General features: G+C 39.8%; 109 protein-coding genes, 1 other RNA gene, 3 pseudogenes and 2 riboswitches (2 of these 115 running past the window's edge). Of the genes and pseudogenes, 84 read left to right on the top strand and 29 right to left on the bottom strand.

Translation table 11 applies throughout. The features are described 5' to 3' along the window. The 5 genes and pseudogenes from rnr to MHZ95_RS21000 all read left to right on the top strand — a co-directional run. Positions 1–542: the 3' end of a ribonuclease R gene (gene rnr, locus MHZ95_RS13100; protein WP_370643032.1), read on the top strand. It extends 1,801 nt beyond the left edge of the window; 542 of the gene's 2,343 nt are visible here — the last part of the coding sequence; its start codon lies off the left edge, out of view; the stop codon is at positions 540–542. 54 nt (positions 543–596) lie between these two features. Next, on the top strand, positions 597–1,064 hold the full coding sequence (gene smpB, locus MHZ95_RS13095; RefSeq protein WP_239391134.1) for an SsrA-binding protein SmpB: 468 nt from the start codon (positions 597–599) through the stop codon (positions 1,062–1,064). Positions 1,065–1,298: 234 nt separating this feature from the next. Then, positions 1,299–1,662: a transfer-messenger RNA gene (gene ssrA, locus MHZ95_RS13090) on the top strand. Positions 1,663–1,850: 188 nt separating this feature from the next. Next, positions 1,851–4,238, top strand: coding sequence for a P-loop NTPase fold protein (locus MHZ95_RS13085; RefSeq protein ID WP_239391133.1), 2,388 nt, complete (start codon positions 1,851–1,853; stop codon positions 4,236–4,238). A gap of 217 nt (positions 4,239–4,455) precedes the next feature. Then, positions 4,456–4,650: pseudogene (locus tag MHZ95_RS21000) on the top strand (hypothetical protein); the annotation flags it as partial. Here MHZ95_RS21000 and MHZ95_RS13080 read toward each other — a convergent pair. Further along, the gene (locus MHZ95_RS13080; protein WP_239391132.1) at positions 4,637–5,827 is read right to left on the bottom strand and encodes an AIPR family protein; all 1,191 of its coding nucleotides are present in this window, start codon (positions 5,825–5,827) and stop codon (positions 4,637–4,639) included. The pseudogene MHZ95_RS21000 and the gene MHZ95_RS13080 sit on opposite strands and share 14 nt — an antisense overlap. 86 nt (positions 5,828–5,913) lie before the next feature. Between MHZ95_RS13080 and MHZ95_RS13075 the strand changes: the two genes are divergently transcribed. The 3 genes from MHZ95_RS13075 (at position 5,914) to MHZ95_RS13065 (ending at position 8,437) form a co-directional block, all read left to right on the top strand. Continuing rightward, positions 5,914–6,177, top strand: coding sequence for a helix-turn-helix domain-containing protein (locus MHZ95_RS13075; RefSeq protein WP_239391130.1), 264 nt, complete (start codon positions 5,914–5,916; stop codon positions 6,175–6,177). Positions 6,178–6,695: 518 nt separating this feature from the next. Next, entirely contained in the window at positions 6,696–7,634 is a 939-nt protein-coding gene (locus tag MHZ95_RS13070) for a DUF2971 domain-containing protein (RefSeq protein WP_239391128.1), read from the top strand. Between the two features lie 497 nt (positions 7,635–8,131). Next, positions 8,132–8,437, top strand: coding sequence for a hypothetical protein (locus tag MHZ95_RS13065; RefSeq protein ID WP_239391126.1), 306 nt, complete (start codon positions 8,132–8,134; stop codon positions 8,435–8,437). A 709-nt stretch (positions 8,438–9,146) separates the two neighbouring features. Here MHZ95_RS13065 and MHZ95_RS13060 read toward each other — a convergent pair. Further along, positions 9,147–9,800 carry a GntR family transcriptional regulator gene (locus MHZ95_RS13060; protein WP_255726780.1) on the bottom strand — a complete coding sequence of 218 codons (654 nt, stop codon included), beginning with the start codon at positions 9,798–9,800 and terminating at the stop codon, positions 9,147–9,149. Between the two features lie 362 nt (positions 9,801–10,162). Between MHZ95_RS13060 and MHZ95_RS13055 the strand changes: the two genes are divergently transcribed. The 7 genes from MHZ95_RS13055 to MHZ95_RS13025 all read left to right on the top strand — a co-directional run bounded on the left by MHZ95_RS13055 (position 10,163) and on the right by MHZ95_RS13025 (position 18,040). Continuing rightward, positions 10,163–11,014: a cupin domain-containing protein gene (locus MHZ95_RS13055; RefSeq protein WP_239391122.1), complete on the top strand. Its 852-nt coding sequence runs from the start codon at positions 10,163–10,165 to the stop codon at positions 11,012–11,014. 197 nt (positions 11,015–11,211) lie between these two features. Further along, a complete protein-coding gene (gene fahA / locus MHZ95_RS13050) occupies positions 11,212–12,447 on the top strand; it encodes a fumarylacetoacetase (RefSeq protein ID WP_239391120.1) in 1,236 nt (411 codons plus the stop codon). A 227-nt stretch (positions 12,448–12,674) separates the two neighbouring features. Next, positions 12,675–13,427, top strand: a complete 753-nt coding sequence (locus MHZ95_RS13045) for an aspartate/glutamate racemase family protein (protein ID WP_239391119.1) — start codon at positions 12,675–12,677, stop codon at positions 13,425–13,427. Positions 13,428–13,763: 336 nt separating this feature from the next. Further along, positions 13,764–14,504 (top strand): SDR family NAD(P)-dependent oxidoreductase, encoded by a 741-nt coding sequence (locus MHZ95_RS13040; protein ID WP_239391117.1) that lies wholly within the window; start codon positions 13,764–13,766, stop codon positions 14,502–14,504. A gap of 78 nt (positions 14,505–14,582) precedes the next feature. Continuing rightward, positions 14,583–15,350: an SDR family NAD(P)-dependent oxidoreductase gene (locus MHZ95_RS13035; protein ID WP_239391115.1), complete on the top strand. Its 768-nt coding sequence runs from the start codon at positions 14,583–14,585 to the stop codon at positions 15,348–15,350. A 386-nt stretch (positions 15,351–15,736) separates the two neighbouring features. After that, a complete protein-coding gene (locus MHZ95_RS13030; RefSeq protein WP_239391113.1) occupies positions 15,737–17,218 on the top strand; it encodes a sodium:solute symporter family protein in 1,482 nt (493 codons plus the stop codon). A gap of 87 nt (positions 17,219–17,305) precedes the next feature. Then, complete coding sequence (locus tag MHZ95_RS13025) at positions 17,306–18,040, top strand: SDR family oxidoreductase (RefSeq protein WP_239391111.1); 735 nt, start codon at positions 17,306–17,308, stop codon at positions 18,038–18,040. A gap of 245 nt (positions 18,041–18,285) precedes the next feature. Here MHZ95_RS13025 and MHZ95_RS13020 read toward each other — a convergent pair. Next, positions 18,286–19,424 (bottom strand): annotated as a pseudogene (locus MHZ95_RS13020) (IS3 family transposase). A gap of 565 nt (positions 19,425–19,989) precedes the next feature. Between MHZ95_RS13020 and MHZ95_RS13015 the strand changes: the two are divergent. The 7 genes from MHZ95_RS13015 (at position 19,990) to MHZ95_RS12985 (ending at position 26,261) form a co-directional block, all read left to right on the top strand. Further along, positions 19,990–20,253, top strand: a complete 264-nt coding sequence (locus tag MHZ95_RS13015; protein ID WP_239391109.1) for a hypothetical protein — start codon at positions 19,990–19,992, stop codon at positions 20,251–20,253. Between the two features lie 588 nt (positions 20,254–20,841). After that, entirely contained in the window at positions 20,842–21,369 is a 528-nt protein-coding gene (locus MHZ95_RS13010) for a sigma-70 family RNA polymerase sigma factor (protein WP_239391107.1), read from the top strand. Next, positions 21,359–22,360 carry an LCP family protein gene (locus MHZ95_RS13005; RefSeq protein ID WP_239391105.1) on the top strand — a complete coding sequence of 334 codons (1,002 nt, stop codon included), beginning with the start codon at positions 21,359–21,361 and terminating at the stop codon, positions 22,358–22,360. The genes MHZ95_RS13010 and MHZ95_RS13005 overlap by 11 nt, the downstream gene beginning before the upstream one ends. 921 nt (positions 22,361–23,281) lie before the next feature. Then, on the top strand, positions 23,282–23,473 hold the full coding sequence (locus MHZ95_RS13000) for an antitoxin VbhA family protein (RefSeq protein WP_239391103.1): 192 nt from the start codon (positions 23,282–23,284) through the stop codon (positions 23,471–23,473). Between the two features lie 461 nt (positions 23,474–23,934). Further along, on the top strand, positions 23,935–24,555 hold the full coding sequence (locus MHZ95_RS12995; protein ID WP_239391101.1) for a hypothetical protein: 621 nt from the start codon (positions 23,935–23,937) through the stop codon (positions 24,553–24,555). Between the two features lie 406 nt (positions 24,556–24,961). After that, entirely contained in the window at positions 24,962–25,579 is a 618-nt protein-coding gene (locus MHZ95_RS12990) for a YczE/YyaS/YitT family protein (protein ID WP_239391100.1), read from the top strand. Positions 25,580–25,805: 226 nt separating this feature from the next. Beyond that, positions 25,806–26,261, top strand: coding sequence for a VOC family protein (locus tag MHZ95_RS12985; RefSeq protein ID WP_239391099.1), 456 nt, complete (start codon positions 25,806–25,808; stop codon positions 26,259–26,261). Positions 26,262–26,459: 198 nt separating this feature from the next. Here MHZ95_RS12985 and MHZ95_RS12980 read toward each other — a convergent pair whose 3' ends face one another. Together MHZ95_RS12980 and MHZ95_RS12975 are read right to left on the bottom strand one after the other, a co-directional pair. After that, positions 26,460–27,065, bottom strand: coding sequence for a hypothetical protein (locus MHZ95_RS12980; RefSeq protein ID WP_239391098.1), 606 nt, complete (start codon positions 27,063–27,065; stop codon positions 26,460–26,462). Between the two features lie 186 nt (positions 27,066–27,251). After that, entirely contained in the window at positions 27,252–27,620 is a 369-nt protein-coding gene (locus tag MHZ95_RS12975; RefSeq protein ID WP_239391096.1) for a DUF2500 domain-containing protein, read from the bottom strand. A 374-nt stretch (positions 27,621–27,994) separates the two neighbouring features. Here MHZ95_RS12975 and MHZ95_RS12970 point away from each other — a divergent pair, with 374 nt between their 5' ends. The 6 genes from MHZ95_RS12970 to MHZ95_RS12945 all read left to right on the top strand — a co-directional run bounded on the left by MHZ95_RS12970 (position 27,995) and on the right by MHZ95_RS12945 (position 33,445). Beyond that, complete coding sequence (locus tag MHZ95_RS12970) at positions 27,995–28,474, top strand: SRPBCC family protein (protein WP_239391094.1); 480 nt, start codon at positions 27,995–27,997, stop codon at positions 28,472–28,474. A 345-nt stretch (positions 28,475–28,819) separates the two neighbouring features. Further along, complete coding sequence (locus MHZ95_RS12965; RefSeq protein ID WP_239391092.1) at positions 28,820–30,181, top strand: sensor histidine kinase; 1,362 nt, start codon at positions 28,820–28,822, stop codon at positions 30,179–30,181. A gap of 19 nt (positions 30,182–30,200) precedes the next feature. Continuing rightward, positions 30,201–30,878 (top strand): response regulator transcription factor, encoded by a 678-nt coding sequence (locus MHZ95_RS12960; protein WP_239391090.1) that lies wholly within the window; start codon positions 30,201–30,203, stop codon positions 30,876–30,878. Positions 30,879–30,897: 19 nt separating this feature from the next. Beyond that, the gene (locus MHZ95_RS12955; RefSeq protein WP_239391088.1) at positions 30,898–32,388 is read left to right on the top strand and encodes a multicopper oxidase family protein; all 1,491 of its coding nucleotides are present in this window, start codon (positions 30,898–30,900) and stop codon (positions 32,386–32,388) included. 128 nt (positions 32,389–32,516) lie between these two features. Continuing rightward, positions 32,517–32,858: a stage II sporulation protein P gene (locus MHZ95_RS12950; RefSeq protein WP_239391202.1), complete on the top strand. Its 342-nt coding sequence runs from the start codon at positions 32,517–32,519 to the stop codon at positions 32,856–32,858. 146 nt (positions 32,859–33,004) lie between these two features. Beyond that, positions 33,005–33,445, top strand: coding sequence for a hypothetical protein (locus MHZ95_RS12945; RefSeq protein WP_239391086.1), 441 nt, complete (start codon positions 33,005–33,007; stop codon positions 33,443–33,445). Positions 33,446–33,537: 92 nt separating this feature from the next. On the opposite strand, the gene MHZ95_RS12940 is transcribed toward MHZ95_RS12945, so the two are convergent. Beyond that, positions 33,538–34,311 carry a DUF2935 domain-containing protein gene (locus MHZ95_RS12940; RefSeq protein WP_239391084.1) on the bottom strand — a complete coding sequence of 258 codons (774 nt, stop codon included), beginning with the start codon at positions 34,309–34,311 and terminating at the stop codon, positions 33,538–33,540. 1,216 nt (positions 34,312–35,527) lie between these two features. Further along, a riboswitch (purine riboswitch) is annotated at positions 35,528–35,629 on the top strand. A gap of 298 nt (positions 35,630–35,927) precedes the next feature. Here MHZ95_RS12940 and MHZ95_RS12935 point away from each other — a divergent pair. Both MHZ95_RS12935 and MHZ95_RS12930 read left to right on the top strand, forming a co-directional pair. Beyond that, positions 35,928–36,869: a nucleoside hydrolase gene (locus MHZ95_RS12935; protein WP_239391082.1), complete on the top strand. Its 942-nt coding sequence runs from the start codon at positions 35,928–35,930 to the stop codon at positions 36,867–36,869. 45 nt (positions 36,870–36,914) lie between these two features. Next, a complete protein-coding gene (locus MHZ95_RS12930) occupies positions 36,915–38,171 on the top strand; it encodes a nucleoside permease (RefSeq protein ID WP_239391080.1) in 1,257 nt (418 codons plus the stop codon). Positions 38,172–38,277: 106 nt separating this feature from the next. Here MHZ95_RS12930 and MHZ95_RS12925 read toward each other — a convergent pair whose 3' ends face one another. Beyond that, complete coding sequence (locus tag MHZ95_RS12925) at positions 38,278–38,658, bottom strand: winged helix-turn-helix transcriptional regulator (RefSeq protein WP_239391078.1); 381 nt, start codon at positions 38,656–38,658, stop codon at positions 38,278–38,280. A 436-nt stretch (positions 38,659–39,094) separates the two neighbouring features. Here MHZ95_RS12925 and MHZ95_RS12920 point away from each other — a divergent pair, with 436 nt between their 5' ends. The 7 genes from MHZ95_RS12920 to sstT all read left to right on the top strand — a co-directional run bounded on the left by MHZ95_RS12920 (position 39,095) and on the right by sstT (position 49,058). Beyond that, positions 39,095–39,811, top strand: a complete 717-nt coding sequence (locus MHZ95_RS12920; RefSeq protein ID WP_239391076.1) for a 3-ketoacyl-ACP reductase — start codon at positions 39,095–39,097, stop codon at positions 39,809–39,811. Between the two features lie 389 nt (positions 39,812–40,200). Continuing rightward, positions 40,201–40,300, top strand: a riboswitch (purine riboswitch). A 56-nt stretch (positions 40,301–40,356) separates the two neighbouring features. Beyond that, the gene (add, locus tag MHZ95_RS12915) at positions 40,357–41,349 is read left to right on the top strand and encodes an adenosine deaminase (protein ID WP_239391075.1); all 993 of its coding nucleotides are present in this window, start codon (positions 40,357–40,359) and stop codon (positions 41,347–41,349) included. A gap of 274 nt (positions 41,350–41,623) precedes the next feature. Beyond that, positions 41,624–41,896 carry a heterocycloanthracin/sonorensin family bacteriocin gene (locus MHZ95_RS12910; protein ID WP_370643030.1) on the top strand — a complete coding sequence of 91 codons (273 nt, stop codon included), beginning with the start codon at positions 41,624–41,626 and terminating at the stop codon, positions 41,894–41,896. 162 nt (positions 41,897–42,058) lie between these two features. Next, complete coding sequence (locus MHZ95_RS12905) at positions 42,059–44,008, top strand: putative thiazole-containing bacteriocin maturation protein (protein WP_239391073.1); 1,950 nt, start codon at positions 42,059–42,061, stop codon at positions 44,006–44,008. Continuing rightward, the gene (locus tag MHZ95_RS12900; RefSeq protein WP_239391072.1) at positions 44,005–45,948 is read left to right on the top strand and encodes a TOMM precursor leader peptide-binding protein; all 1,944 of its coding nucleotides are present in this window, start codon (positions 44,005–44,007) and stop codon (positions 45,946–45,948) included. Before MHZ95_RS12905 ends, MHZ95_RS12900 begins: the two co-directional genes overlap by 4 nt. A gap of 22 nt (positions 45,949–45,970) precedes the next feature. Then, complete coding sequence (locus MHZ95_RS12895) at positions 45,971–47,530, top strand: SagB family peptide dehydrogenase (RefSeq protein WP_239391071.1); 1,560 nt, start codon at positions 45,971–45,973, stop codon at positions 47,528–47,530. A 277-nt stretch (positions 47,531–47,807) separates the two neighbouring features. After that, complete coding sequence (sstT, locus tag MHZ95_RS12890) at positions 47,808–49,058, top strand: serine/threonine transporter SstT (RefSeq protein WP_239391069.1); 1,251 nt, start codon at positions 47,808–47,810, stop codon at positions 49,056–49,058. A gap of 256 nt (positions 49,059–49,314) precedes the next feature. On the opposite strand, the gene MHZ95_RS12885 is transcribed toward sstT, so the two are convergent. Next, complete coding sequence (locus MHZ95_RS12885) at positions 49,315–50,913, bottom strand: transposase (RefSeq protein ID WP_239391067.1); 1,599 nt, start codon at positions 50,911–50,913, stop codon at positions 49,315–49,317. A 717-nt stretch (positions 50,914–51,630) separates the two neighbouring features. Between MHZ95_RS12885 and MHZ95_RS12880 the strand changes: the two genes are divergently transcribed. Next, a complete protein-coding gene (locus MHZ95_RS12880) occupies positions 51,631–52,716 on the top strand; it encodes a tartrate dehydrogenase (protein ID WP_239391065.1) in 1,086 nt (361 codons plus the stop codon). Between the two features lie 310 nt (positions 52,717–53,026). Next, a complete protein-coding gene (locus tag MHZ95_RS12875) occupies positions 53,027–53,431 on the top strand; it encodes a hypothetical protein (protein ID WP_239391063.1) in 405 nt (134 codons plus the stop codon). A 256-nt stretch (positions 53,432–53,687) separates the two neighbouring features. On the opposite strand, the gene MHZ95_RS12870 is transcribed toward MHZ95_RS12875, so the two are convergent. Further along, positions 53,688–53,948: a hypothetical protein gene (locus MHZ95_RS12870; protein WP_239391061.1), complete on the bottom strand. Its 261-nt coding sequence runs from the start codon at positions 53,946–53,948 to the stop codon at positions 53,688–53,690. 294 nt (positions 53,949–54,242) lie between these two features. On the opposite strand from MHZ95_RS12870, the gene MHZ95_RS12865 reads away from it, so the two are divergent. Continuing rightward, positions 54,243–55,430, top strand: coding sequence for a GTP-binding protein (locus MHZ95_RS12865; protein ID WP_239391201.1), 1,188 nt, complete (start codon positions 54,243–54,245; stop codon positions 55,428–55,430). A 24-nt stretch (positions 55,431–55,454) separates the two neighbouring features. Continuing rightward, positions 55,455–55,604 carry a 50S ribosomal protein L33 gene (gene rpmG / locus MHZ95_RS12860; protein ID WP_239391059.1) on the top strand — a complete coding sequence of 50 codons (150 nt, stop codon included), beginning with the start codon at positions 55,455–55,457 and terminating at the stop codon, positions 55,602–55,604. A gap of 149 nt (positions 55,605–55,753) precedes the next feature. Here rpmG and MHZ95_RS12855 read toward each other — a convergent pair whose 3' ends face one another. Then, on the bottom strand, positions 55,754–56,731 hold the full coding sequence (locus tag MHZ95_RS12855) for a tRNA dihydrouridine synthase (protein WP_239391057.1): 978 nt from the start codon (positions 56,729–56,731) through the stop codon (positions 55,754–55,756). Between the two features lie 989 nt (positions 56,732–57,720). Between MHZ95_RS12855 and MHZ95_RS12850 the strand changes: the two genes are divergently transcribed. After that, positions 57,721–58,056: a hypothetical protein gene (locus MHZ95_RS12850; RefSeq protein ID WP_239391055.1), complete on the top strand. Its 336-nt coding sequence runs from the start codon at positions 57,721–57,723 to the stop codon at positions 58,054–58,056. Between the two features lie 118 nt (positions 58,057–58,174). Here the strand turns inward: MHZ95_RS12850 and MHZ95_RS12845 are convergent, their stop codons facing one another. After that, the gene (locus MHZ95_RS12845) at positions 58,175–59,140 is read right to left on the bottom strand and encodes an arsenic resistance protein (RefSeq protein WP_239391053.1); all 966 of its coding nucleotides are present in this window, start codon (positions 59,138–59,140) and stop codon (positions 58,175–58,177) included. 293 nt (positions 59,141–59,433) lie between these two features. Further along, positions 59,434–60,126 carry a YjjG family noncanonical pyrimidine nucleotidase gene (locus tag MHZ95_RS12840; RefSeq protein WP_239391051.1) on the bottom strand — a complete coding sequence of 231 codons (693 nt, stop codon included), beginning with the start codon at positions 60,124–60,126 and terminating at the stop codon, positions 59,434–59,436. 565 nt (positions 60,127–60,691) lie between these two features. Here MHZ95_RS12840 and MHZ95_RS12835 point away from each other — a divergent pair. Together MHZ95_RS12835 and MHZ95_RS12830 are read left to right on the top strand one after the other, a co-directional pair. Continuing rightward, on the top strand, positions 60,692–61,612 hold the full coding sequence (locus MHZ95_RS12835; protein WP_239391049.1) for a DMT family transporter: 921 nt from the start codon (positions 60,692–60,694) through the stop codon (positions 61,610–61,612). A gap of 156 nt (positions 61,613–61,768) precedes the next feature. Continuing rightward, complete coding sequence (locus MHZ95_RS12830) at positions 61,769–62,413, top strand: hypothetical protein (protein ID WP_239391048.1); 645 nt, start codon at positions 61,769–61,771, stop codon at positions 62,411–62,413. 81 nt (positions 62,414–62,494) lie between these two features. Here MHZ95_RS12830 and MHZ95_RS12825 read toward each other — a convergent pair whose 3' ends face one another. Both MHZ95_RS12825 and MHZ95_RS12820 read right to left on the bottom strand, forming a co-directional pair. Continuing rightward, positions 62,495–62,890 (bottom strand): VOC family protein, encoded by a 396-nt coding sequence (locus MHZ95_RS12825; RefSeq protein WP_239391046.1) that lies wholly within the window; start codon positions 62,888–62,890, stop codon positions 62,495–62,497. 122 nt (positions 62,891–63,012) lie between these two features. Then, on the bottom strand, positions 63,013–63,492 hold the full coding sequence (locus tag MHZ95_RS12820) for a GyrI-like domain-containing protein (protein WP_239391044.1): 480 nt from the start codon (positions 63,490–63,492) through the stop codon (positions 63,013–63,015). 109 nt (positions 63,493–63,601) lie between these two features. Here MHZ95_RS12820 and MHZ95_RS12815 point away from each other — a divergent pair, with 109 nt between their 5' ends. From MHZ95_RS12815 to MHZ95_RS12770, 9 genes and pseudogenes are all read left to right on the top strand, one after another. Then, positions 63,602–64,564, top strand: a complete 963-nt coding sequence (locus MHZ95_RS12815) for a helix-turn-helix transcriptional regulator (RefSeq protein WP_239391042.1) — start codon at positions 63,602–63,604, stop codon at positions 64,562–64,564. A gap of 108 nt (positions 64,565–64,672) precedes the next feature. Continuing rightward, positions 64,673–65,587: an HNH endonuclease gene (locus tag MHZ95_RS12810; protein WP_239391040.1), complete on the top strand. Its 915-nt coding sequence runs from the start codon at positions 64,673–64,675 to the stop codon at positions 65,585–65,587. Between the two features lie 13 nt (positions 65,588–65,600). Then, on the top strand, positions 65,601–66,200 hold the full coding sequence (locus tag MHZ95_RS12805) for a class I SAM-dependent DNA methyltransferase (RefSeq protein WP_370643036.1): 600 nt from the start codon (positions 65,601–65,603) through the stop codon (positions 66,198–66,200). Between the two features lie 298 nt (positions 66,201–66,498). Further along, a complete protein-coding gene (locus tag MHZ95_RS12800; RefSeq protein WP_239391036.1) occupies positions 66,499–67,443 on the top strand; it encodes a DMT family transporter in 945 nt (314 codons plus the stop codon). A 444-nt stretch (positions 67,444–67,887) separates the two neighbouring features. Continuing rightward, on the top strand, positions 67,888–68,202 hold the full coding sequence (locus MHZ95_RS12795) for a hypothetical protein (protein WP_239391034.1): 315 nt from the start codon (positions 67,888–67,890) through the stop codon (positions 68,200–68,202). Between the two features lie 62 nt (positions 68,203–68,264). Beyond that, positions 68,265–68,864, top strand: a complete 600-nt coding sequence (locus MHZ95_RS12790) for a hypothetical protein (protein WP_239391033.1) — start codon at positions 68,265–68,267, stop codon at positions 68,862–68,864. Positions 68,865–68,969: 105 nt separating this feature from the next. Further along, positions 68,970–69,449 (top strand): hypothetical protein, encoded by a 480-nt coding sequence (locus tag MHZ95_RS12785; RefSeq protein WP_239391032.1) that lies wholly within the window; start codon positions 68,970–68,972, stop codon positions 69,447–69,449. A 799-nt stretch (positions 69,450–70,248) separates the two neighbouring features. Further along, positions 70,249–70,421: pseudogene (locus MHZ95_RS12775) on the top strand (transposase); the annotation flags it as partial. A gap of 15 nt (positions 70,422–70,436) precedes the next feature. Continuing rightward, complete coding sequence (locus tag MHZ95_RS12770; protein ID WP_239391030.1) at positions 70,437–71,552, top strand: RNA-guided endonuclease InsQ/TnpB family protein; 1,116 nt, start codon at positions 70,437–70,439, stop codon at positions 71,550–71,552. Positions 71,553–71,707: 155 nt separating this feature from the next. Here MHZ95_RS12770 and MHZ95_RS12765 read toward each other — a convergent pair whose 3' ends face one another. Both MHZ95_RS12765 and MHZ95_RS12760 read right to left on the bottom strand, forming a co-directional pair. Beyond that, positions 71,708–72,454, bottom strand: a complete 747-nt coding sequence (locus MHZ95_RS12765) for a metal-binding protein ZinT (protein WP_239391028.1) — start codon at positions 72,452–72,454, stop codon at positions 71,708–71,710. A gap of 250 nt (positions 72,455–72,704) precedes the next feature. Then, complete coding sequence (locus MHZ95_RS12760; protein WP_239391027.1) at positions 72,705–73,628, bottom strand: DUF1259 domain-containing protein; 924 nt, start codon at positions 73,626–73,628, stop codon at positions 72,705–72,707. 327 nt (positions 73,629–73,955) lie between these two features. Here MHZ95_RS12760 and MHZ95_RS12755 point away from each other — a divergent pair, with 327 nt between their 5' ends. From MHZ95_RS12755 to arsC, 5 genes are all read left to right on the top strand, one after another. Next, positions 73,956–74,282, top strand: coding sequence for a four-helix bundle copper-binding protein (locus MHZ95_RS12755; RefSeq protein ID WP_239391026.1), 327 nt, complete (start codon positions 73,956–73,958; stop codon positions 74,280–74,282). 64 nt (positions 74,283–74,346) lie between these two features. Further along, positions 74,347–74,910 (top strand): YdhK family protein, encoded by a 564-nt coding sequence (locus MHZ95_RS12750; protein ID WP_239391025.1) that lies wholly within the window; start codon positions 74,347–74,349, stop codon positions 74,908–74,910. Positions 74,911–75,284: 374 nt separating this feature from the next. Continuing rightward, positions 75,285–75,632, top strand: a complete 348-nt coding sequence (locus MHZ95_RS12745) for an ArsR/SmtB family transcription factor (RefSeq protein ID WP_239391024.1) — start codon at positions 75,285–75,287, stop codon at positions 75,630–75,632. Positions 75,633–75,647: 15 nt separating this feature from the next. Next, positions 75,648–76,943 carry an arsenic transporter gene (locus MHZ95_RS12740; protein WP_239391022.1) on the top strand — a complete coding sequence of 432 codons (1,296 nt, stop codon included), beginning with the start codon at positions 75,648–75,650 and terminating at the stop codon, positions 76,941–76,943. 26 nt (positions 76,944–76,969) lie between these two features. Then, on the top strand, positions 76,970–77,389 hold the full coding sequence (arsC, locus tag MHZ95_RS12735; RefSeq protein ID WP_239391020.1) for an arsenate reductase (thioredoxin): 420 nt from the start codon (positions 76,970–76,972) through the stop codon (positions 77,387–77,389). 305 nt (positions 77,390–77,694) lie between these two features. On the opposite strand, the gene MHZ95_RS12730 is transcribed toward arsC, so the two are convergent. Beyond that, a complete protein-coding gene (locus MHZ95_RS12730; protein ID WP_239391018.1) occupies positions 77,695–77,835 on the bottom strand; it encodes a hypothetical protein in 141 nt (46 codons plus the stop codon). Positions 77,836–77,953: 118 nt separating this feature from the next. Next, on the bottom strand, positions 77,954–78,805 hold the full coding sequence (locus tag MHZ95_RS12725; protein WP_239391016.1) for a LysR family transcriptional regulator: 852 nt from the start codon (positions 78,803–78,805) through the stop codon (positions 77,954–77,956). A 114-nt stretch (positions 78,806–78,919) separates the two neighbouring features. On the opposite strand from MHZ95_RS12725, the gene MHZ95_RS12720 reads away from it, so the two are divergent. Beyond that, positions 78,920–80,014, top strand: a complete 1,095-nt coding sequence (locus MHZ95_RS12720) for an NADH:flavin oxidoreductase (RefSeq protein WP_239391014.1) — start codon at positions 78,920–78,922, stop codon at positions 80,012–80,014. An 83-nt stretch (positions 80,015–80,097) separates the two neighbouring features. Here the strand turns inward: MHZ95_RS12720 and MHZ95_RS12715 are convergent, their stop codons facing one another. From MHZ95_RS12715 to MHZ95_RS12695, 5 genes are all read right to left on the bottom strand, one after another. Next, positions 80,098–81,159 carry a tartrate dehydrogenase gene (locus tag MHZ95_RS12715; protein WP_239391012.1) on the bottom strand — a complete coding sequence of 354 codons (1,062 nt, stop codon included), beginning with the start codon at positions 81,157–81,159 and terminating at the stop codon, positions 80,098–80,100. A 46-nt stretch (positions 81,160–81,205) separates the two neighbouring features. Then, a complete protein-coding gene (locus MHZ95_RS12710; protein ID WP_239391010.1) occupies positions 81,206–82,180 on the bottom strand; it encodes an asparaginase in 975 nt (324 codons plus the stop codon). A 188-nt stretch (positions 82,181–82,368) separates the two neighbouring features. After that, on the bottom strand, positions 82,369–83,688 hold the full coding sequence (locus MHZ95_RS12705; RefSeq protein ID WP_239391009.1) for an MFS transporter: 1,320 nt from the start codon (positions 83,686–83,688) through the stop codon (positions 82,369–82,371). Positions 83,689–84,096: 408 nt separating this feature from the next. Further along, a complete protein-coding gene (locus MHZ95_RS12700) occupies positions 84,097–86,124 on the bottom strand; it encodes a sigma-54 interaction domain-containing protein (protein WP_239391007.1) in 2,028 nt (675 codons plus the stop codon). Positions 86,125–86,297: 173 nt separating this feature from the next. Beyond that, on the bottom strand, positions 86,298–87,200 hold the full coding sequence (locus MHZ95_RS12695; protein WP_239391005.1) for a DMT family transporter: 903 nt from the start codon (positions 87,198–87,200) through the stop codon (positions 86,298–86,300). A 317-nt stretch (positions 87,201–87,517) separates the two neighbouring features. Between MHZ95_RS12695 and MHZ95_RS20875 the strand changes: the two genes are divergently transcribed. Then, positions 87,518–87,652 (top strand): hypothetical protein, encoded by a 135-nt coding sequence (locus tag MHZ95_RS20875; RefSeq protein ID WP_255726769.1) that lies wholly within the window; start codon positions 87,518–87,520, stop codon positions 87,650–87,652. Positions 87,653–87,744: 92 nt separating this feature from the next. On the opposite strand, the gene MHZ95_RS12690 is transcribed toward MHZ95_RS20875, so the two are convergent. Continuing rightward, positions 87,745–89,025: a Na+/H+ antiporter NhaC family protein gene (locus MHZ95_RS12690; protein ID WP_239391003.1), complete on the bottom strand. Its 1,281-nt coding sequence runs from the start codon at positions 89,023–89,025 to the stop codon at positions 87,745–87,747. A 513-nt stretch (positions 89,026–89,538) separates the two neighbouring features. Here MHZ95_RS12690 and nadX point away from each other — a divergent pair. Both nadX and MHZ95_RS12680 read left to right on the top strand, forming a co-directional pair. Beyond that, on the top strand, positions 89,539–90,318 hold the full coding sequence (gene nadX / locus MHZ95_RS12685) for an aspartate dehydrogenase (protein ID WP_239391001.1): 780 nt from the start codon (positions 89,539–89,541) through the stop codon (positions 90,316–90,318). A 230-nt stretch (positions 90,319–90,548) separates the two neighbouring features. Continuing rightward, a complete protein-coding gene (locus tag MHZ95_RS12680) occupies positions 90,549–91,838 on the top strand; it encodes an aminotransferase class V-fold PLP-dependent enzyme (RefSeq protein ID WP_239391000.1) in 1,290 nt (429 codons plus the stop codon). An 89-nt stretch (positions 91,839–91,927) separates the two neighbouring features. Here MHZ95_RS12680 and MHZ95_RS12675 read toward each other — a convergent pair whose 3' ends face one another. Then, a complete protein-coding gene (locus MHZ95_RS12675) occupies positions 91,928–92,881 on the bottom strand; it encodes a LysR family transcriptional regulator (protein WP_239390998.1) in 954 nt (317 codons plus the stop codon). Between the two features lie 148 nt (positions 92,882–93,029). Between MHZ95_RS12675 and MHZ95_RS12670 the strand changes: the two genes are divergently transcribed. The 3 genes from MHZ95_RS12670 (at position 93,030) to MHZ95_RS12660 (ending at position 96,099) form a co-directional block, all read left to right on the top strand. Then, positions 93,030–94,256, top strand: a complete 1,227-nt coding sequence (locus MHZ95_RS12670) for a pyridoxal phosphate-dependent aminotransferase (RefSeq protein WP_239390996.1) — start codon at positions 93,030–93,032, stop codon at positions 94,254–94,256. Beyond that, entirely contained in the window at positions 94,240–94,677 is a 438-nt protein-coding gene (locus tag MHZ95_RS12665; protein ID WP_239390994.1) for a RidA family protein, read from the top strand. The genes MHZ95_RS12670 and MHZ95_RS12665 overlap by 17 nt, the downstream gene beginning before the upstream one ends. Before the next feature lie 168 nt (positions 94,678–94,845). Further along, a complete protein-coding gene (locus MHZ95_RS12660; protein WP_239390992.1) occupies positions 94,846–96,099 on the top strand; it encodes a dicarboxylate/amino acid:cation symporter in 1,254 nt (417 codons plus the stop codon). A gap of 105 nt (positions 96,100–96,204) precedes the next feature. Here the strand turns inward: MHZ95_RS12660 and MHZ95_RS12655 are convergent, their stop codons facing one another. Beyond that, positions 96,205–97,398: a chromate transporter gene (locus MHZ95_RS12655; RefSeq protein WP_370643027.1), complete on the bottom strand. Its 1,194-nt coding sequence runs from the start codon at positions 97,396–97,398 to the stop codon at positions 96,205–96,207. A 16-nt stretch (positions 97,399–97,414) separates the two neighbouring features. After that, positions 97,415–97,723: a PadR family transcriptional regulator gene (locus MHZ95_RS12650; RefSeq protein WP_239390988.1), complete on the bottom strand. Its 309-nt coding sequence runs from the start codon at positions 97,721–97,723 to the stop codon at positions 97,415–97,417. A gap of 511 nt (positions 97,724–98,234) precedes the next feature. Between MHZ95_RS12650 and MHZ95_RS12645 the strand changes: the two genes are divergently transcribed. The 4 genes from MHZ95_RS12645 to MHZ95_RS12630 all read left to right on the top strand — a co-directional run bounded on the left by MHZ95_RS12645 (position 98,235) and on the right by MHZ95_RS12630 (position 99,378). Further along, positions 98,235–98,363 carry an FbpB family small basic protein gene (locus tag MHZ95_RS12645; RefSeq protein ID WP_239390987.1) on the top strand — a complete coding sequence of 43 codons (129 nt, stop codon included), beginning with the start codon at positions 98,235–98,237 and terminating at the stop codon, positions 98,361–98,363. Positions 98,364–98,379: 16 nt separating this feature from the next. Continuing rightward, positions 98,380–98,769 (top strand): sporulation protein, encoded by a 390-nt coding sequence (locus tag MHZ95_RS12640; RefSeq protein WP_239390985.1) that lies wholly within the window; start codon positions 98,380–98,382, stop codon positions 98,767–98,769. Positions 98,770–98,809: 40 nt separating this feature from the next. Further along, positions 98,810–99,094: a YkvA family protein gene (locus tag MHZ95_RS12635; protein WP_370643026.1), complete on the top strand. Its 285-nt coding sequence runs from the start codon at positions 98,810–98,812 to the stop codon at positions 99,092–99,094. A 122-nt stretch (positions 99,095–99,216) separates the two neighbouring features. After that, the gene (locus MHZ95_RS12630) at positions 99,217–99,378 is read left to right on the top strand and encodes a hypothetical protein (protein ID WP_239390981.1); all 162 of its coding nucleotides are present in this window, start codon (positions 99,217–99,219) and stop codon (positions 99,376–99,378) included. Here the strand turns inward: MHZ95_RS12630 and MHZ95_RS12625 are convergent. Continuing rightward, positions 99,353–100,108 carry a protein kinase domain-containing protein gene (locus MHZ95_RS12625; protein ID WP_239390979.1) on the bottom strand — a complete coding sequence of 252 codons (756 nt, stop codon included), beginning with the start codon at positions 100,106–100,108 and terminating at the stop codon, positions 99,353–99,355. The two genes, MHZ95_RS12630 and MHZ95_RS12625, sit on opposite strands and share 26 nt — an antisense overlap. A 317-nt stretch (positions 100,109–100,425) precedes the next feature. On the opposite strand from MHZ95_RS12625, the gene MHZ95_RS12620 reads away from it, so the two are divergent. From MHZ95_RS12620 to MHZ95_RS12575, 10 genes are all read left to right on the top strand, one after another. Next, positions 100,426–101,085 carry a hypothetical protein gene (locus MHZ95_RS12620; RefSeq protein ID WP_239390977.1) on the top strand — a complete coding sequence of 220 codons (660 nt, stop codon included), beginning with the start codon at positions 100,426–100,428 and terminating at the stop codon, positions 101,083–101,085. 180 nt (positions 101,086–101,265) lie between these two features. Continuing rightward, complete coding sequence (locus tag MHZ95_RS12615; RefSeq protein ID WP_239390975.1) at positions 101,266–101,769, top strand: DUF4275 family protein; 504 nt, start codon at positions 101,266–101,268, stop codon at positions 101,767–101,769. Positions 101,770–101,803: 34 nt separating this feature from the next. Next, on the top strand, positions 101,804–102,412 hold the full coding sequence (locus MHZ95_RS12610; protein ID WP_239390974.1) for a hypothetical protein: 609 nt from the start codon (positions 101,804–101,806) through the stop codon (positions 102,410–102,412). A gap of 325 nt (positions 102,413–102,737) precedes the next feature. Next, positions 102,738–104,141: a YfcC family protein gene (locus MHZ95_RS12605; protein ID WP_239390973.1), complete on the top strand. Its 1,404-nt coding sequence runs from the start codon at positions 102,738–102,740 to the stop codon at positions 104,139–104,141. Positions 104,142–104,408: 267 nt separating this feature from the next. Then, a complete protein-coding gene (locus MHZ95_RS12600) occupies positions 104,409–104,795 on the top strand; it encodes a hypothetical protein (RefSeq protein WP_239390972.1) in 387 nt (128 codons plus the stop codon). Between the two features lie 50 nt (positions 104,796–104,845). Then, positions 104,846–105,217: an RpnC/YadD family protein gene (locus tag MHZ95_RS12595; protein WP_239390971.1), complete on the top strand. Its 372-nt coding sequence runs from the start codon at positions 104,846–104,848 to the stop codon at positions 105,215–105,217. A gap of 147 nt (positions 105,218–105,364) precedes the next feature. Then, positions 105,365–105,742: a GntR family transcriptional regulator gene (locus tag MHZ95_RS12590; RefSeq protein WP_239390970.1), complete on the top strand. Its 378-nt coding sequence runs from the start codon at positions 105,365–105,367 to the stop codon at positions 105,740–105,742. Then, the gene (locus MHZ95_RS12585) at positions 105,742–106,611 is read left to right on the top strand and encodes an ABC transporter ATP-binding protein (RefSeq protein ID WP_239390969.1); all 870 of its coding nucleotides are present in this window, start codon (positions 105,742–105,744) and stop codon (positions 106,609–106,611) included. Before MHZ95_RS12590 ends, MHZ95_RS12585 begins: the two co-directional genes overlap by 1 nt. Beyond that, a complete protein-coding gene (locus MHZ95_RS12580) occupies positions 106,604–107,212 on the top strand; it encodes an ABC-2 transporter permease (RefSeq protein ID WP_239390968.1) in 609 nt (202 codons plus the stop codon). Before MHZ95_RS12585 ends, MHZ95_RS12580 begins: the two co-directional genes overlap by 8 nt. A gap of 13 nt (positions 107,213–107,225) precedes the next feature. Then, positions 107,226–107,459 (top strand): hypothetical protein, encoded by a 234-nt coding sequence (locus tag MHZ95_RS12575; RefSeq protein WP_239390967.1) that lies wholly within the window; start codon positions 107,226–107,228, stop codon positions 107,457–107,459. 78 nt (positions 107,460–107,537) lie between these two features. Here MHZ95_RS12575 and MHZ95_RS12570 read toward each other — a convergent pair whose 3' ends face one another. After that, positions 107,538–108,713: a pyridoxal phosphate-dependent aminotransferase gene (locus MHZ95_RS12570; protein WP_239390966.1), complete on the bottom strand. Its 1,176-nt coding sequence runs from the start codon at positions 108,711–108,713 to the stop codon at positions 107,538–107,540. 309 nt (positions 108,714–109,022) lie between these two features. Between MHZ95_RS12570 and MHZ95_RS12565 the strand changes: the two genes are divergently transcribed. The 5 genes from MHZ95_RS12565 to MHZ95_RS12545 form a co-directional block, all read left to right on the top strand. Continuing rightward, positions 109,023–111,629 (top strand): cation-translocating P-type ATPase, encoded by a 2,607-nt coding sequence (locus tag MHZ95_RS12565; RefSeq protein ID WP_239390965.1) that lies wholly within the window; start codon positions 109,023–109,025, stop codon positions 111,627–111,629. 316 nt (positions 111,630–111,945) lie between these two features. Continuing rightward, entirely contained in the window at positions 111,946–113,244 is a 1,299-nt protein-coding gene (locus MHZ95_RS12560; protein WP_239390964.1) for an MFS transporter, read from the top strand. A gap of 255 nt (positions 113,245–113,499) precedes the next feature. Then, positions 113,500–114,231 (top strand): FadR/GntR family transcriptional regulator, encoded by a 732-nt coding sequence (locus MHZ95_RS12555; RefSeq protein WP_255726768.1) that lies wholly within the window; start codon positions 113,500–113,502, stop codon positions 114,229–114,231. 165 nt (positions 114,232–114,396) lie between these two features. Then, positions 114,397–115,113: a (Fe-S)-binding protein gene (locus MHZ95_RS12550; protein WP_239390963.1), complete on the top strand. Its 717-nt coding sequence runs from the start codon at positions 114,397–114,399 to the stop codon at positions 115,111–115,113. A 33-nt stretch (positions 115,114–115,146) separates the two neighbouring features. Continuing rightward, positions 115,147–115,343, top strand: partial view of a LutB/LldF family L-lactate oxidation iron-sulfur protein gene (locus MHZ95_RS12545; protein ID WP_239390962.1) — the 5' portion only. The gene runs 1,228 nt beyond the window's last position; the window shows 197 of its 1,425 coding nt (coding positions 1–197); the start codon lies at positions 115,147–115,149; its stop codon lies off the right edge, out of view.

Below are 115,343 nucleotides of genomic sequence, written 5' to 3'. Positions count from 1 at the left end.
CTCAGCATACATCCGAGCGGGAACGACGCGCAGTTGATGCGGAACGCGATACTGAGTCATTGAAAAAGGCTCAATTCATGCTCGATAAAATCGGGGAAGAATTCGAAGGGGTCATTTCATCCGTCACGAACTTCGGTATGTTCGTCGAATTGGAAAACACCATCGAAGGACTCGTACACGTCAGCTATATGACGGACGATTATTACCGCTTTGACGATAGACAAATGATGATGATCGGTGAACATACCGGCAAACAGTTCCGGATCGGTGACGAAGTAACCGTGAAAGTGGCTGCCGTCAAACCGGAAGAATCCATCATCGACTTTGAAATCGTCGGCATGAAACAATCGTTCCACCGTTCACGCAAAGAAAAGCCAAAAGTCATCCATGCCAAGAAAAAGCAGGACGACAACCAATCACGTGGTAAATCCAAAGACAAAAAGTCTGGAGACAAAAAGAAATCAGGCACGTACAATAAAAAGAAAAAATTCTACGAAGGCGTCGCCAAGAAATCGAAAGGCAAGCCGAAAAAGAAAAAATGACGCTGGGACGGCTGTTGCCGTCCCCGGGTTTCAATATAAAAGAGGGTGAATGAGATGGCAAAAGGCGCAGGAAAAGTGGTCGCAGTCAACAAAAAAGCGAACCACGATTTTGCAATTGAAGAAACAATCGAAGCAGGCATCGTCCTACAAGGAACGGAAATCAAATCCATCCGTAACGGCAAAGTGCAACTACGGGACTCGTTTGTCCGCATCCGAAACAACGAAGCGTGGATTTCTAATATGCACATCAGTCCATACGACCAAGGAAACCGTTTCAACCACGATCCGCTCCGATCCAGAAAACTATTGCTCCACAAAAAGCAGATCAGCTCACTAATCGGTCGCACGAAAGAGCAAGGCTTCGCAATCGTCCCACTCAAAATGTACTTGAAAGACGGCTTCGCCAAAGTACTGATCGGCATCGGAAAAGGGAAGAAAGACTACGACAAACGCGAAGACCTCAAGAAAAAAGAAGCCAAACGCGAAATGGCCCGCGCACTCAAAGACAAGCAACGCTATTGATTTTTACGTAAAAATGCGGTATACTAGCTATAGAAATTCAGTTCAGAAGCCTTTAAATGTAAGTTCAAAAAGGAGGACAAAAAGAGCCGAGGAGTACTAGGAAGCGTAGCTTTGAGGACCGGAGCGTATTTACATACGTGAGGACCGGAAAAGCAAGCTGACAACGTAATCCGACAGCTATTTTTCCCGGACTTTTTGAACATCCATATTCGGCTATCCTGACATCCTCATAACGGGGACGTTACGGATTCGACAGGGGTCGTCTGAGCTTGAGTTGCGCGTCGGAGGGCTCGGCTCCGTCAGAAACGGCAGTTTATAATAACTGGCAAAACAAACAACAACTTAGCATTCGCAGCTTAATAGCTGACTGAATCTGCCTTGCAGTTCCATCGCCCATGTGGCATTGTAAGGCTCACTTATTAGTGGGATACGACGGCTGTTGCCTCCTGAGGCAGACGGAAGAGATTCGCAGGATAGCGTACAAGACGCCCTGATTGTCGGCATAATGATACGCGAAACGCAAATAGACAATCTACACGCGTAGATGCTTGAGTGTTGGAGCCTCTGGACGCGGGTTCGACTCCCGCCGTCTCCATAGTTAAATATGGTGCAAATGCAGTTGTATCAACGTTTTATAAAGATAGAGATATTGAACGGGAGTTGTACTCTTGGGCAATATCTCTTTTTTTATACCTAATATATTTAGTGGAAAATATTGGATATTATTAAATGCCGAATTTTTTTGAGAACCAGTCATGGTATTAAATAGGGGGAATGAGGTGTCATATGAGGTCTACTTTAAATCAAATAGTCATATCTGCGATAGTAGCAGTAATAATATTTAATTCAATAGAAGTTAATTGGAAAATCTATTTATCTATATTTATTGCACAAGGTCTACTAGTACTAATTAACTTTGCTTTTTCTAAAAATCAAAGCTTTTTCAAGTCTCTAATAACAGTTAATATTGTATTTTTTACCACGTATAGTACTAAGCAAATTATAGAAAGTGGAGCCCCTGTGCAAACGGTATGGGGTGAATTGGCCTTTATTAGTATACTGGATATTCTCTTAGTGGCGGCTTTCTTTTTAGTATTAAATACTGTTTCTCAAGAAGACAGAGTGCCTTTAAAGCCTCTTTTAATTGAAAAACGAGAGCTAGATTTAAAACTATTAGAGCACTATGTTGAAACTTTTCAAATAATAGGCCTAAATGGTCGCTGGGGAACTGGGAAAACCTTTTTAGTTAATGAATTAAAGGAACGTTTGGGAAATCGATATGAGTACATTGAAATTGATTTATTAACATGCAATTTACAAGAAATGCAGTCTACTCTAATTAATAAATTTGAAGAATTATTGTACCACAATCGGATCATGCCGAAATACGCAAATAAAATGAAGAATAATATTACTACGACATCCTTTATTTCAAAAATACAAGACTTATTGAATTTAGTTTTAAATAGTAGTGATTCAAATGCTGAAATTTTAAAAGGCTTCCAACAAGAAATGGAAAAATTGAAGAAGAGAATCATCGTAGTATATGAGGATATCGATAGGATTAATAATCCCGATGTATTGAGAGAAATCTTTGCAATCTCAGAAAAAATTGCTAATGACCATATCAAGGTTATGTATCAATATGATGAACAAGAATTAAAGGCAATGGGTTTCACATCGAATTATTTGGAAAAATACATTCCATTTAGAATGAATATCACAGAGTTACATTTTACAGAGATTCTACAATTTGAGTTACAACATATAGATGAATCTGTTCTTTCAATTGATGATTTCAAATATTTAACTTTACAAAGTACTCGTTTTAATATACTTAGTGAATTTTTTAAAGTTGGCAATGAATACAATCTTTCGATTGAGTACATACCTATAAGAAAATTGCAGCATATGATTAATGAAATTGTATTGGTGTTACAACAGAAGAAGAAAATTTATAGTAAGAATAAAGATACCGTAATTAGCTTCTATGTGTTAAAGCATCTCTTTACAGATAAATATGAAGAAATAAATATAAAAGAAAGCCTGTTTGAGACCTTTAAATTTTCACACGAAGATAAACAATATACAATTATTGATTTAATTGCACTTGATTCAACAGATGAAACGACAGTACAGTTAGTTCGAAATATTTTTAAGGAAGAAGAAAATCGTATAAATTATAGTATCTTAAAGCTGTTTAATTACGATATAGTTAACCCCATGCAGTTTGAAGATACAATTCGATTTGAAGGGATAAAATTGAAAGCTAAACATGGCAATGAAAAGCTAGACCGTGTTGTTTGGAATTTATTATATGAAGGAAAGTCCGTATTTACAGACTATGAATTTGCAGTAGAAAAAATGTGTGAAGATGTATTAAGAGAGCCATTGGCAAATCAAAAACAAGCATTTGAAGAATTTTGGAGTTATTTCTATTATGGAGATCGGTATGTAATGGATCACACTACAATATTTAAATTTGGGAGAGATCCATACTTGCATTTATTTGAATGCTTTAAAGTAGTAGAGGTGACAGAAGAGAATCGATTAAGGTTAATCGATTTTTATTTTGAATGCACCAATGTAAAAACTTTTAACCCAGATGTACTGAAATGCATGAATTATAATCCGTTAAAAACAAAAAAAGAGTATTTGAAAGTAATTAGCTATTTAAATGAACTAGATATAGTAGGCAATTTTGAAAAGCACCCAGAGTTTTTAAGGTTCTTACAAACTTATATGCAGGCTTTGACTAGATTGAGTATCTGTCATGCATCAGAGTATTTCGATGACTATTCTAAATTTGATCAAGTAGATTCACAAATAGTTATATTAGAAAGGCTTAAAACCCAATTAGTAAATACAAAAAATCGACACCGAAGTATAGGAATAGTAGCAACACAAGAAGATTTGACTATTATTATTACCTTTTTGAATAAATTGATAAAAATTATCCAATGCGACCTTAGCATGGCTTTAAATAGTCGTGATACTTTGGAAGTAAATATAGAGGTTAATAGAAGTCATTTGGAAGTGTTTGATCAATTTAGAGATCGTTTGGATGAAGAAATAGATCTTACCACTGTAGTTAAAGATCTTAACGAGAGTTATCTGAAAGGTGAAATTTCTATATATCAATTAACTGAATTAGTGAAAAGAATAGAACTATAAATAAACCATAAAACCAAAGTGGCACAGCTTCTCTACCTTAGTTGTCGCTTTATCTATTTAGTTAGTTGCGATGAAAAAAAACGTAATAAATAGGGTTCTTAAATTTATTACGGATCAATGTTCCAGTCTACAGGGATACGTACTAGAATATACAGGTCATTCAGTTACATTCATACAACATGAAGCTTAAAATGGATCGAGGCGTTTAGTAGAAACTGCTCAACCTCATCAAAAAGCTACAGATGCACTATCTGTAATAATTAGAGAAAATTATGTGTCATTATTAATTGATTTTGAAATTTTAGAAGTGAAAGATTTAATGGCACGAAGGGACAAGCTACAAAATAGAAAAGCAGCTACTAATTTGTTTAGCAACTGTTTTTCTAAGTGTTTATTCTTTAGTTTCCTTTGAGTTTTTCTAATTGAATCTGCAATTTAGCTGTGTTTACAGCGTCATAATTTTGAGCCCAGAGAGTTGCACTTTTTCCAGCACTTTGAGGGTTATTACCAAGTTGTCTTGACATTTCAATTGTATTGTTAACTAATTTAGTTTTGATATTCTTCCAAACTTCAATAGGATCTACTTCCCATTCGAGTTTATTGTTAGATTCCTTAATTAAAGCACGGAATGATGCGATAATCGGGAAAATTAGACCTTGAGAAATTTGGTAAAGTGTTTCTTCTTCCAAAAATTTAGTTGTAGTACCATTTTCTTTTCTATCTACCCCTTTTAAACTTCCAAATCGTCCTGTAGTATTCATTTCAAGATAAGCTGCTGGCATATCTTTTTCAACCTTGTCGTGTATTTCTACGATTTTAGGTAGCAAAGGAGCTATTAACTTATAAGGATTATTGGCTTTTTCATATTCGTTTAAATAATCTTTTAAAACTTGAGCTTTACCACTGTATGCGGAAATAGGTTGTATATTTGAATTACTAGGGAATTTGTAAATATTAAAACAGAACATTAATCGAACAAAATCCTCTGAATCTAATCGCTTGTCTGTTTCATTTTCTCTGTAGGAAATCTCATTAGTATAAGGTTGACCTTTTAAAACTTCTTTAACAAAAGCAAATTTTTCGGCTAACTCAGCAATTGCTTTATCAGAAACTTGTGCACTTGTGTTTCTAGCACTTGCCAGCTCATCAATATTTCTGACTGATGTCATAACTTCTAGATGAACATATTGTTTAATATTTTCTTGAATTTTCCCACGGTGCTTTAGTATTGCATTATATGTGTGACCACCATCTAATACGCCGTATAAAGTTTTAGAAACTTCATCGTCTTCTCCAAGATTTAAAGTAACTTTTCTATTAAGGGTATCGACTTTAATATCTTTAGCTGCAATTAAAATGCCGCGATTGTTTACAAAGAATGATTCATCGCTAGAAGTGATAGCATTAGCAATTTTTTTGTAAACTTTTGTTTTATCGTTTACATCTCGTGGATTCACATCTGTTGGTAGTCCTTTGGGAATTTCATTAAGATCAACCCAAAAATGGTAAACCATCCGTTTATCATCTGGATAAGGACTTTCCATAGAAACATTTTTTTTGTACTTGAAAACTTTATTTACGTTGCTCATAACAGCACTTCCTTTTTTGTATTTTTGTAGCTAGCTATATCTTATTACATAAATTTGGTGGTAAACATGTACCGGGGGTTCCTATTTTGACAAAAAGAAAAAATATTTATGCAGACGACCGGATAATTAGAATGGGAGAACGTTTAAGAGAACTAAGAAAATCTCGGAAATTAACAATATCTCAACTAGCTGAACAAATAGGATTATCCGATAGAATGGTAAGTAACTATGAAAGAGGGGAGAATGCCATTTCTTTAGAATTTATAATCAAAATCTATGAATCAGGAGTATTTGAAGATCGAAGTTTGGAAGAACTACTTCGATTTTTCGTAGTAGAAATTTATACATAGGTGTAATAGTTGTCGAATCACTTTTATTTTTCAATAATTTTTATATTTTGCTGATAGTGACTCATAGCCCTTAAACAGAGTCATACGTTTAAAACAATTGTACGCCATGGAAAGTTTTTAAAAGTTTCATAGGGAGCTTATGACCATTAAAATCCAAACGAAATAAAGTGTATGAACGATTGGGTATATGACCACATACCTAAAAATTAATTTTTTCTTTTTGTCCCAGACAGGTTAGGGGGAGTTTTTTCTTTCGTTGGACAAGATTAGAAAAAACAAGAGGGGATGCAAAATGGTTGGAAGAAATAGCTGAGCACTCTCCTTGGTCAAACATTTTCTTTGGAGCGAGTATCCTGAAGAAAACTTACTAGCAAATAAATTTTGCTAGGGAAGATTCATTTAAATCTAAAGAAATTGGATATGGCTCTTTATATACCTACCCTCATAGCTATTCATGTATGAATACATGAGTGGTTTTTCTTTGGTATTATATTTGTAAAAGAAGGGAAGGAAGTACAATGTGGAAGGGAAGATATAAAGAGTTAATGTTTTCAGATGATCTAACAAAAATCGATACGGATGAAGGGTTAAAATTAAAACTTTTTAAAATCCCGTCGTTATATAAGTATCGTGCTATTAATTGTTGGTCACTGGAAAATTTAAAGCGTGACACAGCTTATTTCAGTAAAGCGACTGATTTTAATGATCCATATGACAGTGCATTGACTATTGATAAAAGCACTATTTTTGAAAAGAAAAATAAAGTTGCGTTATTAAAAGTGTTTTGCGAAAAGTTCAATGTTAATTTAAGTGAGGTAGAATTGGTTTTTGAGAGTTTGGATTATAAAGGAACTTTGCAATTCTTTTTATATCATTACAGTCCATATAAAGACAGTCCAGAACTTGTACCTGGAATTGTTGATGAATTTATGAAAGAAGATGGTGAGTTATACAATGATTATGTATCATCCATCTCAAAGCTTCATCAGGGAAAAGTATTCGCTTCATGTTTTAGTGAGAGCGAACTATCAATGTTGATGTGGAGCCACTATGCAAATAACCACTCTGGAATGTGTATTGAATATGATTTTAACGAAATGGACATGAGTGATGAGGCTATATGGGGCCTTCATCCAGTAGATTATATCGAAGAGTTGTTGGAGTTCAAAGATTACGCAGAAGAGGTCAGTGAAAATCCAATGCTCATTATTCAACCAGCAATATCAAAGTCAATCGAATGGTCATATGAAAAAGAATGGAGAATGATTTTTATTAGTGAACAAGGAGTAGAATCTTTTAACTATAAGATTAGTAAACCGAAAAGTGTTATTTTGGGTGCAAGAGTAAGCGAAGAAGATAAGAGTGAAGTTTTGGAAATTGCTAAACAAAAAAATATACCAGTGAAGCAAATCCAATTAGATAGAAGTAAATATGGATTGACAACAGTTGAACTTTAAATTGAACAGTCGTTGTGGCTACTCTTCAATGTGTTGGTAAATACCTGTGGTAAACATTTCCACTCACGCTGTGATTAGTGTAGAGGGAGGTGACATAACTATGAGTCAAGAAAAGTTGAATCAGGAAGATAAAGAAGCAATAGTGAGAGCAATCACATTTTAGTTGGAGAATTATGTTTGGAAAGACCTTGTTTCAAAAGATGAAGGTGCAGCCAATGACGAAGATTACAATTTAAGATATGTTACTAAGTAGCTTGATCTTAAATTACCAGTCAGAATTCTACAAAGACTTTAATAACAGGTTTGCAATAACCTTGAGACTCATATTATTTTTATGTTGTCGGGTTAAGTAACTAATACATAAAGGTCACGTCTATTAAAGGTGTGACTTTTTATTATACAAGTAGGTATTGATTTAGTTGCGGATTTCTTCTTTTCTGTCATTTACAGCCATTTGTTATTTGGTACAATTAGAATTAAATTGGAGTGTGATAATTATGGAACGTAAGAGTAAGCAGTCATATAACGTGAAGAAAGATGATTTGATACGATTAGGTGTAACTGTTGAGAAATTATGTAATGCTTTAATAAAAAACGAGTATGGCGAATACAGTATCGATAAAGATGATATGTTCATATTGCCAGCTCTCCTAATAATAGATGGTATGCAAGAATGGCAAGAATGGCATAATATAGGGTTAAGAATTAATGTTATCGGCGAAGGGTATGATAAATTCGAGATTTACAATTTAAAGGAACAGCAAGATAAAATTGATAAAGCAATTATGAATTTAAACTTTTAATAGTTAGGTAATTAAGTAGTCACATCATAAACCCTTGGAAACACCGGTATTAAAGCCTTTCATGAGACGGTTGGTTCGACTCCCGCCGTCTCCATAGTAAGATATGGTACAAATGCAGTCGTATCAATGGTTTATGGGGGTTATACGGGGGCTGTACCTTTGTTGAATCTCCCTGTTAAATTCCTTACATATTTACATTATTCACTTGACCTTCTAGTTAATGAAAACTAGGGGGTTTTTTGTGTCTGAAATAGGAACAGAGAACATGGCATATTTGCAGTGGATGAAGTTATGGCAGTAAAACCATTTGAAAATCACAAGTCAAGGCGAAGCATGTTAACAATTAGAAATTAGAAACGCATTAGTAACAGTATTTTGATCCGACAAGCATAAGACAAAGCAACGGAGTAGCACTTTTTGCTCCGCAGTTACTTTGACTTATTACTCGAGCATCTGTTTCTTGAAGTTAAATGAGCGTCCATCCAGAATGGAAAGTAATGGTTATTTAAAAAATCTCATAAAAAAAGAAGATCCTAGGTCAGTTTTTCTGACCTAGGATCTTCCCATAACTATTAAATTATAGTCAATAAAAATTCTTTACCAACTTTCATTTGACAAAGGACCGTAAAGTCCTGTTTAGAAATGAAAATAATGCCGGAAAATCCTATTAAATCTAGAATCAGAATTTTTATTATCCAACTTATTGAAATTATAATTCTTTTAACATATCTAATAATATTTTGTAAGCTTTATGTTTATGATTTTTTGTTCGTTCTGCAGCTAATTCCGCATCTCTTTCCTTTAATGCATTAAGAATTTCAGTATGTTCCTCGATTGATTTTTGCAACGTCTCTGTTGTATGGAAAATTTTAGGGTATCTATTTGAGTAATCCCAGAGTTCAAAGATGATTTTATAAAGTCGAGAGTTATTGCAATGCCTATAAATATATTCATGAAATTTACGGTTGTGTTTCGCATATTCTTCAAACTGACAATCTGTTGAAGTTAACATTTCTTTAGAGCTTTCAATCATTTTTTCCAAGTTTTCCAAGTGGAAATTTGTAAGATGATCAACAGCCAATTGAGTAGCGAGAGCCTCCATATATATACGTAATTCAAAAATTTCCCGTATTTCTTCTTCGGATAATATACTTACAATGGCACCAACATGAGGCACTAACTGCACGTATCCTTCTAGGGATAGCCTTTGTAGTGCCTCTCTCACTGGAATTTCACTGACACTAAATTGATCCGCCAAATGTGAAATAATCAATCTTTCCCCCGGGGCAAATGTTCCATTCATAATTTCATTTTGAATACTGCTGTATACCTTTTCTGTTTTAGTGCGATACCTAGTTTTCAGGATAAATCACCCTTTTAATTATTTTATAGCGAGATTTACAGAATATAAACTTTATAAAACAAATATTATCATAATATCTTGTTTCGATCAATAATATATTATTTGGAAGATAAATATACTATTGACAAATTAAATATATTGGATATAATCCAGATATATGATTATTAAATACAGAATAGGAGGATTAATAAATAAATTTGTTATTTAGTTATTGATGAAATGGAATTTACTATGTCTATGAAAAGTTGATCGATAACAAATAATGGATTCAAAGAACTATGATTAATAGTTGTCTCGTAGGAATTTAGATAATTAAAACTTTTGTATAGTAACTAATAAACTGAAGGGAAGTATTAATAATTATGACAAACGTAACTCCATGGATCACAGGTTGGGACCTTGAAAATCCTATTTCAATTAAGGTATCGAATAGTGCACCATTGTTAGAAGCTAAGTGGGAGGCTGGTCCTACACCATATTTTGAAAGAAGATCGTTGAGTCTTGATGAGGCTGCTGAAGGCAAATTAGGTGGTTCTCATGTTCGCGGTACTGCCGCTGAAGGGGAATGGCAAGCGGATGATGTCGATTTCAATATGTTCTATGTAATCAAAGGATCAGTACAGATCGAATTTGAAGATGGTTCATCGCATGAGCTTGTAGCTGATAGTTCCGCGGTATTACCTGCATTGTATAGATATCGTTTCACGAAAATCAGTGATGACTTTGAAGCACTGCACTTCTTTGCTCCAGATGCATATGACATTGTTTGGGGAAAGGATACGGCACTGCCAGAACGTGTGAAAACGTTGAATCCTAATCGAAGCCCCGGCATTTCGCACGAGGAGGAAGAGGCTTGGGAGGATGGACTCCGCGAGTTTTTCGAATATCGAGATCTCGGTACATTAGAGAAAACGGATGGCCGTTTGTATGTTCACGTTATCCGCACGACTGGTCAGCCATATGAAGAAGGTACAGGATGGCATTACCATTCTTGGGCACAGTGCTTCTTTGTGTTAGACGGTCACGCAGATTTACGTGTAGAGACGGGTGCACGTATCGCACTCAGTGCAGGGGACGCTTGCTGCATAGGATCGGGACCGACAAATCGACACTTTGTGGATCGTGCAACTGCTGACTACAAGCTTGTGGAGTTATGTGTTCCTGGTTGGAAAGATGCAACGCCTGTGGAGGCACCCGAAGGAGCATCACGATAAGCATTGACGATTCAGTTCATTTTTTCATTGCTTAGAATAGCGCTTGCTTGGTTGGTAATGTGAGACAACAGGGTTCTTTTACCTTTAGAGCTTGTCCTAAGGGTAGAAACCGGTAAGTAACTCCATTATTGACTGAGCATTGCTCTTTATGTGGTATTCGAGCTATTGGCACCAATTGTATAAGGAGGACTTATTAGATGACAAATAAATTTACCGCCGTTGATTTACTGGGCAAGCACGGCTTCGGAGTAGAAAATCTCCCCTACGGTTCAGTTTACATAGAAGAAAATACAGTTCCTAGGGTGGTTGTTCGGTTAGGGGATCATGCAATTGATCTTGGGTTCCTAGAATCGACAATTGGTGGGCTTAGTTCAAAAGCAAAAGATACTGTGACAGACCAACCCACTATAGATGCATTGTTGGCTGCTGGTCGCCCTATCTGGTCTGAGCTACGTAACTGGCTAACACATATATTCACCAATCCGAGCCATACGGCGGCAGTAAAAGCAGCGGCAACTAGTGTAAGTGATGTTAATATGGCTATGCCTTTTACGGTGGGCGATTATGTTGACTTTTATGCATCGGAGAATCATGCAACTAATATTGGTCGCATATTGCGTCCGAATGAGGAGCCGTTGAAACCTAACTGGAAGCACTTGCCGGTTAGTTATCATGGACGTGCCTCGACTGTGTTCATTTCAGGAACCCCTGTGCGCCGACCGAAAGGGATACGGCCAGAGAAGGATGCAAATCCAAGCTTTGGTCCTTCTAGGAAATTAGATATTGAAGCAGAAATTGGATTCATTGTTGGAGGTTCTGCACCCCAAGGTGAAGTTAGCCTAGCAGAAGCTGCTGAGAACCATTTATTTGGGGCTGTTTTGTTCAACGATTGGTCTGCCCGTGATATTCAAGCGTTTGAGTTTGTGCCTTTAGGTCCTAACTTAAGTAAATCGTTTGCTTCAACGATTTCAGCATGGGTCGTTCCATGGGAGGCATTAGATGCCGCCCGTGTGATGCCGCCGAGTCGTGATAAAGCACTTTTGCCGTATTTAGATGATTCCGATGCTGACCCATATGGACTGGATATTTCAGTAGAAATCCATATCGACGATCAACATGTTTCTACAGCACCGTACTCAACAATGTATTGGACGGCGCCTCAGATGTTGGCTCATATGACTGTTAATGGTGCTGCCATTCGTCCCGGGGATTTCTTTGGTTCTGGCACGATTTCTGGATCTGAACCGAATCAACGTGGCTCTTTGATGGAGATGACTTTGGGAGGGAAAGTACCGCTCATTGCTAGTACCGGAGAGAATTTTAGTTATCTCAGGGACGGTCAGCAAGTAACACTGCGCGGAAGTGCCCCTGGACCAGGAGAAAGCATCATTAGCTTCGGCGAATGTACCGCTACCGTACTTCCTGCCACATAAATCATCATCAGAAGTCATGCAAAAAATTGTTGGCGCATGCGGTATAGCCGAAAGAACCGCGCGCCTCTACCTAGCCGACTTTGATTGGGTAGAGTTGTACAAAGGTGTTTTGTATAATGGTATTTTTAAAGTTTTAAAGTATACGAAGGTGGTTAAAATTTGAATTCCTTGAGTTTTAATAAATCAAAGAGGCTAATTTTACTGCCAAAATGGTGAGGAGCTATAGTATGAAGAAAATTCTTGTTCAAAGTAGTACTAATGTTAAAAAAAATCCTGTCTATTTGGAAGGCATACAGAATCATGCGAAAAAAGTTCTGTCCCCTAACTTTACAACTGAAATAGATGGTGTAGAGACGCCATATAGTTCAGAGGTCCATTTTATGTCATATGAGTTTTTGAATAATCGAGATATTTTAAAGAATATCGTTGAGGCGGAAAAATCTGGGTATGATGCAGTCGCCTTTCATTGCTTTTTAGATCCGATTTTAGATGAAGCTAGAGAACTTGTGGATATTCCTGTAATTGGAATGGGTGAAACTTCAATGCTAACGTCTTTAATGTATGGAAAGAAATTTGCAATTGTAACTTACACACCGCAATTAGCAAAAAAATCTTATGGGAACTTGATTCAAAAATATGGGCTTTCTGATCAAGCTGTAGAAACTCAATTTTTCGAAGTAAGTATTGAAGATCTTGGAAATGCATTTCATGATCCAAAGCCTATTTTAGATAAATTTATAAGTGCGTGCGAAAAAGCAATTGCACAAGGAGCCGAGGTTATCTTGCCAGGATGTGGACTTTTAAATATCCTTTGTCTCCAAAATAACATTACCCAAGAAACATTAGGCGCCACAGTTATGGATGTAACTGGAATGACATTGAAGATGGCCGAAACCCAAGTAATTTTGAAAGAAGTTTCAGGGACATCATTGAGCAGAGCAGGATATTACGAAAGTCCAAAAAATTTACCTGAATTTTAATTTTGAAAACGCATACAAATTTATGGTTTTACATCTCCGATTTGGAAAATATGAAGACGCTCGTTACGACTGACAGTTACAGGTAGAAAGATAAAGAAGGCATAAGCGTATCAGATGTCTCAACATAACTAACGGGCCGGTGTATTTTTGAAAAACCTGTAAAAAGTTTTGATTCAAACCTCCTTGCGGTGAATTGTAAGATTACAAGAAATAGTAGAGTTTATCGTTTTCTTTTGCTTGGATGGATTAAATTACAGTGCAGGGTAGGAGCTTTGTTGAATGCAAAGTGGAAAATTATCGGTTGTGATGTGACTACTATTTGGAAGGTGACTACGTATGGGCAGATTAAAAAATAAAATAGCGTTAATTACTGGAGCTGCTACTGGGCAAGGAAAAGAAATCGCAAAATTATTTGCCGCAGAAGGTGCAACAGTTATTTTAACAGACATGAATATGGCAGGAAAAGAAACTGCGGCGGAAATTTCCAACGCGCGCGGAGATGTTAATTTTGTACAAATGGATGTTTCGAAGTTAGCGGATTGGAACAAGGTCGCCGATTATATAAAAGACGCTTATAACAATCTGGACATACTTGTCAATAATGCTGGTATTCCAGGTAGAGGATCGATAGAGGAAGTCACGGAAGATGAATGGCAGAAAGTGATGGATGTAGATGCAAAAGGTGTTTTATTTGGAATGAAATCAATGCTTCCTTTCTTGAAAAAAAGTAAGCAAGGATCGATTGTCAATAATTCATCCATCTGGGCATTAGTTGGAACCGGGTCAGCAGCATCTTATCACGCAGCAAAAGGAGCGGTTAGAATGTTGACCAAAACGGCTTCCATAGAATTTGCTCCATTTGGAATAAGGGTTAATTCCATCCATCCGGGACTTGTACGGACGCCTATGACAGAGCGTTTGTTAGAAGACCCAAAGGAATCATGGCGGATTGGACCAATTGGAAGAGCTGCTGAACCAATTGAAATCGCATATGCAGCCTTATTTCTTGCCTCTAATGAATCATCCTATATAACTGGGATAGATTTGCCAGTTGACGGGGGTTACACCGCCCGTTAAGTTAACGTCTGTCTAAAGAAACAGGAATAAACGATGATCAGTTAACTAAAGACATTTGACTAGAAGGGATTGGTTGGTTTGAAGTTTGATGGGAAAGTTGCCTTAATAACTGGCGCAGCTGGGGGAATTGGTAAGGAAGCAGCGCGGTTATTTAAGGAAAATGGTGCGCGATTGGTTTTGGTAGATTTGAATGAAGAAGCTTTAAAAAATATGGTAGATGAATTGGAACTAAAGGATTTTCTTTTAATTCCTGCTGATGTAACAAAAGAAGAAGATGTAAAGAATTACACAAAGCTGGCAGTTGAAAAGTATGGTAAAGTGGATGTCTTTTTCAATAATGCTGGTATCGTAGGAGACTTTGCTGAAATCACAGAGGTTACGTCCGAAGACTTCAATAAAATCATTGATATAAATTTAAAAGGTGTTTTTTACGGATTAAAACATGTTCTTCGCGTTATGAAAGAACAAAAGTCAGGGTGTATTGTGAATACTTCATCAGTTGCTGGACTTGGAGGATCACCTTCCCTTGGCCCATATGCAGCAACAAAACATGCTGTAAATGGATTAACTAAAACTGCAGCGGTAGAGGTTGCAGGCGAAGGGATTCGTGTGAATGCGATTTGCCCGTCTCCTGTAGATACAGCATTGATGAGAGATCTTGATGAAGTAAAATCTCCTGAAGATTCGTCAAAAGCACGCGGCGCATATGAACAAAAAATTCCTTTAAAGCGTTACGCTACGCCAACGGAAATTGCCGAATTAGTGCTCTTTTTATGTTCTGAACAGTCGTCATTTATGACAGGAGGAGCTTATCTGATTGATGGTGGATATACAGCTACTTATTGAATTAAGGAATGACTTTAATTGACCAAAGAAAATTGATTGTTTAATTCTCTAATCGTTTTTTGTATGCTTCTTCTCTTTCGTAGAGAAATATACGACTAATTTAATTTTGCTTGAACAAAAAAACTGTAGAGTTTAATGAAAGTAAAGATACTTTACAAAAGGAGATTTCGATGAAAAAGACAAAATGGGAATGGTTTGGAGTAATTTATACAACGATTTTATTATTATTTTCGGTCCCGCTACTATTCTTTGCTTTTCAATTATTTTTGAAAGTTCCTGAGATAAGATTGTATTACTATATGATTCTTTTAGTACCTATTATAGGTGTTTCGACTGGCATATATGGATTGAGAAAAACTAAGGGACAGAAATAGGAGGTAGGAATAGTGAGTCCAACAATATATATTGTTATATTTTTATATTTACTAGCCACCTTAATTATTGGTTATTTATCCTCTAGAGATAGTACAACAGTGGATTACGTAGCAGGAGGACAAAACAATCCCTATTGGGTAGTTGGTGCAGGTTATATCGCTGAATACCTGAGTGCATCTAGCTTTTTAGGTATTGTCGGAATTATCTATGTTCAAGGATTTATGCCTAACGGGGCATACGTTGGATCCGTCATCGGATATATGGGATGTTTAGCTTTATTTGGGCCGTTGCTCAGACGTTTCGGTCAGTTTACGATTCCAGACTTTTTGGGAGATAGATATGATAGTAACTTTGTTCGTGGACTATCAGCCGCTGTAATTTTTATTGGATACATTTTTTATGTAACAATTCAATTTATTGGTGTCGGCTTATTATTCCAATTAATTTTTGATATCCCATATTTTGTTGCAGTAATTATTGCCGCAGGTATTGTTGGGATTTATACCCTTCTCGGTGGTATGAAGGCTACGGCTTATGTTGATGTCTTTCAACTGTTATTTGCTTGGGTCTCGGCAGGGATAATTATTACTGTTACCGTCCTTAAAGGTGGAGGAATGTATAATATTATAGGTAATATTGAAAAACATTATCCACATTTCTTTACCAGTGATGCTGGTTTAGGGGATCCTTGGGTAGTATGGAGTTTAATCTTTATTTGGATTTTCGGTACGTTAGCAAGAGCTGACACAGTTAGCCGTGTATTTTTGGCGAAAAACGAAAGAGAAGTATATAAAGCCATTCTCTTTACGACGCCATTTATATGGGCATCTGGATTAATGTTTTTCATTCTAGGGATGGCGGGCAGATCTTTACTTCCGGGTTTAGAGGGAGTAGAAGCGGAAACAATTTATTTAATCGCTGCACAAGAGTGGGTTCCACCTGTTATTACGGGTATCGCTTTCGCAGGGCTACTTTCAGCGGCACAATCAACAGCGAGTGGACAACTAATGGTTTCTTCTTTAGCTGTAGGAAGAGATATTTATGGAAAGTTCTTAGGTGAAAAAATTAAAAAGAGAAAAATTACTGAAGAAGAAATGATCAAAATGACTAAGATAATATTAATCGTAATGGTTCTCTTAACAATGGGTGTTGCCTTAATGAGACTTTCATGGATCACTACTTTTGCTAATTTATCTGCAGCGACAACAGGACCAGCTTTCTTAGTTACATGGCTAGGAGGATTTTTCTGGAAAGGATCTACAAAACAAGGAGCTGCGAGTGCTTTAATCGTTGGTGCGTTGCTAGGTAGCTATACATTCCTGTTTGGGTTCTCTATTCCAGCTGCACCGTGGTTAGTAGGTCCGGTATTTACGCTGATTGTTACGGCAACTGTTTTCATCGTTGTATCTAAATTTACCAAGACGACAGAAAATTCATTAAAAGTTTATGATAGTATTGTCGAAAAAAGAAGACAAAAAGTAAAAGTGGGTTAACAACCTAAATTTTAATTTCAATAGAAAGATAAAAATTCGGAATAATCTAGATGATCTAAAATTAAACTGGAACAGGATGAGATTGTTATGAGATTAAAAAACAAAGTCGCGATTATAACAGGAGCCGCAGCTGGTATAGGAAAAAGTATTGCGGAAAAATTTGCTGGAGAAGGTGCTACAGTTGTTCTAGCTGACCTTCCCCACACGGCAGGGAATGAAGTCGCAAAGGGAATCGAGGACAAAGGTGGAAAGGCACTATTTATTCCTACAGATATTACCAAAAAGGATGAAGTAACAAATCTAGTTAAAAAAACAATAGATAACTTTAAAACAATAGATATTTTACACAATAACGCAGGTGTTGCTATGCCTATTACTTCCTTGGAAGAGGTAGATGACGACACTTATCAAAGGATTATGGATGTCAATGTAAAGGGAGTTTTTTGGGGAATACAGGCAGTTATACCTTATATGAAGGAAGCTGGTGAAGGGGTTATATTATGCACTGGCTCTACCTCTGCAATTCGCCCCCGTTCTGGGCTAAACATATATTGTGCATCAAAGGGTGCAGTAGTGACGTTAGCAAAATCTATGGCTCTTGAGCTTGCCTCCTTTGGAATTAGGGTAAATACAATTAATCCCGTAGCCACGGATACTGGAATGATTGATAGTGAGCAACGTGAAAAATTCATTAAAACAATACCCCTTGGACAATTAGCCCAACCGATCGATATGGCTAATGCAGCATTATTTTTAGCCTCAGATGATGCCAAAATGATTACTGGGATAGAGATAGAGGTGGATGGAGGAAGGTGTATCTGAAGGGATTGACGGTCTCAAAAGAAGAGTACTTTTTATTGATATGACAATGTTCATATCCTTATTTGTAAATAGATGTAGGCTACGTCTCTATAGCTGAAATATAAGGATTTCTGGTGCCTCATTAATCTGATACGATTCATTTCAGGTATTGTCAGCATTTCTTTCAATCTTCACTGCATTTGATTCGACACCAATACAGTAGAGAAGTAGACTGACATAGCGATTTGAGACACATATAAAACAGATTAGGCTGCTATTACACCATATTTCTTGGGTGTCAGGTAGCCTAATTTTTCTTGGATACGCTCTTCGTTATAGTAATTCAAATAGTTTATACCCGCTCACTAACCTTTTGATTTCCTAACGAATTGAATTTGACATATTGGAACTTCTCTGACTTCAAGTTTGAATGAAATGATTCAATCACCGCATTATCCCAACAGTTTCCTCTACGAGACATACTACTTATCAGATCATGCTCCTTGACGAAAGCTTGATAGGCATACGATGTGTAAACACTTCCTTGATCCGAATGTATAATGACCCCCTCGGGGTTATTTCGGAGTTCTAATGCTACCTTTAATGTATCGATAACAAGCGGCGTCTGTTGATAGTCGTATAATTTGTACGCAACGATTTCGTTATTAAACAAATCCATAATTGTAGAGAGATATTTTGTGGTACTGCCATATTGGATATAGGTAATGTCCGTAACCCACTTCTTGTTCGGGCGTTTGCAGTAAAGTTACGTTTAAGAAGATCAGGTGCTATTATTATACTTTCCCCCTGGGACTTCCATTTCCGTTTCGGCTTGATACGGCACTGTAAATTGTGCTTTTGCATGATTGCCTGGACTGTATTACGGTTTAATTCTATTTTATATTCCTGTTTTAGCAGAGCCTTTATATTCCCGTGACCATTACGATATTTCGTTCTTTTATACAATTCAATGAGATTGCTTCATCCTTCGCTAAAAGCTGTGCTACGACTCCTTCCATACACCATCTATAATAGTTTGCTCGTGGCACACCTAAAGCACTTAGAATGGCAGTTATCGTATATTTGCCCCTAAATATCTCCACAATTTACAAAACTATTCCTTTTTCAACTCCTTTTCGATCTCCATGTACTTTTTTAAGATTTCATTTTCCATCTTCAGATGAGACAATTGGCGCTCTCGATTATCGTCTTCACTTGCAAATTCAGGGCCATGACCGAAGGTATATTGTTTACCGATCGGCTGATCAAATCGATAGATTTCATTTGATCGATACCATCTCATCCAGGTTTCAACTTGAGATTTATTTTTGATTCCGTACTTTTCCATAATTTCTTTAGTCGTCAATTCACCACTTAATTTATCTTTCACAACTGCCCATTTCACTTAGCTTGAATATACGTTTTTACCCATGCAAAAACACCTCCGATGTAAGTACTTTTTACAAGTGTACCATTTCGAAGGTGTTTTATATTGTCTCAATAATTTAGGTTAGTCTAAGTTTGTGTATGGAAACCCTGATCTTTTTTGTTTTGTATAGTTTTATCCTCTTATGTCAGGTGAAAATGTTTTGTTATGTAACATATATTCGATAAATTTTTCGAGCGTGTCCAATTGAATCTTTTCATTAGAATGTATATTGTTAACTGTAATCACTCCATGCATTAGTTGCAGCATATTAAAGCCTAGCATTAAATAATCTTGCTTCTGAATTTTCTTCCACAAGTTTAAAGTAGCCATTCTTTAGTCGTCCCTTTCGATTGTGCGAACAATATTACAGATCTTCTTTAACTTGCGGCTCACTCATCTACATTTAACTTTTCAACTTTATAAGCAATCATCGCAGTGGATAGATGAAGTCATTGTGCGTGTAGACTTAAAACCTACAAATGGTGGAACACCGTACGTTATTAACTATATTAATGATTTCAATAAGTAGTTTTCCCCGAATATGGAAGGATATATCACGATTGAAGAGCTGGAGAAACGGTTGAAATGGTGCACTATTCCTCCTACCCGTGTCAATGCCGACGAACTATTGGCTAGTCTCGGTATGCAAGCGTATAATCGCTGGAGCATTGTTCGAAAAACACATGGCGTGATGGTGGATGATGAAATTTGGCTGCGGTTTGAGGGAGAAACACTGAAGCATAAGGATGTGTGTTTACGGAAGGACCTTTTTTATTATCCTGAAGAAAATTCTTTCGCTGAATGATCGTGACGGAAGAGAATATTGCTTCTTGATTTTTAAAGTAAAAATCGCTCCTTTAGACTTGGTACTCAGAGCATGATGCAGTTTAACATCATAAATTACGGAGACGACTTCATCTTTTAAATGGGGTCGTTTTTTTTGCGTTATACGCATCATGGATTGGTCGTTACTTAGTTTTATGAAAATATTGATGAGTATTTTACAGTCGTTATCTAGTTGATCGATAGCGTTGTTGAAAATGGTGCCTGTCACTCGTTTTGTACAAATTTCATACTCCCAAATAAGTAAGTGCGTTCCTGATTTTCGTAATGGCATAAAAGAGGAGTAGTAATTAGGCTGCGGCTGAGCGAGTGATATTATGGAGTTTGGTTTAATAACGATTTTGACTGGGGCAAGGTAGCATGTTCATGTAGAGTGGGCATAGGTTAGAGGCGGTGGTAATTTTCACATTTATTTGACACATAACCGCATCAATCTTGTCGATTTTGTATTCGCCCATTGCCGGTAAAATATTTTTTGAAGAATTGAACCTACTATGATTTGATAATCGTCTAATAGCAGAATTCGAAGTAGTTGAAGGGGAGGAGTAGGTTGGACAATGAAGAAAAAGATTTCCTATTAGAAAAAGTGATGATTGAATATGGTAATGAGTTGGTACGATTGGCATTTTCTTATGTGAAAGATACAGAGACTGCTAAGGATATGGTTCAAAATACGTTTATCAAATGTTATAAAAACCTTGATTCGTTCCGATTTGACGCACAAATAAAAACTTGGCTCTATCGTATAACAATTAACGAATGTAAAGATTATTTGAAAAGCTGGAATTACAAAATGGTACAGGTGAAAAGCTTTATAAATGAAACAGCAAAGTCAATATTACCATCAACAGAAAGAACCGTTATCGATAAATATGATAATGAAGAAATAAAAGACACGATCTTTTCTCTTCCAAAAGTGTATAGGGAAGTAGTTTATCTATACTACTATGAGTCATTAAATACAGGGGAAATTGCCCAAGTCTTGGATATTTCAGTTAATACAGTGAAAACTCGATTAAGAAGAGCAAAACAAAGATTAGAGCCAATGATAAAGGAGGCAGGACTTAATGAAAGATAAACGATTAAGAGACAAGTTATATAATGCAGCGGATCAAGATTTACGTTTTACGAAAGAAGACCGTCATGAAGTGTTTGAACAAATTCATAAGCTGGAGAAGAATAATACAAAAAAGAAAACGTTTGTTTCTTTTTCAAAAAAATTTGCTCCACTTACAGCTTCTTTATTAGTAGTAGGCTTGTGTATATTTTTGTTTATGCCATCGATTCTTCCCGGAAACTTTATTACTGAAAATAAGGAAGGTAATGCAAGTGAATCAGTATACAAAGAAGACGAGTTTTTAACCACTCTATTAACGGTGAAAGATGATAATAATAGAGTGCCTATTAATCTTTTACTTACTTATAGTAAAGATAAAAAGACGATGAAAGTTTTGTCTATCCCTCGTGATACTTATGCTCCAATTTTGGATAAGCATAATGGGATTACTTCATATGATAAATTGACATTTGCTTATGATTACGGTTCAGGAGGCGCTGAGAATGTAAGGACAACAGTTTCTACGCTGTTTGATTTACCGATTGATTATTATGCTTTAGTCGATTTAGAAACCCTGTCATCAATGATTGATTCAGTGAATGGGATAGATTACGACTTGCAAGAAGATATTCAAGTAAGAGCCATCTCTCAAGTGGCATTTGAATTCAAAAAAGGGATGAATCGTTTGAATGGCGAAGAGGTTGCGGCATTACTAATGGATGCTACAGTGGGAAGAAACTTGAATGAAGAAGACCAATTAAACCTCATTACCGCAGTTGTAAATGAAACAATAAACGTATTACCACAAACAGAATTAAAACAATTTATGACTAAAATAGAAGGCGATTTCCCAATTGAAAAATTATTAGAGACTAAAATGGAACTTCCCTCGATACAATCAGTATCATTACTCGATGGAATGATAGATACAAAGATAGATGATGCTTATTATATTAAATTTGAAAAAGATTTTTTACAGTCAGTTTCAGAAGAATTAACCACCTTTAACTAAATAGATATTAGGAAAATTCGGAGTGATCTTTAAAGGTTTATGGATTTATAAATGGGTATATCGGGGACTGGGACGTTTATTACAACAATTGTTTTATAGACAAGAGCTGGAAATGTTAACGCTCGTCTATTTTTTGCCTCTTAAATAACTTACGGTGAACCTTATCATAACAGGGGGAATTGATTAAGGTAATATTATTCCGGAGTCGGGTATTGAATGATTTATCTCATTCAATATCCGTTTTTTGATTCAACATATGGGAGTTCCTTGGAATGTTGATTGCCGAAATGAAAAAGACGGATCTGATTATTGTTGCAATTTAATTTAAATTACACCACAGTAAAAAGGTATCAGGAACTATATGTTGTGTTTTTTAAGTTTATTTAACTATATAAAGTGTTTTGTTATATAATTAAGAACGTATTTTCTCCTGGTAGGTTGGGTTGGAAAACAAAAATAGAAAGGAACAATTTTTGACCAATAATGGCGGGAAAAATGATTTACTAGTTAATTTCTTGATATACTTAGAAGAGATGAAATTTAAAAATGCCTTTTTTATTGTTCAGCGAACAGGTCAATTTAATCTATAGGGAGAATTTCTATGATAATCTATCTTCAGATTTTCTTGTTGTTTGTGTTTTCGGTGGTAATGAGTGCTGCTATTGGATTTTTAATTTACTTAGCAGGCGACAAAATTTCACCTTCCAACGTGATCAGACACACATTGGGAGTAGGGGCATCGGTACTCACCGGTTATTTCATTACAGAGCTGTTGATATTTTCTGGCATTTGGTATTATTATGTGGCCACTATTGTGTTGGGGGTACTGCTATATGTTTTATTCGTTAAATCACTTGGTAAACATTTCAGGTAGAGATACTTCTGCCATCGGGCGAAATTGTTGAATAAGGGGTGGGAAATATGGATAAATACAGCATTGCGAATACGACAAAAGAGCAGCGGGAAAAATTTGTTGCTGATGCTGTAGCCATTAATTTATTGGGAGCCGAACCTTTAACAAAAGAAAATCAGGATTTATTGCAGACGTACATTGATGGCGAAAATGAACTCGATGATCTAATAAAAATGATCATCGATAAATATAAGAAATGAGATATTTTTTCTAGACTGTCTTGGCTTTGTAACGTTTCTTCCTCCCTTTACCAACAGATAGGCTGAAGTTTTCAAAACGATCTCTATTAAATCTTGATGTAGATTCAGCAAGATTTAATTAAGATTTAATTGTTTTGCTCATGGGGATTGGAGGGTGCGGCAAGACCTTTATTATCTTGAAGAAACTTCTTTTGCTGAATAATCGTGATGGAGGAGAATATTGCTCCTATAGACTTGGCACTCAGAGCATAACATCATAAATTAAGAAAACGACTTCATTTTTGAATGACGTCGTTTTTGCGTTATACGCATTATGTATTGAGCGTTACCTAGCTGCTAAACGCTTCCAAGGAACTCTCATAAATCCTTCCTTTCTCCAAAACCTTTTTAAAACTCTTTGAAACTTTTTCTGGAAATCCCCGTCTGTACGTTGCTTGATGGACAGGTGGAGGTATCATATTATGAAATTTAAAGGATTAGCAATGGCGCTACTGGCAGGGATCATTTTTGCAGGATGCACCAATGGAGCCGAGGAGACGAAGGTTGAAAAGGAGATAGAAACTATCGAAGAGGGTCTGGGCGGAATTAAGGACTATGGGCAAGTCACAGTCATTAGCGAAGCTAAGCCGTTCGTACTCGAAGAAAATGAAAGTCTAAGCTATGAGTTATCTGGCGTGAAAATAATCAAACTTGAAAACTACACTGAGCAGGCTGAATTTCCCTTAACATTAAAGCATGGCGTTCTTGATATCAATGAGGTGCCAGAGTCGCTATATATGGTTATTGGGACAGAGAAGATGAAAAATAAAACCGACAGCCCTATTGTGTTTGGTGGTGCCTATAAGATGAAGGAAGGCAGTAATATGAACGTCAGCATCAACACAGAAGACATATTGTTTGGTGATGATTTTGGCGCAGTGATAGTTGGTGGTGCTGATCACAAATCGCAGTTTGCAGTGGTCATCGACAATCCCGAAGTGACGACGCTAAGCTTTACATTGCCAAGCGCTTGGGACGAAAAAAACAACGAAGATGATATACTGGAAGAGCAAGAATTCACAATGGAGTTCATCAAAAAATAAACCTTTGCTCATCTGATAATAAATGATTAAATCTAATGTCTGCCTCTACTGTGACACGTATTATACGAGCTTGGAACGTCTGAATGATTTGGGATACCGAGTTCTAAAACAAAGCTAAAACCTCTAGAAGATGGTACTTTTTTTGATGCTCAAATCAAATAAGATTAATTAAACGACCTTCTAAATCAAGCGATTGGGAGGTTTTTTCTATGGCCAGAAGTAAAAAGCATGGAGTATGAATAAACCTCTAATAGTACACTTCTTAACGCTCATTATCATCAGCGAACATTTCTTTCATCATTAACTCCTTAATCAAAAAATGTTGCAAATACAACAAATAGACTATATATTAAATTTAACTTATTTTTGTTGTGTTTACAACAAAACGATGAGAAGGGTGAGTAAAGTGAAATATGCTTTTTATGTAGTAGGAATTTTGATATTAACCCTTGGTATTTCTTTCACCATACAATCAGACCTGGGAACATCCCCTTTTGATGCACTTTTGGTAGGCTTATCCAAAAACGTGGGATTAACGGTAGGGAGTTGGGAAATCATTCTAGCTTTCATATTGATCGGTTGTAATGCATTATTAAAAAGACAAAGACCTGAAGTTTTGGGATTGGTAACAGCATTTATAACGGGTATAGGTATTGATATGTGGCTGTTTTTATTGAACAATTTGGTCTCACCTGAACTATGGTTCGGCAAAATGGTTTGTTTTGGAATCGGATTAGTTGTTATCGGATTGGGAACGGCAACTTATTTACATACAAATTTTGCGCCGATTCCTGTTGATCGCTTGACGTTAATCATACAAGAATTAACGAGAACCAATATATTTTTTTCAAGAACATTGATCTACCTTGTCTTCTTGATATTGGCATTAATTTTCAAAGGGCCCATCGGCATTGGAACTTTATTAACCGTTTGTTTAGGGGGGATCATATTGAATTACTTTATGCCAGTTACCGGAAAAGTAATAGACCATGTCTTAACACACTCAAATACATCACCACATTAAGAACGTTTAGTATTCGTTCTAGGAGGGAAAATCGAGTATGAAATATCAAAAAAATGAAGAGAATATTTAAGGGGCCAAACAAGTAATTTTTAAATTGTTACGCGAAAAATGTGTTCCGTGCATTCGATGAACCAATCGCATTTTGTTGTTTGATTTGGATGCGATTGATAAGTGGTTAACTGTAGAAAGCCCAGAGTAAAGAATAGAACAGTCAGGAGATAAGACTATGGCAAAAAACAAGTTGCTAAGAATGGACAATGTCGGCATCGTTGTAGAATCCCTGGATGACGCAATTCCTTTCTTCGAGGAGATTGGCTTGAACCTTGAAGGACGGGCCACTGTCGAAGGTGAATGGGCTGGTCGGGTAACCGGATTGGGTTCTCAGTGCGTAGAGATTGCTATGATGGTTACCCCGGATGGCCACAGCCGAATTGAACTTTCGCGATTTCTCACCCCACCTACAATATCAGATCACCGGACCGCTCCTGTCAATGCCCTCGGTTATTTACGCGTCATGTTCGCCGTTGAAGACATTGACGAAATGGTATCCAGACTCACTACTAAGTATGGTGCTCAGCTCGTTGGCGATGTGGTTCAGTATGAGGACTCGTATCGGCTCTGCTACATTCGTGGAATCGAAGGGCTTCTCATCGGTTTGGCGGAACAACTCGTTAACGAATAAGTAAGTGATGTTTTATAAAAGGGCGCGCTTGTGCCAGTAAATAATACTGACCAATAACTAAAAAAAGCCCAGAATGTAGGTGATTTCGGGCTTTTTGGTTTACTAATTATAGTGAATTTTGGTTTTCATACAACCTTCAGCAACAACAGTGGGATCTTCAATTGCTGTAAACCGCCAATTGAGAAACGGTTGAAATATTTACGTACCAAATTTGGTTTGTTGGGATTTTCCGAATAACTTTTGCCACAAACTTTTCTTCCGTTCAGCAACCAGTTCTTCTTTGATCACTTCCGCAGATGCAGCAGTTTCTTCCAAGCTTAATCGTAATTCTGAAACCCTATCCGATTCATGGCGATTAACCAGCTGTTTCAAATCCCCGATTTCTTGATGAAATACTTCCTTCAATTCTTTCTTTTCTTCTTCTATTTGATGAAATAACTTTTGATTGTACTGCATTTGCATTTGCATCATATTTTCGTGCTGAACACGGAACATATTCTTCAATTCCTGCAGTTCGTCATTTATTGAAGTCAAGTCCGTGCCTTCTTTATTCTCTAGAGTAATCGCAACAGGTACACCTGAACCCCTAAGATATTCATCCACGGCTTCCCGCTTGTAGCCTTCCCCGTATAATTTTCTAATGGTCTTCAAGGTTTCCACTGCGGATACGTGAATCCAGTACCGATTATGGACTTTATCGAATTTGAGAAATTCGGGGTGTCTATTCAGATATCCTTTAATAGTATTTCCGTGAATGTCCAGCAACTCAGTAAGTTGTTTCAATGATAAATACGATTTTGGCAATGATTCTCACACCTTTCAGTATTCTCAACAACCTAGCACACAACATCCCATATAGTACTATTCTGTTAGTAGTCTGAATAATCCTTCTAAAAAGTGGTTTTGAAAAGGGGTTGACTTTTTGGAGGGCATCTAATGCTAAAGATAGAACGCGGCCTTTGCTCGAGGAAAGTAGAGGCCGTTTACCTATTATTGTATACGTTCGAATCCAAGATAGCGCGTTCCCTGGAAAGTGAGCATTCCAGTATCACCTTCCGCCAACATGCCGTATTGCGAGCCATTTAAGGAAAACTCTGTGCGATCGCCGCTTTCAAATTGAAATGTTACGTAATAAGAAGTTGTTGACGTTGTGTGCATATGCTCGTTCGAATGGTGATGATTATTAGATATACGTGTTCTTTTCGAGATAACTGCGGCAGGCACAGTAAGCCTTGGAGAATTATTGTTTGCGCTCCATTCAGAAAGTCCTTTCACAACGATAAAAATAAAAACACCAATAATGAGTAGAGGGACGATGGTAAACATTGCACCTCCGAAAGGATCGGCATCAAAATACATATGTGTAACCTCCTGTTAGCTTCTTCATAAATAAGTTTACGTTTAGTTGGAGGAATAGTTTCAACTTTGATTATTTACTTCCGAATTATTCAGACAAATTGTGCGGTAAGAATCTTTATCATCCTAAAGAAACTTCTTTTGCGAAATGATCGTGATGCAGCATGAAAAACACGTTAACTAGGCGGATACAGATGTTTTTTGTACATTTTTAGTCAAGAACAGCTGTTGGCGTTGAGCCCGTTTTAAAGTTATATAGATGTTTGCTACAATAAAGGCATGAAAACAAATCTGAGTTTTTTTGATTTTTCCAAGACTATACAACTTTAATTTTTGAAGAAGTGGACTTCAAGGATTAAAAGAGGGAGGATGAAATGATGAATGAAAATGGTACACTACATGAGTCAAACGGTCGTTATGCTTTAAGATTTGAACGAACTTTTCTTCATAATCCAGAAGATGTTTTCGATGTCATTACTAATGCTAGTTACTTCTCTCAATGGTACCCCTTCGCAACAGGAGAGATGGATGTCAGACTGGGTGGCCATATTGCCTTTGATGACGGTGAAGGAACGACATATAAGGGTACCATTACAAAGCTAGAAAAGCCTTATTTATTTGGTTTCCGTGAAGTTGATGATCTGATAAACATTTCATTGCAGGAAGAGGATAAAGGGTGTCGAATGATCTTTACCCATACTTTTAACGATGATTCATGGGCGGTTAATACCGCGGCAGGATGGCATAGGTGTTTGGATGTATTGGTCCAAATCGTCAATGGTGAACCAATTAAGTGGTCCGATAACTCAGCTAAGCTGCGTGACATCTATAGTAAAGCATTCAATAGGGAACATTAAATTATCGGGTGAGTTTGTTGAATATCTAAAGCCTAATTTCTCGCTAAAAAGTGCGGAGGAATTAGGCTTTTTATTTTTCAAAGTCTTTAACCTTGTAAATTCGCACTTCCTTGCCATTATAACGATGGTAAATGCTCCTTTCGTGATTCTTTAGGACGCCAATCGTGCGACCGGGATGTCTTCGTTGTGATGACAACCGCTACTACATCGAAGATTTATGAAGAATGTATGCAGACACAAAGAAGTCATGAATTCGAAGGAATTCCTTGATTTGACTCTCATCTGCATAATTTATCCACAATTATTTTCTATACTAATTGCATGAGGAGAGGAGAACGTATTGGGATGAATAAGATTTCAACTAAACTGGCTGCTTACTTTATCGTTTCTTTCCTCGTACTGGAAACAGTACTGATGATGTATTTACACCAAAATATCATTCATACACGAGTCGATGAAGAATATTCCCGCCTGTTAGCGAGTGGGGCGAATCACCGAAATGTTCTAAAGGACCATTATTCGGATGAAACGATCACCCATATTATCTTAATGGAAGCAGAAGGGGACAGAGGAGTGATCATTACTGAGAAAAACGGTAAGGTCATCCGGAGTTCAGATGAAAAATTAGAAACCTTGTTGCCTTCCTTGTCCTTCCTACAAAGTCCACAGAATCAATATGACCAAATTGTCATGCCAAATTGGAAAGATTCACCTTATATCGTAAGTGCACATCCATACGAGGTTGATGAAAATAGATCTGGATATTTATTGATGTTCCAAAGCAGTGAACCAATTGAACAATTAGTAGGGAAATTGAACTTTCACTTCGGTTTGGCAGGGGGGGCCATTATCCTTGTCCTGTTTGTCATCTATTCAATCCTGTCCAAATTTCTTACCCGACCGTTAATTCGTATGAAAGAAGCGACGGAGAAATTAAGTGAAGGAAAATTCAATGTCAGCCTTCCGGCAGGAGGAAATGATGAGCTTGGCGAATTATCAGTCGCCATCCGGAAGTTGGCAACTGATCTAGAAAGGATGAAAAAAGAGCGAAATGAGTTTCTCGCATCCATCTCCCATGAACTTAGTACTCCACTAACTTATTTAATAGGTTATTTAAAAGTGGCGATGAGAAAAGAACTGACTAATGAGGAAAGGAACCGTTATCTATCGATTATCGCGGAAGAATCCAACCGCATGAAAGACCTCGTGAAAAACTTAATGGACTTAGCAAAAATGGATGAACTGACGTTCACTGTTTCAAAGATAAAATTCCCCGCCCAACATTTTTTTGAAGATGTTTATCGGCTTGTCGTCCCCTCTTTTGATTTGAAAAATGTAAAGCTTCACTTGATCTGTCAAGAGGACTTTCAAGTTGATGCAGATCCAGTACGACTGGAACAAATCGTACTGAATTTATTGGATAATGCTCTAAAGTATTCAGAGGAATATACAACGGTGACGTTAGCAATAGCTAAGGAAAAACAACGAACTGTTATATCTGTCAAGGATGAAGGAATAGGAATTCCAGTAGAGCAAATCGATCAGATTTTCGAAAAAATGTTTAGAGTTGAAAAATCTCGTTCTAGAACCTTCGGCGGATCTGGTCTTGGCCTTGCAATTGTAAAGGAATTGGTAGAAGCGCATGGAGGAACGATAGAAGTGAAGAGCGAGTTGGGAAAAGGGAGCCTATTCACGATAGCGATCTAATCGGTAAGGAGTTGAACAAATGCGAACGATTTTGCTTGTTGACGACGAGCGCAGGATGCTCGATTTGTTGGAGTTGTTTTTGGAGCCTCATGGATTCAAATGTATAAAAGCGGATAACGGGAAAAAGGGACTGGAAATAGCAGAGAAAGAAAAGGTCAGTCTTGTTTTATTGGATGTGATGATGCCCGATCTGGATGGCTGGGAAGTGTGTAAGAAAATACGTGAATTATCGACCATCCCGGTAATTATGTTAACCGCGAGGTCGGACAAGTCGGACCTTGTAAAAGGACTCGAATTTGGGGCGGATGATTATATCACGAAGCCTTTTGATGAGAGGGAGCTTGTGGCAAGGGTGAACGCATTGCTGCGCCGCACTGCAAATGATGAGGCAGATCATAGTAATGTCATATATGGAGAATTCCTATTGAATCGAGATTCTTATTCATTACATTACCAAAATGTTGAAGTGCAACTGACCTTGAAAGAATTTTATATTATGGAGGCGTTAATTTCGCATCCGAAAAGGACATTTACGCGGGAACAGCTTTTGGGTACAGCATGGGATTATAATACTTTCACAGATATCCGAACAGTGGACTCGCATATCCGTAATTTAAGAGAAAAATTGAAAACCGCGGGGTTCCCTATCCATGATTTCCTGTTAACGGTGTGGGGAATCGGATATAAGTGGAACTAAATGGAGGGGGAAATAGTTGATGGGAATGAAGATAAAGCTCGCTGCGGCGGCAATTAGTTTATTGATTATTGGTGGTTGTAGTACTAATAATTCGAAGCCTGCCGAGGAAATGAATCATGACATGGAAGAAATGGACCATTCCATGATGTCTGACATGATGGAAGGACATATGAGTCACGACGAAGTAGTGAGTTTAAACGACTCGACAGGGGAGAATGATTTGAAAATCCCTTCCATGCTTGAACGGGATGATGAGGAAGGTATCGTATACACCGTTCGGGCTCAAAAAGGAAAGACCGAAATATTCGATGGGACTGAAACTGAAACGTATGGATACAATGGGTCGTTTTTAGGACCGATGCTCCGTTTCGAGAAAGGTGACAGGGTTAAAATTAGAACGGTAAATGAGCTGGATGAAGTGACAACCTTTCACTGGCACGGGCTAGAAGTAGCTGCGGACATGGACGGCGGACCGCATGATCCATTAAAACCGGGAGAAGAGAAAGTGATTGAATTTGAAGTGACACAAGAAGCGTCAACATTATGGTTTCATCCCCACCCTGAAGGGGAAACTGCTGAACAGGTATACAATGGGCTTGCAGGTTTAATTTATATTGAGGATAAAAATTCGAAAAGCCTTGGATTGCCAACTGATTATGGGAAGAATGATATTCCTTTGATTTTTCAAGATAAACTATTTGATGATAAGAAACAATTGAATTTTAGCGCTGCCATGAATGAGGACGGAACAATTGGCGATACGTTACTGATTAATGGCACGCACAATCCTAAGTTAACTGTAAATAAAGAGAAAGTACGTCTCCGTTTACTAAATGGGTCTAATGCGCGGAACTTCACTTTTAAATTGAATACGGGAGATTCTTTTGTCCAAATCGCAACAGATGGCGGTTTCTTGAATGAACCTGTCACTTTAAAAGAAGTTACACTGACGCCTTCTGAGAGAGCAGAAATTATTGTTGATTTTTCACGGCTCGATACAGAAAATGATCTGGCGTTAATAAATGAAGATGGATCTGTCCTTTTACCCTTCGAGGTTTTGGATGAAAGCGGAGAGATGACCAAGATTCCAGCTGAGATGAATAATTTCTCAATTACAGAAGAAGAGATGAAATTGCCAGTCACAAAGAAAGTGGAACTCTTTGGGATGATGGACATGGTCACGATAAATGGAAAGAAGTTTGATCCTGAAAGAATTGATCTCACACAACAGCAAGGGGTCACTGAAGTATGGGAAATTTACAATAAACCGGATATGATGGGCGGAATGATCCATCCGTTCCACATTCACGGCACACAGTTTAAGATAATCTCTAGAGACGGAGAAGAGCCACCTGAAAATGAACGGGGCTGGAAGGACAGTATTTCCATCAAACCAGATGAGACAGTAAAAATAGCAATACAATTTAAGCATAAAGGCGTGTATATGTTCCATTGTCATATCCTAGAACATGAAGACAATGGCATGATGGGACAGGTAAAAGTGAAATAAACTCCAATTCAATTGCGTGTGAAAGTCTGTAACAGTTAGTGTGTATTCGTTCACACTAACTGTTTTAAGATTCATCATCTGAGAAAATATTTTCATTCTAATCTACCTTTGGCAGAGATGTTGTTTATATTTATCACACTCATAACAGAGAGTCGTTTTTACCGTTTTTAAAAGGCACCAATAGACCGGAAGATGCCTACCATTCAAAAGCCAATATTACGTTGGTCGGTGAAATGCTGGGTAGGGCGCTGGAAAGAAGGGGCGCAGGAACAAAAGTGGATTCAACCGATATCGTACAGGAATTAAGTTTAAGAAGGTTAGACTATAGCAGTTCTTATAAGTTATTGGGAGAAAATGTACAATCTGAACGGGTTGAAAATAAAGATTTAGAGATTTTTTGGACTTACATCGTGATTCGTTACGCAAGAATTCTACCACACTCGAATCAAGAAGAAATAGGGATTTTTTAAGGGGATAATCACTTTTAATTCACCTCGGCGTAACTTCATTACTGTTTGTTTTTATGAAAACCATATCCCATAATCGCCCAATATGTACCCAAATAATTGCTAGGTGAATAAAATGAGTAATGAATGTCTATGAGAGGAGAATGGATGTGGCTAATCATGACGGTAAATCGCCTAGCGAATATCACGGACGGGATGAGGAGGAATTCACATCTTCGTTTTATGATCAAATAGTAAATAGTGTTGGGCCAGACCTTACCATTCCAACCGGGTCAGGGCAACGTGGAAGTAGAGGAATTGGCCATGGACAGCAGCAAGGAAGTCAGGAACATCCGGCTTTGTTTGGTCAAAGTCAATTTAGAGACGGTTTCGGTCCGGTTTATGCTGTTCCATCCTTCCCAGGACCACATGGAGACGGTCAAAATCAACCAATAGGCAGTCGGGGTCCAATCTATGCCAATCCATTTTTTTCGGGGCAACATGGACATGGTCCAAGTATGGAAAGTGGACACTGGCACCAGTGTGGTATTCGCCTCCAAGCAATGATACCTTGTTGTATGTGTTACCCAGTTGGCTATCAACATTACTGATGATACCAATAAAAAATGACATTATGATAACTAATAAGAACCCATTTTGAAAAGCATTGATCAAAATGGGTTCCTAATCGAATTCGCCTGTATTATGTTATTCTCTCTTCCTCTAAGTTTCTCCATAAATGATGGGCTTCTCTAGCTATGTGTTCCAACAAATCGGGTGGCGATGTTGTAGCGACTGCACATGTCTTGATTAACTCATCTACCTCCAATTTAAATGCCTCTAAACTCTTGGCTTCTTTAATAATAATATTCTTAAATTGAGTTAGAATTGGTATCGTTTCTTTCCGTGGAGTGCGTATCATGGTTTGCAGTGCGGTTGCTTGCATATATAGACGCTCAAATTTTTGCATCATTTCCGTCACCCTAAAATTCAAGTCATAATTCGATACATCTGAATAATGGCGTATATAGCCAAGATGATCTGCCATTTGCCTTACCCAGAACACGCATTCATGTATGATTGCATCTGCCGGTGAAATTTTAGTACCACTTTCAATCAACTTATAGACCCTCTGGGACTCTTCTGATTCTCGTACCATATGATCTATAAGGGATACCGGTGTAGAGATAATAACATCACAGTGAAGGGATTTATCCATTGTGTAGGCGAGAAGACTATGAAATTCACTAGTGGCATGGTGGGCTTCGTGAAGTAATGTGCCAATATCGCCTTGTTTTTTCTCCGCCTTTTCCCATACCCTTCCCAAACGCTGAATGTTGTTGAGGTTTGCACGTGCCAATTCCGTTTCATAATGGCTTATTTCTCTGTCAAAAAAGCGGCCATGATCATAATCATTCCGTAACCAAAAAGCGATAATTCCGTAGGTATCCCTTTCGTAATTATCCGTATACGCCATCAATCCAACTCCTCTGTAATTAGTACCCTTCCAGACGAATCAATTACTTCACGCAACTCCATAATTACCGTAGGTCTCTGGGCTGGCCCTGTTATTAATGTTTCACCCAAATTATGATATTCACAGTGTATATCCTTTATGATGAACGAAAGATTACTGTTCTTGGTTATCTAGATCCGTTACTGTCAATCGTATGTAGTAAAAAAAGCTTCGTTGTTTGAGAGATAGGCATTTTTTGATTGAATCCGTACACAATTAGCGATGACTTGCCGATACGTTGTCCACTTTTGCGAATGAATTGTCTATATAAAGGGTGAAGGCATCGTTCGTCTAGGCGCAAGACGTTGTGCTTTCCCCGGGAAAACGCGTTTGACATGACTGATTGAATAGATGAAGGGAGCTACAGTGTATTTATTCATAAAAGAATCACCGCTTCCATTGCTTGTGATGCAAGTGGGTTTCAGCGAGCCCATTTTACCTTTGCAAATTTAGCTCATCTCGACGCATGTTCGGGATGGGCATAAGCGGGTTTACAAAACATATGACGAGTGGAGATACGAAGAATTTCCATTCATGAAATACAACAATTATCGACGGGGCAATTTGCACCATCGAAGAGTGCATCTTCAGCTGAAGGGGGCGTGCAGATTGCCCTTTTTACAGAGGGCAACTTGCCCCTAGCAATAACTTAAAAGGTTAAAAGAATTAAAAAAGAAACTGTCGAGAACAATCTCGACGTTGTGTTTGTTATTGATTACAGAATGACATGAAATGAATTAGCTAGTACAGCATAATCGGATGCAGACCGTTAGGATCGTTGATGTTGAAGAGTAGGCTAGAAGATTACAAGTGTTAGAAAAAGGGTATGGTAGAAGGAATAAGCCATTGTATCCGAATGGACTAGTACCTAAGAATTGTGATGGGAATATGAGTATTAGTGTCTAAAAAGTTGATAGATAAAACCAAATTCAAGCAATCTACGAAAAGGTTGTAAAAGTAAACGGGATGAAGGGTGTAGCTCAACCTAATAAAAGCGTTTTTGATTTGGAAATAATCGGTTATAAGGGTTGTGATCGGAATATTTCCTTGCCAATATTTACCGATAAGCTTGTCGAATGTTGTAATATCCGAACAATTAATTATCAAAAAATAAAAACTTTCGTGTTTTGCATTGACGAATTTAAGATTTTAATGCTATAAATGTTAAGTTCAAAAAAACAAATAGAAGCTTATTGAATGTATATGCTCAGGAATATGGCTTGAGCGTTTCTACCTGGTAACCGTAAACTACCGGACTACATGAAAGAATGACTGGAAATCTGTATTCACTACTTTCCACTCCTTCAACATGTAAATCCGTAACCTGGGTAGATAGCTATCCGGGTTTTTTGCATTTTACTTGAATTGAAATTAGGAAGGGGAAATTTCGGCACTTAGAAGAATGTCCAGAATCCTTTTAAATACCCTTGGAATCGGGGAGACTTTAGAGAACTGTTTTGATAAAAAATACTTAAAGACCACTGATTGCCTGACAACGAGTTCAGTCAAAAAATGGCAGTGAACCACACTTTTACTAACCAACTATTCAAATAAAACGAGAAGGATGCGAATTTGGAATGGCTAAAAAACCTATTTACTTTAATCATGATGGCGGCGTCGATGATCTTATTTCATTATTTTTATTACTTGAGATGGATAATGTCGAATTGACGGGTGTATCGGTTATTCCAGCTGATTGTTATTTGGAGCCAGCTGTATTTGCTAGCCGAAAAATTATCGATCGCTTTGGCAACGGTGGCCTCGATGTAGCTGAGTCAAATTCACGCGGAAAAAATCCTTTTCCAAAAGATTGGCGCATGCACGCTTTTTATGTAGATGCACTTCCGATTTTAAACGAATCTGGAGAAATTAATACACCAGTAGCAGAAAAGCCGGCACATCTTCATATGATCGATGCGATTCGAAATACCCCAGAAAAGACGACTTTATTATTCACAGGACCCCTTACGGATCTTGCCCGCGCCTTGGATGAAGCGCCAGAGATTGAAGAGAAAATCGAAAGGCTCGTTTGGATGGGCGGTACATTCCGGGAAGCTGGAAATGTTCACGAACCTGAACATGATGGAACGGCCGAATGGAATGTGTTTTGGGATCCGGAAGCCGCTGCTCGCGTATGGGAAACGAACATTGAAATTGATTTAGTCGCGCTTGAAAGTACCAATCAAGTACCGTTAACTCCAGATGTACGTGAACGGTGGGCAAAAGAGCGTAAGTATATCGGGGTTGATTTCCTCGGTCAGTGTTATGCGATGGTGCCACCGCTCGTTCATTTTTCAACAAATTCTACCTACTATCTATGGGACGTCTTAACGACGGCGTTTCTCGGCAACAGTGACCTTGTGAAAGTACAAACGGTTAATAGTATTGTCATCACAGATGGACCGAGTCAAGGACGTACAGTGGAAACACCTGATGGCCGACCGGTGAATGTGGTTTATGACGTGGATCGCGATGCATTCTTTGATTACATGACGGAATTAGCGAAAAAAGCCCTATAATTCGAAAAGGGAAGCTTTGGCACTTACGCCTAGCAGGAGGAAAAAATGACAATTAAATCACGACTTAAAATAATGACTTTTATCCAGTTTTTTGTTTGGGGAAGTTGGCTGATTACACTTGGCTCATATATGATCAATACCTTACATTTTTCCGGCGCGCAAGTTGGAGCAGTTTATGGCTCATCAGGGCTTGCTTCTCTTATTATGCCAAGTCTTATCGGGATTATTGCTGACAGATGGATAAAAGCAAATCGATTGTATGGCATTTGTCATTTTCTTGGAGCAATTGCCTTATTGATCGCGGCACAAACTACGAACCCAACCCTGATGTTTTGGGTGATGTTCTTTAACGCGATGGTTTATATACCGACGATTTCATTGTCTTATACCATTTCCTATTTCGGTTTAGAAAAAGAAGGACTCGATAGCACGAAAAACTTCCCATCTGTTCGGGTTTACGGAACCATTGGTTTTATTTTAGCGATGTGGACCATTAGTCTTGGTGGATTTGAGTTAAGTAATATCCAGTTATACATTGCAGCGGGGGCTGCCCTTTTACTTGCATTATTTTCATTGGTATTGCCTGATTGTACAATCGAAAACGTCAAGAAGGAAAAGTCGTTGGTCCATCTGTTAGGACTGGATGCGTTTGTCCTGTTTAAACAAAAGAAAATGGCCATCTTCTTCATCTTTGCCATGCTGATCGGTGCTGCACTGCAAATTAACTTGGCCTTTGCTGACCCGTTCTTGCATGATTTTGCATTAAATCCTGATTATAAAGAAAGCCTTGCGGTGAAATATCCGGCAATTTTATTATCGATTGGCCAGTTTGCAGAAGTGTTCTTTATTCTTGCCATACCGTTTTTCTTACGTAAATTCGGAATTAAAACGGTTATGCTGTTGAGTATGGCTGCTTGGACATTGCGGTTTGGTTTCTTGGCTTACGGAGATCCTTCCGGTGGAGGGTTCATCTTATTGCTATTATCCATGGTTGTCTATGGTGCAGCGTTTGACTTCTTTAATATTTCCGGATCAATTTTTGTGGAAAAAGAAGTGGATCGTCGAATCCGTGCGAGTGCACAAGGCTTATTCATGACAATGGTGAACGGGATCGGTGCCTATTTAGGTGCTGTGATTAGTGGGAAAATAGTGGATTATTTAACGGTTGACGGTGTTAAAGACTGGCAGCAGATCTGGTTGGTTTTTGCAGCCTATACCATTGTTCTCGGAATCATCTTTGCGATCAGTTTCAAATACAAACATGACGAAGATGCAATGAATCAAGTAAACAAAGTGGCTTGATCCGTATGATGTGGGGTTACGTTTGAATACAAACTATAAAAAGCAGACATTTTCTCATTTATGGAGGAAATGCTGCTTTTTATTTTGTAGCGCTTATCTGAAATAATCACTCCAAATATGCGTTTTCCTGTTTGATTTGTTCGATCCGTTTTTTGCCCCAATCATACATCATCTCAACGATGGGTAATAACGTCATCCCAAGTTCAGTCATGGAATACTCGACTTTCGGAGGAACTTCTGGAATCACTTCTCGATGTACAATTCCATCCTCTATGAGGTCACGTAATTGATTGGTTAATACTTTATGGGAGATCTTTGGGAAAAGACTTTGAAGTTCGCTGAATCGATGTGTCCCTTCTACACCTAAATGCCACAAGATTACAACTTTCCATTTCCCGCTGATAATCGATAAGGTAAGTTCTTTTTCACAATGATAATCATGATTTAATATACGTTCTTGGATCTCTTTTCTTAATGGATCTGACATGAGTAATAACTCCTTTTTTAACTTGATTCAGCAGAAGTCCCCCACTTCCATAAGTGGCGGGATGAATGCCAGAAGGCATTTCAATCAGAGGGAGCCCAAACTCCCTGCTGATTCAAGTTAAGCCTCCGGCGGATGTCACAGATTTTGAAAGGAGTTAATCGAGCTTGCTCGATTCAAAATCTGGACGCAATTACGCCGAGGCGTAATTGATTAGTGGTAACCGTTTGGTAACCTCCGCACAATAAAGTGCATTCTTCACAACGTAGAAAACCTTGGGTAGAATGAAGGTAGTCTTAAAGACGAATCATTTCCGAGTAACACAGTGTAATCCATTATAGCATCATAACGGTTCTATCCACTCGGGTATTCATTTTTTAAATTCATCATACATGATTTCGTCAATCATCAATCAATTTTAGCTAAAGGAGAGAAATACATGCAAACAATTGCAGGAAAAGTGGCGTTAATTACAGGGGCGGGACGTGGAATTGGACGTGCAACAGCAAAAGCTTTTGCACAGGAAGGTATTCACGTAGGGCTTGTTGGCCGTACGCTTGAAAATTTACAACAAGTTGCAGAGGAACTTAAACAGTACGATGTGAAGGTAGCAATTGCCGCAGCAAATGTAGCAGATTTAGACTCGATCACCGCAGCGGTTGAATCGATTCGTGGCGAGCTGGGTGCAATCGATATTTTAGTGAACAACGCAGGCATTTCAAAATTCGGTAACTTCATGGACTTAACGCCTGAAGAATGGACAAATATCATTGATGTCAACGTTAAAGGTGTGTACTACACAACGCGTGCAGTATTACCGGAAATGATGGAGCGCAACACAGGAGACATCATTAACATTTCCTCAACGGCTGGTCAAAAAGGTGCACCTATCACAAGCGCATACTCGGCTTCCAAAGCTGCCGTGATCGGGCTTAGTGAGTCATTAATGCTTGAAGTGCGTAAGAAAAATATTCGGGTTACAACGTTAACGCCAAGCACGGTAGCAACAGATATGGCTGTCGAATTAAACCTAACAGACGGCAATCCAGAAAAAGTGATGCAAGCGGAAGATTTAGCAGACTTAATGGTTGCCCAGTTGAAACTTCATCCACGTGTTGTCTTAAAACATGCAGGCCTTTGGTCGACGAACCCTTAATAGAATGAATCGAACTAGCAAGACGCCATCCGATGTATTGGGAATGGCGTCTTCTTTTTGGGGATATCATCACATACAACCGATTGATGATGCGCATATATTACTTATCTGTTCGCGGTCGTATTACCATAATGCGGAGAATGTTGAAGAAAACGCACGGGTGTATGATAAAAATAGGCAATTGATCCGGTTATTTTGTTTAGGCGACGGCATTGAGTATGTCTACGTGACAAGGAATCAGGAGATTTGGACAGGGATGAGCTGTATATGTATGAAGTGAAAGGGGGTGTGTGACGAAAAGCAGTCGTCATGTTCTTTAAATGATGCCAGTCACTGTTATGATGCACCAAGTTGACAATCTCCCCTTCTTTTGCTATTGTCTAAAAACATTCATACGTTCCAATCAATTTCGTATAACTCCAATAATATGGTTTGGAGGTCTCTACCAGGAACCTGAAATTCCTGATTACGAAGAAAGTGCAAAACTTGTATTTTCTTCGTAATCAGGAATTTTTTTATATTCAAATTTATCAGGAGGTCCAAAAATGAATTTTTTAGCAATGCCCAAAATCGAACTTCACTGCCATTTGGATGGCAGCCTGAGAGCTGAAACGATCATCGATATTGCTCAGAGGGAAGGTATTCAGTTGCCTTCTATTGATCAGGAGGAGCTGCAAAAAGAGCTGATTGCTCCGTTGGAATGTGAATCTCTTGATGAATATTTAAAAAGATTTTCGCTTCCTAATATGGTAATGCAGTCTAAGGATAGTTTAAGAAGAATCACTTTTGAGCTATTTGAGGATGCCGCAAAGGAAAATGTAAAATATTTAGAAGTCCGTTTTGCCCCATTGCTTCACATTTTAAAAGGTCTTAGTGTTGAAGAAATTATTCAATCTGTTATCGAGGGGATGAGGGAGGCTGAAAACCGTTATGAAATAAAGGGAAATATCATCCTGTCTTGCATGAGAACCATGTCTGTGGATAGCGCATATGAAGTGGTTGAAAAGGGAAGAAAGTTTCTTGGAAAAGGTGTAGTGGCAATTGACTTATGCGCGTCAGAAGAAGAAGGTTTTTGTGGTGAATTTGTAGAACCTATCGCATTAGCTAAGGAATACGGCTACAGAGTAACAATTCATGCCGGTGAGACGGGAATCGGTAAAAACGTTCTAGAAGCTGTTGAACTGTTGGGTGCTGAAAGAATAGGGCATGGCGTATTTATTAAAGGATGTGCTGAGGCTTATAAAATCGTGAAAGAAAGACAAATCGTGCTTGAAATGTGCCCAACAAGTAATGTCCAAACGAAGGCGGTTCAGCATTATTCCGAACATCCGATTTATCAGTTTCATAAAGATGGAATAAAAGTGACCATTAATACGGATAACAGAACGGTATCCGATACGACAATGGCCAAAGAAATCCATTTAGTTAACGGAGAATTTCATCTGAGCGAAGAAGACTGGCGGCAAATTTATGTAACTAGTGTAGAAGCATCCTTTGCCGATCAAGAAATCAAAGAATGGTGCTTGGCACAATATTGAACGATTCCCCCTACGTGCTGCACTGAAGCTAGCGTATGAATCTCGAATGAAGACGATGCTTGATAACGGTGCAACAATATGTGAGGCTACCTCGTGCAAAAATAGGCATTGTCATCAGTAGCATTATACACCCATTGCTCATAAGTTGTTAAAGAGTGTATATGGACTATTGGTGGATTCAACTATTACCCAGTTGTTTTAGCTTAATTTTATTTTGTTTCCCCTTTCATGTTCAGCGCACATCATGTTAATTTAATTTCCGGGGGTGGCAAGAATGAATGAATTCTATAACGAACTCCAGATGTTGAATGTTGGCGAATTCAATACGAGTGAGGCAGTTCAGTGGGACCCGAACGGATCTTTTCCAAATCAAACTCAAACTGCGCAGCTCGGTATTATCGGTGGCGTTGGCCGTTGTTTTAGCTGCTTTAGTTGCTTTTTTAGTTGCTTTAACTGCTTTAATTGTTTTAACTGTTTCCGTTGCTCTAATTGTTTTCGTTGCGGTCATCGCTGCGGCGGTCGTTGTGGTGGTCGTTGCCACGCTTAATATTTCTAGATTACTAACTAACACCATGATTGCCAAAGTCCCTGCAGTTGTTGCAGGGGCTTTTCTATATAAAGTAAACATATGAAACAAGTTACGGTACATAGGATGATAGTGTTTGTCATCATTTCGATTTAGAAATAGCCATGGTTAAGGAGGAGCGGAATGCCAAATTTGACCCCTGGAATGCGTCTGAAAGCGAAAAGGGACACATTTTTTCTCCCCGATTCAAATAATGGTGTGTATTTTCGGAACAATAAAAGTTCTTTTCGTGTGGAAGGAAATGAGATCGTTCAGTGGATTGAAAAACTGATACCGATGTTCAACGGGACGTACACGCTAGGGGATTTGACAGACGGATTGCCCGGTCCATATCGGGATCGTGTCTATGAAATTGCGGAAGTGCTGTACCGAAATGAGTATGTTCGGGATGTGAGCCAAGATCTTCCTCATCAATTGGCCGATCAGGTTCTAAATAAGTATGCATCCCAAATTGAATTCCTGGACAGTTTCGGTGATTCGAGTGCGTACCGATTTCAAACCTATCGTCAGGCAAAAGTGTTGATAGTTGGCGCTGGCCCTTTTTTTGTTTCGTTGGTTTCTTCATTACTTGAATCTGGATTGCCCAAGTTCCATATGCTGATTACGGACTCTGTGCCAACCAATAGACAGCGGTTGATGGAACTCGTGGCACATGCCCGTAAAACAGATAGCGAGATAGCGGTCGAAGAGATCAGCTTGCAGAAGGAGGGGAAAGGTTGTTGGCGGGAGATCGTTCAACCGTTTGATTCGATTTTGTATGTGTCTCAGGAGGGCGATATAGAGGAGCTCCGAGTTCTTCATCAGGTTTGCAGGGAAGAGAAGAAGGTGTTTCTCCCTGCTATATGCCAACAGCAGGTGGGCTTTGCGGGTCCACTAGTGCATCCAGACTCTAAGAGTTGTTGGGAGTCTGCGTGGAGGCGCACGCATCGAGCCGCACTTTCCAAAGAGCAGCAGTTCACCGCTTTCTCTGCCACAGCAGGGGCAATGTTAGCCAATGTCATCACATTTGAATTGTTTAAAGAAATTACAGGAGTGACCGAATCTGAACAGAGGAACCTATTCTATCTACTTGATCTAGACACATTGGAAGGAAACTGGCATTCGTTTTTGCCTCATCCGTTGGTGGATGGACACGTGTCTAGCGAATGGGTAACAGATTTGGATGTGCGTCTTGAACGAAGCGTAAGCAAAGATGAAACGAATAGATTGTTACTTTACTTCAGTCAGTTGACATCGGAAGTATCAGGGGTTTTTTATATTTGGGAGGAAGGAGATCTAAAACAGCTACCTTTAGCTCAGTGCCGCGTTCAGGCAGTTGATATATTGTCGAAGGGACCTGCTGAGCTTTTACCAGACATTGTTTGTACGGGTCTAACGCATGAGGAAGCAAGGAGAGAAGCAGGACTGGCTGGGATAGAATCGTATGTGTCACAAGCGGTTGAACTCCTCGCTGCAACCCTACCTTTCGACCAGGAAAAAGGGGAGAATGCGATAGAAATAAAGGAATTCATCGGAGTTGGAGCGGGGGAAACGGTTGCGGAAGGTATTTGCCGGGGATTGCAAAGGTATTTGGATAAAGAGTTAAGCAAGCGGCTGATCAATGAAAAAAATCATGTTGCTCCGTTGCAAGTGGATACAATAGAAGATGAACGCTGCCGGTTTTATTTGGAGGCACTGACCACGATGCATGGCTCACCGACAATCGGTTTAGGAGAGGAAGTGAATGGTTTCCCTGTCATCTGGGTCGGAACGAGTGACGGCTGGTATAGTGCTGTAGATTTGACGATGACATTGGCATTGCGAAAAGCGTTACAACAGGCGCTTTCGGCTTCCCACCCAGTGCAAGCGCAGGAAGTTTCGTCCGTACTACTGGAAGAAAAGGGTCCACTCAGCCTTGTTATCCCCACTTGTGATGAGAAGAAACAGTCCGAGATTTTGCATGCTGCTAAACAAACCTTAGAACGAAATCACAAACGGCTATACGTAGTTGATCTAGCATTTGAACCATTTTTGAAAGAGGGGCTCGCAGGGGTGTTTGGCGTATTGTTACGAGAGAAGGGAGGATTCCAGTGAGTGCCGTCGTGATGGTTGTTGGAGAAGGATTTTTGGCTGACCGTGTGTGCGGGGATCTATCCACTCCATACGAAGTCATACGCCGCCTCGATTTCAAGGCGGGCGTACCAGAAACGACTGATCTGGTGCTGGTATTGCACGATACCTTGAATCCATCCATTCATAAAAAGGCGGAAGAGGTATTACGGCCAACCGGCGTACCTTGGCTGCGAGGCTTTGTTTCCTATGGAGAAGGCGTGATTGGGCCGCTAGTACGTCCTGAGATACCAGGTTGCTCCCAGTGTGCAGACAAACGACGTCTCATAGCCGGACGAGACCGTAGAGAGATGTGGGAGTTGGAACAGAGGCTTGAGGCTCACGGGGGAATTCCGCGTGATGCTTGGGCATCGCGTACGGGACTCTTGCAAATGGCGCACCTTCTCGAGTCGGAGGTACAGAACATACTAGATGGAGATCAGGCTCATTCTGAAGGTCGTTTATGTTTGATCAATCTGAAATCGCTAAAGAATTCATGGCATTCGGTTCTTCCTGACCCGCTGTGTCCGATCTGTAATCGATTACCCGATGATTCACCAGACGCGGCCCGAATTACACTGCAATCTAGTCCGAAGATCAGTCCTGACAGTTACCGCTGTCGTTCCATGGATGAACTGCAAAGTATGCTAAGCAGGGATTATTTAGATGAGCGGACTGGTTTAGTAAATGGTAAAATGTATGACCTTACTCTACCATTTGCCGATGTAAGTGTTAATCTGCCGATGTTTACGGGAGACGAGGGGGTGGCAGGCCGGACTCATTCATACAAGGTTAGTGAGTGTACGGCTATTTTGGAGGGGTTAGAGCGGTACTGTGGTCTTTCTCCAAGTGGAAAACGAACAGTAGTTCATGACAGCTACCGCAATCTGGAAAACCGAGCGCTTCATCCGCTCGAGGTAGGTGTGCATTCAAAGGAACAGTATGCGCTGCCTAATTTTCCGTTCAAACCGTTCCATCCTGATCGCCCGATCGATTGGGTTTGGGGTTATTCGTTTTTGAAAGAGCGTCCGATCCTGATTCCAGAGTTGCTTGCTTATTACAGCTTGGGCTGCGGAGACGGATTTGTCTATGAAACGTCCAATGGATGTGCGTTAGGCGGTAGTTTAGAGGAGGCCATTTTCTACGGGATTATGGAAGTTGTAGAGCGCGATTCGTTTCTAATGACTTGGTACGCAGAGCTGGCACTCCCACGTCTTGACCCTGATTCTACGAACGATCAAGAATTAAAGTTGATGATTGACCGTGTGCGGGCGGTTGGTGGTTATGATCTCCATTTTTATAACTCGACGATGGAGAATGGAATTCCAAGTGTGTTAGTACTGGCGAAAAACAGGAAAAAAAAGGGGTTAAATATCATCAGTGCGGCCGGCGCTCATCTGGATCCAATACAAGCGGCGAAAAGCTCGATTCAAGAGTTGGCTGGCATGATGCTCATACTTGACGAGAATTTTGAAGCAAACCGGGAGGAGTATGTCAGAATGTTCAAAGACTCTTCCTTGGTACGGAAGATGGATGATCATGGGATGTTGTATGGGTTGCCGGAAGCGGAAGAACGCCTACAGTTTTTGTTGGATGACAATCGCCCATTGCGAACGTTTGACGAGGAATTCAAATGGGAGGCAGTGCATGCAGACCTCACGGATGATCTAAGGGATATTCTCCAGGCGTTTAGGGGATTGAACCTTGATGTAATCGTGGTGGACCAAACGACACCGGAAATTAAACAAAATGGACTGTTTTGCGTTAAAGTCCTGATTCCGGGGATGCTATCGATGACATTCGGTCAACATCTTACCCGAATAACAGGGCTTGAGAGAGTGCTCCGGGTGCCAATGGAGCTCGGATATAAGGAACAATCGCTAACACTTGAACAGCTCAATCCATATCCGCATCCGTTCCCGTAACCAGTCGTGAGGAGGTAGGAGGATGAATCTTGAGGCATTTCTGCACAATCTCCATTTTGACATTGACAAGGTAAGCCCGCGAGACTGGGAAGTGGATTGGGATGATGCACCGCTTGCGTATAAGCTCTACCGTGGCTTACCTACGATTCCGCTCTCATTAGAGGTACCGTTGACGCTTAAAAGGATGGAAGAAACTGCAAAGGTCGACCTAAACAAAATCGGTCATTTTCTCTGGTATGTATTTGGTCTGACTCAATGTAGCGAGTCTATGATGAGCGATCAAGCCTTGGACTTAATGCAGTCGAAACGGCGGTTTGTTCCTTCCGGTGGGGCGCTGTATCCAAACGAATTGTACGTTTATTTGAAAATCGAGCATTTGCCTACGGGTGTTTACCATTATGATGTAGCACATCATCGCTTAGTGTTGCTCCGGGAAGGAAATTTCGATTCCTATCTATCCCGGGCACTTGGTAATCGTTGTGATCTATCCGATTGTTTTGGTTCTGTTTTTGTATCGACAATGTTTTGGAAAAATTTCTTTAAATACAATAACTTCGCCTACCGTCTTCAAGGGCTGGATGCTGGTGTGCTGATTGGACAATTACTGGAAGTTGCAAAATGTTTTGGCTTCGTCCCTTGGGTATACTTCCAGTTCCTTGATCGGGCCATCAACCACCTGCTTGGGCTTTCCGAACAAGAGGAGAGTGTGTATGCGGTGATTCCACTATCGGCGGAATCAACAAGCTACTTCAACAGAAGTCACATAGATAGGGATGACTCTGCCACTGAATTATGCCAAGAGTTGACAGCCATTCAGTCTACTCATTACGTGAAATCACGAAGGGTTATAGCGTTTCCGATGTTAACTAAAATGAATGAAGCGTCTATGTTGGAATCAACGAGATCGTTTCGGCAGATCAAGGAGGAGCCAATCAATGGTGGGGGTCAAACGGTGACGCTACCTTCTGTGAACCAATTGTCGTATGATTTGGCGTCAGTCTGCCGAAAGCGATTTTCACCGGACATAGATTTCGTTCTGGGAAAGGTCAGTCAACTACAGCTTGCCACACTGCTTAAGGGCGCGGTGGATTCCTTCTCGTATCCAAATGATTTGGATGGAGTTCAAAAGAAACAGCAGTCCCGTGTCTCAATTTACGGATGTTTGTATAATGTCGAAGGCATTCCGAATGGTGCCTATCACTATGACAGCTCTGCCCATGCGTTACGTCCGGTACAACTCGGAGATCCGCGATTACGGTTACAGCACGGCATTTCCGGAGGGAATGTGAATATGTTCCAAGTGCCACTGTGCCTACATGTGGCAGGGAACAAAAATTATTTCAAAACGGAAATGGGATATAGAGGATGCCGCATCCAACAAATGGAAGCGGGTATGCTGGTGCAAAGAATCCTGCTCGTCGCGTCAGCCCTTGGAATCGGAGGACACCCGCTCCTCGGCTTTGATGCGAACGTATGTGATGAGATTTATAAGCTGAGTCCACAAGGAAAAACTAGTCTCATTCAAATCCCGACAGGTCCGTATCGACACCGTCCTTGGTTAACTGGAAGTCTGCGTAGTTAAGTAAGTGGCAATGCCTCAATTTCTTTTTAGGAATTGAGGCTATAATTTTAGAGAGTAAAAAAAGCAATTATTAAGGAGAATATAGCTTTTTATTATTTTCATCAGGAATGCCCAAATAGGTTCAAATATGAAAAAGCCGTTTCGCAATTCTAAAAAATTGTGTTAAAATAGGGTGTCAATCTACTCTTAAGTTAATAAGTTGAGGATGCTTATACGAGGAGAAGTGATTGCACATGTTCTAACATGGGGTATTCAGAAAATTTTGGAGGGTAGGTTTATGAAAGGTTTAGTTTTAAAATGGAATCAGATAAGTCTGGTAAAGCGGATTGTTATCGGTATACTTATAGGTCTTATCTTGGCTTTAACCGTTCCTGACGCGGCGAGTGGGGTCTCTATTCTTGGTTCTTTATTTGTTGGGGCGTTAAAAGCGGTTGCACCTGTCTTGGTCTTATTCTTGGTGATGCATGCGATTGCTGCGCATAAGAGTGGTACGAAAACGAATATGAAATCGATACTTGGTCTTTATGCGATTGGCACATTATTTGCTGGGGTTGTCGCTGTGGTGGCGAGCTTTATGTTCCCGGTTAAACTAATACTGACAACAGGAGTAGAAGATTTGTCTCCTCCAGAAGGTATTGTGGAAGTTATTAAAACATTACTCTTTAACGTAGTTGCCAATCCGATTGACGCCTTAATCAGTGCCAACTATTTAGGGATCTTAATGTGGGCAGTCGTTTTAGGGCTGGCATTAAAAAAGGCAACGCAAAATACGAAAGATGTGCTAGGCAGTTTTTCGGATGCGATCACTAAAGTGGTACAATGGGTGATCAATTTAGCGCCGTTCGGTATTATGGGACTTGTTTTTGATGCAATTGTAACGACAGGTTTTTCTGCTTTAAAAACTTACGGTGAATTAATTTTAATTTTAGTGGGATGTATGTTGTTTATCGCGTTTGTTATGAATCCATTAATCGTATTCATCTATACGCGAAAAAATCCGTATCCACTTGTTTTAATGGTTTTAAGAGAAAGCGGTATCACTGCATTCTTTACACGTAGTTCAGCTGCGAATATTCCAGTCAATATGAAAATGGCAGAAAAACTTGGGTTAGACGAGGATACTTATGCCGTTTCCATCCCGCTTGGCGCTACGATTAATATGGCTGGCGCGGCTGTAACGATTGCTGTGTTGACGCTTGCCACAGCAAACACGCTTGGGATTGAAGTAGATATACTGACTGCCATTATACTTTCTGTTGTGGCGGCTGTTTCGGCAGCAGGTGCATCAGGTGTTGCGGGCGGATCCCTTTTACTAATCCCACTCGCTTGTAGTTTATTTGGTATCCCAAATGATATTGCAATGCAAGTGGTTGGTGTCGGTTTTATCATCGGGGTTATTCAGGATTCTTGTGAAACTGCATTGAATTCATCTTCTGACGTCCTGTTCACAGCTACAGCTGAATATGCGAAAGAGCGGAAAGAAGGCAAAGCGATTTCAATGCCAGGATGGAAATTCGGGAGATCCTGACAATACCCACGGCTAAAGCCGTGGGGTTCTTTGGGTTAGTGGAAACTTGCTACTAACAGCACACTTTTTAGGGCGACCTGATCAACCTTGCGATTGAGGTTGCCATCCCTACACTGTTGCGCTTTTCCAAAGAAGTTCGTGGGGCTAGAACGTTTAGTTCGGTGCTACTCCGATTAGCCAATGAAGACCGTTCGTGCACTTGCGACACCCACTCCATTATTAAAGTCGGCAACTCTGTCATTCCGACTGGTCTGTATTAAGCGACATACCAACGCATTTGCTTGTTCCAGTGTCTTTGAAGTCTTGTCACTTCTTGATGATGCAGTGTGACGAAGTTCTGCCACCCTTGGTTGCACAAGTCCACGGCTACGGCATCCAAGGTATCGACAGTGTTTCCGATTAAGAACGCACTATACAGGTCGCGTTGGATGCGCTCACCTAGCATCCCCTCATTCCAACGTTCACTTATATCTTTCTTGTTATATTCGCCAGTCACATGATTGAATTGGCTTGCTTTGACTTTGGATGTGTTAATTTTCTTGATTGTTCTTCCTTGATAGTGTAGTTTCCGATCAATGATCTCCATCAACATGGCAGGCGCTCGGTTGGCGATGACCTTACCGTATCGCTTTTTCTTGTTGATTTTGCCGTTCCTCTTGTTGCGCGTTGTCTTCTTGGCTCGCCTTTGAAGTCCTTGTATCCGCATGGTTTCTACGCGAATATCTGAACCGAGCGAGAGAATATGGTTCGAGAGGATTTCATGCGACTGTTTTCGTTTAACTGCGAGCTTTCGATGGAGGTCTTTTCGGATCATCTTTAATCGAAGATAGCGTTTCGAGAAATGCCATTCTAACTTCATACTGCGCTTGATCGTGCCGTCTTCGTTGTAGTTGTCTGGGTGGGTTGCCCGTTTGCTTCTGTCCATCGCTCGCTCAATCTTTCGGAGTTCCTTGTTATCTGCCACGCATTCAGGTGCTAATTCATGAAGCTCGACTGTTTTCTCACTCGAAATAGCGAGCGTACTTGTTCCTACATCAAGTCCGACACGCTTTGTTACTTCACCTGAAACTTTACGGTTTTTCTTCCATGATTTATCCGGTGGAAAACCTTCTTGTACGAGTTGGGCGAAGTAGCGAATCTCACCACGAATTTCCCTAGCAATCACACGGACATATTTGGTTCGGTCACATAAGGCCATCTGTGCGTAGCGGTCGTTGCGTTTCACAATAAGCGGTACTTTAATGGCACCTTTCTTTGGCTGAGAAACAGGATTTTTCTTTGAAACCCTTGTCTGTTCGCCCCAAAGAATATACCCCTCTACATAGCGCAAACCCGTGGTATTCGATTTGTTATCGATTGAGAATTCATCCGAATGGTGTTTAAAGTGTACCTTCTTCGCTTGTCGATAATGGATCTTTTCAACTGCATTGAAAGCTCTCGTTGCGAGTTTTTGTGCTTCAAACGAGCCAATGTTCTTGGCGAATTTTGCTTGGATGGGTGCGACAAAGGTATGAAGTTGATATTCTGAATAACCGTAGCTTTGTTCAATTGCATGAAGTTCATCGGCTAGCCGTTTACATTCACGCATGATTTCTTTCTCTTCTGCTGTCCGCTTCTTCGCCTTCTTCGCTTTGGCAATGTGGTACTTGGCTGAAATGGCTTGTTTTGCTTTTACGGTTAATCGATAGGGCTTATCCGCAAGAACAGCTCTCAATCGTTTTTGAGCTTCCCCAAGGCAGGCATTGTAGATCTGCTTCCCGATACGCATCTTCTTGTCTAAAATCTTGCGATCACGGGCAGTTGTTCGCATTTCTAGTTCAAGTACATAACTGGGTGTTCTATCTTTCCTGGCCATTAGGTTCGCTCCTTTCTAACGTTTTCTTTGGTCCTCAACGTATTGCTTAGCACATTTCCAAAGAAAGATCGATGGAATCGATGCCGACATACGAAGTGATTGTTGAAGAGATTTCCTGATGCTATAATATTTCGACAACTCATCATATCTATATTATAATGAACGGATCATACGTTCGCAACTATTAACATAGACAAATAGACCGCAAAAAAATGAGAAACTGATAGATGTCGTAAGCCGAACTCACTATCATCCCACCCCTAAAGAAGTGGGCTTTCTCATTCGTAAGTTCTGTAAAGAATAGAAGCCTACGTATTGAATCATTGGCTTCATAAAGAATTGCATACAATTGAATGGAACGTGAAAGCCGCGATGACAGAAGATAATTCGGAGATCGTGGCTTTTTAGTGTTCCTCTTAATAGTATTCCCGAATTAATCGAGACGCCTTTACTAAACGTCGCGTTAAGAAATATTTGCTACTATTGTAGTTCTGAATAAAATTGATACAATTGAAGAAATGGCATAGTTGATGGATAATTCGAAATTGGGTTTATAAACAGGGGGTGTCATGATTACAAACTACCGCGTTGTCAAAGACCATATGGTGGAGTGAAAGAAAGAAAGCGGTACAGGACGCGAAGGGATCAAGTATGCAGTAGAGGAAATGACGGAGTTGAAGCTAATCGTTTGGAATCAAGAGTGAAGGTGTTGAAAAGATGACGACAACATATAAAATTGCTGTAATTGCAGGGGATGGGATTGGTCCGGAAGTCATTGACCAAGGCATTAAAGTGCTTCACAAAGTTGCAGAGTTAGACGGCGGTTTTCAGTTTGACTTTACGCACTTTCCGTGGGGCTGCGAGTATTATGCAAAAACTGGACGCATGATGGCGGAAGATGGGATTGAACAATTAAAACAATTTGATGCGATCTATTTGGGCGCTGTTGGTTTTCCAGGTATCCCTGATCATATTTCCTTATGGGATTTGTTATTAATCATCCGTAAAAGCTTCGATCAATATGTGAATATCCGTCCCGTGAAACTATTAAAAGGGGCGCATTGCCCACTGGCAAATGTGAACCGGGAAGATGTTGACATGCTGTTTATCCGTGAAAACACGGAAGGAGAATATTCCGGTGCGGGTGATTGGCTATTTAAAGGACAAGAAAACGAAGTGGTATTACAAAATGCTGTGTTTTCACGTAAAGGAACGGAACGCATTATTCGCTATGCATTTGAAACGGCGAAAAAACAAGGACGTAGTTTAACAAGCATAAGCAAAGCGAATGCCTTAAATTATTCCATGGTTTTCTGGGACCAAGTATTTGAGGAAGTGAGTGCGGAGTATCCGGAAGTAGAAACGGCTTCTTATCTCGTAGATGCGGCAGCTATGCTGATGATTACAGACCCTAAACGATTTGAAGTTGTTGTCACTTCCAATTTATTTGGCGATATTTTAACAGATATCGGGGCAGCATTGGCAGGCGGTATCGGCCTTGCGGCAGGTGCGAATGTGAACCCTGAACGAGCGTTTCCGTCGATGTTTGAACCGGTACACGGCTCTGCTCCAGATATTGCAGGTAAAGGGATCGGCAACCCGTTAGCTTCTGTTTGGTCAGCTAGTCAAATGCTCGATTACTTGGGACATGAAAATTACGGTAAGCTTGTGCTCGATGCGATTGAAGATCTATTAATCGAAAATACGACATTAACACCAGATATGAAAGGAACAGCGTCTACGTCCGAAGTTGGGGACCGACTCGTTCATATCCTTACAGAAACAATGCCGACTCGCGTATAAAAAAGGAAGAACGCCCCTTATCGGATTAGTCGATAGGGGGCGTTCTGTCCATAGCCTTTTCAAAGTCGAGTAAAGGAATGCTGGAATTCATTTGTAGAGTCCGTTGTGAACTCTACAACTATTATAACAAGAATGATAATCATTATCAATCGAAATGAGAGAGATTTTGAAAAAATTTTTTGTGTTGAGTGATCTCATTATCTTTCTGCTATGAAATTCAAGGTAGTTAAAGTAATAAACGAATAAAAAATACATACAATAGTAACGTATAGGTGACAAGCATACATCGGATGACAGAGGGTGAAGAGCGATGAGCCTTGAAATTTTTTCACTGGCACCAACCGTTTTTCAAGTGTTACAAGCAGGAGAGCCGAATCCTAAAAAGGCGAAGCGAATCGTTTATGGACAAGCGACATCAGACGCAAATGGTATCGCTACACTTTACTTCACGGACGATGGGCTTGCTAGTGGTAATCCATTCTTAACAACAATTGACTATGCCGTATCAAGCGTATATTCGACAAATCCTACGATAAATGCAAGGCCGAGAGTCCAAATGCGAGAGAAGAATGTTAGTGCAAAATATGTCTCTGCGAATGTGACAAGCATCAGTGGTGTAACAGTCCTCGGGATTAGTGTATTAGGTTCAGAAAATCCAGTGAGTGGAGTTGTGGTGGATTTCATGATTTTAGGGAGTTTTAATACGGAAGAGTGAGTGTTGGAGAAGCTAGGTTATCAATAACTGTTTGAAATCATGGGAGTTCTAAAAATGGTGGATAATAGAAACTTGCCTATTGATACAATGTTTCTGCAAGGATATGCATTCGATTGGATAGAGAGTTATAAGCCACGATAACCGTAGATGATTCGGTTATCGTGGCTTTATTTAGGTGTCTAATGTCCCTTGTACTACCCAAAGATCTCTATTTTGCGATGGCCATAAATTTTAAAATAGGTTTGTTACATTAGGACTACTGTTGTTGTTTGGGTTTTATGAAAGTCTTTTTGGAAAGAAATACAACAAGTCGAATTAAAAGCATATAGATAAATGCTTCAGTAAAACTAACACCTAAGATAAATACATAACGACCAAAATCTTCTAATTGATTGAAGGAAAAATATTGAATCTCAAAATCCCAAAATAAACTTTTAAAACTTACCACTAAGAAGATGGGAACCAGTAATATCCAATAGAAAATAGGGATATTTATGTTTGTCCCTTTCACTAACATGCATCTCTCACCTCAAATTTCCTATTCAATTTATTTAGTGCTTCAAAATTTGTTTCTTATCGAATTGTAGCAAGTTTTTTTCCAAGTTAAAAATGAAATGACGTGTAACGGAACCAATTATTCAACGGATACTTTGAAGCGGGAGGGGACGGTGAAATTCTGCTCCAAAGCATGATCAGTTCCCCAATTAACTTTTGAATAACACGCCAATTTTTATTTTAGCTTGCATTTAAGAAAAAATTTGATTATGATTTAAATCGTAATTATTACGATTTATAAAATGAGGTGAAGAAACTGACTAGAAAAATACCTGTCACAGTGCTTAGTGGTTATTTAGGTTCAGGGAAAACAACGTTATTGAATCATGTGTTAACCAATCGGGAGAATAAGAAGATTGCCGTTATTGTCAATGATATGAGCGAAGTCAATATTGACGCGGCTTTGGTCAAACAAGGAGGTTTCTCTCGAACGGATGAAAAATTGGTGGAGCTTCAAAATGGCTGTATATGCTGCACGTTACGAGAGGACTTGATGATCGAGGTGGAAAGGCTCGTCCAAAAAGGAGATATTGACTATATCCTCATCGAATCATCCGGTATTTCGGAGCCTATTCCGGTTGCCCAAACGTTCACATATGTGGATGAAAGTCTGGGCATTAATTTAACGGACTATTGCCGGTTGGATACGATGGTGACAGTGGTGGATGCAAATCGTTTTTGGCATGATTTCTCATCAGGAGAAAATTTGCTTGATCGGAAGCAAGGGACAGATCAGTTGGATACGCGTGAAGTGGTGGATTTATTAATCGATCAAATTGAATTTGCCAATGTATTGATCCTAAATAAAACCGATTTGGTGGATCAAGAGACTGTCGGGGAATTAACAGCAGTTCTCCAAAGGCTAAATCCAGATGCCAAAATAATTGAAAGTACGCATTCACAAGTCGCATTAGATGAAATCCTAGATACTCATTTATTTGATTTTGAAGAGGCCAGTCAAGGGGCCGGATGGATCAAGGAATTAACGGAAGAACATACGCCAGAAACAGAGGAATATGGCATTTCATCCTTTGTCTATCGCAGGAAAAAACCATTTCACCCTGAAAGATGGCTGCGGTGGTTAGAGGAATGGCCGGAGGAAGTCGTGCGGGCCAAAGGATTTTTTTGGCTGGCGACGCGAATGGAAATGATCGGTTTGTTATCACAAGCCGGGCCTTCTATCATCTTTCAAGGAGCTGGTGAATGGCTCGCGACTTATCCTGAACAAGAAAGAAACCAAATCCTACAGGAAGAACCGGAGCTATTGGAAAAGTGGGATGAAGAATTCGGCGATCGAATGACGGAGCTTGTACTAATCGGGATCGACATGGATCGTGAGACCATTGAGATGTCGTTAGACCGCTGCTTATTAACTGAAGATGAAATGAAAATGGACTGGAAAGCATTGAACGACCCGCTTCCTGCTTTCACAGTCACAGCGTAAAAAACAATACTTGGAGGAATGACAATGAGAGTGAACATAACGCTAGCATGCACTGAAACAGGGGACCGTAATTACATCACGACCAAGAACAAACGAAACAATCCAGAGCGGATTGAATTAATGAAATACTGCCCGAAACTGAAGAGGCATACACTACACCGGGAAACAAAATAATCGTTCTTATTGCTGTCGAGTTATCCTGCGAAATGAAGCAGTTCCGCGATTGTTGAAGAACATGGAAGCACCTGAAAAAGGGATTGTTCAGAAACTCAGTTTTCACCGAGTTTCTGGACAGTCCCCTTCTTCAATTGATTAAGCTTGTCTCAATCCAATCCGTTATCCAACACTTGTTGTACCAACTGACGCACTTCATCCGTTGTTTTCGTATCCATCAATCGGTTTCTCAATTCGCCTGCGCCTCTAAATCCGCGGATATAGATTTTGAAAAAGCGAAGGAGCGGTTTAAATGGACGGGGCTCGGCTTCAGTCGAATATTTATCATGGAGATCTAATTGTAAAAGTAATAAATCGAGATATTCTCTCACGCTATGTTCTTTTGGTTCTTTTTCAAAAGCGAATGGGTTGGTGAAAACACCGCGGCCGATCATTACGCCATCCACGCCGTATTGTTCGACTAATTTTAAACCTGTTGCGCGGTCAGGGATATCACCATTGATCGTTAACAATGTATTTGGAGCAATTTCGTCCCGTAATTTTTTGATTTCAGGGATCAGTTCCCAGTGTGCATCCACTTTACTCATTTCTTTTCTTGTCCGAAGGTGGATGGACAGGTTCGCAATGTCTTGTTTCAATACATGTGTTAACCAATCGCGCCATTCGTCAATTTCGATGTAGCCTAGTCTTGTCTTAACACTGACTGGCAATCCGCCAGCTTTTGCGGCTTGGATGATTTCGGCTGCCACTTCCGGACGTCGGATTAATCCAGCACCTTTGCCGTTTGCGGCCACGTTTTGTACCGGGCACCCCATGTTTAAATCGATCCCTTTAAAACCCATTTTTTTCATATCGATGCTCATTTGTTTAAAATACTCGGGTTTATCACCCCAAATATGCGCGACAATCGGTTGTTCATCTTCTGTAAACGTCAAACGACCACGCACGCTCTCTCTTCCGTTAGGGTGGCAATAACTTTCCGTGTTTGTAAATTCCGTGAAAAATACATCAGGCGGTGCGGCTTCACTAATGACGTGACGAAACACGACGTCTGTGACATCTTCCATTGGTGCTAATATAAAAAACGGCTTCGGTAAATCAAGCCAAAAATTATCTTCGTTACTCATTTCATATCCTCCTGTTGCAACAGACACAATTGCAAAATCCTTTACTCAATATAAATTTGTGCATTTCTGTTCGTTTGATACATAGATCCATTTCTCAAAACTTCTTTTTCGACTGTTACTATAATAACATAGCGGATAGTCTCCGAGGTATGACAATTCATAGATCTTTGCCATGCTTGTGGAGATATATTTCAATTTATCTTCGTTCAGCAGAAGACTCCCACCTCTATAGGTGGCGAGATGAATGCGGTTTTGTTTTCCTGTTCAGCGGGTGTCCAGACGCCCGCTGAACGAAGATAGAAGGCAACCTAAGTTCGCTGCGTCCTGCAGCAACGGTTGCATGACCTACCTCCTGTAGGCCCGCGGATGTCACAGATTTTTTAGAAGAGCTTTTCTCCCGAAAGCGAAGGGCGCCTGCTTAGGTGCGACAGGCATAAGGCGAAGATGCGGCGTGGCGTTTTTTACCACAGAGCAACTTTGACTTATGACCCGAGCTCCTGGCGCCCGGAGCTAGATGCGAGCGAGCTCGAAAAAATCTGGACGCAATCACGCCGAGGCGCGATTGATTTTAGGTGGAATTATACTTGAGAATGCTCTGAATAGCCAGAAGTCAAATGTGAAAAGCATGAAACTGCATTCTTTGATTGCTACTACCGCAGAATATTTGAATTCTTACTTTCTTTCTGAATGCACTTAAGAACTTCACTGTAAGTTCTAAATTTGTTTGTAACATATAGATCGATCCTCATATTAAACAGGACTAATATGCATGTCAAATTTATAATCTTAGCTACTGAACCTTTAAAGGGATGATGAGGAAGGCGGCAACAATACACAAGGAAGGCGTGATGGAATGCCAAGAGCCGGCATGTTCAAGATTAGGAAAGAAACGAATCATGAATCTTTTCAGTATGACTGCTGGCATCAAAAACTACATGCGTCTGGTACATATGGAAAAGGGTCATTATTAACGGTGAAGGAGTTTTATCATGCTAAAAAATAAGGCGCTACTGTTTATATTGATAATTCTTGTATTCGGCATTATCGTACTGATCGGTTTGCTCGTACCGAAAGAAACCCACCCTTCTTCAGATACAAGGGTTATTTTGGACCATACTTATAAGACCTATATCGCTCCCGTTTGTTTTGAAGAGTCGGATCCTACGAACTTTCTGCAAGAATCAACATTAGAAGAAGCGGAAAATTTACAGTACGCCCCCCATTCTCCATGTACGGAGAATGCTTTAAAAAGTGAAAATGACCGATTGCTTACAAGCTTTTTGAAAGAGCTTGGAATTATGGAGAAAAAATGGGATGGCTGGTAATGCCGGCAGGATTCACATTGATTGTCATGCGGCTTCCTAAACCGAAGAGGTCAATTAAGTAAGAAATATGATTTGAGAAGCCAAAAGAAGACGTAGTTGTCTCTCCTCTGGCTTCTTTTTATTTTTGACGCAATAGTAGATTTGGTACGACCCGTATGTATATCAGTTCACCTACAAGCTCAACAATCGTCTGTGTTACGATTACGGCGGCTACCAGTGTACTGATATCATCGGGCAAAGCTAAGGCAAGGGGGAGAACCACAAGCGAATTCCGTGTGGATCCACTAAAAATAAGGGCACGACCTGATCCGATATCGAGATTAAACCACTTAGCGATGTATCGGGATATAATGGGAACGATAATCATAAAAGCAATATAGATCGGAATCACTTTGATAATGAGGTTCATGTAAGTAGATAATTTGCCAATCTGAGATGCCACGACAACAAAAAGCGTAAGTGCCATAAATGGAACAGGTAGCCATGCTGACAGATTTACTATTTGGTTGCCGACTGGTGCTTTTCTTGCAAATAACTGGAGGGCAATCGCAATGCCCAGTGGAATAACGATAAGACCGAAAAAAGCCTCCAAGAATGGGCCTGGCTCCACTATTCCAGTTGCTTCATTCCCCATAAACAGCCATAAATACAAAGGCAAAAGAAGCATTTGGGTAATGAAAAGAATGGGTGTCGACATGAGTATAATCTTTTCATTCCCACGGCCTAGAGCTGTGAAGACGATGACATAATCAATACAAGGTGTTAGCAAAACTAAATAGACGCCAAGCAATAATGGTGGATAGTCGGGTAATAACTTTGATAGAAGCCATACCACAATCGGCACTGCTATGTAGTTAACCGTTAAGAGAGCCCAGATAAAACGTCGATTCACAACCCATTCTTTTAAAGAAGTAAAGGGAATTTGCGAAAACATACTATACATCAAAATAGCGATGACAGCAGAAATCGTTATATCGAATTGCCCTGCGACATTGGGAACGATTAGTCCAAATCCGGCTGCGATTACGAGTACAATGACATATAGCCAAACTTGATTATTCTCTAATTTTTCTCTAGTGATCATTCGTAGCTATTCTCCATTCATTAAATATACCAGTCCTAACTATAAGCGTTATAAAATTAGAAATCAAAGCCCTACTATAGGGTGAAGATGGACTATAGAAAGTCTCAAAGTGTTTATGTCATTTTTAAGAACTCTGATCAGCTTCTACTTGGATAGGAATGGAAAAGTAAGGCCAAATTAGCGGCAAAATCAAAAACGCTCCGGAAGGAAATAGTTTCCTCCAGGGCGTTTTTCATTTCCAACAGCAATATTAGAATACAGCAAGGTTTTGTGCGTTCACTTATCGTGGTATATTACATAGCACCCACTGGCCCAAAACTGAATTCCTTCCAATCGTGAATTTCATACGTCGGTTTTGCCGCGCTGTTGTTTTCTTTACGCTGCGGATTGTACCAGCATGTATCAATACCGAAATTGTTGCCGCCAAGAATATCCGATGAAAGGGAGTCGCCGATCATGAGGATGCGGGACTTATCCGACACATTGAGGAGCTTGCATGCATAGTCGAAAATGTCCGCTTTCGGTTTTTGGCAATTGGCTTCTTCGGATGTGATGATTGCTTCGAATGTGTTGTTTAGCACGGATCTGCCAATTCTAGAAAACTGCACATCTTTGAAGCCATTTGTGACGATCGCCAATCGACAATCTGCCAGGCCGCTGAGCATTTCTGCTACACCTTCGATCAGATGTGCTTCTTTACCTAAGTAGTCCAAATAGGTTTGTCCGAACAGGGCGGCGTCCATGTCCAAGCCGTGCAGATCGAACAAGCGCTTGAACCGTTCCGTTTTCAGCTCGGTCAAAGAGATGCGTCCTTGTTCCAAGTCATCCCAAAGCACTGTACTGATTTCCCGATAGCTCTTTCTGTAGTCGCTTAAACCGTTCGGGTAGCCGTTCGATTCAAAGGAAAGGGAAAAAGCATTTTTTTCACCTGCACTGAAATCCATCAGCGTGTCATCTAAATCAAATAAAAATACATCGTATTGCATTCTAGGTGCCTCCATTCGAGTATGTATGTCAGCCTAAGACTGTATGTTCTCGTCTGTAGTTGCCACTTATTAAGGTGTCTATCTATTATAACGCAACATACCGAGGTGGAAGATTTTAATTTCTATAAGAAAAGGCTGTACCTATCATTAGGAAGAAGTTGTGCTGCTACCTATAAGTTTGCCTTGTTTCATTTTTAGCAGCTTGAGTTTATCCGGAATCAGGTATGAAATAATGCCTGCGCTTATTAATAGGAATGTGGCTAATCCGAATGAAAAAACATGTGTGCCGAAGACCTCATAGTCCCAACCGCCAAGAAATGTAGAGATGGCCTCACCTATTTGATGACCAAGATGAAGCGGTAGTCGGGTCAAGTTGATGATCGACTAACATCCTCCGGTCAGTTATAAAGCGAAACTGTCCTTTCTTCTTGCTTATCGAGAATAATCGTGAAACACTTAAGATGAAAGCGTATATATAAGGAGCCATTGCAATACATAGTAAGATATGGAAAACGACTAGATTGGCATAATCAAAATTCACTAGTCAGGTAGGAGGAGGGTTGAGATGAATAGAATTGTCTTTGGCTTGTTAGTAGTACTAACCACTGCTTTAATGGGTTCTTCGTTTGCGGTCGGGAAAATAGGGCTCGACTATGCAACGCCTCTTTTATTGGTCGCCATTCGATTTATAATCGCGGGGGTACTTTTTGCGATCATTGTTAAATTATTTAAAAGGCCGCATCCGAAAGAACTTGTCAATTGGATGTGGATTGTGGTAATCGGCTTTTTTCAAACGGCAGCTGTGATGGGCGGCATTTTCTTAGCATTACGAACGATCACATCAGGTGAAACTTCCATATTAACGTTTACCAATCCATTGTTGGTTGTCGTTTTTGGAACAATCTTTTTACAAATCAGGTATGGTCTCAGGCAATGGATGGGCGTCTTATGTGGATTTGTCGGGGGATTCATCACGTTGGGGGCAAATTTGGATTTTAAAGTGGGGACTTTGTTCGGATTTGTAGCGGCCGTTTCATGGGCTGTTTCCACTTTGATTATCAAAATCCATGGACATAAATTCGATACATGGGTATTGACGGCCTATCAATTATTGTTTGGTGGTTTGATTTTATTTGCGGCAAGTTTTCTTCTGGAACAACCTAATTTCATCATCAACGCTTCTTCCATCTTCATCTTGTTATGGCTTGCCATTCCGGCTTCTATCGTTCAATTTGCGATTTGGTTTTACTTATTGAAAAAGGGAAATCCGGAGAAGACAAGTTCTTTCTTATTTTTGGCGCCATTTTTTGGTGTCCTGTCCGGTTGGCTCATTCTTGGGGAACGTTTGGCATGGTTTACCTTGTTGGGCGGTGTACTTATATTTCTTGGCATCTTTCTCGTCAATTGGCAGGCAGACATGCGATTTGACTTTTTCAAAAGAATGTTGCCGGCTAAGACAAAGTACCAAAAACAAACCTTGGATTAACACACTATAAACCTGAACCGAAATATATGGGGATTCCGGGATTCGTCTCTAGCTTAGTTTCCAGTAAATGCAACTTCTTATTCCTTATTGACGTTTCAATAGTATGACTACTTTGTATTTTTATTGTGTGATTGATTAGGAATAGAGGGGGATTATTTGAACAAAATTTTAAAATGGATGCTTATTGGTTTAGGTGTGATACTGGCGGGCATCGTTCTACTCGTCATTATTTTTATACTAGAGATGAAGCCTGATAAAGAAAAAGAAGAACAGGTGAAAGCCCAAGCGGAGGAATACCTAAAAGATCATTTTAGTGATCGCTTCGAGATATACGATACGTTGTATGATAATATGGGAAACTTTGGATTTGAATATGCAGCGATTGTTAGAGATAAAACGAGCGGAATTCAGTTTTTTGTTTACTATGACGATCAAACCAACCAAATGGTGGACACGTATATTGCTGAAAAATGGAGAAATGATTTAGAAAGCGAAATACGTCCTTTCATACGGGAACACTTCGGAGAAAAAGCGGATGTCTATGCTTACTTCGATGATAGGATAGGGGAGGAACTAGGGATTGATTGGACGGATTCAAGGAGTTATAAAGACTTTGACGTTGCCCCTACTATTCGTGTGACGATTCCTCGAAAAAAGAATGACGAAGACGAACGACTCTTTAATGAGTTCATTTCTTTTCTGAAAAGCGAAGACAAACTACAACAAGGTACGCTTATTGTAGGGTATGTCGCTAAAAATGGGGAAATATTAGAGGAGAATGAGTGGAGCAAAGCATTTTAACAGATAAGTGAAGGGGGAAAAAAGGCGTTCGCAGAAATCAGAACTGATTTCCGTGAACACCCTCTTTTTTTACGATCAACACTATTTCGCATTTTCATCAGGTTGATGAATTCCAAAAACATTGCCTTCTGTGTCCAGATAATAGCCTTGCCACGCCATGCCGGGAAGGGGATGTTTAGGTTTGGCGATTGTCCCGCCGTTCGCTAAAATTTTTTCTTCCGTTGCGTCGTAGTTTTCCACACCCATTGTACAAGCGAATCCGTTTAAAGCTTGTCCTGTTTCAGGGGGCGCACTTTGCCGCTGCATCAAGGCCCCGTTGATCCCGAGTTCCTTGTCATCGCCCGTAACGGCACCAAAATAAGGCATTCCCGCATAATCACTCCAATCTTGAAATGACCATCCGAATACTTCACCATAAAACCGCTTTGCCCGTTCCATTTCATCTACGTGAATTTCGAAATGAATCAATCGTCCCATAACGTCCTCCAATTTATGTTTAGAATATTGTGGTTATTCATTCCGTAGAAGTTCATTATACCACCTACTGGTTGATCGCACATGGAAAGTGAATGCTTGGTGCTCTGGGCGTCATGAATCTCTTATTTCCTAACGACAGGAATCCACATTTCACCAAACACGAGGCCGTCACGCTGACCCATCTCAACCGTTGCATTCGGTCCGCCCACATAGGCCACATTCGTTGCTTCCGGCAAAACTTGACCAAAGGCGATGCCAGTCAACTTATTACTTAACTCCTCAGCCGTTTTTGCTTTCCCTTTAACGATTACATATTCCCCCTTCGGAAATTGAATGATTCTGGTGGCATCCGGTAATGTCTCTTCTGTCATGACGCCAGCATAATGCATCATCTTATTATTCACTGCTTCATTTACAGCAAAAATATAGTCATTTGTCGCAACGGCTTTTAAACGATCGAGTGTCCCGTCTTGGCTAGCGGATTGCCAAAAGTCGGCTTTTTCCTTCGTGATTCCCGCAAAGTCTGTGTAATCGCTTTTTAGCTCCGTTCCAAATCCTAAAACCGTAAAGCCATCTTTTTCTTCTATTGTATAATCTGCCATATTTAAAACCTTCCTTTTCAGATATTAATCAAATGAATTGTCTTTTCATTCGATGAGTTTATAATAACGTTAAACCATGTCAAAAAATGAAACTGTTTAGGAGGCCCCGATGAAAAAAGTTGAACGGATTAATGTCATTATGCGGTATATCAACAACCGTGCCGGCTTTACCATTTCTGAAATCATGCGGGAATTTAATATATCCCGTTCAACCGCTATTCGGGATATACGAGAAATCGAAGCGATGGGGATGCCCCTTGTCGCTGAAGTGGGAAGGGATGGCGGTTATTTTGTGATGAACAACTCGGTCCTCCCAGCTGTCCGCTTTACCGATACAGAGATCAAAGCGCTTTTTATCGCTTTTATGGCCACAAGAAACAATCAACTTCCTTATTTAAAGAGCCGTCAATCTTTAGCCGAAAAATTACTGGGCCTCATCTCTGAAAACCAGCAAGATGACCTTGTGCTGTTAAATCAACTCCTGCTTTTTGAAGGAACCAATCCTGATAATCCTGACCTACTTGATCTGTCAGATCTTCCCCATCCTATATTAGAAAAACTTATCCAACTCCTTTTAATGGATCGCCATTTATCGATTACCGTCAACGAAGAGAAGGCGATAAAATGCTATCAGATTTATCTCTTGCACTTGTACCATGAAAAAGGCTTTTGGCTCATTGAAGGCTTTGATATCAAGGATGAACAGAGGCGGATTTTTCCTGTAGACAATCTCACGGATGTCCAACTATCCTCAGTAAAAAAACGGCTAAGTAAGAAAAAGGTTTTAGAAAAACTGAGTAAGCGGGAAGAAGCGGTCAATTTGGTCATTGAACTCGGTCCAAAGGCCATTTCCCAGTTTAAAAAATATCATCCATTCACAGTGTCCATTTCCTATACGAATCCTTTTCAAACGACAGCTATTCTAAAGATGTTTATCAATGTGCAACATCCTGAAGAATTGACCGAGGTCACCAATTGGCTCCTATTCTTAGGCGGGGATATCAAGGTCAAGGAAATACCAGAACAAGTATTGGAGGTTCTACAAGCGAGACGCTTCTTATTCTTCCCATAAGCAATACGCTTAAAACTACAGAAAACTTTTCAAGTCATACGAATTACAGGCAAACAACCCAAGAAGCGGTTATGATAATAATAGAAGATCTAAGGGAGTGTTCGATCGATGCAATGCTTCATTGTAATGCAAGGCCAAACGTATCAAGAAGAAAAAGAATTAGGAATGATTTGGTCACGAAAGGAAGGTAATGGTGATAATTTACCGCATTCGTGGCTACGTGTGAAGGAAGTGAAAGAAGGGGACCGCGTCTTTCATTATGTCAAAGGATATATTGTAGCGATCAGTGTGGCTAAAACTGCATCCCAGATAGCGTCAAGACCATCAACTCACGAGCAGCAGGCGGATCTTGGCTATTTAGTCGAATTGGAGACTTATGAATTGGAAGTGCCTATACATATACGTTCGGAAATCGATGTTCTGTTGCCACACCTACCCGTCAAGTATTCCCCATTTCAGGCAGACGGGAATGGGAATCAAGGCTATTTATACCCTTGCAACGAGGAGCTAGCCATCAAATTGGTAGAGCTCATTAGTGACGCAAACATTTATCAAATCGATGACGAACAACTAGAGTTGGCCATGAGTCCGGTCCGTCAAACGGAGCATAATCCGTTCATCCCCATGCTAACGGAAACGGAAACCGAAGTGAAAACAAAAATCCGCTTAGGGAAACAAAAATTCAGACGCGCTTTACTGCCACTATGGGCTCAAAAATGTGCGCTTTGTGACATTGAGCTACCCGAATTGCTGCGCGCAAGCTATTCCAAGCCTTGGAAAGATGGCACGGATCTTGAACGAGTCGATCCGTATAACGGCGTCCTGCTTTGTTGTAATCATCATGCGCTTTATGAGAATGGATTGATCGCATTTGATGGACAGGGAAGACTACATATTGCCACACGGATTCCGGAAGAGGATTATGAAAAATACAGCATCCGTTCAAAAATGAAAATCGCTCGTACTGAACAGAATAAGCCTTATTTTAAGTGGCATAAGAGGCATATATTTAATTTGAAGTAAATGGGAGAGTGGAATTATGGAAAATAACGTTTTTGATCAGATGGCCAAAAGGTATGACACAGAAGAAAGAATGGAATTGGCTAAAGTTGTCGTGAAGGCAGTAAGGGAAGAATTACGAAATAGTAAATCCAAATCGCTCATTGATTATGGGAGCGGTACAGGTCTGGTGAGCTTGGAGTTATCAGACGTAGTGGGCTCAATTCTGTTGGTCGACTCATCCGAGCAAATGCTGGAGGTTGCACAAGCTAAAATTTCACATAGAGGCATTAGTAATGCAACAGTACTGTATGCTGATTTCACGCAAGAAACGCCTGAGTTGAAAGCAGACATCATCTTAATGTCACTGGTCCTCCTTCATATTCCAGACACAGAGAAAATTTTACAGACACTGTTCAACATGTTAAATGAGGGCGGCAAGCTGATGATCGTGGATTTTGACAAAAACGAAAACATCAATCATCCGAAAGTGCATAACGGTTTTGCGCATGATGAACTGAAAAACAAGTTAGCCAAAGCTGGATTTAAATCGACGGAAATGAAGACGTTTTATCATGGGCAGTGTATTTTTATGAAGCAAGATGCCTCGATGTTTATAGCCACTAGTATAAAATGATTTGCTCAATCTCTAAAAAGAACCTTTTATATCCAGAAGTGTACGCCTCAACCTGTTTTGGTTGGGGCGTATAATATTTTCCCAAAGAGACAAATTAAGATGTACGTATGGCAGCATGAAAAAGCTGTGTTCTGTATGTTTGTTCAGGATTCCTTGCATTTTAAATTATTAGAAAGTTCGTGTTATAGCGTTTATGTAAATCGATTATCGGTTATACAAATGTTGAGCAACCAAATCACCAGGTGATTGATGGAGCGACATACCGGACAATTGACTTTTGGGAGAAGAGGTAAAGTCGATGACTAAAAATAGTGTTAAAAGGGGTAAAAAAGGGATTGCCTTAGGGGCTACTTCCGCTATTGCATGGGGTGTCGATACCGTTCTGATTGGCTTCATTATCGCGAGTACACCATTCAAAGAAGCCGTTATGCTCGCTCCTATTATCGCCGCGTTTATGCATGACTTTTTTTCTTCGATTTGGATTTCCTTGCTGATGATCATGAAGGGTGAATTTATCAATGTCTTAAAGATTTTTAAGACAAAAAGTGGTGCAATTTTAATTTTGGGTGCGCTTTCGGGTGGACCGTTGGCAATGAGCTTTTATTTTCTCGGGATCCAAAATGCAGGTGTCACTTACGCCGCGAGTATTGCGTCTATATTTCCGGGCATAGGGGCTGTGCTTGCTTATTTTTTCTTGAAGGAAAAAATGAACAAAAAGTCTTGGTCTGGCGTTGTGTTAAGTATTATCGGGGTCATTGTATTGGCCTATGTGCCAACGAAGTTTGAGGCCGAGAGCAACTTTTTTATCGGCATTTTGTTTTCATTAGGGGCCGCGGTCTTTTGGGGACTTGAAGGCGTGATTGGTGCTTGGGGAATGAGAGGAAGGGAAGTCATTCCACTCTATGCGATTAATATTAGGCAAATTACTTCCGCTCTCAGTTATGGGATTATCCTCGTCCCACTCTTTCAAGGTTATCCTTTAGTATTCGAAGCGGCGACAACCAATATTGTTTGGCTCCTTGTCATCGCAGGATTATTAGGAACTGCGAATTACTCGTTATATTATTCGTCCATCGATTTAATCGGCGCTGCGAGGGGACAATCACTCAACAATACGTATGTGTTTTGGGCAATTGTAACCGAAATTGTCATTATCGGCACACCGGTGAATTTGCAATTTATTGTCGGTGCCATCATTGTCATTATCGGTTCGATCCTCGTTTCGAGCAGTGTGAAAAGGTGAAGCTTTATGTATATATGAGAGGCATGGACATTGGGTCTATGCCTTTTTTTACTTTGATTTTTGGAATAACAAAAGCACCTCAGCCCTGCTAATGCAGCGGGGAAAGAATTCGCTCAAATATATAGTACGATTGATTTTATATAATATCCATATTTTGTTCTGTAAAGTGTAAGAAGGTTAACAAATGGGCTACTCGCCTCAATCAAAAATGTTACTAGGTTATATAGATGAATTAGATGCTAAGGGAAGAAACAGTTATTATATTGAAAAATGATAAAGTCTCCTTACAATTCTAGGGGGACTTTATCTATTGATTTAGCGAATTTAAAAAGTAGCTGTAAGTAAAGGAAGTGTAAAGAGTAATTGATTTCCAATAAATGCAACTAGAGGCACGCCGATAACGTCCTAATAGTATGACTATTTTTATTGGAAGGGGAAAGAAATGTGATTGGTTTATTGAATCTCGGCAGCCTCGTACTTGGACTGATTGCTTGGCTGTTACCCGTTGTGAATCTTATGCATTCTAAAAAGCACGATAATCGAAATTGGGTCGTACTTTCTATGATGAGCCTCATAGCTTGTGCGATTTCGCTAAGTTTCCAAATAATCTATAACAATCATCTCGTCAACATTGAGGACTGGTCTGCTCTCATGGATACGTCGGGGGCTGTAACGTTTGCCGCTTCCACTCTTCTAATCGTCACCATTTTCCTGAATGCAATTACGTTAGTTGTGTATCGTCGTAGAATAGCAGGTTAGGATGTCGAGATCCAGTTATTAGGATACAATCAATTTACACGATGCTGGAGGAGGAAGATAGATTGAAAAGGTTATTTGCACTAGTTATTCCACTGGTTTTCGTTTTATGTGCCTGTGTGACTGACAATTCACCAGCAAATACGATTTCTGTTGCTGAATTAACCGAGAGAGAAAAAGCCATACTTTCGACGACTTCGGATCAATCTTTTGTTTTTGATTTCGATGTCGACAATGATTATGCAGAAGTCTCGGTGTGGATTGAAAAGTATGAATCAGGTAAATTGGTGGATGATCAAATCAGCTTTATGACCTCAATGATAGAGGAAAGCGGCACGATTGTTTTTGCCAATTCCAATAGGGATGGCAATCAGAAGTACCCAACATTCAATATCGGGGTTAGCAGTAAGGGAAGCACAAGTTCTATTCGTGGTTTCGATTCCGATCCAAGGGATTTGGATGAGATGTCCAGTACGTGGAGCCACTTTCAAGAAGCAAGCCATTCAATCGTTGAAGGAGAAGTAGTATTGGCGAGTATCTGTTATTCAAGCGAAGGCACGATAAGTAGTTTGACCACTGATTTTTACAAAGACGTAGAAAGTCATATAGATGAGCTGAAAAAATACGATGTTGTGTATCTGTTGAAAACTGAATTTAAAAAGTGAAGGTCTATGTACAAATTATTTGACTAACAGGTGTTTGGGCGATTAGTAGCGTCGTATTTTTTCTAAAGGGTAACGATATTAAATGAATGAAGGGTGATGTAGGGGATGACGAAAGAAGTTGTACATTTAGATTTCACTATGAAAACATTTGACACGAGTAAAATGGATATGTGGTCGGAAGAACAGTGGAAGGAATGGCGTGGAGATTCAGAAGAGGATATAGGAATTAAAATATTGTTGATGAATGATCATACGCTTTATTTGAAAATAATGGAGATTTATTATGACGAGGCAACAGGGGATATGTTTTTTGGTTTTGATGCACAAAACAAACTTGACCGAGCTATCCATATTCAATTCGGTAGCTGGAAAATAGATGAGAGTACGAATGATTTATCCCATATAAAGCCACAGCATTTAGAGAAACATTCTGTAGTAAGAGGATTTCAAAGGTTCGTGAAGCGAACTTATTTGGAAAGTTGGGATTCAATAACAATCGAAATAAATATCCTTGACGCTGAAACAAATGAAAATATTAGGGAACTAGAATTTCAAATAAATAAACGTTTAATTCAAGTTTTTTAGTAAAAGGCAATTTCCCTTCCGAATTTAACAACTTGAAATTTGAAAAACGATACAGTATCCTCTTAGAACGCGATTCCTTCTACATCTGTTTGATATCGTCCGTTAGAATGCTCCTTTAGAAACCGCTACAATTATGTTAAAATGAGAGCAGCAGTTGCATTAAGCGGATGGGCGGTTGGCACTCCCTTTTTCTAAGGAAAGGCAGACTAAGAACGCCGCGTCCTGCGGCAACGTCTGCATGACTCACTTCGTGTGAGCCCGTGTTATAGATGATGATAACTACAGACATTATGAATATGCTGATTCAATTCGGTATATTCCTTATTGCAATATTAACGTTAAACGTTGCAATAATAGTTGCAATTGTTATCACAAATCAAAAAAAGTAACCGCCCATTACCCTTCCAACAGGTTTTTCAATGGGGGTTACTTTTTAACACATCTTTGTCAAACTCGGTTAACCGCACTCCATGCGGTATGTGACTGCTATTAGCTGGACGTTTCGCAGACGTTCAGCTTTTTTTATTATATGTTGATTGTATCATGTTCATACGAAAAAAATAATAAGTAAGATTGACGTGTTTTTCAAATTCCAAAAGGCGCACAAAACTCCTCATTTAACACGCTCTCCGAAAGAAGTCGCCCACTTCTAAACGTTACGGGCGTAGCCCAGTGAAAGTGGGCGATGAATTTCGGCTGACGATAGTCAGAATGTTCGTTCTGTCATGCTGATTTGTGATACAATCAGTCCTATGAGGTATAAAGGTTGTGTATCAATGAAATTAGCCAGTAATAACCATTCAGTAATGCTTACAAAAGCGCAAGCTCTCGACTCATAAAAAGGGACTTTCCACAGGTAAGGAAAAGTTTATGGAAAGAGATGTTTTGGTCAAGAAGTTTTTGTCTACTCACAACAGGCGGCGCTACTTTGGAAATCATAAAAAATATATTGAAAATCAAGGGCAAAAATAATAGGGGGTGACGGTGATGTTGCTCAATCAGAAATACGAAATCTTTCCGACAGAAGAACAAAAAGAAATCGTAGAACGATGGTTACACTATTGCCGCCAACTTTATAATTCAGTCCTTTTGGATAAGCAGCGGAAATACAAGCAAAAAAAAGAAAACTATAATCGTTACGATATGCAAAAACAACTGACGATTGATAAGCAGGGATATCCTTTTCTAAAAGAGATCCCCTCACAGCCTTTACAGGAGGTTTTCCTGCGGGTAACAAAAGCCTTTGACAACTACTTTCGTAAAGATGCAAGCTATCCAAAACTTAAAAAGCACAAAGAATATAATAGCCTAACCTTTCCGCAGTTTGGCCTAAACAACAAAGGTTACAGATATGCGATGTCTTTTTCGGCTAACGGCAAGCTCTACAATACGAAGTTGGGTGAAGTGGACATTCTGCTCCACCGCCCATTGAAAGGAAGGATTAAGCAACTCATCATCAAACGGCAAGGACATAGATGGTACGCTATTTTTTGTGTCGAAAGACAAGCGGTCCCATCATCTATTGACCTGAATAATGCGGTCGGTATTGACGTTGGCCTCAATCAATATGCAGTTCTTTCCAATGGCGCGGTATTCGAAAATCCAAGATTCCTCCGAAAACAAGAGAAACAACTAAAGAAAGTACAACGGGCACTCTCCAAGAAGAAAAAAGGTTCTGCAAACTATGCTAAACAAGCCCAGCGAGTTCGTCAGCATTATGAAAAAGTGGCGAACCAACGCCGCGACTTCCTCCATAAGCTAAGCTTCAATCTATCAAAAGATTACTCAGTCATTGCAGTAGAAAATCTAAACATCCGTAACATGGTGAAGAACAGAAAGTTATCCAAATCCATTTCAGACGCAGGATGGGGCATGTTTAGAAAGATGCTGGCTTACAAATGTGAGAAACAAGGCGGTGCACTGGTCAAAGTGGAACCGACATACACAACGCAAGATTGTTCTGCCTGTGGTGAACGAGTGAAAAAGTCACTTTCCATCCGGACACATATTTGTATAAAATGTGGAACAGTTCTGGATCGGGATCACAACGCCAGCCTCAACATCCTCGAAAAAGGATTGAAACAACTATCAACGAACAAGTAAATAATCAAAACTGTAGGGCGGGGTCACGTCCGAACAGTATAATCTACGCCTGCGGAGATCGTGTAAGACATAGCAGAAATCCTGCTATGCTGTGATTTGTGAAACAGGAAGCTCCCACTTCAAACAGCTCGTCAGAGCGTTAAGTGGTGAGTTGTTCACTGTGCAATCATCTCATGGGCAATCGTATGCCCGTCCATTTCGGATGGATAATAAGTTGGCCAGTGACTCACTTCATCCAATAAAGCTTCGCGATCGTCGCCCCAATAGAGATGATAGTGATCCGCTTCGGTTGGATAGATATTGTGATCGCTAAATTGAATATATTGCGGAAGTCCTTCTCCTTCTTCTAGTTTAAAAATGTATCTGACGCCTCTATTGCCCTTTTCATACGTGAGGATTTCGTACCCATCATAGCTATACTTACCGGAATTTTCTTCCCCATTTTTAAAGAACGTCACCAAATCCCCTTGAAATACAATGCGTTCAACGTCTGTTACGTAGCCTTTTTCGTAATATGCTTTATATTCTTCTGCTGTCATATCCTTATTTTTCTCTGCTTTATGCGTAAATACTTCGTCAAGTGTCCCATCTTGAAGATAAGGATAGACCGATTGCCAGTCTCCTTGCCAATCATCCAGTGAACGATCCTTCACTTGGCTGTCTTCGAAATAGCCCGCGTAAATTTGTTCAGTTTCTTCATCATGCGCATGACTATGATTATGTTCATGTTCGTGATCATGATTATGTTCACTTTCAGCTACTTGTTCTTGTGTTGTAACAGCTTCTTCAGTAGCAGATGATTGATCAGTAGACTCGCCTTCGGAAGAATTTGTAGACTGACACGCGACGAGTAAGGAACTGATGGCCAGCACACTTACCCCTTTTGCAAATGAAATTTTCATACGTACACTCCTCTTTTTTGTAAATAGTAATGGTTACGATTTAGAATTATACATATGCTGAGGGGAAGCGTCAAGGGGAAATCTTATTGAATTCGGAATTATATTAGAATCTTTTATATAAGAAAACTTGGTAAACACACAAATCAAAGCCTAAACCCAAAGATGCTAGTCGGGTTTAGGCTGATTGTGCTGCAATATTATCAATGTAATCCAAAAGACTTTACCAATGGAGATATGAAAAAGGACAATATTATCTTCTTACTCTAACTTCCCTAGTCGTAAGTACATTCAACGCATCCCGTACTTTTCTTGCAAAGGAGAGCGGTCTATCAATCGATTCCCAATGCATGAACATAAGCCTTGGATTTTCAAATAGCCAATGATTATGGACAGCTGTCACAATAATTCCATGTTGACGAAGAGCACTAATAAAGGGGTTAATCTCCTCCTGAAGAATGACGGTTTCTCCACTACAAAGTGCACGACCATCACCAGTCATGGATTCAAAAGTAAACATCTGTGGGATGAGCAAGAATGAACGTCCACGCCTACCAAGTACTTCAGGTTTGATGTTTAAACGGGATCTCATGACGATACATTGTTCATTTTCAAACGTGTGCATTGTACCACCTAGAATTCGATTGAATTCATCACAAATATCAGCCCTGTCGGCATGATTCGTAAATCCGGGTACAAATCCTCTTAGGTCATCATGATGATTGAATCTGTCATGATGTGAGTTTGCCTTCGCATACACATCGCGTGAAACCAAAACTTGCATGGCATCCCGCACTTTTCTGGCAAAAGCAAGGGGACGGTCAATTGATTCAAAGTGCATATACATAAGGCGCGGTTCGTCAAAAAGCCAATGATTGTGCACTGCAGTCACAATAATGCCATCTTCACGAAGCCTGCTCATAAACGGATTGATTTCCTCTTGGAGGATAACGGTTTCACCTAAGCATAGACCTCTTCCATCACTATCAATATTTTCAAACGAAAAGGCTTGGGGAACAAACATAAAGGACTCCGCTTCCCTACCTAATACGACGGGATGCAGATTGGTTCTTGATCGAGTAGCTATGCAGACACCATTGATAACTCCGGGAGTAGAGTCAAGAATTCTTGCAAATTCATCACAGAGGTTAGATGGATTAACATCCATATCTTTCATCAATAAACTCCTTCTGATAATTATTTGTACAACTGTTTAACATATGCATAAATAATGATGAGCAATAGACAGTTGTCCAATCAATTCAAGAAGAGGTTCCGATTTTGCCGGGGATATGAACCGGCAATGACCAAAAGGGAACTGAAATTGAACGCAGAAGCACAAATAATTTCACTAATTGTCTGTGTGTAAGTGCGACCGGATAGACGGATAATTTTTTAAATTAAGGAAGGAAAAATAAGGATATTAAAGGCTTTCCACTTTTTTAGTTTAGGACCATCCCTAAAGGGAAAATATTATCGAGTGCAAATTTCCGGAGGTGAGTCTATGAATCAGAAATATGAAGAATGTCTGACAGCATGCTTCGAATGTTTGGAGGCCTGTAACAACTGTTTTGCAGCCTGCTTGAATGAGGAAGACTTGAAGATGATGGCTGATTGTATCCGTCTGGACCGAGAATGTGCGGACATGTGTGCATTCGCTGCACAAGCGATGACGCGAAATAGCCCATTTACCAATCAAATTTTAGAACTTTGTGCTGCAGTGTGCGAACGATGTGGCGAAGAGTGTGCAAAACATGATCACGAGCATTGTCAACGCTGTGCTGAATCTTGTCGAGAATGTGCGGAAGCATGCCGTCAAATGGTAGCTTAAACTATGTGAAAAAAATGTAATACTCAATGAAGTTGTTCCGAAAAATGAAGGGTGTGTTATTCAAATGAGGAAGCAACTATTTCTTGTAGGTTCCGCCATGTTGATCGGTTTAAGTGGCTGCGGAACTGAAAAGAGCAACGAAAATAGTATGAACGACATGGACGAACCTAAACTGGAAGACATAAAAATCGATCCGAATTCCACTGTAGGTAAAGTCCCTGTAAACTTGAAAGAGGCAGCAAATCCAACCTTCCAAGTCGGCAGTGAAGCCATTGTTAAAGCGGACCACATGAAGGGGATGGAGGGCGCTGTTGCAACGATTGTGGGTGCTTATGACACGACAGCGTATGTTATCTCCTATACCCCAGTAAATGGTGGAACAAGAGTGGAAAATCATAAATGGGTGATCCAGGAAGAGATGAAGGATGTAGATGACAAAAACGTGGCACCCGGAACTGAAGTCACGATAGAGGCAGATCATATGAAAGGGATGAAGGGGGCTCTAGCTGAAGTTGTCTCATCTGAAAAAACGACTGTCTATATGATTAATTACACACCGACTACTGGCGGCGACGAAGTGATCAATCATAAATGGGTAACGGAAAGTGAACTATCGGCTAAAGAATGATCGTCTAAAAAGGTTTTAGTGAATAGAAGTATACTGTTGCCGCTAAGGCCCGGCATACTTCCATTAGAAGTCAATTTCCAATTGCTTTGATTGATGTTTTTTTTTTAGAACGTTAAATTGAAAACACAAAAGCGCCTGCAACCACGACGGTTTTGGGCGCTTTTTTATCTTATATTGATTTGATCACTAGATGTGTAAGGATTCAAATGGCATTTGCAGAAATGGTAATAGGGTACCTCCTATAGCAACGGAAACGACAATAACCGTAATTCTGGATGATGACTTTATCCTAATGAGGATAGGGGCTATCACTAAAAACACTTGATCATATAAGTATATCATTATATGATGATGTAGAAATGGAGGGATGGTCTATGAATCATACTGTGACGACAGATATGCACAGGGCATCACAATTATTGAAATTACTTGGGGATCAAACGCGATTGACGATGATGAAATTGCTTCAGTCACATGATTGCTGTGTCTGTGAGTTTGTTGAAATTTTTAAAATGAGTCAGCCCGCGATTAGCCAGCACTTACGTAAACTGAGAGATATTGAGCTGGTGAAAGAAACACGCAAGGGAAAATGGGTTTTCTACTCGATCAATGTAGATCATGAAGATTATCCGTTTGTACAAGCAATCCTTGAACAGCTTCCAAGGCAAGACGGATTAGTAACCGAACTTGAAGCACAAGGCTTGCGAATTTGTTGTGAGTAAAGAGGAGGAAATTTGTTGGGTTCAACACTTGTAGCATCATTGATATTTATCATTACGCTTATTTTGGTGATTTGGCAGCCTAGAAATTTATCGATTGGCTGGTCAGCCTGTATGGGTGCAATCATCGCGTTATTAGTAGGCGTAGTAAATTTTCAAGACGTTATGGATGTAACAGGCATCGTATGGAATGCTACGCTTGCTTTCGTTGCAATTATTATTATTTCATTGATTTTAGACGAAATCGGATTTTTTGAGTGGTCCGCGTTACATATGGCGAGATTAGCTAAAGGTAGCGGTATTCGCATGTTTGTGTACGTCAGTCTTCTAGGTGCAGTCGTTGCAGCTTTGTTCGCAAACGATGGGGCTGCGCTAATCCTAACGCCAATTGTGCTTGCAATGGTTCGAAATTTGAATTTGAATGAAAAAATGATTTTTCCATTTATCATTGCGAGTGGTTTTATAGCGGATACGACCTCATTACCATTAGTCGTAAGTAACTTAGTCAATATTGTTTCAGCTGACTTTTTTGGGATCGGTTTTGTCGAATATGCATCACGGATGATTGTCCCGAACTTATTTTCTTTAGTGGCAAGTATTTTAGTGTTGTTTTTATTTTTCCGTAAAAGTATCCCGAAAGACTATAATGTTTCAGATTTGAAAGAACCGAAGGATGCTGTCAAAGATAACAAGATGTTTCGAATGTCTTGGTTCGTTTTAGGCATATTGCTGATCGGTTATTTTTCTAGCGGGTTTACCGGGCTTCCTGTTTCGATCATTGCTGGCGTCATGGCGATATTCTTTATGATGATGGCACAGAGAAGTCCGGCTGTTCACACGAAGCAAGTGCTAAAAGGAGCACCTTGGTCTATCGTGTTCTTTTCAGTTGGGATGTACGTGGTCGTTTATGGATTGCGGAATGTCGGTCTGACGAGCGTGCTTGGTGATCTCATTCAAGTGGCGGCAGATCAAGGCCTGTTTATCGGGACGATTGCAATGGGCTTTATCGCAGCGATTTTATCATCAATTATGAACAATATGCCTACCGTCATGATCAATGCCTTGGCAATTGCGGATACGAATACGACAGGGACGATCCGGGAGGCTTTGATTTATGCGAATGTCATCGGTTCGGATTTGGGTCCGAAAATCACACCGATCGGTTCTTTGGCCACTTTATTATGGCTGCATGTCCTCTCGCAAAAAGGTGTGAAAATATCTTGGGGTACTTATTTTAAAACCGGTATCATTCTCACAATACCTACACTTTTAATTACATTAATCGGTCTTTATTTATGGTTGTTGATAGTCTGAAAAACACAAAAGAGGAGAATTTCACTATGTCAAAAAAGACATTATATTTCTTATGTACAGGTAACTCATGCCGTAGCCAAATGGCTGAAGGGTGGGGAAAAAATATTCTCGGAGAAGAATGGCAAGTGCTCAGTGCGGGCATTGAAGCCCATGGGGTCAATCCGAATGCCATTAAAGCGATGAATGAGGCAGGCATTGACATTTCGAATCAAACATCGGATATCATTGATCCACAAATCCTGAATCATGCAGATTTTGTTGTCACACTTTGTGGGGATGCGGCTGACAAATGCCCGATGACACCGTCGCATGTAAAACGTGCACATTGGGGATTTGATGACCCTGCAAAAGCGGAAGGAACGGATGAAGAAAAATGGGCGTTTTTCCAGCGCGTACGCAATGAAATCGGTGCAAGGATTGAACGCTTTGCTGAAACAGGTGAATAAGGAAAACAGGCTGTGGCATGCTTAATATTTATCCCGCATTAACGGGCAGTAAGACTCCCACTTCAAGACTTAAGTAAAACAATAAGGATAGATGGGAGATCAACTGCCCGTAAAAGCCCGATTGGTTCAACTAACAATCAGTGGGGGATGAGGAAAACCCCCACTGATTGAAGTTTCACTTTATTTGAGTGGAAATTTAAAACAGGTGGCTGCGTGCGGAACTATTATTGAGTAAAAAATATTAGTAAAGAAGCCAAAGAGAGCTATAGTTTACTCCATTGGCTTCTTTTTTTATTTACAAGGATTTATTGATTATTTTGCTGTTGTTGCTCCGAAGGTTCTTCGGTTGGGTCTGGCTCATCTTCATCGACACCGTTGCAGCCGAACAAAAAACCCGCTGATAAAATAACCGACATTAGCGTAAGAAATTGTTTTTTATGCTTCATACCTAATCCCTCCACTCTGTATTTACTCTTGTTAATATTGACTTACTACTTGAAAATTATTCATAAGCCAACGAAACATAATGTAACCATTTTACAATCTCCTTATTTAAGAAAAAAATCAAACCCAATCTTCCGCATGGTTTCTTATTAAAGAAATCATACGATCCATGGAAGGAGAAAGCCATTTATCTTTGTGGTACGCTAGAAATGTCGCAATGCTTGGATGTTCTGGTGCGACTTCTTCTCCTTTAAGTTTATGGCTTTCCAATTCTTCCTTCACCGAAAAGTAAGGGACCATCGAAATCCCTAAACCACTTCTCACGCATTGCTTAATCGCTTCGATACTTTGAAAGTCCATACTTTCTTTGACATCCATTTGCTTATACTTCAAATACTCATCAAACACCGATTTATAGCTACATAATCTTTCAGTGTAAAGAACGGTTTGATGATCTTCCTCCTCTGGCGGGCTAATCAAAACCATCTTTTCTCTTTTCAATTTTTCACAATAAATTTCTGGCAGGGACCAATTTTCTTTTTCTAATATCAATGCTAAATCGATGTCGCCATTTTGAATTTGTGTAGCGAAATGGTAGTTTTCAATCGATTTTAGTGAAAGATTCACTTTCGGGTAAGCCTTTTTATATGCCAGAAGAATGGGTGGCACACGACCGATCGTCAGCGATTCTGATATGCCGATAATCAAATCGCCAGTCGGTTCATCATCTGTATCAAGTGCCTGGGCATGCAATTCAATAATCTTCACTGCATAGGAAAGAAGCCGCTCACCGTAATGCGTCAAAACGACTTTCTTGCCAAGTCGATCAAATAACGGTTTTCCTACTTCCGCTTCCAACTCTTGAATATGGGTGGTAACAGAGGATTGGGCATAGCCAAGATGTTCAGCAGCTTTTTTGAATCCTCCTTTTTCTGCGATTGTCTTCAGTGTGATTAGATGACGAAGTTCCATCGATATTGACACTTCCTTCGTTCGATTTTAGTGAACTAACCGTTCGGATATATCTATTTTACAAAACATCAATACGAAATTACAATTAATTCATAGACAAGGAGGCATTTTACAATGACAGAAACAAAATCTTTATTTGAGTCCGTTACGTTAGGAAATACAACATTAGCGAATCGGGTAGGGGTAGCCCCTATGACACGCGTCAGTGCGACAGCTGAAGGATTGGTAACTGATCAGATGGTATCGTATTACACATCATTTGCCCAAGGTGGGTTCGGATTGATCATTACGGAAGGAACTTATATTGATGATCAATATAGCCAAACCTATTTGGATCAACCGGGAATCGTTTATGATGAACAAGCCGAAGCGTGGAAAAAAGTAGTCGATTCTGTTCATCAAGCAGGAGCGAAAGTCTTTATGCAATTACAGCACTCTGGTTTTCTTTCTCAAGGAAATCGCTTTAAACAAGAGACACTCGGCCCTTCCGCTATTCAGCCGAAAGGCGAACAACTGGCTATGTATTTTGGAGAAGGCCCATACCAAATTCCAAGAGAAGCAACGAAAGAAGAGCTTGCAGAAGTTGTCACGAGCTTTGCGAATGCGGCAAAGCGGGCGCAAGCAGTCGGGTTTGATGGGATTGAAATTCATGGAGCCAATGGTTATTTACTGGATGGTTTTCTGACTGATTATGCAAATCAGCGTACAGATGAATATGGCGGTTCTACGGAAAATCGGGTCCGTTTAATGGTGGAAGTGTCCCAAGCGATTCGGGAAGCGGTGGGGGAGAACTTCACGATCGGGATTCGGATTTCGCAAGGAAAGGTGAATGATTTCGAACATAAGTGGGCAGGGAAAGAACGAGATGCTGAAATCATCTTTGGCCGACTAGGGCAAGCCGGTCTTGATTTTATCCATGTGACGGAATACGAAGCATGGAAGCCTGCGTTCGAAACAAATGGCCCATCATTCGCTTCTCTTGCAAAGAAATATGGGGAAATACCGGTCATTGCCAATGGTCATTTAGAGGATCCCGAAAAAGCGAATCAAATTATCGTAGACGGAGAAGCCGATATGGTCACCCTAGGAAAAGGGGCCTTGGCTAACCACGATTGGGTCAATAAAGTTAAACAAGATAAGCCATTGGCAGCGTTTAAGCCGGAAGAAGTATTAAGTCCGAATGCAAAGATCAAGGAATTTGAAGTGTAAAATAGGCAAAGCCAAAAATGACTTTGCCTATCAGCTGGGCACAACTAGCCATACTCCGCTAGTTGTGCTTTTTTACCTACTTATTAAGCCTGCAATTTCAATCGCTTAATAATTTCATTTGTTACTTCCCTGGTTGAAGCGGTACCACCGATGTCTGGCGTCCTAACCCCATTTTGCAGCACTTCTTCAATGGTATCCAATAATAGTGTTCCGAGTTCTCTTTCACCTAAGTGATCAAGCATCATTTTGCCTGTCCAAATCTGTCCAATCGGATTAGCAATCCCTTTGCCGACAATATCTGGAGCAGATCCGTGGACGGGTTCGAACATGGATGGGAATTTCCCGTTAATATTAATGTTGGCAGCGGGGGCAATTCCGATGCTGCCCATAATGGCTGCCCCGATATCTGTTAAAATATCCCCAAATAAATTACTAGCGACAATTACATCAAGCGTATGAGGCTTTGAAACGAGGTAGGCACTTAGCGCATCAATATGTATGGACTGGGTTTGAATATCCCCATATTTTCCTGCGGTTTCTTGAAATACTTCGTCCCAGAAAGGCATTGAATGGACAATTCCATTTGACTTTGTGGCACTCGTGACAAGACCTCTTCTTGTTTTAGCTAATTCAAACGCATACTCCATTGCACGGGTAGTCCCTTTTTTTGTGAATACGGCGTTTTGAATCGCCATTTCATCTTCACCAGAGTGAATTCTTCCTCCGACTTCACTATATTCTCCTTCACTATTTTCCCTAACTACAATAAAATCAAATTCGTTCGGATTGACAAGTGGAGAGGCAATGCCTTTCATTTGCTTTGCAGGACGAACATTGATCACTTGTTCGAAGCCTCTTCGGATATTCACGAGCAGACCCCAAAGAGACACGTGATCCGGAACAAGCTTCGGATTTCCGACAGCCCCTAGAAAAACGGCATCACTTTGCGCTAATCGCTTTAGCCCGTCTTCGGGCATCATCACACCATGTTCAAGATAATACGCACAACTCCATGGATATTCTTTATAGTTAAACGTAAGGCCGCCATGAATCTCAGCGAGCGTGTCTAAAACTCTGATTGTTTCTGGCATGACCTCGGTGCCTATGCCATCCCCTGGAATAACGGATATCTCCCACTTTTTCATTTTTCTCCTCCTCAAGATGATAGAAGAAACGTTCATGTATCTTCTATTAGTTTAAAAATGCTTGTTCAATCTCTTGTTTTGTGGCACTAGCCGCCAACAAAATGGCTAATTTGATTCTAGCTTTTTTACTGTCATAGTCTTTTCCGATGAGTACACCTTTATTCGTTAAATCGAAAACGCTACCTGGGAAGTCATAGACATGGCGGACTTCGCCTTCACCTGATCTAGTGGTTAAGACGACAATTATACCTTGATGGCAAGCCTCCGCAATCGCTTCAGTCATTTGCGGTGCCATATGACCTCTTCCGGAACCTTCCAAAATGATTCCTTTTGCTCCGGTTGAAATGGAAGTTTTGATGAATCGATCATCTGCGCCGAGGTGAAACGGAATAATATCAACAACTGGCAAACCATCCTTTAGCGAATACACCTCCCGATCAAGTGGTTTTTGGTACACTGTCACAATATCCTGATCCACCGTCCCGAAATATCCGTATCCTTCGGAAGTAAATCCATCTACATTAGAAGCATGGACTTTCTTTACATATCTAGCTGAAAAAAGGCGCTCATTAAACAAGACTACCGTTCCAAAGCCTTTAAGCTTTTCGCTTGCAGCAGCTAATATAGACTGACGAATATTCACCATTGCATCGGTGCCGAGCTCAAAAGGTCCTCTTTGCGATCCTGTTATGATTACGGGCTTCTCATTGGCAATGGCCAAATCTAAATAATAAGCCGTCTCTTCCAACGTATCTGTACCATGGGTGACAACCACTCCGTAGACATGTTGATCAGCTAATAGAGCTTCAATCCTGTCTTTCAACTGCGATAATCTCTCTGCATCCATTTGATTGCTGGGGACTTGAAAAATGGATTCAACTGTCAAATCGATTGCACTTGGCAGTTTGCACATGCTTGCAAGTTCTTCACCTGTCAATGCACCTGAAGAGAGCAATCCTGTCTCAGGATTCGGCTTACTAGCAATGGTTCCACCAGTTGTTAATAAAATAATTTTTTTCATATCTACTACCCTCATTTCTAAAAAATCCGAGAAGGAAGCCTATTTGGGCCTCCTTTAAAGATGATAGATGATCAATAAACGTGCGTGAAATGACCATACTCTTTCGCGAACATAGAAGTGGGAGTCTTCTAGAACTGTCGTTTCGCTTTCCGTACAAAGCCATTTACTGAATGGGGTAACCCATCAGTTTAAGCACTCACTTCATTCAACTTATTTTTAGATTGCCGTTGACCGGGTTTCACAAAGACCATCGCTACCATACCAATAATCGCTGCAATCGCTGCTGCGACAAACATCGAAGAGTAGCCAAAGCTGATCACTAAGAATCCAGTTAAAATAGGTGCGATAATGGTTGCTGTATTCGTGATAAAATGTGTAATCCCGCCAAATGTACCTGCACGACTAGGTTCTGTGTCAATGATGACGGACCAATAGACAGAGTTCGGCAGTGAATTAAAGGCATTCCCGATACACATTAAGACCATGACTCCGACAATCGTGTTTGCAGTCGGGATTAACATAAAGCATGTAGCTGTTAATAACAATGAAACGACAGCTAGTCCTGATCTTGCGATACGAAGACTTCCTGTTTTCATGCGTAAATAGTCCGAAATTTTTCCGCCAAGCAATACGGTAAAACAAGCCCCGACCCAAGGAATCATGCCTAAATACCAGAGAGAAGATAATTGAAAGCCGAATTGATCTTGTAAGTATTTAGGTGTCCACGTGAGTAACAAGAAGTTAATGTATTGAAAAGCAAAATAGCCTAGAGCATTAAAAATAAGTGTTGGGTTTTGGAAGAAGTGATACCATTTTATAGAATCATCTTGTTCACTAACCACTTTTTCATTTGGCAATAAATCCTTAACAGAACGGATTTTTTCAAGTTCTTCTTTTGATACTTTTGGGTTTTGTTCGGGTAAATCTGTAAACATTCTTGACCAGATAATGACCCAGATGATTCCTAAACTACCAAGAATAATAAACATAACTTTCCAGCTTGTTACAGATAAAAGTGCAACTGCTACAGGAGCCGTTAACAAGGCACCAAGCGGCGTTCCTAAAAGCCCCATAGACACAGCAAATCCGCGCTCTTTCGGTGTAGCCCAGTTTGCATTTGTTTTATTGATGGTGGAGAAAGTGGGACCTTCTGCAAAGCCAAATAAAATACGGATGACGGCAAATCCTGTCAGCGCGGAACCTCCAAATAGTGCCAAACCGATATCCCCGGCAAAAGCAGTGGCAATGACAAAAACGGACCAGCCAATCCCGATAATGATCCAAACAAATTTTGGACCTTTTTTGTCTGCCAACATACCGCCAAAGAGCGAACCAAATAAATAACCAAATCCAAAATAACCAAGTACAGCTCCCCAAGAAATCGCATCGAATCCATACTCGCCAATTATGTCTTGTTGTGCGTACGAAATGGCACCCCTATCGATATAGTTAATGATGACCATCAGCACCATCATTAACATAATTTGATAACGATAATTTTTCTTCATATTGAACACCTAACCCTTCCACTCACTTTTAAATAATTTGGAGAATGTTTTTTTAAGTCCCAATTACCCCCGTCATAATGGTGAACCTATTCACACACTCCACTAATACCAGGCATCATTTAACTCTTCCCCCCACTCAATTGACAGTCTCGTTATCTTAATTGCAAAAACCATGCCAAAAATAAAAAAAGAGTATATTTCCCTGTCCTCCGGCAAATATACTCTCGTAAACACACTTTTTACGTTGGTCTTTTGAAAACGAAATATGCAGATTTGCATATTTTTGCAGAGATAACGCATGCAATATCCATAAATAGAAGCTTGTTTTGCCCAGAAATACTCCACTACATGGATGTGTTGCAATTCGGCATAGTGATTATGCGTAATTGCATAATAAGATTTGTATGATTAGATGCTAACTTTTTTCAGCTTTCTACTCACCGTAGATTGGTTAACTTCTAACACTTCGGCAATTTTTATGGTTGTTCCATATTTCTTTTTTGCCAAAAGTAATAGCTGGGATTCAACTAAATGGATTGCCTCTTTAATTGGTATGATGTCTGTCACATGGACCGCCGGTAAATCCTTGCCGTCCATAAGTGAATCTGGAAGATGCTCAATGTCTATGATAGGCGCATCTGCAGTCACAATAAGCCGTTCGATCATATTTTGGAGTTCTCTAACATTTCCAGCCCAAGCATACGTTTGAAATAGATCAAGTACAGCCGGGGAAAAGGTTTTGCAAGTTTGAAATTTTTCATTGAAATTCTGTATAAAGTGGAGTGTGAGTGCTAAAATATCGTCTTTTCTTTCCCGCAACGGAGGGATGAAGAGGGGGACCACGTTCAGACGATAATACAAGTCCTCCCGGAAATTTCCTTTTTTCATTTCTTCTTGCAGATTTCGATTAGTCGCTGCAATAATGCGTACATTTACCGATATCGGTTTTGTCCCCCCAATGCGTGTAAATTCCATTTCTTGCAAAACTCGTAGTAATTTTACTTGAAGGGCAAGAGGGATCTCACCAATCTCATCGAGGAAAATCGTCCCGTTGTTGGCCAATTCGAATAAACCAGGCTTGCCTGTTTTGGAAGCCCCCGTGAAAGCCCCTTTCTCATAACCAAATAGCTCAGATTCCAGTAAGTTTTCGGGGATTGCACCACAATTCACCTTGATGAAAGGCTCGTCCTTCCTTTCACTTTTCCGGTGAATATAAGATGCAATCACTTCTTTACCTACGCCGGATTCTCCTTGAATAAGAATGGTAGAGTCTACTTCCGCAACCTTTCTCGCAAGCGTCATGACGCCCTCCATCCGTTCGCTTTTTAAGATGAACGACTCACTTTCCATTTCCAATCCCTTTAACTGACTGAGTTGCTGTTTGTACCCTTCTGTCAGTAGCCTCATTTCCTCTAATTCCATGCGAAGATGATTTTCTTCAGTAATGTCACGTGATGCGTTGACAACACGAATAATATTTCCTTTTTCATCCTTGATCGGAGTCCCGATACAAACGAGCCTTCGCCCTTTTTTGGTTGTCTGGAATACTTGTACTTTCTGTTTTTTCTCTAGTACTTGTCGTGTGACAGAGGGATAAAAAACACCCATTTCCTCAAGTTTATAAATACTTTTTCCAATAAGCTCCTCGGATTTATATCCCCAAAGATCTTCGCATGCCGAGCTGGCATGTAAGGTCATACCCGTTCCATCAGATACGTAAATGACATCGTAAGAAGCATCAACAATCGCTTGGAAATCAGTCGATAGATTCTTAAAACGATCCAAATTCATCGCAATCTTTTCGATTTCCTCCGCTTTCCAATAGAGTTGAATGGCTCCTATGAGTCGATCGCTTTGCAAAACATTGGTTTGAATATAAGCGCCTTTTCGATCATCTGTCACTTTCATGACGACTTTCTTATCCATTTCATTGAGAAGTGTGTTAAGGTGACAACCGTGATATAAATCCTTCAAATCATAATCCATGACTTCTTCTCTTTTTATGCCATGAATCTTCAAGACTTGGTCATTCAAAAAACATGTTTTTCCTGATTCATCAATCATGGAAACTTCAAGTGGAAGGGAAGATAAAACCGATTTAAAATAACAAGCCTCTTCCTTGAAATGGCGATAAAGAGCAAAAGCAAGCTCCTCTTGTTTGAGGCATCCTATGATTCTTTCTTGTTCATCTGTGGCCAGAATCATACTGTAATCTTCCCAGTCTTTTTCTCCCTCATACAGCCGATCAATTGGTATCACGCCAACCGCTAGAATTTCTTCGGGGTTATCCGCAGTTATGCCTCCAATCACTTGCCCATGTGAGTCGTTAACGAGAATGATAGCTGTTTCTTTGAAGATTTCTTCTCTTGACGCAACCGTCCATTCGTCGAAAGACATCATCATAAAATTTTTTATTAAAATCGATTCAATCTGCAAGAGTTACACCTCATTTTCACAAACTTTCTCTCGATTATACTATATTGAAACAATTTATTTTTATTAGTCATGGTATTACACAATATCTGCGCTAGGATGCCATTCATCGTAGTTTTTTATAAATAACAAAAAACACAAGTGGGAGATTGACACCACTTGTGTTTTTGTATTATTTATTGAGAAAATACATGCTTTGGTTCTTCTGGTCGATCTATCATAACGATTAAGACCCCTAGCAGAATTAAAATGGAACCGGTCCAAAAGGTGATACTGATCGTTTCACCGAGTATTGCCCATCCCAATAATGTCCCAACGACGGGTTGGAAGAAAAAGAAAATTCCCCCACTCGATGCATTTAACATTTGTAATCCGCGGTTCCATAATAGAAATGCGATGGATGTCGAGATGATCCCCAAATACAGTAATCCACCCCAAATGGTCGGATCCATCAAATCGTTCAGAGCGATTTGCGGTAATCTTGGGATGACAAATGGCGTTAACACAATAAATGCAATGAATGTGGCATAGGTTGTCACAACAATTTGTGAATAATCGCTCGGGACACGTTTGATGAGTACGGACATTAACGCCCATGTCAATGCTGCTATAGTCAGTGAGACTCCCCCAAGCATGCTGGACATGTTAATATCGTCAATGCCAACAATGGTAATCACGCCGAGTGTGGCTAAACTAACGGAAATCGCTTTCTTTAAAGTTAAACGTTCTTTGAGAATTAAACTAGCAAACAAAACCATGAATGCAGGTGTTGTAGAAGTGATGATCGCTCCCATTTGTGCAGTGGAGAGCATTGTACCTGTTTCTTGCGTAACAATGGAAATGACGTACCCGATTAGTGAAATGGCAATGATGATGCCAAAGTGACGTCTTTGGATTCTCCAATTTTGTCTTGTCACCAGTCCGATAATAACGAGTGCAACAAGTGCGATTAAATAACGCATCCACACAAGTTCCAATGGGGGGATGACGGCCACTACGACCTTCACAACCACATACATGCCTCCCCAGATACTTGAAGCCAAGATTAAAAATAAAGAACCGATCCATGTATTTTTCATTTTATACCCTCCGTTTTAGTTTGGCTAATTACGCCTTAACGGAGAGAAGCAGTTCTCTCTCCATTAAGAGCGGGAGAGTGCTGCTGGTACATCATTTTCGAATAAAGGTGCTAGCAACATAAGTGTTCACCCCTTTTGGATAAGTAGTAAGTTCATCGTAGCAGAGCAACTCCTAGCAATCAACCAGATTTTGGGAGACTATTCGTAAAGAACTGCGATTATTCAAAAAAATATATAGAGGATACTATATATAGAAGTGATATCATGGTAGAAAGAGTCTTATTTTCGATAAAAAGATATTAGGAGGGGGATCACTGATGGAACAATATCGTTGCAATGATTGTGGAAAAGAACATGCGATTAAAACAACCGTATGGCGATGCGTGTGTGGCAGTGTCTTCGATATTCCGCTTTGTGGGGCTGGGATTAAATCCAACTCCCATGAAAATTAAACTTCCAACTTCGCAAAAATGGCAACACTAAAGAAGACGCAACTTATGTTTTTTAAAAAACATAAGTTGCGTCTTTTTTAAAATGATGAAGTTCAAGCTTTCTTTTTTGCCGGGTATCCGACGAGGATAGCAATAATTCCGCAGATTCCTATGAGGATTGGATAAAAAGAGTATTGAAGGATGCTCACTGGCGATATTCCAGCTACGCTTGCGGCTACCAAGAATTGGGCTCCGTATGGTAGAAGGCCTTGGATCGTACAGGAGAATATATCTAATATACTTGCGGATTTTCGCGGCTCAATCCCATACTGATCAGCAATATTTTTTGCAAGCGGACCAGCAATTAAAATAGCAATCGTATTATTGGCCGTCGATAAATTAGTTAGGCCTACAAGTCCGGCAATTCCAAATTCTGCACCCTTTTTCGATTTAATCCTTCGTGTCGCAAGTTGAAGCAGAAAGTCAACTCCACCGTTAAATTTAATAACCTCCACCATTCCAGCTATTAATATCGCTAGAAAGGCCATTTCATACATGCCTGCCATTCCTCCGCCTATATTTTCAAAAAGGTTCATTAATTGATAGCTGCCATCCGCTAAGCCGACAGCCCCGGCGAGAATAATCCCTAATGCTAGAACAAGAAAAACATTCATTCCAGCTAACGCAAAAATAATAACCAAAACATAGGGAACAATTTTTACCCAACTATAGCTTAAATGCTCCACTTGTGCCGTTTCACCCATAGTAATAGCCCCTAAAATAATGCCCGTGACAATAGCTGCCGGCAACACAATCCAAAAATTCACCTTGAATTTATCCTTCATTTCTGCGCCTTGTGAACGAGTGGCAGTAATGGTTGTATCTGAAATAAAGGATAAATTATCGCCAAACATTGAGCCGCCAACAATTGCCCCCATTACTAAAGCTATGGAAAAATCGGTATGCTGGCTTATCCCAACTCCAATTGGCGCCAGTGCCACAATCGTTCCCACTGATGTACCCATTGACAAAGAGATAAAGCAGGCAATGATGAACAGGCCTACGACAAGCAGGTTTGGCGGAACGACCGATAAAGCAAAGTTAACAGTGGAGTCCACTGCCCCCATGCCTTTTGCTACCTCTGAAAAGGCTCCAGCTAAGAGAAAAATAACAACCATTAGCATGACATTTAAATTTCCCGCGCCTTGGCAAAAAATATCAACCTTTCGTGCAAACGGTTCTTTTCGATTCATCGCCAGAGCCACAGCGCCTGAAATGGTAATGGCTACAATGACAGGAAAGGCATAAAAATCACCTGTAATAATCCCTGAACCAATAAATAAAAACAAAAAAACAACAAATGGGATCAACGCCCATGGATTCCCTTTCTTCACTGTTCCACCCCTAAAAAATTATGGATATGTCTGTTGTCCATTCTTTGCTTAGAAAAAGTCTTACCCCTTCAAATATTGCTGTTCTAAGTTCTATACATTCTAGCCTTATCCTTGTGGTGTAAAACTTTCACTTTAAATAATTTTAACATCTCTATTCCGAAATACTATTTATTTCTGTGTAGTTGATTAAAATCAAAATAGTTTTAAGTTATTCACTATACTCACAAAATAATATTCATTTTTTTAATACTGTTCAGTAAGAATATATAAAGAACATAAACGAGTGAAAAACAGTAGAATCTATCCTGAGTAAAATGTTTGATGAGTTGGATTTTCAAATTATTATAAGTATCCGCTTTATCCTATCAGGGTGACTGACAGTAAACAACTAGATTTAGGGGATTAATAGTTTATCACTGCAATTAATTGAAGAAATTGATATATAGGGTTAAAGAGGCTACGATATGAGGAAGTGAGATCAATAGACTGCTGAAGCAATATGGGGAGGTAACCATGAATATCGGGATAATCGGTGCAGGGGCGATTGCGCATTTTTTATTGGAAAAAATGAATTGTCGTCAGCATGAAACTTTACGAGTTACAAGTGTATTTGTACGAAACAAGGAAAAATATCGGTTGTTGGAATCGGAGTTTGGTGTAACATTGTATACGGACTTGGAGGAATTTCTTGATTCGGACATCGATCTAGTTGTGGAGGCGGCGAATATCGAAGCGGTGAAAACGTTGCTGCCATCTGTTCTGAAGAAAAAGGACGCTGTGTTAATCAGCGTGGGGGCATTGGCAGATGAAGCGTTGTTGACAGAAATCAGTGATCTGGCACATGCGTACAAGCATAACGTGCATTTGCCGTCTGGGGCTATCGGTGGTCTGGACTTATTGCAAAACGCACACGCCTTGGGCACGGTGACAAGCGTGTCGTTGACGACTCGGAAACCGGCCCGTTCGCTCATCGAGGAAGACATCGATGAAGCGAAAACGGTATTTGAAGGGACAGCAAAGGAAGCCATCCGGCAATTTCCAAAAAACATGAATGTCTCCATTGTGCTGTCCTTGGCTGGGATCGGAATAGAAAAGACGAGTGTGCGCCTCGTAGCTGATCCGCATATTGATAAAAATATGCATCATGTGGAGATAATAGGTGACTTTGGTGAAGCGACCTTTTCCATTACCAATAATCCGCTTCCGGAAAATCCGAAGACGAGCTATTTAGCCGCTATGAGCATTTTAGGGACGTTAGAAAGAATTGGCCAGAAAATAAGAATCGGCGGATAATTAGTAGAAGGGATAGCGTCAAATCGTGTAGCTCTGTTAATGAGTCTACATAATTTTGGCACTTATTTGATTTGTATAAAGAAAAGTATATATCGTTATAAACTTTTTCGTATTGGCATTCAAGAATGATAAGTATTATTGTTTAGACTATATTGAGTAATTGGCGGTAAAGGGGACTGCGTTTCATTTAGGAATCGTGTCTATCACGATTAAAGACGGGGGTTTTATGAATGGTACAATTGACGAATGAAACATTATTTAGCAATGCATTACTAAGTGAAATTCGGGAGAAATTTGCATTTGTTGATACGGATCCGCTTACAGGGAAAAGGCGGCTGTTTTTTGACAATGCTGGGGGATCTTATCGGTTAAAAACCGCAAATGAAAAATTTGCGCAGTATGATTTGATTCCAGATCATCCACAACGCGATCATGAAACAGCAAAATTATTAGCTGAATTGGAACAACAAGGAATTGACGATATTCAAACAATCTTTAATGCAAAGCAAGGGAAAATTGCAACGTACCTGACTGCTTCTCAGGCTATGTTTGAAATGACGGGTGTGATTGCAGAAAATATTGAAGGCACCAATATTGTAACGACTGCATTGGAGCATCCGTCCGCTTTTGATGCAGCAACGTTTTATGCGAATAAGTTAGGTAAGGAACTTCGAGTAGCCCCAACAAACCTTGTAACTGGGGGAGTGGATGTTGAAGAAATCACAAAGCTGATTGACCGTGATACTAGTCTGTTAAGTGTAATTTACGCATCCAATATTTCGGGTGCCATTTTGGATATAGAGACGATTGTCAAAGAAGCAAGAAAAATAAAACCGGATTTATATATCATTGTGGATGCTGTGCAGCATGCTCCACATGGCATCATCGATATCGAAAAAACGCCTGTAGATGTCATGAATATAGCGCCCTATAAATTTTTTGGTGTAAGAGGGTTTGGGATTGCTTATCTTTCTGAAAGAGTTGCAAAACTTCCACATCATCGCTTATTTGGAAAGGAAGACGATCATTTACAACTTGGCAGCCCAGCACCAGGTCATTTTGCTTCCATTAGTGAAATTGTGAATTATGTGTGCTGGATCGGAAGGCAATTTTCAGATGAGCAAGATAGAAGGGAATTGTTTGTGGAAGGAATGACTCGGATCGGTTTACATGAACAAGCACTTCTTGAAATTATGTTGAATGGAACGGAGAACGTCAAAGGATTAAGGAATATTCCAGGTGTCACAGTCTATCTTGATTATGAAGATTTAAGCAAAAGGGATCTGATCCTTGCTATACGGATCGCGCATTTGGACTATCAAGAAGCGGTTCTTCAATATGGGGAAGAAGGCGTTATTGTCTATGACCGTGTTGCAACGAGTATTTATTCGAAAAGGATGCTGGAGTCCTTTGGAATGGATGGGGCGGTGAGAGTATCGCCTTTGCACTGTAATACTATAGTAGAAATAGAGAAATTTTTGGATGTTACGCAAAGAATTGCCGAAAGAGTGAATGACTGAATAAAGGAAAATGAACGCTCACGCAGTTGTTGGTGAGCGTTCGTTTTTTGCTTCTTGGTAAATTGTCTATCTTAACTTTATGATTTACATTAAAGTCCAACGAGCTTATTCTGATTCAAAAATTGAATAAAATCCAAACCGACTTGTGAGAGTGGATGTGACTTTTTATAATACAGCATGATATTTCGATAGGAATTTTCATCATCTATTTTATAAAAGAATAATTTATCGGTCGCTTCCAAAAATTGTGTGACACCAGCTCTTACGAACGCAACACCTTTTCCATTGTAAGCAACGTAATAGGAAGTAAGCAACTGATCAAGATACATGGAAACAGTGGGAATAAATCCTGCTTTTCTACACATCTTCAGGCTTCTCTGGTACATATCATTTCCTTTTTTCATTAATAGGAAATTTTCATTTTCAAATTCTTTCAGGCTTACCTTTGGGTATTTGTCACTCAAATATTGACCACTGGCCACCTTATCGAAAGTTAGACGATACCTTTCGAGCCGATTATTCACTTCATAAGATACCGGAACCGCCAGCAAAATATGTTCTTCTCCCCACACAACAGATTCAAAGATTTTAGGATCCCTTTTTTCTACATCAATAATGATGTCAACGATACCTGTACGGAGACACTTCATCAAATCATCTGCATTCGCTTCCAAAAGGTTTACCGTATAATTCGGATATTCCATCTTAAACTTTTGCGCTATCGTTGGCAAAATGGACGTGCAAAAGAAGGAGGCCCCGCCCACATTTATCGTTCCGCGGTTACTGTCCAACAAGCTATTAAAATAGGCTCTCATTTCTTTTTCTACGTTCATGATGTTTTCGATATTTTGAATATAGTATTCGCCTGCCGCAGTTAACTGAATCGGGTTACTACTTCGATCAAAAATAGGAAGACCGATTTCTTCTTCCACCTTTTTGATTGTTGCACTAAGAGCAGGTTGTGAAATATAGAGTTCTTCGGCCGCTTTAGAAAAGCTTTTATTGGTATAAACCGCATACACATATTCCATATTTTTTAACATAAAAACCCCTCTTTTATTAGTATAAAAAAAACTATATATCGTTATAAACTTTTTCGTATTGGAGTTATAGAGTGATAAGAACTACTATTAATACTATAAAGAATAAATAAAAATTAAGCAAAGTTAAAAAATAAAAAGGGTGATGAAGATGAGTTTACTAGAGGAAAAGTTTTTGAAACTTGGTGCCGAATACGCGCCTGGGCAAGAAGTACGACAAGATACAAATGAAGTGGAATTGCGCTTTGAGAAAATTCCGGGTACGCCGGTAGATTTTTCGCACGGAGATGTAGATGCTTTTGAGCCAATTCCGGGTTCTCTGGATGTCTTTAACGAAGGGGTTCAAATTGGAGGAAAGCAGGCGTACACCGAGTATCGGGGAAGCATCGAGATACGAGAAAATGTAGCTGAAAAACTTTCTGAATTTACGGGTACTACGATTAATGCAGACCAGAATTTCATTATTACGCCAGGAACACAAGGTGCTCTTTTTCTAGCGATGGGCTCGACTATCTCAAGAGGCGATAAAGTAGCGATTGTTGTACCGGATTATTTTGCTAACCGAAAACTAGTCGAGTTTTTTGAGGGAGAAGTCGTTCCGGTTCAGTTAGACTATTATAAGAACGATACTTCGGCAGGTTTGGATTTAACGCAGTTGGAAGGCGCATTTAAAGCGGGAGTTAAACTCTTTTTATTCTCGAACCCGAATAATCCGACAGGGGTCATTTATTCGAAAGATGAAATTCGAAGCATTGCGGCACTTGCGGAACAGTACGGAGCGACAGTAATCGTTGATGAATTGTATTCCCGCCAAATTTTCGAAGGGCGGACATACACGCATCTATGCGCGCAAAATATTGTGGACCCTGAAAATGTCATTACGATTATGGGACCATCGAAAACGGAGTCACTGAGTGGATATCGATTAGGTGTGGCATTCGGATCAGCCAAAATCATTGAGCGGATGGAAAAACTGCAGGCGATTGTTTCTCTTCGGGCTGGCGGTTATAGCCAAGCAGTCTTGAAATCTTGGTTTTCGGAGCCGGAAGGATGGATGACAGAACGAATTGCCCAACACCAAGCAATCCGTGATGATTTAGTTGGAAAACTGCGAGCTGCCGACGGATTCCAAGTACGAGCGACAGAAGCGGGTAGCTATCTCTTCCCGAGAATTCCTAAATTAGATATTTCGATCACTGAATTCGTGAAAGTGCTTCGACTTCAGGCTGGTGTCATTGTAACGCCTGGCACAGAATTTGGTCCACAGTTTACGGATAGCTTCCGTATTAATTTTTCACAAGATCATCGTGCGGCAGTTGACGCAATTGGCCGTGTCATCCAAGTCGTGGAGGCGTATCGCAATGAGTACGCTAAATGATCAAAACAATCCGATTCCACAGGGCAATTATGTTCCGGCATCACGGTTTGGCGATATCGTCTATACAGCCGGGATGACACCTAGAAAAAACGGTGTACTTATTCAAACTGGAAAAGTACTCACAGCAGAGCTGGCGTCAGCTTATAAAGAAGCAGTTTTGCAAGCGGCTTCAAATGCATTGACTGCAGCTTTGAACACACTTGAAGAACGAGAACGGCTGGTGCAAATTCTTTCGCTCACCGTTTATGTAAATGCGGAAGAATCCTTTCAATCGCATTCGAACCTAGCAGACTTTGCATCTGAATATTTATTTGAAAAGCTAGGAAGCGTAGGGATTGGCAGTCGGGCTGCAATTGGCGTTGCGTCTTTGCCCGGCAATGCACCGGTTGAAATCCAGTTGGTTGCTGCGGTTTCATCTTGAGCAATTCAATTGAGGAAAAATCATCTTTTCCAAGGCAAGGCGCTTTTCATTAAGCGCCTTGCCTGAATAAATAAGGATTGTTATTGCTTGTGTAATTGAAAGCGCTGACAAAATGTGGAATACAATTCGTGGGGAAAAGTGATTTATATTTACGAGGGGGTTTTTATGATGAAATGGTGGTTCTCGAGACAACTCTATATCCAAATCGCTATAGGTGTCGCAATAGGAATCGTATTAGGTTTAATATTAGGCCCAAAGGCTGCAGTGATAAAACCCATTGGGGATATATTCCTCAGTCTTCTTCAATTTCTTGTTGTCCCTCTAACTTTCTTTTGTTTGATTGCCGGTGTGACGAAGATGGAAGATTTTAAGGCATTAAGGGCTGTGGGAAGTAAAATAGGTATTTATTTTATTGTTACGGGTCTTTTAGCCACCGCTGCAGGGATTGTAGTTGCGTTGATTATTAATCCTGGAAAAGGAACGACAGGCTTACTAAGTGAGAATGCAAATGTCGAGCCAGTGGAATTCAGTTTTGTTGACCAAATTCTCGGGTGGGTTCCGAGAAATATCGTAAGCGCAATGGCTGAAACGAATATTCTCCAAATTATTATCGCTGCGATCATTATCGGATTAGGACTGCTTGCGTTGGGGGACCGTGTGAGTGGTTTGAGAAAATTGGCTAATGAAGGTTCAGAACTGATGATCAAAATTACCGAATTTGTCATGTACATATCCCCTTATGGCATTTTAGCTTTGGTTGCCGATATGATTGGAACGTTAGGCACTGATGTGCTTGCTGAAGTGGGACTTTTTATATTGGCGGATTATGTAGCGCTCCTAGTTGTGCTAGGTGTCGTTTATCCCTTCATCATCAAGTTTTGGGCACGTAAAAATCCAATTGGGTTTTATAAGAAAATTTCACCCGCACTATTAGTCGCTGCAAGTACGACATCGAGTAATGCGACTTTACCTGTATCGATGAATGTTGCGAAAAAAAACTTGGGTATACCGGAAAAGGTTTACGGCTTTACACTCCCTCTAGGAGCAACGGTTAACATGGATGGTATGGCCGTAGTCTTAGGTGTTATCTCTGTTTTTGCAGCAAATCTATACGGCATACCGATTACGTTTACTTTACTCGTACAATTTGTTTTTCTTGGTTTAGTACTCTCGATTGGTGCGGCAGGTGTAAAGGGAGCGGGAATTGTCATGTCGAGTATATTATTATCGACGCTAGGTCTACCGCTTACGCTTGTTCCTATCTTAGCTGCCCTCTGGCCTATTGTAGATATCGGTCACACCACAACGAATATCGCTGGGGATTTAGCCGGAACGACAATGGTCGCCTCACGCTTGGAGATGGTCGATGAGAAAGTGTATAACCAAGCCGGAGAATTAGCAACAGCGAATAGGGAAAATTGAAAAGGGTAAGTCTGTTACAATCGACAATACAAAAGCGCCGAAACCATAATGGGTTCTGGCGCTTTTGTCCGTATATAATACATGCAAAGAGAATTCAACTGACAATTAGAGAAATGCCAAAACTGTACCGCCAATCGCCCCGGAAACGACAATCATCCATGGAGGAAGCTTCCAATAGACAAGCATACTGAACAGAATTGCGGCTAACGCAAAATCGGCGGGTGCTAATATGGAACTTGTCCAAATTGGGTGATAGAGTGCGGAAATCAAGATACCGACGACTGCTGCATTTACGCCCATGATCGCGCCTTTAATTTTTGGATTGCTTCGTAGAGCATCCCAAAAAGGTAATGCACCGAGAATCAGAAGGAATGCAGGTAAAAATACGGCAATCGTAGCAATCAAGCCACCTTGCCATCCTTTCATAACAGCTCCTAAATAGGCAGCAAACGTAAACAGTGGACCGGGTACCGCTTGTGTAGCTCCATATCCGGCTAAGAATGCCTCTTCGCTGACCCATCCATTTGGCACTAGTTCCTGTTCTAATAATGGCAAAACGACATGTCCCCCGCCGAATACTAAAGAACCGGATCGATAAAAACTATCGAATAGAGCCACCCAGTATGATCCGGTGATTTCCCTCATAATCGGTAAAAGGAATAGCAAAGCGAAAAACAACAGCAGACATATCACTGAAACACTTTTAGCAATTGGAAATGGGGAACTCGCTTCTTCATTTTCATTGTGTTGTTTATATAGAAGGAATCCAAAGAGAGCAGCAATCAAAATGACACCGACTTGTGTAAAAGCTGTCTGCCAAAGAAGTGTACTTACGAGTGCAAATAGAGCAATGGTCTTTCTTTTTAAATCAGGGGTCAGATTCTTTGCCATTCCCAGGATGGCGTGGGCGACTACTACAACGGCTACGATTTTTAACCCGTGTATCCATCCGGCATTTCCAATATCAAAACCTTCGAGCAGCAAGGCAAACAGAATAAGCGCGATAACGGAAGGGAGAGTAAACCCTATAAACGATACAAGCCCACCTAATACGCCTGCTCGCATGACACCTATTCCGATTCCTACTTGGCTACTCGCTGGACCGGGTAGGAATTGTGCTAAAGCAACTAAATCAGCATAGCTTTTTTCATCCATCCATTTTCTTCGACGGACATACTCCTCATGAAAATAACCTAAATGGGCTGTCGGTCCGCCAAATGATGTCAACCCAAGTCGTGTTGAGACGAACAGGATTTCCAAAAGTCTTTTTAATCCTCTATGTGAGTTTTTCTGATTCATCATTAACTCCTTTTCACTAGTCTTTTATTTCTTTGAAGAGCTCATAGGCTTTTTTCCGAGCTTCAATCAAAATAAGATTTCCTTTTTCAGTCGTTGTATAATACTTTCTAATTTTCCCTTCTACATTTCGATCTTCTCTTATGAGAAGTCCATCAGACTCCATGGAGTGCAGAATCGGATAAAGAGTACCTGAACTGATGTTATACCCGTGCTCCTTTAGTTCTTCCAACATCCACACGCCGAAAATGGGATGTTCTTTTGCATGATGTAAAATATGGATATGAATAAAACCAAGGAAAAGTTTCCGTAATACTTTGTCTTCCAATCTACCACCCCTTTTTCAGATATCGAAAACCGATATCGACTACCTACAACAGGAGTATACCCTCTTTACTTGTCTAATCCAAGCTATTCTTTGGAAATTTACCAAAACTTAATATTGCTATCGTGAGAAGGCATCTATATATGCAGAAGTACAAAATTATGTATTAGAACGAAAAGAAAATCGAATCGATTGACAAATCTATCAAAATTATTTATGCTTAGTCCATAAAGTTGAATAGTATCTCCTAAAGGGGAGTAGCTTTTATAGCAAAGTCGTCATTACAGAGGTTAATACTCTCGGCTTTGTTGGCAACGTAACGTTGTTAGCGAGACCTTTACCGATTGGTAAGGGCCTTTTTATACACTTGAAAACCTTTACCATCCAATTGGTAAAGGTTTTTTTGTTGGGAATAATCGATGTTTTCTCCGTGCGATGGATCAACAGAAATGTAGGACTTTTGCACGGTGAGAAATAGGACGAAGCTATATCAACAAAGAGAGGTGATCATATCATGAAAAAGAAAATAGTATCCTTGTCGGAGTTAATCAGAGAAAACAAAAAGGAGATTCTAAAAGATAAGGCATTGATTGAAAAAATTGAGAAGCGCGTTGAAGAAAAAATACTAAATCTAGATAAGTAATCCAGGAGGGTGCCTGTTGATACTGAGGAAATACATGTCTCTTTTAGGAATAGGTTCAGCACAAATCAATCTTATCATGCAAAAGAAAATGTATAAGCTAGGTGATTCTGTTCATGGGTATTTTTCGATCAAAGGCGGTAGCATCGAACAACAGATCAAACGAATTGATTGTGATTTGGTTGTAAATGATCAAACTGCCCATATAGAAAAAGTAATCGATTCAACAACGATTTTAACATCAATACGTATTCAACCAGAAGAATTGTATGAAGTTCCATTTACTTTTCAATTGCCAGTTTCTGGTCCAGTTTCAACAGAGGAAGTATCGTATCATTTTAAAACGGGGCTCACTTTTGACAAAGGTGTTGGGAGTAGGAATCAAGACATCATTCAAATTATCCAATGATAGGTTTAGGATGAAAATTCTAGTTAATAATTAGAAAAGGGTGATCAAGTTGTTCAGGTATTTAAAACGAATTAAATTTATGTTGAAGTTTTGGAGATTCCTCCCTTTTTTAAAAGAATTTTTTGTATCAGTGGATGTGCAAATTCATAAAAAAGTATTTGGGGTTTTCCTGATTCTCACCTACGCCTTCTTTCCTTTTGATTTGATTCCAGATTTCCTGACTTTTATTGGAATCATTGATGATGTTGCTGTTGCGAGTTTTGTTCTAGGAAGAATGATAAAAATAGCTCCACAATCCCTTAAAGAAAAATATAATGTCATTTAGAAAATTGAGTGTAAATAAAGGAAAAGAACAAGCTTTAAAAAATGATGAAAAGAGGAATAAAATGTTTAAAAAAATAATGAAGCAGATCAAGCAACTTTCCCAAGGTAGCAGTGAGCGAAGACATGGCCACTATCGCAGAGGTAGTAGCAGCGAGCGAAGAAATCGTTATTATCGCCGAGGAAGTAGTAGCAACCGCGGGTATAATCGTTCTCCGTTTAGTGGAAGTAGCCGCTACAAGCGCAGAGGGCGAAGTAGCAGCTAATGTTCGTTTTCATTCGCTTTAAGGGCGGCATGAAGATCGATTGAAATTTCGTGAACAGATGAATAAGGTTCTTCAATTTGTAAGAGCCTTTTCAGTAAATGAACAGTTTCCCACTTTAAAGAAAGTTCTTCTGTCCAAGGAAGAGCTTTTTTATTTTTGGAAGGGTAGGTCGTATAAAACAAATATAAAAGGATTTCTCCCAAATCATAGTAGTCCTGTAGCTTCATTTCCTGGGTATTTTCTAGGTTGTGCTGCAAAGAGCCGGATGATAATTGAGATGGGGCACTCAGGATTTTTTGTTGTGATAAGCCAAAGTCAATCAAAAAGAGCTCATTATTTTTTAGTAAAATGTTTGGAATCCGTAAATCTTGATGGTAAATATTTTTTGTGTGAAGATAATCGACTAATTCAAGCAGTTGCTGAAGAATGAGTAGTGATTCTTGCTCGTTGAACGTTTTCTTGCTGTGAAAAATAAGATCTTCCAAATTGTCCCCATCAATAAAGCTCATGACGTAAAAGAAATAGCCGTCCGTTGAAAAGGTTTCAAATAACTTTGGCATCTGTTTATGCTGGAGTGTATGCAAAAGAGCGATTTCACTTTCAAAAAGCTCCACTTCTTTTCTGTGACGATGTTTGCTTGGTCGAAGCTGTTTAACGACTCGTTTCTCTTGCGATTTTAAATCTTTACATAGATAAACAATGCCGTAGCTTCCAGACCCTATTACAGTGAGCACCTCATAACGTTCGTGCAAAATCGTCCCTTTTTGAATAGGTATATCTACAAAAAACTGATACATTTTTCGGATTGAACGTAAAAATGAAATTTTCCTCACCACTTCTTTTAAATGAACCCACTCATCATTTGTTGTCAATGATTCACGATAACATACTCCGTACACTATTTCATAAATTTTAAATATGAAATAATGATTTGATACGCATTATTTCCACTAAATTTATCCAATTGTCGAGTGAACCATGATAAGCTTATGATCAGGACTAACTATTTTTACTGATAAAAGATGTCACAATGTACTGTTTTAATTACAAAAAGTTAGGGGTGATTTTCTTGATAAAGGATAAAAAACTTCTCTATTTTGCCTTCATTTCTTTTTTGGTGTCGATGGCATTAAATTTTCCATTCCCACATAAAAATCCTTATGGCGAGGCGACAGTTTCGGTGTTCAATATACCGATTACAACTGTAAATGGATTCTATTATATTGGCATGATTGCGTTCTTGTTACTAATTACAAGCTTTTATTTACTCGTGAAATCACTAAAAAAGTATCATGTTCGATCCGTATTGCTGGCTATATTGGTAGCGGTTTTTACCCCTCTTCTTATTGCGAATATTTATCAAAAAACGTTTGCAACCGGTATTTACGCCGTATCCTATGAAATTGAAGAAAGTGTATGTCAGTTTGAAATGAAGAATGCGATCACGATACATGGATCATGTGAACTTCCTTTTGAAAATTTCAGTAGCAAGACTACCCAATTTAACATTGAATTTTATGAAAGCTATCTAGGCGAGGATGATATACAGAAGGTTTCTTTGATGAATAACGATGCACCATATGAAGTGACGTTAAGAGGGAAAGAGCGGAAACGAGTGTTTATTGAAACGGATATTGACGTGTCACATATGGAAAAACACATACATGGCGGAGAATCGAAGTTCGTCACTATCATTATTAAGTCGGAAGATCGTACAAGAAAACTATAAACTATTTTGAAAGCCTAATAGGCGTATATAACAAGGAGGTCGTTTTTTGAAGAACAATCAAAATGAGAACTTCCATAAGAGCGAGAAAGTCAGAATGAGTACTAAGCGAACATGGATACTATTCATACTAGGTATTTTTGTCGGTTTTGTATTATCTGAAATCATCCGAGGAGGCTACAAATGATAAGGGCTCAAATTGATGAAATTTTAGATGGTTTACCAGAAGAGGAGTTGGAAAACGTCTATTGGTCAATCAAATTTATTCAAGAAAATTACTTGTTCAAGAAGAATTTACTTGATAAGGGCGTGATGATTGAAGATTTATTTGAGGAAGCAGAAGAAATTAAAGATTTATGGGACAGTGCATTTGCAAAGAATGTCAATGAAGAAATGCGGGAATCCATTCATTATGATCAATTCAAATGGCATATTTTTAGCTATGAAAAACAAGATTGTTTCAAAGGGTCAGCAGCACGGAAAGCTTTTGATGCTGTATTTAAGGATGAACTCTATGTGATGTATCAAAATTCACCTTATATAATGCAATATAGCAAAGCAGACAAAGTCATTGCTGCTGATTTTGATTCCCAGCAAGATATTTATATTTTTGATAAGCATTTCACTTGGACTTATGTACATACCCATGAAGAAACATGTGGGCCATATTTTTACAGTTTGAACTGATGATTGTAAAACCTTAAAGAGGGGAAGACATTCTTTGAAGAAGAGTAAATTGATTTTTATTGCAACGCTTATCTTCTTGTTAATCTCGGGCTGTTCAAAGCCAAATGAAGAGACAGTTACAATTTCAGCTAATGCTGATTCGGAATATGTACATACCTTTACAGATTTAAATTTGGGCATTCTTTTTGATTTTAATTTTCGATTGCCTGATGCGGATAAAAGATGGGTAACGGTTTGGGCGGAAAGTTATCGGGACGGGGAAAAAGAGCCGGATCCCTTAACGGAAATATCCTACGGGTCAAGTCCTCAACAAGTGACTGAAGGTCATTTAGGATTTGGCATCATCAATTCAACTGCAGAGGAGTCTATGCTTTTTCTGTATGCGCCAAGTGTATCCACATCGCCGGTTAAAATTGAAAGTTTGAATGTCCCAAATCGCTTTAGTGCATGGGATTATGCGATCGGTGATAAAAAAGTGGCGTTATCATTAGGAGAAACAAAATTACTCGCCGTCTATAGACAATCCGCTGGTAATGCAATAAGGACGTATGACTTTCAAGATGAAGAGGCAGTCAAGCAGATGATCAAAGAAGATAGTCGGGTGCTTTTATTGAAGATAAAAATTGAGGAAAGTCATGAATGAAGGAATTGAAAAATGGGATTAATAGGAAAAGTTTCCTCATTGATGGCCGCAGGTTAATAACTAGTCTCCCGAACAAAATATATTAGAAGAAAGGCTTAGGTAATCGTTGACGGATTACTTGGGCCTTTTTTAATTTCTAATTACCAATTCGCTTCCGTTCAATCATTATTCTGTTGCTATATAGTACTAAATATAGCTTTCGGCAACTGATTTTAAATTTGGTTTGATTTATGTTTCAAAAACAATTATACTACTATTTAAATTCAAAATATGAGTATTTATTCATTTCTCGTCATATTAATACAACCTAGAGGAGACAGAAGCTATGAAAGAGACCAATCCGAAAAGATGGAAGCTGGAAATGCCGGATACATATGTTATTTTATTCATTGTATTATTATTGGCTGCAGCGGCTACTTATTTTGTTCCAGCCGGTTCGTTTGAAAGGGAAGTTGTCGATGGGGTCGAACGGGTCGTCCCGAATACATATAGCAAAGCCGAAAATGATGGAACAGGCTTTATGGATCTTTTCCTTGCCTTACAGAACGGAATGGTGGAATCCGGAGGCATTATTTTCTTAGTATTATTTGCTGGAGGCGCTTTTGAAATTGTGGAAAGATCGGGTGCCATCAAAGGTGGGATCATGCGCGCTGTCGCCAAAACGCAAGGGAAAGAATTTTGGCTGATCGTCATTATTTCTGTATTGTTTGCGCTTGGTGGGGCAGTCGGGGCTGTTGCTAACTCTGTCATCCCATTTGTCGCAATCGGACTTATCATCGCAAGAGCGCTTCGATTGGATGCCATTATTGCGGTTGCCATCACATTTGGGGCTACTTTCGCGGGCTTCAACGTTGGTTTCCTCAATCCCTACACAGTTGGAATTGCCCAGGCAATTGCTGAAGTACCGATCTTCTCGGGTATGCTACTACGTGTCATCAGCTTTGTCATCATCGTGGGTATTACGATTTTATATACATGGCTGTATGCAAAAAAAATATTAAATGATCCTACGAAAAGTCTTGTCGGTATCTTGGACATGCAAACGAATGAAAATTCGGAAGAAGCTCTGCAAGAACCTTTTACAACTCGACATAAGCTGATTTTGTTATTTGTTGGGCTAGCACTTCTTTTCTTCGTGTTTGCGACGATCAAGTTCAGTTGGTCTATCAATCATATGGCGGCATTTTTCATCGTCATCGGAATGGGTTCTGGTATCTTAGCCGGCATGAACTATAACAAAATCACTTTAACATTTTTGGAGGGCTGTAAAAATCTCGTCTACGGAGCTTTGATTATCGGTGTGGCACGCGCGATCTTAATTGTCATGGAAAACGCACATATTCTGGACACATTCGTCTACGCGATTGCGCTTCCACTTGAAAATTTACCACCGATTCTTGCCGCCATTGGCATGTTCGTCGCCAATATGGCGCTGAACTTTTTAGTTCCCTCCGGAAGTGGTCAAGCGATGATCGCCATGCCGATTCTAACACCGCTCGCTGATATGCTTGGGTTAACTCGACAAGTTGCGGTCCAAGCATTCCAGTTCGGGGATGGATTGACAAACAGCATCTTCCCGACATCAGGTACCTTGATGGCCTGCTTGGCGGTTGCAGGTGTCCCTTATGTGAAATGGGCAAAGTGGATGCTTCCTCTTTTCCTGATTTGGGTTGTCATTTCGATAATCGTCCTCTGTATAGCAGTGCTGATCAATTGGGGACCAGTTTAATAAACACCACTCCGGCTTTCTTCCGCTGGAGTGGTGTTTTTCAAATGGAAGGCGTTTCTCATGGTTTAGTCTACGCGTATCCAAGTTGAATGAATATAAAAAAATATTTGATCCGTTTATAGGGAAAATCTTGAATTTTCCTCCTTTTCGAGCGGCAAAACTCCGTTATCGGAGTGTATATACATTTGCAACAATTTACTTTTAATTGGAATTGTAATAGGCTGGGATAGAAGTCTGAAAATTAGCTTAGGGGGGTGTTGTGAAAGTATGGTAACAGCATTAGTATGGGAAAAATCGTCCGATTATAAGGTGGATGTCGTAGACCAGGATGGTTTATGGAAAAAAGTGATTGGAGACCTGTTTGAAGACTTTTTGTTATTTTTTAAGCCGGCACTGCATTCGCAAGTCGATTTTACGAAAGAAGCTGAGTTTTTGCAACAAGAGCTTTTTCAGAAAATCATGGATAAGAAAAAAGGACGTCAATGGGCGGATCAACTTGTGAAAGTGCATTCCCGACTCAATTCCACTACTCTTATTTTGGCACGGAGTTGCACTACGCGTATACTAATTGTAAGCTTAGCGATTATGACAATGAAGAGCTGGAGAAATCGGATAAGCTCTTCAGCAAAGTTGTCCTTGCGGCAAAATATATGAACGACACACGGGGAGATATGGACAAACGATATACCTTTAAGATGAAACTCATGCGGGAAATTTTGAAAAGTGATCGCTATTCGCATACGGAAATTTTAGCTGTATTCTACTTTATCGATTATTTATTGCGTTTACCAAAGGAGTTGACGGAAAAGTTTTACGATAAAATGGTTCCGATTATAGAAAAGGAGGTTAAGCAGATGGTTCAGTTTAACAATGAAGACCTATCCCCAACCATGGAAGCCGTTTTTACAAGGATAAGAGAAGAGGGAGAAAGGAAAGGTATAGAACAAGGAATAGAAAAAGGGATTGAAAAAGTTGTATTAGAGATGTTGAAAGAGGGCTTACCAGATGACTTGATTACCAAAGTAACCCATTTGGATAAAGAGACAATCGAGAAATTAAGAAAAAAGAATAGATAAAAAAGTTGCCAGATCTAAAACGGTTCAGAATCGTTTTAGCATCTGGCAATTTTTTTAGTATAACAAAAATTTAGTTTGCAAAAGAAGAATAATATGTATATAGTGTGTATATAGTATATATACAATAATTAGTGAAGAGGTTTTTGCATGCAAATTATCATTTCGAACAGTTCCAAAGAGCCGATTTATGGGCAAATCTATGCGCAAATCAAAAAGCGTATCTTAACAGGTGAATTGCAAGAGGGGCAGTCACTTCCTTCGATGCGTCAGCTTGCGAAGGATTTGGAGATTAGTGTCATTACAACAAAACGCGCTTATGAGGAACTTGAGAAAAATGGTTTTATCTATTCCATAGTAGGAAAAGGTTCGTTCGTCGCAGAGCAAAATTTGGAGATGATGAAGGAAAGAAAGATGAAAGCGATTGAAGAAACGTTAAGTATGGCCATCCAAAATGGAAAGGAAATGGGCTTGAGCTTAACAGAATTAAAGGAAATGCTGACATTATTATATACGGAGGGTGAATGATGGAAAACGTGATCGAATTACAGCATGTTCATAAATCATTTGATGGTTTTCAACTAAAGGATTTTTCGATGACCGTTAAAAAAGGCTTCGTAACGGGGTTTATCGGTGGAAATGGTGTTGGGAAGTCTACGACGATTAAACTGATTATGAATTTATTGCAACCAGATAGCGGAACGGTTTCGCTATTCGGTTTGAATTATAAAGATCATGAAAAAGAAATCAAACAGCGTATCGGTTTTGTCTTTGATGAAAATATTTTTTATGAAAATGTAACATTGGTAGAAATGAAAAGAATTATAAAACCGTCCTATTGCAATTGGGATGACAACCTCTTCAATTATTATGTGCAAACATTTGAATTGCCGCTAACGAAAAAGATTAAAACCTTTTCAAAAGGAATGATGATGAAAGCTTCGTTAACTATCGCTCTGTCGCATCACGCGGAATTAATCATTATGGATGAACCGACATCCGGATTGGATCCGATTTTTCGGAGGGAGTTATTAGATATCCTGCATGATCTCATGCAAGATGGAGAGAAAACCATTTTCTTTTCTACGCATATTACAACAGATTTAGAACGCATTGCAGATTATATTACGTTTATTCATAATGGCGAGCATATTTTTACAAAGGAATTTTACCGAATCGAAGAAGATTATGCCGTTGTGAAAGGCGGAATGGAGCTGTTAGATGCGGATACAGAACGGGAATTCATAGCGATTCGAAAATCCGCTCATGGTTTTGTGGCATTGACGGATCAGAAGGCACGTATCGAAGCGATTTTTGGAGATATGGTTTTGATGGAGAAACCAACGCTTGAAGATATTATGTTCCATACGAAGAAAGGAGCGGAGCAATATGTTTAATTTAATCCGTAAAGATATCGTCTTACAAAAATCGACGTTACTGATTTTGTTGCCTGCTTTGCTTGTTTATTTGCTGTTAAATACTTCATCGATTTGGGTAGGGATTGTCTTTAGCGTAGTCATCATCATGAATGCTTTTGCGAACGACGAAAAGACTTCAATCCATATGCTACTGAATTCTTTGCCTTATACACGGAAAGAGATTGTCAGTTCGAAATACATCGGTGCTTTTATTTTCATGAGTATAGTTGTTTGTATCATTTTTATAGGTAATTTATTGATCCATCAAGAAATAACAGCATGGAAAGATATTTTGTTTATGGTTAGCCTTGTAATGGTGGCCATTTCATTGTTTTTCCCCTTCTCGTATAAATTTAAAAGCCAATATATGTTTATAGCTTCGGTTGTTTTCTTTGCTATTTATCTCGTTGTCGTTAATTTCTTTATCCCGAATTTGAACGATATAATGAGGGAGTTTGTGCAAGTGTTATTAACTGTACAAACTGCTCAGCTCTATTTGTTCATTGCCTTGGCAGTTTTGACGCTCTATGCATGTTCATGGCTGTTGTCAATTCGTATTTATGAGAGAAAAGTTTTTTAAGGGGAGAAAATTAATGTCAAAAGCAGCAGTCGCTGGAATGATTATCGGTATTGGATTATTAATTCTTTTAAAAGTATTTCAGGATTCAATACCGCGCATTACTGATCCACTGACGAATATACTCATTCTAATTGGCTTCGTACTTTTTGCAATTATCTATGGTGTATCTCAACTTAGAAAAAAAAATGAAATCCCTCCAATTTTGGATAAAGAGGTGATTGAGAAGTTAAGAAAAAAGAATAGATAAAAAAGTTGCCAGCTCTAAAATAGTTTTAGCAGCTGGCAACTTTTATTAGAATCGGAAGAAGAGTCCTCCTAAATCTATTTATTTGAAATCATTATATAAAGAAATAAAGGCTTCACGTGAATTCTCGATGGTCTCCAATGGTACACTGTAGCATAGTCTGAAATGACCGCTTAATCCAAATCCGGTACCAGGTACGATTAGTAATTTATATTTCTCGGCAGCATGACGGCAAAACTCCACATCATCTGCAATCGGTGCCTGTGGAAATACAAAGAAACCACCTTTTGGAGTAGCAAATTCAAATCCCGCATCGGATAGGATTTCGACAATCTTGTCTCTTCGCACTTTGTAAGGACTTGCGTCCACTGTTAAATCAGGCATTTTGGCAATTGCACGTTGCATCAAAGCAGGTGCATTGACAAAGCCGAGTGTGCGATGAGCATAAACGAACGCACTTATTAACAAGTCAGCATCTGGTGTGTTTTTGTTTAATGCGAGATAACCGAGTCTCTCCCCAGCGATCCCGAGGTCTTTACTGAAAGAACTAGCCAAAATGACTTTATTATGTGAAAGAAATGGATTGACTTGTTCCCCTTCAAATATCAATTGGGCGTAAGGTTCATCAAAAAGCATATAAATCGGTTCTCCGCTTTTTTCTTCCGCCTCTTTTAATAATGCTCCAAGTTCGTTAAGGTTTTCTTGACTCAGTATTGTGCCTGTCGGGTTATGAGGTGTATTAATAATAATCCCTTTTGTGAGCGGGGTGATGGATTGTCTAACCGCTTCGATATCAATTTCAAACTGGTCATTTAGCATACAACGAACGACCTTGCCGCCAAAGTTTTCAATATACGCATCATACTCGGCAAAATAAGGTGACAGTACAATCACTTCTTCACCACTGTTTAAAATACTTTTTAATGCAGAATTCAAGGCTCCCCCTGCACCGACAGTCATGACAACATGCTCAAACGAAATTTCAGTGTTGAACCGAGTGGATAAGAATTCTGCTACCTTCATTCTTGTTTCAGGAATTCCCTGATTTGGTATATAGCCGTGATTGACTTGTCCTACCTCTTCGAGTAAGGCTTTTGTAAATGCTTCGGGTGGTTTATTAAATGGATTACCAAGTGAAAAATCAAAAACTTGATCCTCGCCGAACTCTTTTTTTAATCTTGCCCCTTCATCAAATAACTTTCGAACCCAAGATCCGCCTTGTAAACCTTTTGCCATAACTTCAGAAATACTAGCCATACATTCTTCTTCCTTCCCTTGAATAGTCAACGATTTTTTGTGGAAATGTGTAAAGTAATCTTTATGTTTACACTAATGACGATTTTTATAATTCATTTATCATTATAACAACTTTTAGAGGTATATGCTCTTGAATTATTCAGGAATGCGCGGTATGCCAACCAATCGTGTGGCATGTCCAACAAACTCCTCGCCTCTTTTTTAGCATACTCCAAGCGTTCGGGGAATACGATGATGTAAGTATGACGGAGGTGGAGTGGGAAAACGAGTTCACCCAATTGACTATTAGCATGAGAAAGGACAAGCCATATGTCAGAATATCATCGTAAATCATCTTTCGAAGTGATGGAGAAGCTGGACGTGTCCCGTGAAGGGCTGAGCGATTATGACGTCCAAATGAGACAAGAAGTATATGGTACGAATGAATTGTTGGAAGGGAAAAGGACAAGCGCATTTGCCGTGTTCTTTGGGCAGTTTAAAGATCTGTTGGTCATTATTTTACTCGTTGCGGCGTTCATTTCATTTTTATTGGGCGAAGTGGGCAGTACGATTGTCATCCTGATTGTTGTCATCTTGAATGCTGTTTTGGGTACTGTCCAGCATGTGAAGGCAGAACAGTCATTGAGTAATTTGAAAGAGTTGACTTCCCCTGTTGCAAAAGTGGTGCGGAACAATCAAATCGTAGAGGTTGCATCTGCAGATATCGTCGTTGGCGATCTTCTATATTTGGAAGCTGGGGATTTTATCAGTGCGGATGGACGATTAATCGAAAGCCATAATTTGCAGATCAATGAAAGTTCGCTGACAGGTGAATCATTGGCTGTAGAGAAGAGCACCGTGCCAATCGATGACGAGGATGTCCCTCTTGGCGATCAAAAAAATATGGTGTTCACGGGCAGCTTTGTCACCAATGGACGTGGACTAGCTGTTGTGACGGCAATCGGAATGGAAACGGAAATTGGTAAAATCGCAAACTTATTGGATAGTGCAAAAGAGAAGAAAACCCCTTTACAAGTCAGCTTAGACCATTTCGGCGAAAAATTGGCGTTAGGAATTACAATGATTTGTGTGGCCATTTTTGCGATTGACCTTGTGCGGGGACGCGAATTGGTGGAATCGTTCATGTTTGCCGTATCGCTTGCAGTTGCGGCCATTCCAGAGGCACTGAGCTCCATCGTTACCATCGTGTTAGCGTTTGGAACACGAAAAATGGCGAAGGAAAACGCCATTATCCGCAAGCTCTATGCGGTTGAAAGCCTCGGAAGTGTATCGGTCATTTGTTCAGATAAGACAGGCACGTTAACGGAAAATAAAATGACGGTCCTAAACGTCTATGTGGATCAAAAAGTCATTCCGTATAATGAACTACAAACTACGAATACCATCGAAAACAAATTGATTGTACAAGCACTGCTATGCAATGACGCATTTGAAAAAGAGCAGCAAGAAATCGGTGACCCGACTGAAATGGCATTGGTGAAATTAGGAAGACAATACGATTTCAACGAATTGACTGTCAGAGAGCAGTATCCACGGGTGGCAGAACTGCCTTTTGATTCAGGGCGGAAGCTGATGAGTACGGTACATCGGTTTAATCAGCAAACAGTCATGATTACAAAGGGTGCATTGGATGTTCTTCTTCCTAAATTAGTGAAGATCGAAACGGCGAACGGTCTTCGAGTGATGACATCAGCACAACGACAAAAAATCGAAGAAGTGAACCGTCAGTTTTCAATGAGTGGACTTCGAGTGCTGGCAATTGCTTACAAAGAGGTACAGCGAAATCGAACCATTGATGTAAACGACGAAAAGGATTTTACCTTTGTCGGGTTAGTAGCGATGATGGATCCTCCGAGAAGTGAGTCGCAAGCAGCCGTTGAAAGTTGTATAAGAGCAGGGATTAAACCCGTCATGATTACAGGCGACCACAAAATAACTGCTACGGCCATTGCTCAACAAATCGGGATTCTAAAAAATCCATCAGAAGCGATCGAAGGCTATGAAATCGAACGCTTAACCGATCAAGAACTCCAAGAAAAAGTGCAAGATGTCTCTGTCTTTGCCCGCGTAACGCCAGAGCATAAAATTCGTATTGTGAAGGCATGGCAGGAGAAAGGACATGTCGTCGCGATGACAGGGGATGGCGTCAATGACGGTCCTGCCTTGAGACAAGCCGATATCGGCGTGGCGATGGGGAGAACCGGTACCGAAGTCGCGAAAGATGCATCTTCCATGATCTTGACGGATGATAATTTTACAACGATTGTCAAAGCGATTTCGAATGGCAGAAGTATCTATACGAATATAAAAAATGCCATTCTCTTTTTATTATCCGGAAATGCAGGTGCCATTTTCGTAGTGTTATATGCAACAGTGTTAGGTTTACCCGTTCCTTTTGCACCCGTACATTTATTATTCATCAACTTGTTGACGGATAGTTTGCCAGCTATAGCGATCGGTTTAGAACCGCATAATAAAAAAACAATGAAGGACAAGCCAAGAAATATTCACTCTCCACTATTAAATAAAGCCTTTACGACGCAAGTGATGCTCGAAGGTCTATTGATCGCTATCGCTACAATTTTCGCTTTTCGAATGGGTTTGCAGGCAGGAGATACGCTCACGGCAAGCACAATGGCGTTCACAACTTTATGTTTGGCTAGACTAGTACATGGTTTCAACTCCAGATCCAAGGAATCCATTTTCGCAATTGGCTTGTTTACAAATAAATACACCTGGGTGGCGTTTTTTGTAGGTATTCTTTCCTTGCATCTCGTCTTGTTTGTTCCGGCACTTGCCGGTGTGTTCAAGGTTGCAACATTGAGTATCGAACAATTATGGTGGATTTATAGTTTGGCCTTTATGCCGTTTTTGGTGAATCAATGGGTTAAAGTGCTGTTTGTTAGAAGGAAATGATGGTCATTCTATTTTGGATTCCACATTAAGAAACTTACAGTACCATAAGTAAATATCAAAGTGAGTTTGCTATAGCTCCGTCCAACCCTTGCGAGAATACTTGATTCGCAAGGGTTGGACGTTTTTAAAGTCAAGTAAAATAGAATGTCGGAAAAAACTTATTTTTTGCAATAGTGATATTTACAAGCTTCAAACCTCGTGATAGAATACGACCATAAGGTTATCGAGTCATCTGATGACTTGGTGCTAGACGTACTATTACACAATTGTAAGCGGTTTAAATGTGGGAGAATTCATTATTCAAGGGGGAAACACGATGTCAAAGTTGAATGTAAGGGTATTATCCGCTAGTTTAATAGGCAGCGCGATTGAGTGGTTTGATTACTTTTTATATGGGACGGTTGCTGCTTTAGTTTTTAATCAGTTATTCTTCGTAAGTGAGGATCCAGTAATGGGATTAATTCTCGCTTATACTTCCTTTTCCATTGCCTTTTTCTTACGACCTTTCGGTGGGGTTGTTTTTAGTCATATTGGGGACCGTTTAGGTAGAAAAAAGACGTTAGTCATGACGCTAAGTATAATGGGCTTGTCCACTTTCGCTATGGGTTTGTTGCCTACTTACCAAGTGATCGGAATTTGGGCGCCAATTTTTCTAACTTGCTTACGTTTTTTACAAGGATTAGCACTTGGTGGTGAATGGGGCGGTGCTTTATTGTTAGCGGTTGAATATGCACCGAAAAATAAAAAAGGGTTATTTGGAAGTGTGCCGCAAATGGGGATTTCCATTGGTTTAATTTTAGGATCGCTGGCTATGTCCGTGATGACCCGTTTACCAGAAGCTCAGTTTATGTCATGGGGATGGCGAGTACCGTTCTTATTAAGTGCCTTACTTGTTTTAGTGGGCTTATGGATTCGGAAAGGGATTGATGAAACACCTGACTTTAAAAAAGCTCAAGCAGCAGGCGAAATCTCAAAGCTTCCGATTGCAGATACTTTACGTTTCCATTGGAGAGCAGTGTTAATTGCAATGGGGGCGAAAGTGGTTGAAACGGCACCATTTTATATATACGGAACTTTTATTGTCTCCTACGCGACATCCCATTTGTCATTTAATCGAACTGAAGCTTTGAATGCTGTTGTCATTGGCTCAGTAGTTGCTACGATTCTAATTCCGATTATTGGGCATCTATCAGATCGAATTGGTAGAAAGAAGATTTACTTATTTGGTATTGTGGCGACTGTATTATACGCATTTCCATATTTCTGGATGTTGCAACAAAGTTCGGCATTTTTACTAACTTTAGCAACAGTTATTGGCCTTGGAGTCATTTGGGGATCTCTCAATGCTGTACAGGGAACGATGATGTCGGAATTTTTCCCAGCAAAAATCCGTAACACCGGTATTTCATTAGGTTATCAGCTTGGTGCAGCAGTTGCAGGAGGAACGGCGCCGCTTGTGGCAACAGCCTTATTGGCTACTTTTAACAGTTCTTACGTTCCGGTTGCCCTCTATATGATTTTGGCTGCAGTGATCAGTCTAATTGCCATTGCTTCTGTAAAGGGCAACAGTCAAACAAAGGAACGTATAGATTCGAAACTTGAAGTTAGCAGTTAAGTTTGTTGGAAAGATACTTTTCTACTTATTACGTTTAATCGGCGTAGGGAAAACCTTGCCGATTAAACCTATCGATTGAACGAAAGGAAGGAAATACATAAAGAGTGAATGTGCAATTGCAAGTAAGGCTATCAAATTTGATTGAAAAAATGGAGAGAGCGAGGGGATTTGAGTTTTTTGAGTATGATTCATAAATTATGATGTATAATATAGTTACAATGTAACTATTTAAAGGGGACAGTGAGGTGGAAGGGGTTGCAATATAAACAAATAAAACCCAAAAAAATATACGAGGAAGTAGCTGAGGCTTTACATGAAATGATTCGGACCGGCCAATTAAAGCCAGGAGATAAGCTCGAATCTGTGCAACAGCTAGCCGAAAATTTTCAGGTGAGTAGATCAGCTACAAGAGAGGCCTTGTCCGCTTTAAAGGCAATGGGTTTGGTTGAAATGAAACAAGGGGAAGGGACCTTTGTGAAGCAGTTTGAAGCGGAGCAACTAATTTTCCCCTTATCAACTGCCATCCTCATGAACAAACAAGATATTTCCCATCTTTTAGAAGTTAGAAAGATTATTGAAACAGGGACTGCTGCATCAGCAGCAAACAACCGAAATACAGAAGACTTGGCGATTATGGCTGAAGCTTTAGAAGAAATGAAGCAAGCGGGGACGAGTGACGAAGAACTTGGTGAGAAGGCGGACTTGAAGTTTCACTTAGCGCTATCTGCCGCATCTCGTAATCCAATATTATCTACTTTGCTAGATCAAGTATCAGAACTCATGGTTGAAACAATGAAAGAAACAAGACGTATATGGTTCTTTTCAAAACAGACAACGATCGAGAAACTATACCAAGAACATCTGAAAATCTATCAAGCAATCGTAGAGAAGGACGAGGAAAAAGCTCGAAAAGCGATGATGTCCCATATTGAAAATGTAGAAAATATCTTGAAAAAATATTTTCATGAAGCAATTGACAACCAGTAGGAAATACAGAGGGAAGGGAGGCTATTCAATCGGAGACCCTCCTTTTTATTCATTAATTGACAGTAGTCTATAGATAGATAAGAATTTTCTATTCACTAATCATCAGATGACCAGTTGACTTGAAGAGGTCAGGGATTAGCGTAAATGGTAAGGGAGTGAGGAAATATGAAAGTAACTCTTTTTGCAACTTGTTTAGTAGATATGTTTCAAGGAGATGTTGGGAAAGCGATCGTTGAGGTGTTAGAAAGACTCGGATGTGAAATTGAATTTCCGGAATCGCAAATTTGCTGTGGTCAACCTTCATATAATAGCGGGTACGTAGAAGATACGAAAAATGCGATGAAAAAAATGATTTCTACGTTTGAACATGCCGAGTATGTCGTATCCCCTTCAGGTTCTTGCGCATACATGTTTAAAGAGTATCCAAATGTTTTCAAAGGCGATCCTAAATGGGAGCCAAAAGCACAAGCGTTGGCAGCTAAAACGTATGAATTCACTGAATTTATCGTTGATGTATTAAAAGTGGAAGATGTAGGTGCTCATTTAGAAGGAAAAGCTACTTACCATACTTCCTGTCATATGACGAGATTATTAGGGGTAAAACAAGCACCTATGAAGTTATTAAATCACGTCAAAGGCTTAGAATATACAGAACTCCCAGGTAAAGAGCGATGCTGCGGGTTCGGTGGAACTTTTTCTGTGAAAATGGGGAACATTTCAGAGCAAATGGTCGATGAAAAAGTGTGTAATGTGGAAGAAACAGGGGCAGATCTATTAATTGGCGCGGATGCAGGTTGCTTAATGAATATTGGAGGTCGAATTGATCGGCAAGGGAAGCCGATTAAAGTGATGCACATAGCTGAGGTGCTGAATAGTCGATAAGGAAAAAACGATTGGAAAGGGGGATCTTCTCAAATGGCAATGAAAATAAGTACTGATAAGTTTAATGATCGTGTAGATAAAGGATTACAGGATTCGTTTATGCGCGGCGCGGTCTCTAGTGCGCAAGAGCGATTTCAAACACGTCGTTTAGCTGCCGCAAAAGAGTTAGGAAACTGGGAAGATTGGCGCTCGCATGGAGAGGAAATCCGCCAGCATGTACTAGAGAACTT

Origin of the sequence: Sporosarcina sp. ACRSM, assembly GCF_022346545.1 — a bacterium.
Taxonomy (GTDB): Bacteria; Bacillota; Bacilli; order Bacillales_A; family Planococcaceae; genus Sporosarcina.
This window is presented reverse-complemented; position numbering and strand designations above follow the sequence as displayed.

What these genes read in the sequence shown, in the direction of transcription:
- smpB (WP_239391134.1), top strand. Translation starts at nt 597, where the DNA reads ATGGCAAAAGGCGCAGGAAAAGTGGTCGCAGTCAACAAAAAAGCGAAC.
- MHZ95_RS13085 (WP_239391133.1), top strand. Translation starts at nt 1,851, where the DNA reads ATGAGGTCTACTTTAAATCAAATAGTCATATCTGCGATAGTAGCAGTA.
- MHZ95_RS13080 (WP_239391132.1), bottom strand. Translation starts at nt 5,827, where the DNA reads ATGAGCAACGTAAATAAAGTTTTCAAGTACAAAAAAAATGTTTCTATG.
- MHZ95_RS13070 (WP_239391128.1), top strand. Translation starts at nt 6,696, where the DNA reads ATGTGGAAGGGAAGATATAAAGAGTTAATGTTTTCAGATGATCTAACA.
- MHZ95_RS13065 (WP_239391126.1), top strand. Translation starts at nt 8,132, where the DNA reads ATGGAACGTAAGAGTAAGCAGTCATATAACGTGAAGAAAGATGATTTG.
- MHZ95_RS13055 (WP_239391122.1), top strand. Translation starts at nt 10,163, where the DNA reads ATGACAAACGTAACTCCATGGATCACAGGTTGGGACCTTGAAAATCCT.
- fahA (WP_239391120.1), top strand. Translation starts at nt 11,212, where the DNA reads ATGACAAATAAATTTACCGCCGTTGATTTACTGGGCAAGCACGGCTTC.
- MHZ95_RS13045 (WP_239391119.1), top strand. Translation starts at nt 12,675, where the DNA reads ATGAAGAAAATTCTTGTTCAAAGTAGTACTAATGTTAAAAAAAATCCT.
- MHZ95_RS13040 (WP_239391117.1), top strand. Translation starts at nt 13,764, where the DNA reads ATGGGCAGATTAAAAAATAAAATAGCGTTAATTACTGGAGCTGCTACT.
- MHZ95_RS13025 (WP_239391111.1), top strand. Translation starts at nt 17,306, where the DNA reads ATGAGATTAAAAAACAAAGTCGCGATTATAACAGGAGCCGCAGCTGGT.
- MHZ95_RS13015 (WP_239391109.1), top strand. Translation starts at nt 19,990, where the DNA reads ATGGAAGGATATATCACGATTGAAGAGCTGGAGAAACGGTTGAAATGG.
- MHZ95_RS13005 (WP_239391105.1), top strand. Translation starts at nt 21,359, where the DNA reads ATGAAAGATAAACGATTAAGAGACAAGTTATATAATGCAGCGGATCAA.
- MHZ95_RS13000 (WP_239391103.1), top strand. Translation starts at nt 23,282, where the DNA reads ATGGATAAATACAGCATTGCGAATACGACAAAAGAGCAGCGGGAAAAA.
- MHZ95_RS12995 (WP_239391101.1), top strand. Translation starts at nt 23,935, where the DNA reads ATGAAATTTAAAGGATTAGCAATGGCGCTACTGGCAGGGATCATTTTT.
- MHZ95_RS12985 (WP_239391099.1), top strand. Translation starts at nt 25,806, where the DNA reads ATGGCAAAAAACAAGTTGCTAAGAATGGACAATGTCGGCATCGTTGTA.
- MHZ95_RS12975 (WP_239391096.1), bottom strand. Translation starts at nt 27,620, where the DNA reads ATGTATTTTGATGCCGATCCTTTCGGAGGTGCAATGTTTACCATCGTC.
- MHZ95_RS12970 (WP_239391094.1), top strand. Translation starts at nt 27,995, where the DNA reads ATGAATGAAAATGGTACACTACATGAGTCAAACGGTCGTTATGCTTTA.
- MHZ95_RS12965 (WP_239391092.1), top strand. Translation starts at nt 28,820, where the DNA reads ATGAATAAGATTTCAACTAAACTGGCTGCTTACTTTATCGTTTCTTTC.
- MHZ95_RS12960 (WP_239391090.1), top strand. Translation starts at nt 30,201, where the DNA reads ATGCGAACGATTTTGCTTGTTGACGACGAGCGCAGGATGCTCGATTTG.
- MHZ95_RS12955 (WP_239391088.1), top strand. Translation starts at nt 30,898, where the DNA reads ATGGGAATGAAGATAAAGCTCGCTGCGGCGGCAATTAGTTTATTGATT.
- MHZ95_RS12940 (WP_239391084.1), bottom strand. Translation starts at nt 34,311, where the DNA reads ATGGCGTATACGGATAATTACGAAAGGGATACCTACGGAATTATCGCT.
- MHZ95_RS12935 (WP_239391082.1), top strand. Translation starts at nt 35,928, where the DNA reads ATGGCTAAAAAACCTATTTACTTTAATCATGATGGCGGCGTCGATGAT.
- MHZ95_RS12930 (WP_239391080.1), top strand. Translation starts at nt 36,915, where the DNA reads ATGACAATTAAATCACGACTTAAAATAATGACTTTTATCCAGTTTTTT.
- MHZ95_RS12925 (WP_239391078.1), bottom strand. Translation starts at nt 38,658, where the DNA reads ATGTCAGATCCATTAAGAAAAGAGATCCAAGAACGTATATTAAATCAT.
- MHZ95_RS12920 (WP_239391076.1), top strand. Translation starts at nt 39,095, where the DNA reads ATGCAAACAATTGCAGGAAAAGTGGCGTTAATTACAGGGGCGGGACGT.
- add (WP_239391075.1), top strand. Translation starts at nt 40,357, where the DNA reads ATGAATTTTTTAGCAATGCCCAAAATCGAACTTCACTGCCATTTGGAT.
- MHZ95_RS12910 (WP_370643030.1), top strand. Translation starts at nt 41,624, where the DNA reads ATGAATGAATTCTATAACGAACTCCAGATGTTGAATGTTGGCGAATTC.
- MHZ95_RS12905 (WP_239391073.1), top strand. Translation starts at nt 42,059, where the DNA reads ATGCCAAATTTGACCCCTGGAATGCGTCTGAAAGCGAAAAGGGACACA.
- MHZ95_RS12895 (WP_239391071.1), top strand. Translation starts at nt 45,971, where the DNA reads ATGAATCTTGAGGCATTTCTGCACAATCTCCATTTTGACATTGACAAG.
- sstT (WP_239391069.1), top strand. Translation starts at nt 47,808, where the DNA reads ATGAAAGGTTTAGTTTTAAAATGGAATCAGATAAGTCTGGTAAAGCGG.
- MHZ95_RS12885 (WP_239391067.1), bottom strand. Translation starts at nt 50,913, where the DNA reads ATGGCCAGGAAAGATAGAACACCCAGTTATGTACTTGAACTAGAAATG.
- MHZ95_RS12880 (WP_239391065.1), top strand. Translation starts at nt 51,631, where the DNA reads ATGACGACAACATATAAAATTGCTGTAATTGCAGGGGATGGGATTGGT.
- MHZ95_RS12875 (WP_239391063.1), top strand. Translation starts at nt 53,027, where the DNA reads ATGAGCCTTGAAATTTTTTCACTGGCACCAACCGTTTTTCAAGTGTTA.
- MHZ95_RS12870 (WP_239391061.1), bottom strand. Translation starts at nt 53,948, where the DNA reads ATGTTAGTGAAAGGGACAAACATAAATATCCCTATTTTCTATTGGATA.
- rpmG (WP_239391059.1), top strand. Translation starts at nt 55,455, where the DNA reads ATGAGAGTGAACATAACGCTAGCATGCACTGAAACAGGGGACCGTAAT.
- MHZ95_RS12855 (WP_239391057.1), bottom strand. Translation starts at nt 56,731, where the DNA reads ATGAGTAACGAAGATAATTTTTGGCTTGATTTACCGAAGCCGTTTTTT.
- MHZ95_RS12850 (WP_239391055.1), top strand. Translation starts at nt 57,721, where the DNA reads ATGCTAAAAAATAAGGCGCTACTGTTTATATTGATAATTCTTGTATTC.
- MHZ95_RS12845 (WP_239391053.1), bottom strand. Translation starts at nt 59,140, where the DNA reads ATGATCACTAGAGAAAAATTAGAGAATAATCAAGTTTGGCTATATGTC.
- MHZ95_RS12840 (WP_239391051.1), bottom strand. Translation starts at nt 60,126, where the DNA reads ATGCAATACGATGTATTTTTATTTGATTTAGATGACACGCTGATGGAT.
- MHZ95_RS12835 (WP_239391049.1), top strand. Translation starts at nt 60,692, where the DNA reads ATGAATAGAATTGTCTTTGGCTTGTTAGTAGTACTAACCACTGCTTTA.
- MHZ95_RS12825 (WP_239391046.1), bottom strand. Translation starts at nt 62,890, where the DNA reads ATGGGACGATTGATTCATTTCGAAATTCACGTAGATGAAATGGAACGG.
- MHZ95_RS12820 (WP_239391044.1), bottom strand. Translation starts at nt 63,492, where the DNA reads ATGGCAGATTATACAATAGAAGAAAAAGATGGCTTTACGGTTTTAGGA.
- MHZ95_RS12815 (WP_239391042.1), top strand. Translation starts at nt 63,602, where the DNA reads ATGAAAAAAGTTGAACGGATTAATGTCATTATGCGGTATATCAACAAC.
- MHZ95_RS12810 (WP_239391040.1), top strand. Translation starts at nt 64,673, where the DNA reads ATGCAATGCTTCATTGTAATGCAAGGCCAAACGTATCAAGAAGAAAAA.
- MHZ95_RS12800 (WP_239391036.1), top strand. Translation starts at nt 66,499, where the DNA reads ATGACTAAAAATAGTGTTAAAAGGGGTAAAAAAGGGATTGCCTTAGGG.
- MHZ95_RS12785 (WP_239391032.1), top strand. Translation starts at nt 68,970, where the DNA reads ATGACGAAAGAAGTTGTACATTTAGATTTCACTATGAAAACATTTGAC.
- MHZ95_RS12770 (WP_239391030.1), top strand. Translation starts at nt 70,437, where the DNA reads ATGTTGCTCAATCAGAAATACGAAATCTTTCCGACAGAAGAACAAAAA.
- MHZ95_RS12765 (WP_239391028.1), bottom strand. Translation starts at nt 72,454, where the DNA reads ATGAAAATTTCATTTGCAAAAGGGGTAAGTGTGCTGGCCATCAGTTCC.
- MHZ95_RS12760 (WP_239391027.1), bottom strand. Translation starts at nt 73,628, where the DNA reads ATGAAAGATATGGATGTTAATCCATCTAACCTCTGTGATGAATTTGCA.
- MHZ95_RS12755 (WP_239391026.1), top strand. Translation starts at nt 73,956, where the DNA reads ATGAATCAGAAATATGAAGAATGTCTGACAGCATGCTTCGAATGTTTG.
- MHZ95_RS12750 (WP_239391025.1), top strand. Translation starts at nt 74,347, where the DNA reads ATGAGGAAGCAACTATTTCTTGTAGGTTCCGCCATGTTGATCGGTTTA.
- MHZ95_RS12745 (WP_239391024.1), top strand. Translation starts at nt 75,285, where the DNA reads ATGAATCATACTGTGACGACAGATATGCACAGGGCATCACAATTATTG.
- arsC (WP_239391020.1), top strand. Translation starts at nt 76,970, where the DNA reads ATGTCAAAAAAGACATTATATTTCTTATGTACAGGTAACTCATGCCGT.
- MHZ95_RS12730 (WP_239391018.1), bottom strand. Translation starts at nt 77,835, where the DNA reads ATGAAGCATAAAAAACAATTTCTTACGCTAATGTCGGTTATTTTATCA.
- MHZ95_RS12725 (WP_239391016.1), bottom strand. Translation starts at nt 78,805, where the DNA reads ATGGAACTTCGTCATCTAATCACACTGAAGACAATCGCAGAAAAAGGA.
- MHZ95_RS12720 (WP_239391014.1), top strand. Translation starts at nt 78,920, where the DNA reads ATGACAGAAACAAAATCTTTATTTGAGTCCGTTACGTTAGGAAATACA.
- MHZ95_RS12715 (WP_239391012.1), bottom strand. Translation starts at nt 81,159, where the DNA reads ATGAAAAAGTGGGAGATATCCGTTATTCCAGGGGATGGCATAGGCACC.
- MHZ95_RS12710 (WP_239391010.1), bottom strand. Translation starts at nt 82,180, where the DNA reads ATGAAAAAAATTATTTTATTAACAACTGGTGGAACCATTGCTAGTAAG.
- MHZ95_RS12705 (WP_239391009.1), bottom strand. Translation starts at nt 83,688, where the DNA reads ATGAAGAAAAATTATCGTTATCAAATTATGTTAATGATGGTGCTGATG.
- MHZ95_RS12695 (WP_239391005.1), bottom strand. Translation starts at nt 87,200, where the DNA reads ATGAAAAATACATGGATCGGTTCTTTATTTTTAATCTTGGCTTCAAGT.
- MHZ95_RS20875 (WP_255726769.1), top strand. Translation starts at nt 87,518, where the DNA reads ATGGAACAATATCGTTGCAATGATTGTGGAAAAGAACATGCGATTAAA.
- nadX (WP_239391001.1), top strand. Translation starts at nt 89,539, where the DNA reads ATGAATATCGGGATAATCGGTGCAGGGGCGATTGCGCATTTTTTATTG.
- MHZ95_RS12680 (WP_239391000.1), top strand. Translation starts at nt 90,549, where the DNA reads ATGGTACAATTGACGAATGAAACATTATTTAGCAATGCATTACTAAGT.
- MHZ95_RS12675 (WP_239390998.1), bottom strand. Translation starts at nt 92,881, where the DNA reads ATGTTAAAAAATATGGAATATGTGTATGCGGTTTATACCAATAAAAGC.
- MHZ95_RS12670 (WP_239390996.1), top strand. Translation starts at nt 93,030, where the DNA reads ATGAGTTTACTAGAGGAAAAGTTTTTGAAACTTGGTGCCGAATACGCG.
- MHZ95_RS12665 (WP_239390994.1), top strand. Translation starts at nt 94,240, where the DNA reads ATGAGTACGCTAAATGATCAAAACAATCCGATTCCACAGGGCAATTAT.
- MHZ95_RS12660 (WP_239390992.1), top strand. Translation starts at nt 94,846, where the DNA reads ATGAAATGGTGGTTCTCGAGACAACTCTATATCCAAATCGCTATAGGT.
- MHZ95_RS12655 (WP_370643027.1), bottom strand. Translation starts at nt 97,398, where the DNA reads ATGAATCAGAAAAACTCACATAGAGGATTAAAAAGACTTTTGGAAATC.
- MHZ95_RS12645 (WP_239390987.1), top strand. Translation starts at nt 98,235, where the DNA reads ATGAAAAAGAAAATAGTATCCTTGTCGGAGTTAATCAGAGAAAACAAA.
- MHZ95_RS12630 (WP_239390981.1), top strand. Translation starts at nt 99,217, where the DNA reads ATGGCCACTATCGCAGAGGTAGTAGCAGCGAGCGAAGAAATCGTTATT.
- MHZ95_RS12615 (WP_239390975.1), top strand. Translation starts at nt 101,266, where the DNA reads ATGATAAGGGCTCAAATTGATGAAATTTTAGATGGTTTACCAGAAGAG.
- MHZ95_RS12605 (WP_239390973.1), top strand. Translation starts at nt 102,738, where the DNA reads ATGAAAGAGACCAATCCGAAAAGATGGAAGCTGGAAATGCCGGATACA.
- MHZ95_RS12600 (WP_239390972.1), top strand. Translation starts at nt 104,409, where the DNA reads ATGGTAACAGCATTAGTATGGGAAAAATCGTCCGATTATAAGGTGGAT.
- MHZ95_RS12595 (WP_239390971.1), top strand. Translation starts at nt 104,846, where the DNA reads ATGCGGGAAATTTTGAAAAGTGATCGCTATTCGCATACGGAAATTTTA.
- MHZ95_RS12590 (WP_239390970.1), top strand. Translation starts at nt 105,365, where the DNA reads ATGCAAATTATCATTTCGAACAGTTCCAAAGAGCCGATTTATGGGCAA.
- MHZ95_RS12585 (WP_239390969.1), top strand. Translation starts at nt 105,742, where the DNA reads ATGGAAAACGTGATCGAATTACAGCATGTTCATAAATCATTTGATGGT.
- MHZ95_RS12580 (WP_239390968.1), top strand. Translation starts at nt 106,604, where the DNA reads ATGTTTAATTTAATCCGTAAAGATATCGTCTTACAAAAATCGACGTTA.
- MHZ95_RS12575 (WP_239390967.1), top strand. Translation starts at nt 107,226, where the DNA reads ATGTCAAAAGCAGCAGTCGCTGGAATGATTATCGGTATTGGATTATTA.
- MHZ95_RS12570 (WP_239390966.1), bottom strand. Translation starts at nt 108,713, where the DNA reads ATGGCTAGTATTTCTGAAGTTATGGCAAAAGGTTTACAAGGCGGATCT.
- MHZ95_RS12565 (WP_239390965.1), top strand. Translation starts at nt 109,023, where the DNA reads ATGTCAGAATATCATCGTAAATCATCTTTCGAAGTGATGGAGAAGCTG.
- MHZ95_RS12560 (WP_239390964.1), top strand. Translation starts at nt 111,946, where the DNA reads ATGTCAAAGTTGAATGTAAGGGTATTATCCGCTAGTTTAATAGGCAGC.
- MHZ95_RS12550 (WP_239390963.1), top strand. Translation starts at nt 114,397, where the DNA reads ATGAAAGTAACTCTTTTTGCAACTTGTTTAGTAGATATGTTTCAAGGA.